The following is a 95,929-nucleotide window of genomic DNA, read 5'->3' on the forward strand; positions in this document are numbered from 1 at the left end:
GTTCTCGCCCTTGACGAAGGCCAGCCACTGGCTGCTGCCGATGTCGAAGTGGTAACCGGCGCTGGCGCCCAGGGTGGTGTAGCCGTCGGTGCCGCTTTCGTTGTCCGGCACGCGACGCTGGCTGGCGGCGTGTTCGACATCGATGCGCGCCTGCCAGCGGTCCAGTTCCCACAACAGGCCGCTGTTCAGGCGCAGCGGGGCGATGCGCGGCAGGGCTTCGCCGTTGTCCAGGTTCTTGGCGCGGGTGTAGTCGCCGGACAGTTCCAGGGCGAACTTGCCGTAGGCGCTTTCGCCGAGCTTCCAGTGATCCTGCGCTTCGATACCGGCAAACCGTGCGCGGACCCCGGAGTAGGTGTATTCCGGCATGCCGCCGGCGTCTTCCTCGCCTTCATCGTTGAGGGTGCGGCCGCTACCGAGCAGCCCGATGTAGTTGGAGAAGTGGCTGTAGAACACCCCGACGCTGCCTTTGTGGGTGCCGTTGTCGAAACGCAGGGCCAGGTCGCTGGACACGGCTTTTTCCTTCGACAGGTTGGCGTCGCCGACTTCATAGGTGCCGGTGGCCACGTGGGCACCGTTGGCATACAGCTCGTAGAAGGTCGGGGCGCGTTCGGTGTAGCCCAGGGTGGCGGCCACGGACCAGATCGGCGTCAGGGTATAGACCGCGCCGGACGACAGGCTGCCGGCGGTGAAGCTGTTGGAGCTGTCGGCCTGGCTGAAGCGCTCGTTGCCTTTGCTGTCCGGGTCGACGCGGGTGTGTTCCAGGCGTCCGCCGAGGCTGAGTTTCAGGCGTTCGGTGGCCTGCAGCTCTTCGAGGATGAACAGTGCGGCGCTGTCGGTGTCGGTCTGGGGCACGAAGGCCTCTTCGCCGAGCGCGGAAAACTCGCTGCGGCTGACCTGGGTGCCAATCACCCCATTGAGCGGGCCGAGGGGCTGGTGACGGGCTTCGACACGGGCTTCGTAACCCTTGTTCTTGAAGATTGTGCCAGTCTCGCCGCCTTCGATTTCGCGGTGCTCGTAATCGGTGTAGCCGGCATCGAATTTCAGCGAGCTGAAAGGGCCGTCGAGGTTGCGCAGTTCCGAGGCGAAGGCATAGTGGTCCTGCTTCATGCGGATGCGCACGTCCTCTTCGGCGGGCGAGCCGTAGTTGGAGTCGTAGTTGCTGTAGGACAGCCCGGCGTAACCGTCGTCCCAGGTGTAGGAACCGCCGATGGCGCCGCCGTCCTGACGACCGTCGCTGTTGCCCAGGCGACCTTTCTTGCCGTTGCCGTCTTCACTCGGCGGGGCGTGGCGGCTGCGGGCGTAGCCGGGGATTTTCAGGTCGTTGAACTGCCGCGAGTTGGCGTCCAGGTGCAGGGCGAAGGTGCCGTTGCCGGCTTCCAGTTTGCCCGCGCTGCTGCGGGTGGTGTCGGCACCGCCGTAGCGCAATTCACCGGCACCGTGGATGCCTTCGATGGCTTCGGTGGGGATGCGGTTGTCGAAGGTGTTGACCACGCCGCCGATGGCGCTGCCGCCATACAGCAGGGCAGCCGGGCCACGGACGATCTCGATACGGTCGACGTTGACCGGGTCCAGCGGCACCGCGTGGTCGTAGGACAGCGACGACGCATCCAGGGCGCCGACGCCGTTGCGCAACAGGCGAATGCGATCGCCATCCAGGCCGCGAATGATCGGCCGGCTGGCGCCCGGGCCGAAGTAGGACGAGGACACGCCCGGCTGTCTATTCAGGGTTTCGCCGAGGCTGCCTTGCTGTTGCAGGGTCAGGTCGTCGCCTTCCAGCACCGTGCTCGGCGCCGCCGTTTGCTGGCTGCCCAGCGGGTTGGCGGTGATGACCTGCGGTTGCAGCTCTAGGGCGTGGGCCTGGGAAGCGAGCAGCAAGGCGGCGGACAGCGGCGTCAGGCGCCAGAGTAGAGAGCGAGAAGGGCGGTGGGCAGAGAGGGACATCGGTCATTCCTTGGCAAGCGCGGGGCTGTGTGCTTTGAGTCAAAAGAGAACAGGCGTGACACGGCGAGGTGTCTGGATCAGGGGGTTGTTTTGTATTGATACAATATAACATCTCTCTTGGCGCGAAAAGGAAGGAACTTTTCCAGGAGAGGGGGCATTCGTTCCGATGTAGCCGCTGCCGCAGGCTGCGATCGAGCGGAGCGCTCGCGGCGATCTCAGGTGCATGAGCGCCTTCGGCGCTATCGCAGCCTGCGGCAGCGACTACAGTTGATGAGTGTTCGCCCTTCCACCGGATCGAACCCTCGGCTAAGGTGCGCGACTTCCTTTTTTCTCTTGCTCAAAGGCCCGGCATGACTGCAACGAACAACGACCCGCTGCACGGCGTCACCCTGGAACAGATCCTCAAGGCGCTGGTGGAACATTACGAATGGCAGGGGTTGGCCGAGCGCATCGATATCCGCTGCTTCAAGAGCGACCCGAGCATCAAGTCGAGCCTGACCTTCTTGCGCAAGACGCCCTGGGCGCGGGAGAAAGTCGAGCAGCTGTACGTGAAATTGCAGCGCACCAAACGCCCGCTCTAAGGACCTTCGATGGCTGTCGAGCCGGTTTTTCCTTCAGGCGGCAAACGGCTGTTCACCGCGCTGGCTGCATTGCTCGGCTGGGCGGGGCTGACGATCCAGCTGTACCTGATCCTCCATTTGCGCTGGACGGTGGATGCCAGCCTGCTGGGCGGGCTGATCAACTTTTTCAGTTTCTTCACCGTGCTCACCAACACCCTGGTGGCGGTGGTGCTGACCTGTGCCCTGAACCTGCGTAGCTCACGGGGGCAGCGGTTTTTCCTGCAACCCTGGGTCAGCAGCGGTATCGCGGTCAGCATTCTGCTGGTGGGGCTGGCGTACAGCCTGTTGCTGCGTCATCTGTGGCATCCCCAGGGTTGGCAGTTGGTGGCGGACGAGTTGCTGCACGACGTGATGCCGCTGCTGTTTCTCGTCTACTGGTGGTGCTGCGTACCCAAGGGCCGCCTGGGGTTGCGGCATGTCGCCGGGTGGATGCTCTACCCGCTGCTGTATTTCGCTTATGTCCTGCTGCGCGGGCATGTGCTGGGGCTATATCCCTATCCTTTTGTCGACGTGGACAAGCTGGGCTACGCGCAGGCGTTCGTGAATGCGTTGGGGATTCTGGCGGGGTTTGTGCTGGTGGCGCTGGGGATTGTCGGGCTGGATCGTTGGTTGGGGCGTCGCCGGGCTTGAGTATGCGGTGACTGGAAGGGGGTCATCGCGGGCAAGCCTCGCTCCTACAGACAAGCGCAATCGTGTAGGAGCGGCCGGTCGACGCTCGATTGCCCGCGATAGGCGGCAAAGCCGCTGTTTATTCTTCTTCGCTACTGTCCAGGCGCCAGTAACCGGCGGCCTTCACGAACGCGTCGTCGAGTCGGTGCTCGTCCAGCAGCACCCGGCGAATCTGCCGCGAGACTTTGCTTTCCGTGGCGACCCAGGCGTACAGCTTGCCGCTCGGCATCTGTAGCCCGCGCACGGTGCTGAGCAGGTCCTGCTGGCCGCCGTCGCGCTCGACCCAGATCACCTCGACCTGCGCTGCGCTCTGCAGCACCTGCCGCTCGGCGGCGTCCTGGACCTCGATCACCGCCAGTACCCGGCGCCCGGCCGGCAGTTCTTCCAGGCGCCGGGCAATGGCCGGCAACGCGGTTTCATCGCCGATCAGCAGGTAGCTGTCGAAGATGTCCGGCACGATCATCGAGCCGCGGGGCCCGCCGATATGCAGGAACTGGCCGGGCTTGGCCTGTTCGGCCCAGGTCGAGGCGGGGCCGTCGCCGTGCAGGACAAAATCGATATCCAGCTCGCCGATATCCAGGTCGTAGCGCCGTGGCGTGTAGTCGCGCATGGCCGGCATCACGCCGTTGTCCTTGCCCGGGCCCAGTACCAGGGTTTCCAGGGCGGCCTGCTGTTCGGCGTTCTGCGGGAACAGCAGCTTCACATGATCGTCGCTGCCCAGGCTGATGAAGCCCGCGAGTTCCGGCCCGCCCAGGGTGATGCGGCGCATGCGCGGGGTCAGGTCGACCACCCGCAGCACTTCCAGGCGGCGGCGTTTGATCTCGTGGCTGACCCGATGAATCGTTGGCGAATTGTCTGCGCTCATTCAGCTGACTCCTGGGTAGAAGGGGTGGCCGGGCCGTCGACGATGGCGCGGGCGGTGTTGTTCAGCAGGTCGCGGACCCGCACGATTTCTTGCGGGTTCCAGCGGCCGTGGTGCATCTGCAGGGCGTGGCGCAGGTTATGCACCGCCTCGTGGATTTCCGCCGGGCGATCATGGCCGCGCAGCGAGCGTTTGCTGACGTCGATGCGCATGCGCACGCCGTCCAGGGCAATCGCCTGGTCCTGTAATGACAGACGGCCGGCCTCGGTCACGCTGTAGCGTTTTTTCCCGCCTTCGGCATCGCCGCTGATCAGTTCGCTTTCTTCGAGGAAGGTCAGGGTCGGGTAGATCACGCCCGGGCTGGGGCTGTAGGCGCCATCGAACATGCCTTCGATCTGGCGGATCAGGTCATAGCCGTGGCACGGCTGTTCGGCGATCAGCGCCAGCAACAGCAGCTTCAGGTCGCCGGGGGCGAAGACCCGCGGGCCGCGGCCGCCGCGTTCGCGCCCGGGGCGTTTCTCGAAACCGTCGTGGCCGTCGCCGTACTCGCGGTGGGGATGGTGGTGTTCTCTCATTTTCTCTTTCTCCTGTTTGGTTAAGACATAACTTAAGATATATCTTAAATGCCGCGCAAGTACTTCCGTGGCAGCCAGACCTGCCGTTTGTCGGAGAATGGAGTTGAGAAGCATTCTTGTAGCCGCTGCCGAAGGCTGCGATAAGGTCCGGAGGACCTTTTGAGGGCCTCAAGAGCACGCCTCCTGCGGAGAGCGGCTACAGGCAGCGGTTATTGGACGGCGGGAGGATTCAGCGTTGCGCCAGGCTGCCCAGGCATTGGGTGTTGCTGCCCGGTTGCAGGTACGGCGTGAGGATCGGCGCCATGCCCTTGAGCACCTGGACCGGCAGGGCCGAGGTGAATTTGAAGCCTTGGGCCGAGGCGCCCGGTACATAGGCGGTCAGGGTGCCGAAGTGGTGTTCGCCGATATAGAACACGAAGGTGGCGGTGCGGTTGATGGATTTCGAACTGAGAATCCGTCCGCCGGAACCGACGGCCTCGATGCGGTTGTCGCCGGTGCCGGTCTTGCCGCCCATGGCCAGCGGGGTGCCGTCGGCCAGCTTGAAGCTGCCGGAGAGGCGCTTGGCGGTACCGGCATCCACCACTTGCGACAAGGCGCCGCGCAGCGCGGTGGCCACTTGCGAAGGCATCACCCGCTTGCCCTCGGCCGGGTCGTTGACCAGCTTGGTTTCATAAGGCGTATCGGCGGCGAAATGCAGGCTGTCGATGCGCAGGGTCGGCATGCGCACGCCGTCGTTGAGGATGGTGCCGACCAGTTCGGCCAGCGCCGCGGGGCGGTCGCCGGAGCTGCCGATGGCGGTCGCCAGCGAGGGCACCAGATGGTCGAAGGGATAGCCGACTTTCTGCCAGCGCTGGTGAATGTCGAGGAACGCCTCGATCTCCAGCATGGTGCGGATGCGGCTGTCGCGCGCGCTCTTGTGCCGGCTCTTGAACAGCCAGCTGTAGACCTCCTGGCGCTCGAATTCGCTGGCTTTGACGATCTCGCTGAACTTGGCGTCGGGGTTGTTCAGCAGGTAGCCGAGCAGCCACAGGTCCAGCGGGTGCACCTTGGCGATATAGCCCTGGTCGGGCAGGTCGTAGGAACCGGGGCCGTAGCTGTAATAGAGCTTGTCCAGGCGTTCGTCGGTGAGTTTTTCCGTGAGCTTGGCGCCCTTGAGGTGCGAGCGAATGAAACTGTTGAAACTCTCCTGGCTGGCTTCCGGCAGCAGGTAGCGGTGCACGGCGGCCAGGCGGATCGGCGTCGGGTGCATGCTGTCGAGGAAGGTGTCCAGCCGCGCCTGGGTGTCCTTGTTGCGGTACTTCTTCCAGAACCGCAGGAGGAAGGAAGTGCCTTCGCGGTCGGCGAACTTGGCCAGGTATTCCTGGCGCCGCGGGTCGCCGTCATCCTTGAGCAGGTTGGCGCTGTTGCTCGGGCCGGCGTAGGTGCTGTAGCGCACCAGGTCGCGCATCAGGCGGATGAAGGGCAGGTTGATGGACTCGCGCAGGGCGTCGCGCAGGGTCGGCATGCGGCCGTTGTCTTCCTTGCGAAAGTTATGAAAGGTGTGCAGCCCGCCGCCGGTGAAAAAGCTCTCGCCGGGGCTGGCCGAATATTTGCGGTCCAGGGCCGCCTCGAGCATTTTCGGCAGGCTGCGATCGTTGTTCTGGATCAGGTAGTCCACGGCCCAGCGGCTCAGGCGATCCTGTTCGGCGATCTCGACTTTCTTCAGCACCGCCGGGGTTTCGGCGCCGTACTGCTCGTACAGTTCGGCAATGATTTGCAGGTAGGTGGTCAGGACCCGCAGCTTGGCCGTGGAGCCCAGCTCCAGCTTGCTGCCTTCGTTGATGTCGAAGGGCTGGTCGGTGCTATCGGTCTGGACCCGCACCCGCGAACCGTCCGGCGTCAGTTCGAGCAGGGTGAAGCTGTAGCGCACCTGGGTGGTGCTGGTCGGCGTCAGCAGGCGTTCGCCGAGCAGGCCGATCTCGCCGGCGAACACCGGGTCGGCCAGGTGCTTGAGGTACTCGGTGGCCTGGCGTTGCAGGTCGCTTTGCAGGGTACTGGTGGCCGACAGATCGAGGCGGTCGAGGTCGTACAGCGGCCGGTTGAGCAGGCCGGCCAGGCGGCTGCGGGCGACGCTGATGCCCTTGTTGGTCTCGATCGGCTGGATCGTCGGTTCCTGTACCCAGTCGCGGAAGGTGGCCTTGCTGGCCAGGGCGGCGGCCGACAGCGGCGTATCGATCACACCGTTCTGGGTCAGCAGGCGGATATGGCTGTCGGTGAGTTCGGCCAGTTCCCGGCGGCCCTTGGACAGGTAATGCGAAGGCCGGCGCTGGGCGATCATCAACGACAGCACCTGGCGCAGGGCCAGTCCACGTTGCGCCAGGCTCTGCGGATCGCTGGCGGTGCTCGCCAGCTGCTCGTTGACCTGGGTGAAGTCGGCGCCATACCAAACCCGCAGCCCTTCGGCCATGCCGTGCACTTCACCGTGGCCGGGCACCGCCGACAGCGGCACGCTGTTGAGGTAGTCGCGGATGATGCGTCGCCGCGCCTCGAGGGTCTGCTGGCCGCCCTGGTAGGCGCGCACGCTGGCGGAAATCATCTGCCGGATCTTTTCCGCGCCGGACACGGTCAGGCCGTCCGGCGAGTGCCGGTACTTTTCCAGTTGGGTCGCCAGGGTGCTGCCGCCCGCCGTCTGCCCGGGCAGGTGCAGGAGCTTGGCCACCTGTGACCAGGCAGCCTTGCCGAAGCGCGGCCAGTCCACCGCCGGGTTGGCCAGGGGCTGCTCGGGGTCGAGCAATTCGCGGTTCTCGATGAACAACAGGCTGCGCACCATCACCGGCGGGATGGCGGCAAAGTTCGAGTAGAGCTGTTGCGGGTACTTGAATTGATAGAGCGGCGCCGCGCGGCAATCGGTGATCGACAGCCCGGCCTGAATCTTCTCGGTATAGGGTACGAAGAAGCCGTTTTCGCTGTAGTTCATCAAGGCGGGGGAGAAGCGGGTCTGGGCCTCCACCACGTAACCGCGCTTGAGCAGGCGCGCGAGGAAATCATCCAGGGCGCTGTAGCCCAGGCGTTTGTCGAAGGGGCCGGCGCCGGGGTAGACGATGGCATCGCTGGGCCCGGGCGCCATGGCGTAGTTCAGGTCCGCGGCGAACTTGCTGAGTTCGCGCGCCTGCAGTTTCGAGGTGCGCATTTCCTTGGACGCGGCAAAGCCGAGGGCGACCAGCGCCATCAGCAGCAATAGCCAGAACAGCCGCCACCAAAGCCGGCTGGAATGGGACTTTTCAGGGATAGGCGCTTCTTCCACGCGATCAGTTGGCACTACATTTTTACTCGAATCGGTCTGTCGCAAAGCACCCATAGTCGACTGATCCATTCACGCAAATTGATCGGACTTGTCTGAAGCTTAGACGGTGGTGGGCAATGGTGAAAAATTTGTGATCGACCTGAAAGCATTCACCTCCCCCTGTAGGAGCGAGCTTGCTCGCGATAAACCCGAGGGCGCCGCGATGCTTCGGATACACCGCGTCATCGTTGACGACCATCGCGAGCAAGCTCGCTCCTACAGGGGGGGCGAGGCGAAAGAAGCCTGAGATAGAGCCATCACGACCGGTAAATAGGTCCTAGGTAGGGGCATGACGCTGCACCATGGCTGTGCAATACTCGGCGCCGTTCAAAAATGACAAACGGCAAAAAATCCAGGTAATGCCACTCCGCAAAACCCGAAGATACCGAGATTTCTCTCTGAATTTAGCTGTTTATAGAGTGAAAAAGCCTGCCGTCAGCTTTTTATACTGCACGCCCCACTGATCTTGCAGGATTTGTCCTACAAGACGTGTCGGCCCACAAGGTCGATCCGATCTGGCAGGTACGGGTTATCCGTCCGCGCCTTACAGACTCGGTGGCTCACATCCAATAACAAGATGAGGTTGTACCCTATGCCAGTTGGCAACCACCTGCCCCAAGGCGAGACCGCTCAAGGCGGCCCGCTGAAACGCGAACTCGGCGAACGGCATATTCGCTTGATGGCGCTCGGCGCCTGTATCGGTGTCGGCCTGTTCCTCGGTTCGGCCAAGGCCATTGAAATGGCCGGTCCGGCCATCATGCTGTCCTACATCCTCGGCGGCCTGGCGATTCTGGTGATCATGCGCGCCCTCGGCGAGATGGCCGTGCATAACCCGGTCGCGGGTTCCTTCAGCCGTTACGCGCAAGATTACCTGGGCCCGCTGGCGGGCTTCCTCACCGGCTGGAACTACTGGTTCCTGTGGCTGGTGACCTGCGTCGCGGAAATCACCGCGGTGGCGGTGTACATGGGCATCTGGTTCCCCGATGTGCCGCGCTGGATCTGGGCCCTGGCGGCCCTGGTGAGCATGGGCTCGATCAACCTGATCGCGGTCAAGGCCTTCGGTGAGTTCGAGTTCTGGTTCGCCCTGATCAAGATCGTCACCATCATCGCCATGGTCATCGGTGGCATCGGCATCATCGCCTTCGGTTTCGGCAATGACGGCGTGGCGCTGGGCATTTCCAACCTGTGGACCCACGGCGGTTTCATGCCCAACGGCGTGACCGGTGTGCTGATGTCGCTGCAGATGGTGATGTTCGCCTACCTGGGCGTAGAGATGATCGGCCTCACCGCCGGTGAAGCGAAGAACCCGCAGAAGACCATTCCCAACGCCATCGGCTCGGTGTTCTGGCGCATCCTGCTGTTCTATGTGGGCGCGCTGTTCGTGATCCTGTCGATCTACCCCTGGAACGAAATCGGCACCCAGGGCAGCCCGTTCGTGATGACCTTCGAGCGCCTGGGCATCAAGACCGCCGCCGGTATCATCAACTTCGTGGTGATCACCGCCGCGCTGTCGTCCTGCAACGGCGGCATCTTCAGCACCGGGCGCATGCTCTACAGCCTGGCGCAGAATGGCCAGGCCCCGGCCGGTTTCGCCAAGACCTCGAACAACGGCGTACCGCGTCGCGCGTTGCTGCTGTCGATCTTCGCCTTGCTGCTGGGTGTGCTGCTCAACTACCTGGTGCCGGAGAAGGTGTTCGTCTGGGTGACCTCCATCGCCACCTTCGGCGCGATCTGGACCTGGGTGATGATCCTCCTGGCCCAGCTCAAGTTCCGCAAAGGCCTGAGCGCCTCGGAACGTGCCGGGCTGAAATACCGCATGTGGCTGTACCCGATCAGTTCCTACCTGGCCCTGGCGTTCCTGGTGCTGGTGGTGGGGCTGATGGCCTACTTCCCGGACACCCGCGTGGCGCTGTATGTGGGCCCGGCGTTCCTGGTGCTGCTGACGGTGCTGTTCTACCTGTTCAAGCTGCAACCGAACAATGCCCAGCAGGGTGCGGTGCGTTCGGCGTCGTAACCCCATCAGGCGATAACACAAAAAGCCCCGGTCATTGACCGGGGCTTTTTTATGCGGGCGATATTGCTGCGGTTCCAGGTTTTAGTGTTGTGACCCTCCGTTCACCGCAGCCCGATCGCCGGTGCGCGGTCAGCTCCCCAACAGCCCGGTGGTGTCCGCATCGAACGCCGCTTTCGCTCGCTGGGCGGCGGGCGCCAGCAAGGCCAGCAGCGCGGCCTCGCTGTACAGCTTGGTGCTCGCCAGGTGCTTGGGCGTCGGCTCGATCGGGATCAGCACGTCTTCGTCGCTGGCGTGCAGCCAGATCGCCACCACCTGCAGCGCCGAGACAAACAACACCCGCAGCTCGAAGGTCCGGCCTTTGAGGTGCGGCGCCTGTTCCGCCAGGTTCAGCGCGTTGACCGTGGCCGACGCCAGGGCGCCGTGGTTCAGGGACGAGAACTCGACCTGGCCAGCGATCTCGGCCAGTTGGGCGTCGGCAATCGACACCCCGTCGCTGAACACCAGGTAATGCCAGTCCCCCAGCGTCGCCTGTTGCAGGCCTTTGCCTTGGGCCAGGTCTTCCAGGCTCAGCGAGTAGCCGCGGTAGGGCTCGGACAGGCTCACTTTACTGGCGGTGGCCTGGGCGAACTGGCGGTTGACGCCGAAACCTTTGCTCTGCAGGGCGGCCTGGAGAGCCGGGCGCAGTACCTGAGCGCCGTTGGCAGGTGCCTTGGGATAAGTCAGTTGCATGCTGCCCTCCTTAGTTTTTCCGAGTGAAGTAGGTGGTGGTCCAGTTGCCGCCGCCGTTGTACGAACGGGGGAAGGTGTTCAGGGCGCGGGTCGAATAACCGTAGATGGAATCCGCAATCAGCAGGTAGCTGCCGTTGGTGCCATAGATCGCCAGGAAGTGCGCGCCGCCGCCAAACCAGGCACAGCGCAGGCCGACGGGGCGTCCCATGTTGATCTGGTTGTCGATGGCCGACAGTTGGATCGAACCCTGGCTCATGCCACCAAAGCTGCGGGTGGTTTGCAGGGCCGAGTCCAGGTAGCCGTACACGTTGCACGGCCCCGGCTGGTTGCAGCAGGTATTGCGCCCCAGTTGCGCGTTGGCGACCCCGCATTGAGTCCAGGAACCGGTGCGGTAATAGTTGCCGACCGAGGCCGACAGCGCGGCCCAGCACCAGTTGGTCTGAGTTTGCTGCTGAATGCTGAAGTTGAGGCTGGCGGCCAGGGCGGCGTGTTCCGCGCTGTCGTCGACTTCGCTCAGTCCGGCATCGAGCAGGGTGCCGACCAGGCACTGTGGCAGTGCTTGTGCAGGACCTGTGCGGGTAAAGGGTGTGTCTTCAAGGGTTAACATTTTCATCCTCCATGAGTGAAAACAAGCGTCCAGCTTGTGTCGTTGTTGCGTATTGCGATGAAGCGGTTTTCTGAGGCCCGTGACCGGCCTGCGGGGTTCGCCATCCTCGATGGCCTGCTCCGGTCGGGCTCAGGGGTAACCTTAGCCGCAATATGCATTTGTGCAAATTAAATTATGCATTGATGCAATTTGTTGCGGGCAAGCAGCCAGGCGAGGAGAGGCCAGGGAGGCGGCTTGCACGACAACGGCCCATGCCGGCCGGCTTGGATGCCGCACGTCTGAAAGAGCGCTGGATCAGCGATTTCGCCAATCGATGGGCAGAAAAACCTGCCATACAAGTTGAGCGATATTCAACGCGGGAGAGTCACCCATGAGACTCTTATGGAAGGGAATCTCCAGATACACGGTGATCGGCATCGCCAACACCTTTATCCACTGGCTGGTGTTCTTCTTGCTGAGCCTGGTGGCGGGCCTCAGCCAGGCGCTCAGCAACCTGGCGGCCTTTTGCGTCGCGGCGTCGTTTTCTTTCTATATGAATGCGCGTTTCACCTTCGCCGCCAGGAGGTCGATCGGCGGCTATCTGCTGTTCCTGGGCGGCATGGGCGCGCTGAGCCTGGGTGTCGGGCATGCCGGGGATGTGTGGCGGCTGCCCGGCTTGCTGACGGTGCTGGTGTTTTCCGCCCTGAGCCTGGTGGCGGGGTTTCTGTTCGCCAAGTACCTGGTGTTCCGCGAGTGTGAGCCATGAAGATCTCGCTGATCGTTCCGGTCTTCAATGAAGAGCAGGCCATCGGCCTGTTTTACCAGGCGGTGCGTCGCGAGTTGCGCTTCGAGCAGGGCGAAGTCGAGATCGTGTTTATCAACGACGGCAGTTCCGACCGCACAGCCGAGGAGGTCAAGGCCCTGGCGCAGGTGGACGAGCAGGTGCTGCTGATCAACTTCTCGCGCAATTTCGGCAAGGAGCCGGCGTTGTTCGCCGGGCTGGAACACGCCACTGGCGATGCAGTGATTCCCATGGACGTCGACCTGCAGGACCCGATCAGCGTTATCCCGCGGCTGATCGAGGAGTGGCAGAAGGGCGCCGATGTGGTGCTCGCCAAACGCCGCGGGCGCGCCGCCGACAGTTACCTGAGGCGCTGCAGCGCGGCGCTGTTCTACCACCTGCTGAACCGGATCGCCTACACCCGGATCGAGGAAAACGTCGGCGACTTCCGGCTGATGGATCGCAAGGTGGTCGATGTGATCCGCACCCTGCCCGAGCACCAGCTGTTCATGAAGGGCGTGCTGTCGTGGGCCGGCTTCACCACGGTGGTGGTGGAGTACGAGCGCGCCGGGCGGGTGGCGGGCAACAGCAAGTTCAATGGCTGGAAGCTGTGGAACCTGGCGCTGGAAGGCATCACCTCGTTCAGCACCGTGCCGTTGCGATTGTGGACCTACGTCGGTGGCGGCATCTCGATTTTCGCCGTGCTCTACGCGGTGTACATGGTCCTGGACAAGATCTTCTTCGGCAACAGCGTGCCCGGCTACCCTTCGTTGATGACCGCCATTCTGTTTCTCGGCGGCGTGCAGTTGATCGGCATCGGCATTCTCGGCGAGTACGTCGGCCGTATCTATATCGAGGCCAAGCATCGGCCGCGCTACGTGATCAAGGACGTCATCGGCGGCAAAGACCGCCTGGGGCTCTAGCATGGACAGAATGGGCAGTTTGCTCAGCGGGGAACTCGGACGCCGCCAGGTCTGGCTGTTTTTTCTGTTCGCCACCATGTTGTATGTGCTGCCGCTGATCCTCGCCGACTTTCCCTATATCGATGACAACTGGCGTTCGCTGTCGGCCGGCACCGCCTGGACGGAGCAGGGGCGGCTGTTTACCGAACTGTTCTACAACGCCCTGACCTTCAGCGGCGCTGCGCCGAACATCTTTCCCTTGCCGCTGCTGATCGCCACGCTCGCCATGGCCTCGGCACTGACCCGCCTGACTTTCCATTACTACCCGCAACCGACGGCGGCCTGCTGCATGGTGCTGTTGCCGCTCTGGTACAACCCGTTCTTTCTGCAGAACCTGTCGTATCAGTACGACGGCCCGGCCATGGCCTTGAGCCTGGTGGCGGTGATCTTCGCCATCACCTATCGCAACCCGTACCGCGTGCTGCAATGGCTGGTGCCGGCCTTGCTGGTCGCGCTGGCCATCGGGCTGTATCAGATCAGCATCAACGTGTTCCTGGGCCTGTGCTGCCTGGAGGTGATCCGCGGCGCCAATGACAAGACTGCCTGGCCGCGCTGGTGGGAAATGATCGGCTGGAAGATCGCCCAGGCGGCCCTGGGCTGGATGATCTATTGCGTCACCGCCTACCCCTTCATGGATCAGACCCGCACCTTGCTGTTGAACTGGTCGGCGCAGCCCTTGCTGCAATTGCAGGTCAACATTGGCAGGGTGCTGGAAAAAGTCGTGCTGCTGTTTCACGGCGGGTTCGCCTGGGTGTTCGCCGCGCTGGCGCTGTGTGCCCTTGCCGGTTGCGTGCGGCTGGGGATGAACCTGTTCAAGCGGCCGGACAGCGGCCTGAAAAAGGTCGTGATGGCGCTGGTCTGCCTGCTGGCATTGCCGCTGGTGATTGTGCTGGTGTCGGGGATCGCGCTGTTTTTCCGCGACTTCAATGAAGGCGCCCGGACCTTGATGGGCTTCGCGCTGCTGTTGGTGTTGCTGTTCTATCTGGGCCACCTGGCGTTGGCGGCGCTCCATGAGCGCTTGCCGCTGCTGCTGATGGTGCCGCTGCTGGCGATGTTGTCGCTGTCGTTCGCCTATGGCCGGGTGCTGACAGTGCAGAAAACCCTGGCGGCCAGCGCGCTGTCGAGCCTTGAGCGCGACATCACCAGCCACCCACAGTTGCGCGAGGCCAAGCGCATCTATATGTCGGTGACCTATTCCGATCACTGGCTGCTGGCGGCCGCGGGCTCGTTCAAGCAGATGCCGGTGCTGCACTACCTGCTGAATATCGACTTCTTCATGCTGGCGGAGAACCTGCCCAAGGTGGGCATTGCCAACGTGGTCGCGGAAAGGGAGCGGCGCAATGCGACCCTGGCCGGTTACCAGGGCTATCCACCGCTGGTGGACAGCCGCTATTACCGGATCTACCTGCTGGGGGACTACGGTTTTATCGTCATGAAGGAACCGGCGCCGATCAAGACGCTGCATTGGTGAGCGCCAGTCAGGCTAGATATCGATAATCACCAGGGTGCCGTGGCTGCCGGGCAGCACCGCATGAGGCAGCCCGGCTTCGACCAGGTACATCTGGCCTGCGTTCACCCTCACCTCACTGCCGGCAATGCCCAGGCGCAGGCAGCCATGGGTCACCAGCAGGGCTTCGTTGTAGTCGTGGCTTTCTTCGGCGTGGGCCTGTTGGTCCATGCGCAGCACCTTGATGCGCGCCGGCCCGACCTGGCCCACCACGGAGGACTTCCAACTGGTGGGCAACTGGCTGGACAGCGAATCGAATGACAGCAATGGCATGTGGAACTCCCAAAAGTCAGGGGTGCTGCGGTCTGCTTTCGGTGGTCCGGTCAAGCATCATGGGGGCGTTTTTTCAGAACTCGTCCATCAGCAGCACACGGCATTCCCTGGCCTGGAACGCATTGATCTGCGGCACCAGGCGAGTGAAGTGCTCGGTCTGGCAATGGGCCTTGAGCGCCGCGCGGTCTGGCCATTGCTCGATAAAGATGAAGTGCCCCGGGTCTTGCTGGTCGACGAACAGGTCGTAGGCGATGCAGTCCGGTTCCTGGCGGGTTTTCTCCAGCAGTTCGGCGTACCAGGGGCGCACGGTGTCGAGGTGTTCGGGTTTGATGAAGTCTTCGGCGATGACTTTGAGCACGGGTTTGCGTCCTTTGCCTATCGATGAATAACGCCCCGCCGCGCGGGCGGGGCGTCGAGGGTGACTGGTCAGGCCGCGGCTTCGCTGTTGGGCTCGAAGCTGTCGGCGCGCGCCAGCTGCCACATGCGCGAATAGAACTCGCCCGTGACCGCGCCGGTGAGCAGTTCGCCGGGCTTGAGGAACACATGCAGCTGCGAGAACAGCTTGATCTCGGTGGCCGACATGCGTCGCACCAGGTGCCTGGCTTCCAGTTGCGACGGGTGATTCAAGCCCGCGGCGGCAAGCATTTCGGCCAGGGCCTTGAGGGTGTTGCGGTGGAAACTGAACACCCGTTGCGCCTTGTCCGGCACCACCAGCGCGCGCTGGCGCAGGTTGTCCTGGGTGGCGACGCCGGTCGGGCATTTGTTGGTGTGGCAGCTTTGCGACTGGATGCAGCCGATGGCGAACATGAAGCCGCGCGCCGAGTTGGCCCAGTCGGCGCCGATGGCCAGCACGCTGGCGATATCGAAGGCGCTGACGATCTTGCCGCTGGCGCCGAGCTTGATCTTGTCGCGCAGGTTCAAACCCACCAGGGTGTTGTGCACGAACAGCAGGCCTTCGCGCATCGGCGCGCCGATGTGGTCGGTGAATTCCACCGGTGCCGCGCCGGTGCCGCCTTCCTTGCCGTCGACCACGATGAAGTCGGGGAGGATGCCGGTTTCCAGCATGGCCTTGGCGATGCCCATGAACTCCCACGGGTGGCCGAGGCAGAACTTGAAGCCAACGGGCTTGCCGCCGGACAGCTCACGTAGCTGCTGGATGAAATGCATCATCTCGATCGGCGTGGAAAAGGCGCTGTGGCTCGATGGCGAGATGCAGTCCTCGCCCATGCGGATGCCACGAGTGTCGGCGATTTCCTGGGTCACCTTGTGCTTGGGCAGGATGCCGCCGTGGCCGGGCTTGGCGCCCTGGCTCATCTTGATTTCGATCATCCGCACCTGCGGGTTCTGCGCCTGCTGGGCAAAACGCTCCGGGTCGAAACGGCCGTCGCTGGTACGGCAACCGAAATAGCCGCTGCCCAGCTCCCAGGTCAGGTCGCCACCGTTTTCCCGGTGATAGGGGCTGATGCTGCCTTCGCCGGTGTCATGGGCGAAGTTGCCGAGCTTGGCGCCCTGGTTGAGGGCGCGGATGGCGTTGGCGCTGAGGGAGCCGAAGCTCATGGCCGAGATGTTGAACACCGATGCCGAGTAGGGTTGCTTGCACTGCGGGCCGCCGACCGTGACGCGGAAGGTGCTCGGGTCGCTCAGGGGAGCCGGGCGCATGGAGTGGCCGATGAATTCGAAACCCGACTGGTAGACGTCGATCAGGGTACCGAACGGCTTGTCGGCGCTTTCGTTCTTGGCCCGCGAATAGACCAGCGAGCGCTGGGCCCGGGAGAAGGGCAGGGCGTCGCTGTCGGACTCCAGCAGGTACTGGCGGATTTCCGGGCGGATACCTTCCACCAGATAGCGGATATTGCCCAGGATCGGGTAGTTGCGGCGCACCGCGTGGGGGCTTTGCAGCAGGTCGAAAATGCCCAGCAGGCTGAGCAGGAAGGTGACCAGGGTGAATGGCCAGAGCCAGTCATGTTCGAGAAAGGGCAAGCTGGCGAGGGTGAAAATCACGCAGGCAGCAAAGAAGGCGTAGCGGCTCAGGAGGGACAGGCTCATACGGTTTCCTTGGTTCGGACTCTATAGATTTCGTTTTTGGGTACTCATTCTTCTTGTGTGGCCAACGATCTTGTTGTTGTAGAGAACGGCCGTGGCGCAGCAGCTGTGCGCACATGGCAGCTTCAGGCGTCAGGCATTCTGCGCCTGGAGAAAAATCCAAAACAGCTCGGACCGGGACTTGATGCCCAGCTTGTCGTAGATGTGTTTCTTATGGACTTTCACGGTTTCGGCAGAGGTTTGCAGCTTACGAGCGATCTCCTTGCCGGAGCAACCGCTGAGCATCAAGTGCCCGACCTCTCCAGTTCGCGGGCGGTCAATTGCATGCTCTTGAGGCGTTGCAGCGAATCTTCCAGGTGATTGCGCCAGTTGCCCCGGCATTCGGCGAACACCCGCGTGGCTGTTCGTTGAGCGCTTTGGGCAAGCGTGAGCGCCTGGAGCCGGGCGTTGCCGAGGGCGATAGACGATTGACAGCTTTCCTTATTGCAACTGGTTCTCGTTTCCATGATTGAATAATGTTACTGTATAACGCAATTCGGCCTTAGCTATCCCCTGGAGACTCCCATGAAAGCCAATATCCATCCTGCCTACCGCACCGTGCTGTTCCATGACACCGCCGCCGACGTGTACTTCCTGATCGGTTCCACCGTGGACACCGACCGCACCCAGCGCCACAGCGATGGCAACACTTACCCCTATGTCGCCCTCGACGTCTCCAGCGCCTCGCATCCGGTCTACACCGGCCAGCAGCGCAAGACCCAGTCCGAAGGGCGGATCGCCGGCTTCAACAAGCGTTTCGCATCGTTCGGTTCGTCCGGCAAGACCGGCAACGCTTGAGGGCCCCGGCCCTTGCCGCGTACCCGCTCGTTCCTGCATCGCTGCAGGAGCGGGCGGTTCCACTTTTCCATTTCCCTCTTTATTCCGGCCCGTCCATGGAAGGCCTGGGTGGCCAGCGCTTCGTCCCGCCGCCCGAGGCGCCGGGTGTATGGAAAAAACAGCGGCCGACTGTGTCGTGACGACGACTCGCCAGTCATGGGATCCTTGCCGCCTCGCGTAACCGATCCAGGTTTTTCATGACTCTTTCAAGCGCCACATCCCCCCTTATCCGTATCGCCGCGGCCCTGTTGATCGGCCCCGACGGCCGTACCCTGCTGGTGCGCAAGCGCGGCACCCAGGCCTTCATGCAGCCAGGCGGCAAGATCGAGCCGAGCGAGTTGCCGGCCCAGGCCCTGGCCCGTGAACTGGAAGAGGAACTCGGGCTGCGTATCGCCCCGGCCGACGCCCGTTACCTGGGACGTTTTTGCGCACCGGCGGCCAACGAGCCGGGTTTTGTGGTCGAGGCCGAATTGTTTCGTCTCGAACTGGACACCGACGAGGTTCGGCCCGCGGCGGAAATCGAGGAGGTCCGCTGGATCGATCCGGAGGCTGGCGACGAGCTCACCCTGGCCCCATTGACACGCGACCTGATCTTGCCGTTCTATCGCGCCTCGCAACTGGCCTCGGCCTGATTTTTCAAGGACAAAGGATTGCCCATCATGATTCCCCTTCACGACATGTTGATCTTCATCGCCGCAGCCTTGCTGATGGTGCTGACCCCCGGCCCCAACATGATCTACCTGATCTCCCGTTCGATCTGCCAGGGCCGCCGGGCAGGCGTGACCTCGCTGGTCGGCGTGGTGGCCGGTTTCTTCGTTCACCTGTTCGCCGCGGCGGTCGGCCTGACCGCGGTCTTCATGGCGGTGCCGGTGGCCTATGAGGTGCTCAAGTGGGTCGGCGCCCTGTACCTGATGTGGCTGGCCTGGCAGGCCCTGAAGCCGGGCGCGCGTTCGCCGTTCGAGGCGCAGCAGCTGCCGCCGGACTCGTCGCGCAAGCTGATCCTGATGGGTTTTCTCACCAGCGCCCTGAACCCGAAGATCGCGGTGTTCTACCTGTCGGTCTTTCCCCAGTTCATCAGCCCGGAACACGGTTCGGTGTTCACCCAGAGCATCATCCTCGGCCTGACCCAGATCAGTGTGAGCTTCAGCGTCAACCTGCTGATCGCGCTGTTCGCTTCGGGAATCGCCGCCTGGTTCGTGCACAACCCGCTGTGGCTGGCGACCCAGCGTTATTTCATGGGCTTCGTGCTGGCCGGGCTGGCGGTGCGTCTGCTGCTGGAACAACGCCAGACGGCCTGATCCTTTCATTCACCCGCGAGCCCGGGGCCTCGACCAACCATGTCCATCCAGCACCTCGATGCCAGTCACGCCGCCGCCTACCGCGCGCTGATGCTCGAAGCCTATGAACGGCATCCGCAGGCTTTTACCTCCAGCGTCGCCGAACGCGCGGCGATGCCCCTGAGTTGGTGGGAGTCGCGGCTGAGCAGTCCGCTGGACCTGTTGCTGGGGGCCTTCGAGGGTGGCGAGCTGGTGGGCATCGTCGGGCTGGCGTTCGAGGTCCGGGAGAAAGCCCGACACAAGGCCACGCTGTTCGGCCTGTATGTGGCGCAGCCTTATCGCCACGGCGGCCTGGGCTACCGGCTGGTCCAGGCGCTGCTGCGGGAGGCACGCCAACGCCCCGGGGTGCGGCTGGTGCAACTGACCGTCACCGCTGGCAACGAGGCCGCGCTGGCGCTGTACCAGCGCTGCGGTTTCGTCCAGTTCGGCCTGGAGCCGCTGGCGGTGCGGGTGGGCGTCGAGTACTTCGACAAACTCCACCTGTGGCGTGAAGTCGTCTCCCCTCTCTGAATTCCCCCCGTTCCTCCAGGCTGATGCGGCTTTTCAACGTACCGCGCTGACCCCGTCCAGGGTCGAGAACGAAGTGTCCTTGGCGGTCAGCAGGAAGTCGCGCATATAGGGCGCATCCAGCATGTCGGCACGGATCGCCGCGTACAGCGTGGCGAACAGGCCTTTTTCCCCCAGGCGCTTGGCCTTCACATAACCCCGTGAGCTGTATTCATGCAGCGCCCAGTGAGGCATGCCGCACACACCACGGCCGCTGGCCACCAGCTGCATCATCATCACCGTCAGTTCCGAGGTACGGACCTGGGCCGGCTCGATGTCGGCCGGTTCCAGGAAGCGGGTGAAGATATCCAGGCGGTCGCGCTCCACCGGGTAGGTGATCAGGGTTTCGCTGAGCAGGTCTTCCGGAACGATGTAGGGCTTGCTGGCCAGGCGGTGCTGGTTGGCCACTGCCAGCATGGCTTCGTAGGTGAACAGCGGCACGTAGGTGATGCCCGCCAGTTCCACCGGGTCGGAGGTCACCACCAGGTCCAGGTCGCCGCGGGCCAGGGCCGGCAGCGGGGCGAAGGAGAAACCCGAGGCCAGGTCCAGCTCGACTTCCGGCCAGGCATCGCGGAACTGGTCGATGGTCGGCATCAGCCACTGGAAGCAGCTGTGGCATTCGATGGCCATGTGCAGGCGGCCCGCGGTGCCGCCGGCCAGGCGGGAAATGTCCCGCTCGGCTGCGCGCAGCAACGGCAGGGTGGCGTCCGCCAGTTGCAGCAGGCGCAGGCCGGCGCTGGTGAAGCGCACCGGCTTGGTCTTGCGCACGAACAGCGGCATGCCCATGCGCTCTTCCAGTTCCTTGAACTGGTGGGACAGGGCGGACTGGGTCAGGTGCAGGCGTTCGGCGGCTTCGACCAGGCTGTCGGCTTCGCGCAGGGCGTGCAGGGTCTTCAGGTGACGGATTTCGAGCACCAGGGTCTCCATGAGTAAATTTTGTGATCAACACGAAAAGGTTGAGTTTGTCTCATGTTGGCTTGGCTGTCGACAATAGCGCCATCTTTTACCGGGAGGAACCCACCCATGGCCTTGGCCCACACCCTTGGTTTTCCGCGCATCGGCGCCGACCGCGAACTGAAAAAAGCCCTCGAAGCCTACTGGAAGGGCGACCTCGACCGGCAGGCGCTGCAAGACGTCGGACGCCAGCTGCGAGCCAGGCACTGGCAGCTGCAAAAGGACGCCGGCATCGACCTGCTGCCGGTGGGCGACTTCGCCTGGTACGACCAGGTGCTGACTCACTCGCTGGCCTTCGGCGTGGTTCCCGAGCGCTTCGACAGCAGCAAGGACGCCCAGGGCCGGCCGACCCTCGACACCCTGTTCGCCATGGCCCGCGGTGCCTCGGCTGGCTGCTGTGGCGGCGATCAGGCCAAGACCCAGTACGCCCAGGAACTGACCAAGTGGTTCGACACCAACTACCACTACCTGGTCCCGGAATTCAGCGCCGACCAGTCGTTCAAGCTGAGCTGGGAGCAGCTGTTCGACGAGGTCGACGAAGCCCACGCCCTGGGCCATCGGGTCAAGCCGGTGATCATCGGTCCGCTGACCTACCTGTGGCTGGGCAAGGCCAAGGGCAACGACTTCGACAAGCTCGAGCTGCTGGAGCGCCTGCTGCCGGTCTACGGTGAAATCCTCAACCGCCTCAAGGCCCAGGGCGTGGAGTGGGTGCAGATCGACGAACCGATCCTGACCCTCGACCTGCCGCAGGCATGGAAGGGCGCCTTCGAGCGGGCCTACCACATCCTCCAGTACTCGCCGCTGAAAAAGCTGGTGGCCACCTATTTCAGCGGCCTGCAGGACAACCTCGGGCTGGCCGTCGGCCTGCCGGTGGACGGCCTGCACATCGACGCCGTGCGGGCACCGGAGCAACTGACCCAGGTGCTCGATCGCCTGCCGACCTACAAGATTCTTTCCGTGGGCCTGGTCAACGGCCGCAACGTCTGGCGTTGCGAGCTGGAGCAGGCGCTGCAGCAGCTGCAAGCGGCGCAGGAGCGTTTTGGCGACAACCTGTGGGTCAGCAGTTCCTGCTCGCTGCTGCACAGCCCGGTGGACCTGGCCCGGGAAGACCAGCTGGATGCCGAGCTGAAAAGCTGGCTGGCCTTCGCCGTGCAGAAATGCGGCGAAATCTCGGTGCTGCGTGACGCCCTGAACGATCCCCAGGCCCCGGCGGTGCAGGCGGCCCTGGCCGCAAGCCGCCAGGTGCAGGCCAGCCGCGCGCAGTCGCCGCGCATCCACAAGGCCGAGGTCCAGGCGCGGCTCAAGGCGGTCAGCGCCGCCGACAGCCAGCGTCACTCGCCCTTTGCCCAACGCATTGCCCAGCAGCACGCCCGCTTGAAGCTGCCGGTGTTCCCGACCACCACCATCGGTTCGTTCCCGCAGACCGCGTCGATCCGCCTGGCGCGCCAGGCATTCAAGCAGGGCAAGCTGTCGAACAACGATTACACCGACGCCATGCGCTGCGAAATCCGCCACGCGGTGCAGGTCCAGGAACGCCTGGGGCTGGACGTGCTGGTGCATGGCGAGGCCGAGCGCAACGACATGGTCGAGTACTTCGCCGAGCAACTGGACGGCTACCTGTTCACCCGCTTCGGCTGGGTCCAGAGCTACGGTTCGCGCTGCGTGAAACCGGCGGTGATCTACGGCGACCTGAGCCGCCCGCAGGCCATGACGGTGGACTGGATCAGCTACGCCCAGAGCCTGACCGACAAGGTGATGAAGGGCATGCTCACCGGACCGGTGACCATGCTGATGTGGTCCTTCCCCCGCGAGGACGTGTCCCGCGAGGTGCAGGCCCGGCAACTGGCGCTGGCCCTGCGCGATGAGGTGGTGGACCTGGAGAAGGCCGGGATCAAGATCGTGCAGATCGACGAAGCGGCATTCCGCGAGGGCCTGCCGCTGCGCCGGGCGGACTGGCAGCCGTACCTGGACTGGGCGGTGGAAGCCTTCCGCCTGACCGCCTCTGGGGTGCGCGACGACACCCAGATCCACACCCACATGTGCTACAGCGAGTTCAACGACGTGATCCAGGCCATCGCGGCCATGGATGCCGACGTGATCACCATCGAGACGTCGCGTTCGGACATGGAGCTGCTGGAGGCGTTCGAGGCCTTCGACTACCCGAACGACATCGGCCCGGGGGTGTATGACATTCACTCGCCGCGGGTGCCGGACACCGCCGAGATGGTCAAGCTGATGAGCAAGGCGGCCCGGCGCATCCCCGCCGAACGTTTGTGGGTCAACCCCGACTGCGGCCTGAAGACCCGCGCCTGGCCGGAAACCGAAGCCGCCCTGGTCAACATGGTCGCCGCCGCCCGTCAGTTGCGTAACCAACAGGCCTGATCCCAGCCAACGCCAATCCTTGTAGGAGCGCAGCTTGCGCGCGATGAGCCCACAGGCGCCGCGCTGCTTCAGGAACACCGCGTCATCGTTCATGACCATCGCGAGCAAGCTTCGCTCCTACAGTGGGCCGGGGCACGATGCTGCGGGCTTTTGTAGCCGCTGCCGCGGGCTGCGATAAGGCCGAAGGCCTTCAGCGGGTTCAAGATCGCTGCGTCCCTTCGGGCCGATCGCAGCCTGCGGCAGCGGCTACAGGGTTTTATGACCGCTGGGCAATCTTCATCAAACTGTCACGTAACTGTGGCAGCGCGCTCGATCAAAGTTCATCAGACTCGCGCTCTACTGGGCTTCTGCGTTTCGGTGTTTCTTCATGTGGGCAAGATTTTTTTCAACGACTGTTTTCCTGGCCGCGCTGCTGCTCGGCCTGCCGTCTCAGGCGGCGTCTCGCTGTGATGTCAACGTACCGACCCAGAGGGTCGAACTGGAGCTGGTGAGCCTGGCCTACCAGAGCATCGGCCGTGCCTCCGATCCTGCGCTGCTGCTGGTGATGGGCCTGGGCGGGCAGTTGATCCACTGGCCGGACGAAGTGGTCGTTGCCCTGTGCCAGCAGGGGTTCCGGGTGATCCGTTACGACAACCGCGACGTCGGCCTGTCCACCTGGCGCCAGGCGCCGGCCAACGCCAACCTGACGTTCGAGGTGCTGCGCTACAAGCTCGGCCTGCCGGTGGCCGCGCCCTACAGCCTGACCGACATGGCCGACGACGCCCTGGGCCTGATGAATGCCCTGCAGGTCGAGCAGTTCCATGTCCTGGGTGCGAGCATGGGTGGGATGATCGCCCAGCACCTGGCGGCCATGGCGCCGCAACGGGTCGAGAGCCTGACCCTGATCATGACCAGCTCCGGCGCCGAAGGCCTGCCGGCGCCCAACGCGGCGCTGGTGCAGCTGTTGTCGCGGCGCGGCGCGCCGAACCGTGAGGTGGCGCTGGAGCAGCAGGCCGACCTGCTGGCCGCCCTTGGCAGCCCGCAGGTCACCGACGATCGGCAAGCGCTGCTGCACCAGGCGGCGGAAGCCTATGACCGTGCCTTCAACCCGGAAGGGGTGAAGCGCCAGATCATGGCGATCCTCGCCGAACCGAGCCGGGTGGCCCTGCTCAACCAGCTGCGCGTGCCGACCCTGGTGGTGCATGGCACCGCCGATCCGCTGCTGCCGGTGATGCACGGCGTACACTTGGCCGCGCATATCCAGGGCAGCCAATTGAAGCTGATCCCGGGCCTGGCCCATCGTTTCCAGGAAGCCTTCAAGGCGCCGTTGCTGGCGGCGGTGCTGCCCTACCTGCAAAGCCATCGCGAAGACACCTCGCACTGGGCGCAGATCGATCCGCTGCCCGCGCCGAACCTGCTCTGACCTAGGCTTGCGTAGGAGCCAGGCTTGCCGGCGATTGGGGCTATGCGGTGTGTCTGATGCACCGCTATCGCGGGTAAGCCTCGCTCCTACAGGTCCGTGGTGGCCTTGGCTTCTGTAGGAGCCAGGCTTGTCGGCGATTGGGGCAATGCGGTGTGTCTGATGCACCGCTATCGCGGGCAAGCCTCGCTCCTACAAGTCCGTGGTGGCCTTGGCTTCTGTAGGAGCCAGGCTTGCCGGCGATTGGGGCAATGTGGTGTGTCTGAGGTACCGCTATCGCGGGCAAGCCTCGCTCCTACAGGTCCGTGGTGGCCTTGGTTCTAGGTGACGGGGGGTATCAGCGGACGATCTTGTCGACCTGGATCCCGAGTTTTTTCAGGCGGTACCAGAAGCTGCGTTCGGAAATGCCGATCAACTGCGCGGCGGCGGCCTGCACGCCGTTGCTCTGTTGCAGGGCGGCGAGGATGTAGGCCTTCTCCACTTCGGCCAGGGCCGCGTCCAGGTCGCTGGGCACGCTGAGGCTGTCGCCGGGCAGGGCGCTGGCCCCCGCGTTCAGCGGTGGTGAGCTGAACAGATAACCCGGCAGGTCGCTTTCCTCGATCACCGCGCCCGCAGCGACGATGGTCGCGCGTTCGACGCAGTTCTGCAGTTCGCGGATATTCCCCGGCCAGGCGTAGTTGGCCATGGCCTGCAAGGCCTGCGGGCTGAAACCGGTGATGCGTTTGCCGGCGGTGGCGCCCAGGGTGTGGGCGAAGTGCCGGGCCAGGGGCGCGATGTCCTCGACCCGCTCGCGCAGGGCGGGCAGCGGGATCGGGAAGACATTGAGGCGGTAATACAGGTCTTCGCGAAACTCCTTGTTGGCCACCGCCTCCAGCAGGTTCTTGTTGGTGGCGGCAATCACCCGCACATCGACCTTGCGCTCGCGCGGGTCGCCCACCGGTTCGATCACCCGTTCCTGCAAGGCGCGCAGGATCTTCGCCTGCAGGGCCAGCGGCATGTCGCCGACCTCATCGAGAAACAGCGTGCCCTTGTCCGCCTGCTGAAAGCGCCCGACCCGGTCCGCCACGGCGCCGGTGAAGGCGCCCTTGCGATGGCCGAACATTTCGCTTTCCAGCAGGCCTTCGGGGATCGCCGCGCAGTTGACCGCGACAAAGGGTTTGTTGGCTCGGTTGCCGTGCTGGTGGATGGCCCGGGCGACCATCTCCTTGCCGGTGCCGCTTTCGCCGGTCAGCAGGATGGTGGCGTTGCTTTCGCGCACCGAGTCCACCGCTTGCAGGACCCGGCGGAAGGTCGGGCTGTCGCCCACCAGGCTGTCGATCTGCCGGTGCTCGTCGAGCTCGGCGCGCATGCGCTGGTTGTCCTTGAGGATGTCGCGAAACTGCAGGGCCTTGCTGACGGTGATGTCCAGCTCGTCGATGTCGAAGGGCTTGGCGATGTAGTCGTAGGCGCCGTTGCGCATCGACTGCACGGCGTTTTTCACCGTGCTGTAGGCGGTCATGACGATCACCGGGATCTGCGGGTAGCGCTGCTTGACCTCGGCCAGCAGCTGCGGGCCGTCCATGCCGGGCATGCGCCAGTCGCTGATCACCAGGTCGATCTCTTCCTGTTCCAGCACCTTGAGCGCGTGCAGGCCATTGCCGGCGGTGAACACCTGGATGCCGTCCTGGCTCAGCGCCGAGGACAGCAGGTCGCAGAGTTTGGGCTCGTCGTCGACCACCAGCAGGTTATGCGTCATGGCTGGGCCTTTTGCTCATTTTCATCATCCTCTTCGTCATCCTCACCCTTGGCCGGAATGTACAGGCTGAAGGTGGCGCCGGCATCTATTTCGCTGCTGCATTCGATGTGCCCGTCATGGTTTTCCATGATCGAGAACACCTTGGCCAGGCCCAGCCCGGTGCCCGAGGCCTTGGTGGTGACGAAGGGGGTGAAGATGCGTTCGAGCATGTCCGGCTCGATGCCCTGGCCGGTGTCGGTGACCCGCAGGATGGTGTGCTCGGCGTCCTGGGCGATGCCCAGGGTCAGGCGCCCGCCCGCGGGCATGGCGTCGATGGCGTTGAGGATCAGGTTCAGGCAGGCCTGCTTGAGCTGGCGCGCGTCGGCGTAGAGGGTCGCGCCCGGCGCCTGGTCGTCGATCTGCGCGTCGATCTTGTGGCTGGCCAGTTCCGGCTCGCAGAAGCCGATCAGCTCCTCCACCAGCGGCCGCGCCAGCAGGGTCGAGCGGATCGGCGCGCTGGGCTTGGCGAAGTCGAGGAAGTCGGTGATCAGGTCGTTGATCCGGCTGACTTCGCTGATCACGTATTCCAGGTGACGCTTGTCGCCTTCGGGCAGATCCGCACGGCGGTGCAGCAGTTGGGTGGCGGTCTTGATGATGCCCAGGGGGTTGCGGATCTCGTGGGCCAGGCCCATGGCCACTTCGCCCAGGGCGTGCAGGCGGTCGCGACGGCGCAACTGGGCTTCCAGGTGCTGCAGTTCGCCCAGGCGTTCGCTCATGTGGTTGAAGGTGCTGCTCAACTCCGCCAGCTCGTCGCCGCCAATCACCGGCACCCGTTGCCGGTAGTCACCGGCGATCACCGCCTGGACCCCCTTGGACAAGCCGCGCAGGGGCATGGTCAGTCGTTTCGACACCAGCCAGCCGACGGCCAGCGACGCCGCCGAGCTGAGCAGGAAGATCAGGATGAACAGGTTGCTCTGGTTGACCAGCCCCACCAGGCTGCTGTGGCGCAGCAGGCCGCTGAAAATCACCCCCACCAGTTCGCCGCTGTCGTTGAAGATCGGCCGGTACAGCCCGCTGTAGCGGCTGGTGAACTGCTCCGTGGGCTGGCGGGTGTCGCGCAGGATGTTCTCGATCTTTTCCGGCACCTGGGTCGGGTGGTCCTCGAAACGCTGGGTGGCGAAGATCTCGGCGAAGTCGTTGGCCTTGGCCAGGTACAGGCGCAGGTCGAGGGAGTGCACGTCGGCCACGCTGGTGAGGAAGCTGGCGTCCAGGTAGGTGGCGATCAGCAGCTGGTAGTCGATGCCGTCGAGGGTGGTCTGGAAGGTCGAGACCACCGCGCCGGTGGCCACGCCGCCGACCTGCAGGGTCTGTAGCACGGCGTTATGGGCCAGGCTGATCTGTCCGACGATATCGTCGGCGGCGGTGCTGAACACCACCTGGTGGTCGCGCTTGCGGATCAATGCCACTACATCAATGCCCATGGAGTCGGCGATGTCGGCGGTGAGCTTGTCGTGCTTGGCTGCGTTGCGGTCGGTGGGCGGCCTGGCATAACGCAGGAACAGCTGGGCGATGCGCGCGTTGTCGCGCAGGGTCTCGGTGATTTCGTCCTCGACGATCTTGGTCGATTCCTGCAGCCAGATGCGCACGTTGCTGTCGAAGATCTGCGACAGGGTGGTGGCCGCCAGCTCGGCGGCGATCATCGTGGGGATCACGCTGACCATCCAGAACGCCAGCACCAGCTTGCGCTGCAGGCTCCAGCGGGAGATGGCGAAAGGGCGAGGGGTGCGGCGGTCTTTTCTGGTCATGAACTTTCGCTTAGTGCAGCGGCCATGGCGGGGTCGGTGCGATCCGGCCGGAGAACATATTTCAGCCCTTTGAGCAGGGTGTCGAGCAGCGGGTTGCGATGCTGGAAGAACAGGCTGTTGCCGGTGAAGCTACAACCCAGGCGCAACTTGCTGGCATAACCGGCCTGGCCGCATTCGTAGAGCGCGATCCGGTGCTGGATACAGTAGTCGACATTGGCCATCCAACTGCGCAAATACAGGTTGTGCTCACGGCTGATCTCCAGGTCGTGGGCGAAGAATTTGTCGATCAACCGGTGCTCGTCCAGCAGCACCAGGTTGAAGGCCACCAGTTGTTGGTCGACCCAGTACAGCACGCAGGCGGCACGCTCTCCCAAGTGCTGGAGGATACCGGTGAAGTAGGGCGCGGGTAAGCGTTCGAATTGCAGGTCGCTGCGCCGCAGGGTGGCTTCATACAGGCGCATGACCTGGGGCAGGACGTCGTCGATGTTGCGTCGCCATTCGATCCGCGGCCCGGGCGCACGCAACTTGCGGCGCAGGTCCTTGCGCGTGGATTTGCCCAGGGTGCCGAGGTAGGCATCCTGCGAGCCGAAGGGCACCGGCAGCAGGGCGCTGGGCAGGCTGGGCATGGCTTGCAGGCCGAATGCCTGGCAGCTGGCGGCCCATTGCCGGTCCTGGCTGGCGGCATCCTTGACCGCCAGCAGGCCGATGCCCTGGGCGTCGGCGTCGCGCCGGGCCAGGTGAAGCAGTTGCCCGAGCAGGGCCTGGCGGCGCACCGCGGGGATATGGCTGGCGGTGCCGGCGTGGCACTGTTCGGCCACCGGCGAACCGATGGCGTACAGCGGCAGTTGCAGCAGCCCCGGCCACCAGCGTTGCAGGCGTTCGCTCAGGCGCTTGGCCGGGCCCGAGACGGTGGTATCCAGGCGATAGTGGGTGATGAAGGCCGGGGCGGCGGCCACCAGCTTCTCGTCTTCGAACACCGCCAGGTAGCGCCAGGTGAAGTCCTCGATGCCGGCGTCCTGTACTGCCAGGTAATAGTCCCAATTCTCCAGGGCACCGGGAAAACAATCGTTCCAGGCGCTGCGGTCGATGGCCTGGATGCTCGAAAAGACTTGGCTGGTGATCACGTGCGGTCCTTGAATCAGGCGAACTGGCGCTGGTCTTCGTACACCGCGGGCCGCGGGCCCGCCTGGCGTTCGATGAAGTCCGCGCTCAACTCCACCACCCGGCGGTACTGCAGGTCGACGGTGATCATGTGGTAGCAGTTGTCGAGCAGCACCTTGACCACCGGGCCGCCGAGCTTGCGCTCGACATAGTCGGCGTTCCAGCGGCTGGTGATGTCGTCCTCGATGGAGTGCAGCACCAGCGCCGGGGTGGTGATCGACGGCATGCGTTTTTTCACCACCGCGTTCATCCGGTGCAGCTCGCGCACAGTCACCCCTTCCATGGTCAGCAGGCCGGCACTGCTGCTTTCGCCGGCCTTCATCTGCCGCTCGACCACCGCCCGCAGGCGCTTGTTCTTGATGCCGTACGGCGGCTTCTCCTCGAAGCTGCAGATGTGCACGCCGAACGGAATCTTCATCAGCAGCGGGGTGAGGAACGCCAGCTTGTTGATGCTCCAGCCGTCGTACTTGAGGGTGGTCGAATACATCAGCAGGCCGCTGACCTGCCCCGGGTGTTCCGAGGCCAGGTACATGGACATGACGGCGCCCATCGACAGGCCGCCGACGAACACCTGCCGGTGACGCTGACGGATGCCGACGAAGGTCCGGCGCACGCCCTCGTACCAGTCCTGCCAGCCGGTGGCCTGCAGGTCGGCGTTGTTGCCGCAATGCCCGGCCAGGGTCGGCACGTACACCGTGCACCCGGCCTGGGCCAGGCCGACGGCCACCCGACGCAGTTCCGTCGGGGTGCCGGTGAGGCCGTGGATCAACAACACCGCGACCTCGCCATTGCCGAGGATGAAGCCGGCGTCGCCCTGGCCCAGGTCGATGCCGGCGCCCGGATCGATCTGTGCTGTCATCGTTTCATGGCCCGGTCCAGCAGACGGTCGAGCAGGGCGATGCCGAGGTCGATCTCCGCGTAGCTGATTTCCAGCGAGGGGGCCAGGGTGATGACGTTCTTGTAGTAGCCGCCGACATCGAGAATCAGCCCCAGGCGCTGGCCATTGATCTCGATGTCGCCCTTCATGCCTTCCTCGACCATGTAGTCCAGGGTCGCCTTGTCCGGGGTGAAGCCGTCGCTGGTGCAGATCTCGCAGCGCAGCGCCAGGCCCAGGCCGTCGACGTCGCCGATGATCGGGTAGCGTTTTTGCAAGTCTTGCAGGCCGGCCAGGAAGTACTTGCCCTTCTCCATGACCATCGCGCCGTAGTCGATCTCGCTGGTCATCTTGAACATTTCCAGGCCCACCGCGGTGCCCAGCGGGTTGGAGGCGAAGGTGGAGTGGGTCGAACCCGGCGGGAACACCTTGGGGTTGATCAGCTCTTCGCGGGCCCAGATGCCGCCCAGGGGGTTGAGGCCGTTGGTCAGGGCCTTGCCGAAGACGATCACGTCCGGCTTGACGTCGAAGTGCTCGATCGACCACAGCTTGCCGGTGCGGTAGAAGCCCATCTGGATCTCGTCGACCACCATCAGGATGCCGTGCTGGTCGAGCACATGCTTGAGCTCGCTGTAGAAGTTCATCGGCGGGATCACGTAGCCGCCGGTGCCCTGGATCGGCTCGACGTAGAAGGCGGCGTATTCGCTCTGGCCGACTTTCGGGTCCCACACGCCGTTGTATTCAGTCTCGAACAGCCGGGCGAACTGCTGCACGCAGTGGCTGCCGTACTCTTCCTTGGTCATGCCCTTGGGGCCGCGGAAGTGGTAGGGGAAGGGAATGAAGTTGGCGCGCTCGCCGAAGTGGCCGTAGCGGCGACGGTAGCGGTAGCTGGAGGTGATCGACGAAGCGCCGAGGGTACGACCGTGGTAGCCGCCCTCGAAAGCAAACATCAGGCTCTTGCCATTGGTGGCGTTGCGCACGACTTTCAGCGAGTCCTCGATGGACTGCGAGCCGCCGACGTTGAAGTGCACGCGGCCGTCGAGGCCGAACTTCTTCTTGGCATCCACCGCGATCATTTCCGAGAGCTCGATCTTGCCCTTGTGCAGGTACTGGCTGGCGATCTGCGGCAGGGTGTCGATCTGTTGCTTGAGGGCATTGTTCAGGCGCGGGTTGGCATAACCGAAGTTCACCGCCGAGTACCACATCTGCAGGTCGAGGTAGGCCTGGTCGCTGGTGTCCCAGACGTAGGAACCTTCGCAGCGGCTGAAAATCCGTGGCGGCTCGATGTAGTGGACGGTGTCGCCGTAGGAGCAGTACTTGGCTTCTTTTTCCAGAAGCACCTGGTCTTCTGCGGTTGCGATACGAATGTCAGACATGATGGAAGAGTTCCTGAGTGGGGACGCAATGTTCGGTGGTGTTGTCGAGGGCGAAGGCGCCGGCATTGGCCGCTTCGTTGGGCAACAGGGCCAGCAGTGCCGGCAGTTCGGCGAAGGAATCGAAGGTCGCGTGGGGGATGGCGTTGCGTTGGCAGTACTCGGCCAGGCGGCCCTTGGCGAAGACGAAGTCGGCGCTGGCGGCCACGCACATGTCGGACTGGCCGTCGCCGATCACCAGCACCCGCTTGCCCTTGGGCGTGGATTTGCATTTGCAGTTGCCGGATGCGGCGCGGCAGGCGTCGCTGGCGTGCGGGAAGTCGATGCGCCAGCTGTTCTGGTCGACCTGGCGCAGACGGTTGGCGAGGATCGGCAGCAGGCTCACGTAGTGGCGCGCGAGGATCCGCGCGATGCCTTGCTCGATGCCGTCGCTGACCACTTCCAGGGACGCGCCCAGGCCGATCACGTGATCGACGAAGTCGGGAAAGTCGGGATCGATCTCGACGCTGTCGAAACAGGCCAGCAGTTCGGCGGGCGAGGCCTTGACCAGCGCCAGTTGGCGGCTGAGGCATTCCCGGGAGCCGATATGGCCGTCCAGCCATTGTTGCTCGATGTCTTCCCAGCTCGGGTCGGCGAAGCGTTGGAGGACGTTGTCGATCACGTCGGTGCGGGTGATGGTCCCGTCGAAGTCACACACGATATGCCAGTGCATCATCTGCAGTTACCTGTTGGAGAGGAGCGCACTTTGCGCATGCCAGGCACTGGAGCAGGGACTGTGCCAACTGCCTTCGGCCCAGGCGGGCCGGGCTCTGCGCGGGGAAAAGGCGTTTGGTGGGGTGGCTGGAGCTACAAATTTTGTAGCTCGCTACAAACAACATCAGTGCTTGCAGGGAGGGGGCGGGGTGGTGATTGATGCGCGCATCTTCACTCCAGGAAACCCGCGCCATGTTCAGCTTCACACGCTCCGCCCTGCTTGCCGTCCTGCTGTCGCTAGGGGCTGCCTGCGGGGCTTTCGCCGAGGACGGGGGCCAGGATGGATTGGGCGGTTCGCTGGGCCTGGGCATCGGCTACCAACCCCATGACCCCAGCGGCAGCCGGCATGACACCGTGCCCTTGCCCTATGTCGATCTGGAGTGGGGCGATGTCAGCCTCGACACCGACGACGGCCTGACCTGGGATGCCTTCAAGGGCAATGGTTTCAGCGCCGGGCCCTATATCAACTATTTGCCGGGACGTAACGCCAACGGCTCGCTGCGCGGCCTGCGGGACGTGCCGAACATGGCCGATGTCGGCGGCTACATCCAGTACGCGCCGGACGACTTCTGGCGCCTGTTCGCCTCCCTCGGCAGCGCGGTGGCTGCGGGCGAGGGCCAGGGTGGCCTGCTGGGCAAGGTCGGCGGTGAAATCGGTTATCCCCTGGGCTTGGGGATCATTGGCAGCAACAACCTCACCGCGCATTTCGCCGACGCCCGGCAGACCCAGACCTTCTTTGGCATCAGCGACGCCGAGGCCCAGGCCACGGGCATCGGCCGCTACAGCGCCGGCGGCGGTTTGCAGAACCTGACCCTGACCCAGAACCTGCAGGTGCCCCTGGGCGGCAACTGGTCGTGGATGACCAGCGCCAGCTGGATTCACCTGACGGGTTCGGCGGCCGACAGCACCCTGGTGCGCGAGCGCGGCGAAGTGAATCAGGGCCAGGTCCAGACCGCCCTCAGCTACCAGTTCTGAGGCCCGCCAAGGCCTTATCGCCGGGCTTGCGGGGCGTGCTCCAGGTCGTCATCGCGGGCAAGCCTCGCTCCTACAAAAACGGGGCGGAATACCTCTGCCGGCATGCGCTGTTTCTGTAGGAGCGAGGCTTGCCCACGATCCAGGCGCCGCGTAGTGCCTGAAGCACCGCGTTATCGTTCATCGCGAGCAAGCTTCGCTCCTACAAAAGCGCGGCGGAATACCTCTGCCGGCATGCGCTGTTTCTGTAGGAGCGAGGCTTGCCCGCGATCCAGGCGCTGCGGGGTGTCTGAAACACCGCGTCAGCATTCATCGCGAGCAAGCTTCGCTCCTACAAAAGCGCGGCGGAATACCTCTGCCGGCATGCGCTGTTTCTGTAGGAGCGAGGCTTGCCCGCGATCCAGGCGCTGCGCAGTGCCTGAAGCACCGCGTCAGCATTCATCGCGAGCAAGCTTCGCTCCTGCAGTGGAGGAATTGGTCCACCCTTTGCACTGGCAGCCATGAACCCACTTTTCAGGAAGTTCTTCATGGCTCGTCCCGCTTATCGCCTGCTCGCCCATTCGCTGTGGGACATCGTCCCGATCCTGATGGCCCTGGCGCATTTTTCCTTCGTGCTCTGGCTGGTGCTGGCCTTTCACAGTCTGTCCTGGTGGGTGATCCTGCCGGCGGCGCTGCTGTATGCGGTCAGCCTGTCGTGGAGCATCAACAGCATCTCCCACAACCAGATCCACAACGCCTATTTCAGCCTGCCCTGGCTGAACCGCGCCTTCGACCTGCTGCTGTCGGTGACCATCGGTTTTTCCCAGACCCTGTACCGCGATATCCATAACCGCCATCACCGTGGCAACTCGGATCGGCCCGGGGCGGACGGCACCACGGTCGACCCGCTGTCGATCTACCTGCATGGCCGCAATGGCCAGCCAGACAATGTCTGGGCTTACACCTTCCTGAGTTTTTTCCGCGACGACCCCAAGGCCATCTACCAGGAAATGCAGCGCAAGCGCCCGGCGGACGCGCGTTGGGTCAAGGTGGAAATCGGCATGACGGTGCTGGTCTATGTGGCGCTGGCGCTATACGACTGGCATGCGCTGCTGGTGCTGCTGCCGTTCTGGTACCTGGGACAGTCGCTGTCTTCGCTCAACGGCTACTACGAGCACCTGGGCGGCAACCCGGACCTGCCGATCGCCTGGGGCGTGAGTTCCTACAGCCGGCTCTACAACCTGATCTGGATGAACAACGGCTACCACGCCGAACACCACTACCGGCCGAAGATGCACTGGACCCGGGTCAAGGCCTTCCACCGCGAGATCCGCGAACAGCAGCGGGCGGCGGGGGTGAAGGTGATCCCGCTGGCCCATGGCCTGGGCTTTCTGCTGAAACACCCGAAGCCCTGACACCCGCGCACCTGTAGCCGCTGCCGAGCCTGCGAGGCTGCGATCGACCGCGAAGCGGGCGCAGGATCTTGAGATCGCTGAAGGCCTCCGGCCTTATCGCAGCCTTCGGCAGCGGCTACAAAAGCCCTTCAGGCTTCCTCGCCCTCGGCCAGCAGGGCGATCCCGCCGATGATCACCAGCACCCCGACCCAGTGCAGCAGGCTGATCTGCTCGCCCAGGCCCAGCCAGGAGCCGAGCAACACCACCACGAACACCAGCGAACTCAGGGGGAAGGCCAGGGACAGGCTGCTGCGCCGCAGGATCAGCATCCACACGAAGAAGGCGCCGATGTAGCAGGCGATCGCCAGCAGCACTCCCGGGTTGACCGCCACCGCGGCCAGCCATTGCAGGTTGAAATCCATCTGGCCCAGCTGATCGCCACCGACCTTGGTAGCGATCTGGCCGGCGCTTTCGAAGCCGATCAGCAGGGCCCAGAGCACCAGGGTGCCGAGGCGCCCGTGGAGCCAGCCGTGAGTCTGTGCAGTCATACCGTCTTTCCTTGTGAAGCGTTGAAGGGGGCTCAGGTGCTGGCGACGCACACCAGCATCACGCCGAGGGTGATGACCAGGGTGCCCAGCCAGCGCCGGCGGCTGACGTTCTCACCGAGGATCAGCTTGCCGGCCAGGACCACGCCGCAATAGGCCAGGGCCGCGGCCGGGAACAGCAGGCTCAGCGGCGCCCGGGACAAGGCTTCGAGCCAGACGAAAAACTCGATCACATAGGCGCCGATGCCGCACCACAACAGTGGTGCGTTGAACACCTGGCCCCAGAAGGCGTTCAGGCGAAAACCGCCTTCCAGCTCCGGCAGGCGGTCCAGGCCGAGCTTGAAACAGAGCTGGCCGATCACGTCGAGGACGATGGAAAAAGCCACCAGCAAGATAACGGTCAGGGTCACGGGAACAGCTCCTCGAACAGCGCCATCAGGGCTTCGTTGGTGGTCGCATTGCGCAGCAGGTCGGCCTCGCTCCAGCGTTCGGCCGGCGGCTGGTCGGAGCGCGCTTCCCAGCGCTTGAAGGCGTTGCTGAAGGCCGGCGCGGCGAACTCGCCACAGACGTCGATACCGAGGATGCGCTTGCGCGCCGCCAGGCTGCGCAGGGCTTGCAGCAGGTGGCTCAGGCGCATGCCGCCCTGGTCCCAGTTGGTCGCGGCGTCGGCGCTGGCCAGTACGTCCTTGTCGATGGTGATCCAGATCGCCTGGGTCGGCAGGCTGTCGATCATCTGCTCGAGGAAGGCAGGCCAGTCGAGCCCGGCCAGGTTGCGCCAGTGCAGGTGGTTTTCCTGCTGCTGGTGCCCGGCGCCGTCGCCGACCCGGCCCCAGACCTTGGAGGGCGCGTGCTGCCAGGGAAACAGCTGCAACTTGCCGCGTCGCAGCGCCTTGAGGTTGCCGCCGCGCAGCTGCGGGTTGTGCAGGTCGTCGCTGCACGGCCCGAGGGTGACGATGCGCTGGATATGCGGCAGCTGCAGGGCCCGGTTGACCCAGGAACCGCAGTGCCGGCGCGGCGCGAAGCGCACCCAGTCGGGGTGGTTGTCGAAGTGGATCAGGCTGACCGGCTGTTGCAGGTCGGCCAGGAAGGCCGGGGTCAGGTGGTGGTAGTCACCGGAGCCGACAAAGAAGATTTCCGGCTGCGGCCCACTGTGCGCGGGCCTTTGCCGCAGGCGCTCGGTGAAGTGGCGGTAGGTGCGTTCGGTGGACCAGAGCCGCAGTTTCGGGCCCAGGTCCAGCAGGTCCAGGCGTCGTGCCTGGCCGCTGCGCAGCCGGCGCTGGACAGGCTCCTGGGCGGTCAGGCTGTGGTCGAGATCGAGAATGTTCAAAGCAGGATTTACCCATGGCAGCGCCCCTCGAAAAAGCCGGCGTCACAGGTCGCAAACGCAGGCAGAGCGGGCTTTACAGGGTAAATGCAAGGGACGGGCCAGCACCTCGGCGAGGCAGGTCGGACGTCATCGCGAGCAAGCTCGCTCCTACATGGACCCAGCGTCACCTGTAGGAGCGAGCTTGCTCGCGAAAAAAACGCATGGGCACCGCAGGCTTCAGGCGTGGACGCGGACCCAGACGCTGACCAGCACGGTGGCGGCCATCAGCCAGGCCACCGCGGCCACCGCCAGGGAGGCTTCCAGGCGCAGGCGGTCGACCATTACGTAGAGGGTCGCCAGGTACACGAAGTAGGGAATGATCGACCACATGCCGAAGACGATGGTGGTCTTCAGGTCGTCGATGGAACGGCCCTTGCCGACGATGTAGTGGGCGATCAGGGCGAAGGTCGGGAACAGCGGCACCAGGCCGGCGATGTAGTAGTTCCTGGTCTTGGCCAGGGCGGCGAGGATCACCACCACGGCGGCGCCCAGGCAGGCTTTCAGCAATAAATCCACGGTACTTCTCGCAGATGTCGGTTAGTGGCTCAGGCCGTATTTCTTGACCTTGTCGAACAGCGTGGTCTTGGCCATGCCCAGTTCCTGGCTGGCCTGGGTCAGGTTGCCGCCGCTGCGCTGCAGGGCGTCGTTGAGCAGGTTGCGCTCGAAGGCCTCGACCGCTTCGGCAAAGCCCAGGCCTTGCGCAGCGTTGCCGCTGGACTTCTTGAACGCCGGCAGGCCCAGGGCAAAACGTTCGGCGACGTTGCGCAGCTCGCGCACGTTGCCCGGCCAGTCGTGGCTCATCAGGTTCGACAGGGTCTGGTTGTCCAGCTCCGGCGCGGCGCGGTCGAAACGCAGGGACGATTGCTGCAGGAAGTGCTCGAACAACTGCAGGATGTCCTCGCGCCGTTCGCGCAGCGGCGGCAGCTCCAGGGTCACCACGTTCAGGCGGTAATACAGGTCGCTGCGGAACTGATTCGCGCGCCCCAGCTCGTCGAGGTCGGACTTGGTCGCCGCGATCACCCGGCAATCCACCGCCACGCTCTGGTTCGAACCGAGGCGCTCCAGGGTGCGCTCCTGCAACACCCGCAGCAGTTTGATCTGCAGGTTCATCGGCATGCTTTCCACTTCGTCGAGGAACAGCGTGCCTTCGTGGGCGTGCTCGATCTTGCCGATGCGCCGCTTGCCGGCGCCGGTGAAGGCGTTGGCCTCGTGGCCGAAAATCTCGCTTTCGAACAGGTTTTCCGGCAGGCCGCCGCAGTTGAGGGCGACGAACTGGTGGGTATGGCGGCGGCTGAAATCATGCAGGCAACGGGCGACCAGTTCCTTGCCGGTGCCGGTCTCGCCTTCGATCAGCACGTTGGCCGAAGTGTCGGCGACGTTGGCGATCAGTTCCCGCAGGTGCTGCATGGCCGGCGAGCGACCGATGATCCGTCCTTCGAGGGAGTCGCGCTCGGCCAGCTGGCGGCGCAGCGACGACACTTCCCGGGCCAGCCCGCGCTGCTCCAGGGCGCGCCGGGCGACCTCCACCAGGCGTTCGGGGGAGAAGGGCTTTTCCATGAAGTCATAGGCGCCTTTCTGCATCGCGCCGACGGCCATGGAGATATCGCCGTGACCGGTGATCAGCACCACCGGCAGGCTGCGGTCGCGGGCCTTGAGGCGGGTCAGCAGTTCCAGGCCGTCGATGCCCGGCAGGCGGATATCGCTGATGACGATCCCGGCGAAGTTGTCGCCGACCCGCTCCAGGGCTTCTTCGGCGCTGCCGACGCCGACGCAGGGAATGTCTTCCAGGGCCAGGGCCTGCTGGCAGCCGAGCAGGACATGGGGGTCGTCTTCGACGATCAGGACGGTAAGGTCGTTGTTCATAGCGGCTCGGCTTGTGTAGGGCTGACCAGGGGCAGGCTGAGGACGAAGGCGGTGCCGCCGTCGGCCGGGTGCTCGACGCCCAGGTTGCCACCCGTGGCGGCGGCCAGGCTGGCGGACAGGGTCAGGCCGAGGCCCAGGCCCTGTTCGCCGGGTTTGGTGGTGAAGAAGGGTTCGAACAGATGCTTGCGCGCCTCGGCGTCGATGCCGTGGCCATTGTCGCGCACCCGCAGGCGGTATTTGCCCTCGACGCTTTCGCCTTCCAGCCACAGCTCCGGCCGCGGCTGCGCCTGCATGGCGTCCAGGGCGTTGCCGATCAGGTTGACCAGGATCTGCTCCAGGCGGGTCTGGTCGATCTTGACCTGGACCTCGCTGAAGTCGCGGTGCAATTGCAGCGGCAGGTTTTCCAGGCGTGCGTTGAGCAGTTGCAGGGCAGCGTCCACGGCCTTGCCGAGGCTGGCTTCGCCCTGGTCTTCGCCGCGGCGGGCAAAGGAACGCAGGCTGGCGGTGATGCGGCCCATGCGGTCGATCAGTTCGTTGATGGTCTTGAGGTTGGTGCTGGCGGTGTCCAGGGCGCCGCGCTCGAGGAAACGCACGGTATTGCCGGACAGGGTGCGCAGGGCGGCCAGCGGCTGGTTCAGTTCATGGGCGATGCTGGTGGACATCTGGCCGATGGCGGCGAGCTTGCCGGCCTGGACCAGTTCGTCCTGGGCGCGGCGCAGGGTTTCCTCGGCCTGGCGGCGCTCGCGGATCTGGCCCTTGAGCCGTTCGTTGCTGGCGCGCAGGTCGCTGGTGCGTTCGGCGATCCGCCGCTCCAGCTGGTTGTTGGCTTCCTGCAGGGCTTCGCGGGCGGCGAGGCGGGTGGCGATGACCTTGCGCCGCTCGTTCCAGGCGATCAGCAGGAAAGCCACCAGGGCGAAGGCCACGGCCACCAGGATGCCCTGGTTGATGGCTTCGCGGCGCAGGTCCTTGAGCGGGGTCAGCAGGGTGAAGTTCCAGGGCGTATCGCTCAGGGGCCGGGTCTGGGACAGGTAGCTGATTTCCTTGTCGTCGGACACCAGCTCGGTGTTGGCCGGGAAGGTCAGCTTCTCCACGCCTTCGGCCAGGCGCTCGCGGGCAAGCGGCTCCAGTTCGTTGAGGGTGAACCAGTAATATTGCAGGCTGCGCGCCAGACGCTCCTTGGTGTCGTCGCTCAGCGGGCGTACCGACCGCAGGCGCCGGGCCGGATCGCTGGAGAGGATGATGATGCCGTTCTCGTCGCTGACGAAGCCTTCCAGGCGGGCGCGTTGCCAGCGCTCTTCCAGGGCCTCCAGGCGCACCTTGACCACCGCCACGCCGATGATCTTGCCCTGTTCTTCCAGGCCGTGGGCCAGGTAGTAGCCGGGTTCGCCGTTGGTACTGCCGATGCCGTAGAAGCGCCCGGGCTGGCCGCGCACGGCATTCTGGAAATAGGCCCGGAACGACAGGTCTTCACCCAGGTAGCTGTCGACGTCGCGCCAGTTGCTGGTGGCCAGCACGCGGCCGGTGGTGTCCATCACATAAATGGCCCGGCTGCGGCTGCGCCGGTTCAGGCCTTCGAGGTAATTGTTGACGGTCTGCCGGTGTTCCGGCGTCGGCTCGTTGAGCAGCAGCGAAACGCTGGATTCGAGTTCCAGCAGGCTGGGCAGGTAGGTGTATTTGCTGATCTCGCTTTCGACTGCGCGGGCGTGCAGTTCCAGCTGGCGTTCGCCGTTCTCGCTGAGGCTGCGGATGCCGTAGTGCTCGCTGACCCAGAAGCCGACGTAGCCCAGGCCGATCATCAGCAGGATGACCAGGGGCGGCAGGAACAGGTGACGGATCAGACGGGGTTTCACGGCGAGTGATGGCGGCGCGGCGCGATAGAGAGTGGGGTCGCATTTCATCACAGTGGTCCCGGGTGTACCAGTTGTCCGTCCATGGTGACGTCCCCGTGGTATTGCGAGCTGTAGCCGCTGCCGAAGGCTGCGATCGCCCACAAGGTGGGCGTCCGATCTTGAGATCGCTGAAAGCCTTCGGCCTTATCGCAGCCTGCGGCAGCGGCTACAGGGATTGCATGGTTTTTAGTGCTGCAGGATTTTCTCGAGGAAATGCTGCGCACGCTCGGAGCGGGCGTTGATGTCGCCGAAGAATTCCTCTTTCGGGCAGTCTTCGATGATTTTGCCGGCGTCCATGAAGATCACCCGGTCCGCGACCTTGCGGGCGAAGCCCATTTCGTGGGTCACGCACATCATGGTCATGCCTTCGTGAGCCAGCTGCACCATCACGTCCAGCACTTCGTTGACCATTTCCGGGTCGAGCGCGGAAGTCGGTTCGTCGAACAGCATGACAATCGGGTCCATCGCCAGCGCGCGGGCGATCGCCACGCGCTGCTGCTGGCCACCGGACAACTGGCCCGGGTGCTTGTGGGCGTGGGCGGACAAGCCGACGCGCTCCAACAGTTGCAGACCTTTCTTGGTGGCTTCTTCCTTGCTGCGGCCCAGCACCTTGATCTGCGCGATGGTCAGGTTCTCGGTGATGGTCAGGTGCGGGAACAGCTCGAAGTGCTGGAACACCATGCCCACGCGAGAGCGCAGTTTCGGCAGGTTGGTCTTCGGGTCGGCGATGGACGTGCCGTCGACCACGATGTCACCTTTCTGGAACGGCTCCAGGGCGTTGACGCATTTGATCAGGGTGGATTTGCCGGAGCCGGACGGTCCGCACACCACGATCACTTCGCCTTTCTTGACCTCGGTGCTGCAATCGGTCAGCACCTGGAAGTCCCCATACCACTTGTTGATGTTCTTGATAGAGATCATACGGCAAACCTTTTTTGCAGACGCTTGACCAGCACCGAGGCGGCAAAGCTGATTGTGAAGTACACCAGACCGGCAACGATCAGGAACTCATTGGAGCGGCCGATGATGTCGCCGCTGGAGCGCGAAGCATTGAGGAAGTCCACCAGGCCCACGGTGTATACCAGCGAGGTGTCCTGGAACAGGATGATGCTCTGCTGCAGCAGCAGCGGGGTCATCTTGCGGAACGCCTGGGGCAGGATGATCAGGCGCATCATCTGGCCATAGCTCATGCCCAATGCCTGGGCAGCGCCCATCTGGCCCTTGGGAATCGACTGCACGCCGGCGCGGACGATTTCGCAGAAGTACGCCGCTTCGAACATCATGAAGGCCACGATGCACGAGCCGAACGCACCGATCGGGGTGTCTTCGCCGGTGATCCAGCGCAGCACGAAGGGCACCGCCAGGTAGAACCAGGTGATCACCAGCAGCAGCGGGATGGAGCGGAAGTAGTTGACGTAGACGCCGGCGATGTTCGACAGCAGCTTGCTGTGGGACAAGCGCATCAACGCCAGGATGGTGCCGAGGATGATCCCGCCGACGACGCCCAGGGCCATCAGCTTGAGGGTCATCAGCATGCCGTTCCACAGGCCGGGAATGGCCGGGACGACGCCAGTGAAATCGAATTCCATTATTTGCCCCCCACGGAGATCAGGCCGGGCACTGCGACTTTCTTCTCGACCATGCGCATCAGCAGCATCAGGCTCATGTTCAGGGTGAAGTAGATCAGCGTGGCCAGGGTGAAGGCTTCAAACAGGTTGGCCGAGAACTCGGCGGTCTGCTTGGTCTGCGCCAGCAACTCCATCAGGCCGATCAGCGAGGCCACGGAGGAGTTCTTGAAGACGTTGAGGAATTCCGAGGTAAGCGGCGGAATGATGATCCGGTAGGCCTGGGGCAGCAGCACGTTCCAGTAGATCTGCGGCAGCGAAAAGCCCATGGCGCGGGCCGCGGATTCCTGGCCGCGTGGCAGCGCCTGGATGCCGGTGCGCACCTGTTCGCAGACGCGGGCGGCGGTGAACAGGCCCAGGCACACGACGACGCTCAGGTAGGCCGAGGTGGTCGGGTTGAGGTCCTGCTTGTACCAGTCCTGCAGGTTTTGCGGCAGCAGGTCCGGTACCAGGAAGTACCAGATGAACAGCTGAACCAGCAGCGGTACGTTACGGAAGATCTCCACGTAGACGGTGGCGATGCCCGACACCAGGCGGTTCGGCACGGTCCGCATGACGCCCAGGATCGAGCCCAGCAGCAGCGCGACGATCCAGGCCACCACGGCAATGGCGATGGTCCAGCCCAGGCCCGCGATGAACCAGTCGAGATAGGTCTCGCTGCCCACGCCGGTGGACTTGAAGAACACGCCCCAGTCCCAGTTGTAATTCATTAGGGTCTCCCCTCTGATCGATCGATGTACAAGCACCCGCTTGGGGAAATCCGTTCCCGCCTGGATGACGCCCAGGCACACGCGATCGGCTCGACAACCACCGGTTCGAGTGTTTCCAAAAAAAGCCAGCAGGTAGTGACAGGCTCCTGAAAGGGCCGGGCCCTTTCAGGAGACAAGGTTAGTCAGGAATCAGGACTTTTTATCGTCAGCCGCTTTGTCGGTCGGGTTGGCGATCAGGGCCTTGAGCTCGTCGCTCATCGGGAACATCAGGTTCAGGCCTTTTGGTGGAATCGGCGACTGGAACCATTTGTCGTAGATCTTGTTGATCTCGCCCGACTTGTAGGTCGCGATGATGGCGTCGTCCACGGCCTTCTTGAACGGTGCGTCGCCCTTGCGGACCATGCAGCCGTAGATTTCGTAGGATTGCGCGGTACCGGTCACGGCCCAGTCGGTCGGTTTGCGGGCCTTGGCCATTTCACCGGCCAGCAGCGCGTCGTCCATCATGAAGGCGACGGCGCGGCCGCCTTCGAGCATGTTGAAGGACTCGCCGTGGTCCTTGGCGGAAATCACGTTCATGCCCATCTGTTTGTCGGCGTTCATCGCCTTGAGGATGCGCTCGGACGTGGTGCCGGCGGTGGTCACGACGTTCTTGCCTTTGAGGTCCGGGAAGTCCTTGTAAGGCGAATCTTTCTTGGACAGCAGGCGGGTGCCGATCTCGAAGATGCCGACGGAGAAGTCGACCTGCTGCTGGCGCTCGACGTTGTTGGTGGTGGAACCGCACTCGACGTCCACGGTGCCGTTCTGCACCAGCGGGATACGGGTCTGCGAGGTAACCAGGTTGTATTTGACCTTGAGATCCGGCATGTCGAGGTCTTTTTTCAGGGCTTCGACGATTTTCAGCTGGATGTCGTGGGAGTAGCCGACTGGAACGCCGGATGCATCCGCGATGTAGGAGAACGGAATGGAAGCGTCGCGATGTCCGAGGGTGATGGTGCCGGAGTCTTTGATTTTCTTCAGCGTGCCGGTGAGTTCGGCGGCGACCACTGGAGTGCTAATCAGAGCAGCAGCAATGGCTGCGCCCAACAGATGGGGAACGATGCGCATCAATATTTCCTCGACATTTGTTTTTTTTATGAAGCCAGTTCGACGGCTCTCTTATACAGCGAATGCCTTGACGGCTCCTGATGTGTGTTGGCGCATCAGGCATTCGTCGGAGAGTGTAGAGCATGAGTCGTGCCAGGCCAGCTGATCCGTATCAAGGCCTTGATTTGAAAGGCTATTAAATATTTATGGCGAATATTGTCGGCGGTCTTTATCCGGTTATCCGAATCGACCCGAAAGTCGCGTTCGGAAAACCGAATGTCCAGCAAAGCCGGGCCTACCCCCTGTAGGAGCGAGCTTGCTCGCGATAGCGATCCGACTGTCGACACCTATGTCGAATGTCACGCAGTCATCGCGAGCAAGCTCGCTCCTACATAAAGCGGTGGCCATGAAAAAGCCCCCGGGCCGTGCGGCGCGGGGGCTTCTTTATAGAAGGGGCGATCAGGCGGCTTCGATCTTTGCCCGGTTCTGCTCGACCTTCTGCAGGTAGTGCTGCAGTTTTTCCTGCTCGGCCGGTGTCGTGAACAGGCCCAGCTTGCTGCGGCGCCAGAGGATGTCCTGGGCATTGACCGCCCATTCTTCGCTGCACAGGTAATCGACTTCACGGGTGTACAGGCCGCCGCCCAGGTGTTCGCCCAGGTCGTTCAGGCTGTGCACGCCTTCCAGCAGGCGCCAGGTGCGGCTGCCGTAGCTGGTGGCCCAGCGGCGGGCGATTTCGCTGGGCACCCAGTCGAACTTCTGGCGAATTGCTTCGGCCAGCGCCTGCGGCGTGGTCATGTCTTCGCCGCCGGGCAGGGTCGAGTGGGCGGTCCAGCTCGGCTTGATGTGCTTGAAGAACGGCGTCAGCTGGGCCATGGCCGATTCGGCCAGCTTGCGGTAGGTGGTCAGCTTGCCGCCGAACACCGACAGCAGTGGCGCTTCGTCGGCATTGCCGGACAGCGCCAGGGTGTAGTCGCGGGTCACGGCCGACGGGTTGTCGGACTCGTCGTTGCACAGCGGGCGCACGCCGGAGTAGGTGTGCACGATGTCCTGGCGGCTCAGCTGCTTCTTGAAGTGGGCGTTGACCACTTTCAGGATGTAGTCGGTTTCGCCTTCGGTAATCGCCACTTTCGCCGGATCGCCGGTGTACTCGCGGTCGGTGGTGCCGATCAGGGTGAAATGGTTCAGGTACGGAATGGTGAAGACGATGCGCTGGTCTTCATTCTGCAGGATGTGCGCATGTTCGCCTTCGTACAGCTTCGGCACGATCAGGTGGCTGCCCTGGATCAGGCGGATGCCGTACGGCGAATCCAGTTTCAGGTCGTCCTTGATGAACTTGGCGACCCATGGGCCGGCGGCGTTCACCAGGGCCTTGGCTTGAATCGAGAACAGGCTGCCGTCGGCGCGCTCCAGGTGCAGGTGCCACATGCCCTTGCCGCGGCGGGCGCTGATGCAACGGGTCTGGGTGTGCACGTGGGCGCCTTTTTCGCGGGCGGCCATGGCGTTCAATACCACCAGGCGCGCGTCGTCTACCCAGCAGTCGGAGTATTCGAAGCCTTTGGTGATCTCGGCTTTCAACGGGCTGTCGGGGCCGAACTTGAGGCTCTTGGAACCGGCGAGTTTTTCCCGCTTGCCCAGGTGGTCATAAAGGAACAGGCCGGCACGGATCATCCAGGCCGGACGCAGGTGCGGGCGGTGCGGCAGGACGAAACGCATCGGCTTGACGATATGCGGGGCCTTGGCCAGCAGCACTTCGCGTTCGGCCAGGGCTTCGCGCACCAGACGGAATTCATAATGTTCGAGGTAGCGCAGGCCGCCGTGGATCAGCTTGCTGCTGGCCGAGGAGGTATGGCTGGCGAGGTCGTCTTTTTCGCAAAGGAACACGGACAAGCCACGCCCGGCGGCATCGGCGGCGATACCGACGCCATTGATTCCACCGCCGATCACGGCAATGTCATAAATCTCGGCGAGAGGGGGCGCGGGCAAGGTGGAAGTGGGCATCGGCTGGCCTCGTGTTCTTCTGATATTTGAAATCGAACATTAATGTTCATTTGCGAAAATACTAGCGCAGAAACACGTCGACAGCCAGTGGACTTCGATTGAAAAAACTCATCGAAAGGCGGGCAAAGGAAAATTTACGAACATTGTCGGACGCAAGGCGGGTGAGGCCGGGGAGCGCGATATGTAGTCGCTGCCGAGCCCCGACGAGGCAGCGGCTACAGGGAATAGGTTCCGGCAGGTGTAGCCGCGGTCGAGCACCAACGAGGTTGCGCTCGATCTGGGCGGCACTCCGACGCAGCGGGCGCCAAACCGGACGACACCATCGCTCAGACATATCGCGTCGCCTGGTTTTACGGGGCTGCGCCCCGATCGCAGCCTCGCCAGGGCTCGGCAGCGGCTACGGGAGAGGGGTCAGACGACTTCCAGGCGAATCTTGTGTTGCTGCAGCAATTGGGTCAGCGCCGGAACCGGCTGCTGGTCGGTGACCAGGCAATCGATCAGGCTGATGGGGCCGAGGCGGATCATGGCATTGCGCCCGAACTTGCTGGAGTCGGCGGCCAGGATCACCTGGCGGGCATTGGCGATGATCGCCTGGGACACCCGTACTTCCTGGTAGTCGAAGTCCAGCAGGCTGCCGTCTTCGTCGATACCGCTGATGCCGACCAGGGCGAAATCGACCTTGAACTGGTTGATGAAATCGACGCTGGCCTGGCCGACCACGCCGCCATCGCGACGCACATTGCCACCGGTCAGCAGCACGTCGAAATCGTCCTTGGCGCTGAGCATGGAAGCCACGTGCAGGTTGTTGGTGATGATCTTCAGATGGTTGTGATTGAGCAGCGCCCGGGCAATGGATTCGGTGGTGGTACCGATGTTGATGAACAGCGAGGCGTGATCGGGGATCTGCGCGGCGATGGCTTCGCCGATGCGTTGTTTCTCATCGCGCATCTGATCGGCGCGCATGGCGTAGGCGGTGTTTTCGACACTGGAGTCGTAGGCTGCGCCGCCATGGTAGCGACGCAACAGGTTCACTTCCGCCAACTGGTTGATATCGCGGCGGATGGTTTGCGGTGTAACGACGAACAGCTGGGCCATTTCCTCGATGCTGACATAGCCGCGTTCGCGGACCAGCTCGAGGATTTGCTGCTGACGGGGAGGCAGATTCATGGGGCTTCCTTTGGGCTGCCGTGCAAAATTTGCCCATGATGCCGCAGGAATCCGCTCCCGACCAGTTACAACCCGATACGAATCCGCGACTTGGCTTATTCAGCGCCTTCGTGCGGTTCCCAGTCGCGGGTACGGCTGACGGCTTTTTTCCAGCCGGCGTAGAGCTTTTCCTTCTCGGTTTCGGCCAGCTGTGGTTCGAACTCGCGTTCGATCACCGCCTTGCCGCGCAACTCTTCCAGGCTGCTCCAGAAACCGCAGGCCAGGCCAGCCAGGTAGGCCGCGCCCAGGGCCGTGGTTTCGCGCATTTGCGGGCGCTCGACCTGGGTGCCGAGGATGTCGGCCTGGAACTGCATGAGGAAGTTGTTGGCCACTGCGCCACCATCCACGCGCAGGGCCTTGAGGCGTTCGCCGGAGTCCTGCTGCATGGCGTCGAGGACGTCGCGGGTCTGGTAGGCGATCGACTCCAGCGCGGCGCGGATGATGTGGTCCACACGCACGCCGCGGGTCAGGCCGAACAGCGCGCCACGGGCGTAGGGGTCCCAGTACGGAGCACCCAGGCCGGTGAAGGCCGGGACCAGGTACACGCCGTTGCTGTCCTTGACCTTGCTGGCGAAGTATTCGGTGTCGTGGGCATCGTTGATGATCTTCAGCTCGTCGCGCAGCCACTGCACGGTGGAGCCGCCGTTGAACACCGCGCCTTCCAGGGCGTAAGCCACTTCGCCGCGGGGGCCGCAGGCGATGGTGGTGAGCATGCCGTGCTTGGACTTGACCGCCTTGTCGCCGGTATTCATCAGCAGGAAGCAGCCAGTGCCATAGGTGTTCTTCGCCTGGCCCGGCTCGACGCACATCTGGCCGAACAGCGCGGCCTGCTGGTCGCCGGCGATCCCGCCGATGGCGATGCCGCTTTTGGTACGGCCGTAGATTTCCGAGGACGACTTCACTTCCGGCAGCATTTCCCGCGGGATATCCAGCACTTCCAGCATCTTCGCATCCCACTCCAGGGTGTGGATGTTGAAGAGCATGGTGCGCGAGGCGTTGGTGTAGTCGGTGACGTGGGTCTTGCCGCCGGTGAATTTCCAGATCAGCCAACTGTCGACGGTGCCGAACAGCAGTTCACCGTTGCGCGCGCGTTCGCGGCTGCCTTCGACGTTGTCGAGGATCCACTTCAGCTTGGTGCCGGAGAAATACGGGTCGGTGACCAGGCCGGTGGTATCGCGGATGTACTCTTCCAGGCCGTCACGCTTGAGCTGCTGGCAGATCTCGGTACTGCGACGGCACTGCCAGACGATGGCGTTGTAGATCGGCCGGCCGGTGGTCTTGTCCCAGACCACGGTGGTTTCGCGCTGGTTGGTGATGCCGATGGCGGCTACCTGGTCATGGTGCAGGCCGGCTTGCGCCAGGGCCTCGACCATCACTGCGCTCTGGGTGGCGAAGATTTCCATCGGGTCGTGTTCGACCCAGCCGGCTTGCGGGTAATGCTGGACGAATTCGCGTTGGGCGGTGCACACGACGTTGGCGTCGCGATCGAAAATGATCGCGCGGGAGCTGGTCGTACCCTGATCGAGGGCAATGATGTAGTTCTTATTCTGAATGTCGGTCATGTCGATTGCCTTGGACAAAAATAAGGAAGTGGGCAAGAGGCGCAGGTCGGGGTTGGGCAGGACCTTGCGCCACCGGTTTCAAGAAGTTCTTACTTTGCCGTCAATGGCTTTTTCGGCATCCGTTGGAGCAGGGGCGACGGTTGGCAGGTGACGGGCAATCAACCCGCGGTAAGCCACGGCGCCGAGGCAGGCACCGATAATCGGCGCGAAGATCGGTACCAGGAAGTACGGAATATCGCGGCCGCCGGTGAAGGAAACCTCGCCCCAACCCATGAAGAATGTCATCAGTTTAGGGCCAAAATCCCGCGCCGGGTTCATCGCGAAACCGGTCAGCGGACCCATGGCGCTGCCGATCACGGCAATCAGCAGGCCGATCAGCAGCGGCGCCATCGGGCCACGCGGCAAGCCGTTGTTGTCGTCGGTCAGGGACATGATCACGCCCATCAGGATCGCGGTAATCACCACTTCGACCAGGAACGCCTGGGCGGTGGACAGCGCCGGGTTGGGATAGGTGGAGAATACCGACGCCAGCTCGAGGCTGGCCTGGGAGCCGCGAACCATCTGGTGGGCTTGTTCGTAATCGAAGAACAGGTTGCTGTACAGCGTGTAGACCAGCAGCGCCGCGCAGAAGGCGCCGGCGATCTGGGAGAAGATGTAGAACGGCAGTTTGCGCTTTTCGAAGTCGGCAAAGATGCACAGGGCGATGCTGACCGCGGGGTTGAGGTGCGCGCCGGAAACGCCGGCGGTGAGGTAGATCGCCATGCTCACGCCGATCCCCCAGATGATGCTGATTTCCCACAGGCCAAAGCTGGCACCCGCGACCTTGAGCGCGGCGACGCAACCGGTGCCGAAGAAGATCAACAAGGCTGTACCCAGGAATTCGGCCATGCACTGGCCGGAGAGCGACGGTTGTTGTAACGCAGTTGTCATGGAAAACCTCGGTTTTTGTTGTTGTCTGGCGCTGGCGTGAAGCGCTGAGCGCGATTTTCACCGTCGGCAGGATCCCCATCCTGGGCGCGGCTTACTGCTGGTTACGGCTGCTGGATCTACAACATGATATTCGCAAACGAAAAAATATAGACAAGAAACATTACTGTCAAAGGTCGAAAGTGAACCATTGGTCATTTTATAACTATCAGTTGTGTGAATGATCTTGCGGGAAGCGCGCGGGTTTTGTGCAAAAGGCGCGGCCAGCCTGGTGCCGGCGGTTGCCTGGGTTAGGGGATGGGCCTTGGAATAGAGCCTTTTGCTGGCGGATATCCTAGAATCGCCGGCACTGTTTCTGTTCTTTTCCCTGCCTATGGAGTTGCCATGACCCCTGCACTGGATCTGCTGAAAAAAGTTCGCGCCGAACATCGGGTGCACAGTTATGAACACGACCCGAAGGCGGCCTCCTATGGTCTGGAGGCGGCGGAAAAGCTCAGCCTCGATCCGGCGCAGGTGTTCAAGACGCTGTTGGCCAGTAGTGAAAAGGGCGAATTGCTGGTGGCCGTGGTGCCGGTCGTCGGAAGCCTCGATCTCAAGGCCCTGGCACACGCCGCCGGGGTGAAAAAAACCGAGATGGCCGACCCGGCTGCCGCGCAGCGCGCCACCGGTTACCTGCTGGGCGGGATCAGCCCGCTGGGGCAGAAAAAGCGCCTGCGCACCTTTATCGACAACAGTGCACAACCCTTTGCCAGCATCTTCGTCAGCGCCGGCCGGCGCGGGCTTGAGGTCGAACTCGCGGCCGCCGTGCTGGCCGAGCACACCCAGGCGACATTCGCCGATATCGGTCGCGACTGACTCGGCGTGCAGCCTGAGGTTTCAGTGTTGGTCGGGAAGGGAAGCGTTGAGGGGCATAACGACACAGGAGTCGGCGAACCGGCTCCTGCGGGATTGTCAGTGGGCGCCGCTGTAGCGACGAACGCCCGATTCAGACTGTGGCAGCTGCGCCGCGGTGCTGCCGGAGGCCTGGAACAGCACCAGGTGTTCGGCGGCCACGCGGATTCCCACATCAGCACCGACCTGGTGATCGGCGTGGCTTGGGAAGATCGACTCGAGCTGGCTGCCGGTCGGCAGTTGCAGGCGGTACAGGGTCGAGGCGCCCTGGAAGCTCTTGCCGACGATCCGCGCCTTGAGGGCGCTGTCCGGTGCATAAACGATATCGTCTGGGCGTAGCAGCACATCCACCGCGCCGCCGGGTGGCCAGGTGTAGGCACGGTTGCCGCGCAGTACGCCGAGTTCGGTCTGCACCGATTCCGGGCTGTCCAGCTGGCCACGGATGAAATAACCCTGGCCGATAAAGCTCGCCACGAACGGCGTCAGCGGTTCGTGATAGAGGTTGTACGGCGTGTCCCATTGCTCCAGGCGGCCTTCCTTGAACACCCCGACGTGATCGCTGACGGCGAAGGCTTCTTCCTGGTCGTGGGTCACCAGGATCGCACTGGTGCCCCGCGCCTTGAGGATGTCGCGCACTTCGTGGCTGAGCTTGCGCCGCAGTTCGCCATCGAGGTTGGAGAAGGGCTCGTCGAGCAGCAGCAACTGCGGTTCCGGCGCCAGCGCCCGGGCCAGTGCGACGCGTTGTTGCTGGCCGCCGGACAGCTCATGGGGGAAGCGCTTGCCGAGGTTCTTCAGGTTGACCAGTTCCAGCAGCTCCTCGACCACCCGGTTCTTCTGCGGGTGCTTGCGGATGCCGAAGGCAATGTTGTCCGCCACGCTCAGGTGCGGGAACAGGGCGTAGTCCTGGAACACCATGCCTATCCGGCGGCGCTCCGGCGCCAGGGTGAAGCCGGCGCTGGAGATGGTTTCGCCGGCCAGCTGGATTTCACCTTCGTGCACCGGCTCGAAACCGGCAATCGCGCGCAGGGTGGTGGTCTTGCCGCAGCCGGAGGAGCCGAGCAGGCAACCGATATCGCCGGCGTTGAGGTGCAGGTTGAGGTTCTGCACGACCCGTTGGTCCTGGTAGCCGCAGGCGAGATTGCGCAGGTTAAGCAGTAATGGCTGGCTCATGCGTGGTGGTACGCCGGCTCGACCAGAAACTCGAGCAGGGCCTTTTGTGCGTGGAGACGGTTTTCTGCCTGGTCCCATGCCACGGAACGCGGATCGTCCAGCAGGTCGAGGCTGATTTCTTCGCCACGGTGGGCAGGCAGGCAGTGCATGAACAGCACGTCTGCGGCGGCCAGGTCGAGCAGCGCGCGATTGACCTGGAACGGTGCGAACAGCTTGAGGCGTTCGGCGGTTTCTTCTTCCTGCCCCATGGAGGTCCAGACGTCGGTGCTTACCAGATGGGCGCCGATCACCGCGTCTTTCGGATCGCGCACGATGCTCACCCGGTCGCCGGCGCGGGCGACGAATTCAGGGTTGGGGTCATAGCCTTCGGGGCAGGCGATGCGCAGTTGGAAGTCGAACTGGATCGCCGCTTCTATATAGCTGTTGCACATGTTGTTGCCGTCGCCGATCCAGGCCACGGTCTTGCCCTGGATCGAGCCGCGGTGTTCGAGGAAGGTTTGCATGTCGGCCAGCAACTGGCACGGGTGCAGGTCGTCGGACAGGCCGTTGATCACCGGTACGCGGGAGTTGGCCGCAAACTCGGTCAGGGTGCGGTGGGCAAAGGTACGGATCATCACCGCGTCGAGCATGCGCGACATGACGATGGCGCAGTCGCTGATCGGCTCGCCGCGACCCAGCTGGGTGTCGCGCGGGGACAGGAAGATTGCCTGGCCGCCGAGCTGGATCATGCCGGCTTCGAAGGACAGGCGGGTGCGGGTAGACGACTTCTCGAAAATCATCCCGAGAACGCGATTTTTCAGAGGCTCGAAGAGTACGCCGCGATTACGCAGGTCCTTCAGCTCGATGCCTCGACGAATCACGCTGACCAGCTCTTCGGGCGTGCAATCCATCAGGGAGAGAAAGTGCCTTGCGCTCATCATTAACTACCTTTTTGCAACAGACCGCAGATACTCAAAGCCTTGTTTTATCGAGAAACGGGCGAGACCTGCGGCGAAAGCCGCACGGGGCGACGAAATAGGGGAAGGCGCGATCTTATAATTAAATGTCGCGTCTTACCAATAGCAGGCTTGGTTTCTAAGACTTTCACCACGTGCAGCGAGTGGCCAGGGTCAAAAAAACGGGCCATTCGTGACGTTTTCCAGCGTGTTCAGATGGGCCCAGTCGGATGTGGAGTCGATCCACTTTGCATAGGCCTGCAGCAGCATTTGTACACTGCGTCTCGACCGCTTTGCAACGCGACGCGTGGCCCATGCCGCTATCAGGCATCTGGCTGGCGCGGGTTGGTTTTTTCTCTGCTCGGCTCCTGGGTACTTTGAGCGTGGCGGGAAATGGAACGGCTCGCGGCAGGGGATATCGGCCAGAAATATTTCCTAAGGTGAAGGGCTGGGGTTATAAATGCGCACCGGCAACAGGGAAGTGCTTGGAATGGACTCGAAAGAACAGCAACTGAAGACACTGTTGGGGTTGACGACGCGAACCCTGACCGACCTGACGGCATCGATCACCTCGATGTCCTTCGAGTTGCTGCGCAGCGAAGACAGCACGACGCGCAACGCCGCGCGACAGATGATCGATCGCATGATGACCATCAGCAGCCATCTCGATGAGCACTGGCGATTGCTCGCCGAATTCAGCGGGCAGGGCAGCGAAGCACCGTTGGACGGCATGCTGCCGATCGCCCGGCAGGACGACCCTCCGAGGCTGCCCTCCAACTGAACCATCGGCTGGCTTGATGCTTGCCGATTCACAAGATGAACGTCCCTGGCGCTGATGTCGGTCTGGCACCATAGTTTTGTTCCCGCGGCCTGACGCTGGCCGCCCCGAATAAAATAGAGACTGGCCATGACCAAGACTCTCCATCACCGTGCCTGCCACCTGTGTGAAGCCATCTGCGGCTTGACCATCGAAACCACCGAAGTCGACGGCGCCGGCCCGCAGATCACCTCGATCAAGGGCGATGCCCAGGACAGTTTCAGCCGCGGCCATATCTGCCCCAAGGCAGTGGCGCTGCAGGACATCCAGAACGACCCGGATCGACTGCGTCAGCCCATGCGCAGGGTCGGCAGCGATTGGCAGGCGATCGAGTGGAAGGAGGCCTTCAACCTGGTGGCCGAGCGCCTGGCGGCGATCCAGGAGCGGCACGGCAATAATGCGGTGGCGGTCTATCAGGGCAATCCCAGCGTGCACAACTATGGGTTGATGACCCACAGCAACTATTTCCTCGGCCTGCTGAAAACCCAGAACCGCTTTTCCGCCACCTCGGTGGACCAATTACCGCAGCACTTGAGCAGTTACCTGATGTACGGCCACGGGCTGTTACTGCCGATCCCGGATATCGATAACACCGACTTCATGCTGATCCTGGGCGGCAATCCGCTGGCGTCCAACGGCAGCATCATGACCGTGCCGGATGTGGAGAAGCGCCTGAAGGCGATCCAGGCGCGTGGCGGCAAAGTGGTGGTGGTCGACCCGCGGCGTAGCGAGACGGCAGCCATGGCCGACCAGCATGTGTTTGTCCGTCCTGGCGGGGATGTGGCGCTGCTGTTCGGCATGCTGCAGACGATCTTCGCGGAAGGGCTGACGCGTGACAGCCATCTGCCGGTGGATGGCCTGGCCGAGGTGCGTGAGGCCATTTCCCGTTTCAGTGCCGAAGCCATGAGCCCTTTGTGTTCGGTGCCGGCGCAGCAGATCCGCCAGTTGGCGCGCGACTTCGCCGCAGCGGACAGGGCGGTGTGTTATGGCCGGATGGGCGTGTCCACCCAGTCGTTCGGCACCCTCTGTCATTGGCTGGTGCAACTGCTCAACCTGGTGACCGGCAACCTGGACCGGGTCGGCGGCGCCCTGTGCACCGAGCCGGCGGTGGATCTGGTGGCGGCGACTTCGGGTGGGCACTTCAATGCCTGGCAAAGCCGGGTTTCCGGACGCCCTGAATACGGCGGCGAGTTGCCGGTCTCGGCCCTGGCCGAGGAGATACTGACCAAAGGGGAGGGGCAGGTGCGGGCGCTGATCACGGTGGCGGGCAATCCGGTGCTCTCCACCCCCAACGGACGGCAGCTGGAGCAAGCGCTGGATGGCCTGGAGTTCATGGTCAGCATCGACCTGTATATCAACGAAACCACCCGTTACGCGGACTTGATCCTGCCATCGACTTCGGCCCTGGAGAACGATCACTACGACACCACGTTCAATATGTTCGCGGTGCGCAATGTCAGCCGCTTCAACCAGGCGATCCTGCCCAAGCCGGAAGGGGCATTGCATGACTGGGAAATCTTCGTTGGCCTGGCCAGGGCCTTCGCCGCGCGGACCGGCAAGGAGCTCAAGCCGACCGTGCCGCCGGCGCAGATGATCGATAGAGGGCTGCGAGCGGGACGGTACGGCGAGACGTCCGAGTTCAATCTGTCGCTGGCGACGCTGGCCAATCATCCCCACGGAATCGACCTGGGGCCGCTCAAGCCCAACCTGGCGGCGCGCCTGAAAACCGAGAGCCGCCGGGTGCAGGCCGCTCCCGCGGCGATCATGGCAGACCTCAAGCGCTTTGCCGCGTTGCAGGCGCCGACGGCCGATGAGTTGGTGATGATCGGCCGGCGCCATGTGCGCAGCAATAATTCGTGGATGCACAACTACCATCGGTTGGTGAAGGGCAAGCCTCGGCACCAGTTGCTGATGAATCCCGATGATCTGGCCCGGAGGGGGCTGGCTGACGGGCAGCGTGTGCGGGTCAGTTCGCGGGTCGGGGCGATCGAGGTGGAAGTCCTGGCCAGCAGCGAGATGATGCCCGGGGTGGTCAGCCTGCCCCATGGCTGGGGGCACGGTCGGCCGGGCGTACAGATGAGCATCGCGATGGCGCAACCGGGGTCGAGTGCCAATGACCTGACCGATGAGCGTCAGCTGGACGAGCTATCGGGCAATGCGGCGCTCAATGGCGTGCCGGTGACGGTGGAGGCGGCCTGAGGAGTCTGTCGGAGAGGCCGAGCATGGCGCTCGGCTTTCCGTTACAATGCGCCACCGTGTCGACAACAGAGTCGGAAAGTTCAGCCGAGGTGCTCCATGGATATCATCGAAACTATTAAAGAGCAGATTGCCAACAACACCATTCTGCTTTACATGAAAGGCTCGCCGAATGCCCCGCAGTGTGGCTTCTCCGCGAAAGCCGCTCAGGCCGTGATGGGTTGTGGTGAGAAGTTCGCTTACGTGGACATCCTGCAGAACCCGGAAATCCGCGCCAACCTGCCTAAATACGCCAACTGGCCTACTTTCCCGCAACTGTGGGTGGCCGGCGAACTGGTCGGCGGCAGCGACATCATGGCTGAGATGTTCGCCAATGGTGAGTTGCAGACCCTGATCAAGGCTGCCGCTGAAAAAGCTGCCGCCAAGACCGAAGCCTGATTTGTCCCTTGCAGGAGCGACACGTTCGCTCCTGCAAGTTGTGTGGATTTGTCCACGCAATAAAAAGCCCCGCCCTCGTGAGAGAGGCGGGGCTTTTTTATGGGCTGAACCTTGAGAGAAGTTACTCGTCGCCCATCTGCGATTGCAGGTAGTTTTCCAGGCCGACTTTATCGATCAGGCCCAGTTGGGTTTCCAGCCAGTCGATATGTTCTTCTTCCGATTCCAGGATGTCTTCCAGCAGTTCGCGGCTACCGAAGTCGCCGACCGATTCGCAATGGGCGATGGCGGCTTTCAGGTCGGCGTGGCCGGTGCGCTCGATGCGCAGGTCGCATTCGAGCATTTCCTTGGTGTGTTCGCCGATGTGCAGTTTGCCCAGGTCCTGGACGTTCGGCAGGCCTTCGAGGAAGAGGATGCGCTTGATCAGCTTGTCCGCATGCTTCATCTCGTCGATGGACTCGTGGTATTCGTGCTTGCCCAGCTTGTTCAGGCCCCAGTCTTCATACATGCGCGCATGCAGGAAGTACTGATTGATCGCGACCAGTTCATTGGCAAGGATCTTGTTGAGATGCTGGATGACTGTGATGTCGCCTTTCATGATGGGGTCCTGCCCTGTAATTAGCGGTATATAAGGCAGAGTCTGAGCCGCACGATGATTAGTGTCAAACCTAAGTTATTGAATAATATATGAAAATTAATCGGAATAAGAATGTTTGTGTTCCGCGTTATGACGCTAAGCGATTGAATTACAGGCATAAAAAAGCCGGACATGAAGTCCGGCTCTTTTAAATGGCGTTAATTACGCAACATTAAATTCTACTGGGTAAGGAATCGCTGGCTGGCTGCTTTGCAGTTCGGTCAGGGTTTCACGTACCACCTGCTTGGCGAGGCAGGCGCATTTGCCACATTGACCGGCAACGCCTGTTGCTTGGCGTACTTCACGATAGCTGCAGCAACCGTCGTAGATTGCATCGCGGATTTGTCCGTCGGTGACGCCAGTGCAGAGGCAGACATACATAAGGTGAGAACCGTCGCTGGTTATGGCTCAATGCGACGGATCTTAATGTTAACGAGAATGATTGTCAAAGTGGTTTCCTGGAGCTTTTTGCCAGATGCGTGACTGGCAGACGAACGGTTTTTTCTACCACGGCCGATGAGCTATCCAGCAGGGCGGCTTTTTTGCTGCCTGAACCCGGGGGATGGAAAAACCACTAAGGACAGCTCAAAAACGCGGTGTATGATGTGCGGTCCTTACGAAGCGGGATCGAGTCACAGGGTTGTCGCTTGACGGCGGCACACTAGACTGGGTCCCATTCTTCATTCGATCACACCAGGAGATATCCAATGAGCGTACTCGTAGGCAAACAAGCCCCTGACTTCACCGTTCCCGCCGTTCTCGGCAATGGCGAAATCGTCGACAGCTTCACCCTGTCCTCGGCCATCAAAGGCAAATACGGCCTGGTGTTCTTCTACCCGCTGGACTTCACCTTCGTCTGCCCGTCCGAGCTGATCGCTCTGGACCACCGCATGGCTGACTTCAAGGCACGCAACGTTGAAGTGATCGCTGTTTCGATCGACTCGCACTTCACCCACAACGCCTGGCGCAACACCCCGATCAATGCCGGCGGCATCGGTCAGGTTCAGTACATCATGGCTGCTGACATGAAGCACGACATCGCCAAGGCCTACGACGTTGAGTCCGAAGGCGGCGTGGCTTTCCGTGGCGCGTTCCTGATCGACGACAAAGGCGTCGTTCGTTCGCAGATCGTCAACGACCTGCCGCTGGGCCGTAACATGGAAGAGCTGATCCGTCTGGTCGACGCTCTGCAGTTCCACGAAGAGCACGGCGAAGTCTGCCCAGCCAACTGGAAGAAGGGCGACAAGGGTATGACCGCTTCGCCAGAAGGCGTTGCCGCTTACCTGAGCGAGAACGCCGGCAAGCTGTAAGCCGCGCTTCACGCATAAAAAAACCGGCCTCAGGGCCGGTTTTTTTATGCGCGGTCGATCAGCGACGGTATCAGTCGTTGAAGTCTTCCCAGCCGCCCATTTCCTTCCAGCGATTGACGATGCCGCAGAACAGATCGGCAGTCTTCTCGGTGTCGTAGCGGGCGGAATGCGCCTCGCGGCCGTCGAAGTCGATGTCGGCTGCCTGGCACGCCTTGGCCAGCACGGTTTGGCCATAAGCCAGGCCGGCAAGCGTCGCGGTGTCGAAGCTGGAGAACGGATGAAACGGGTTGCGCTTCATGTCCAGGCGCGCGACAGCCGCGTTGAGGAAGCCCAGGTCGAAGCTGCTGTTGTGCCCGACCAGGATCGCGCGTTTGCAACCGTTGGCCTTCAGCGCCTTGCGCACGCTGCGGAAGATATCGTTCAGCGCGGTTTCTTCACTGACGGCCATACGCAGCGGATGGTCGAGCTTGATCCCGGTGAACTCCAGCGCCGCGGCTTCGATGTTGGCGCCTTCGAAAGGCTCTACGCGGAAAAACAGGGTGTGCTCGGGGAACACGAAGCCTTTTTCGTCCATGCCGATGATGGTCGCGGCAATTTCCAGCAAGGCGTCGGTGGCCGAGTTGAAACCACCGGTTTCAACGTCGACGACTACCGGCAGGTAACCGCGAAAGCGTGCCGCCATTGGATGACGCGAGCCACCACCGTTGTGACCGTCCTGCTCGTCGTCGAAATGGTCTTCACTCACGCGTGTTCCTCCAGCAGGCGCCAGCGCAGTTTTTCACCGGCGCGCAGCGGGATGACGGTCAGCTCGCCGAACGGCAGGCTGGCAGGGGCGGTCCATTCTTCACGAACCAGGGTGATGCGATCGGTGTTGGCCGGCAGGCCGTAGAAGCGCGGGCCGTTGAGGCTGGCGAAGGCTTCCAGCTTGTCCAGCGCATTGCGCTGTTCGAAGGCCTCGGCGTACAGCTCGATCGCGGCATAGGCGGTGTAGCAGCCGGCACAGCCGCAGGCCGCTTCTTTGGCGTGCTGGGCGTGGGGCGCGGAATCGGTGCCGAGGAAGAACTTCTGGCTGCCGCTGGTGGCGGCGTCGAGCAGCGCTTCCTGGTGCACGTTGCGCTTGAGAATCGGCAGGCAATAGAAGTGCGGGCGAATCCCGCCAACCAGCATGTGGTTGCGGTTGTACAGCAGGTGATGGGCGGTGATGGTCGCGCCGACGTTGGCCGAGGCCTCGTTGACGAACTGCACGGCGTCACGGGTGGTGATGTGTTCGAACACCACCTTGAGCGTCGGGAAGCGCTCGACGACGCGGCGCATGTGCTCGTCGATGAACAGCTTCTCGCGGTCGAACACGTCGACCTCACTGCGGGTGACTTCACCGTGGATCAGCAGCGGTAGGCCGACTTCGGCCATGGCCTCCAGCGCCGGGAAAATCTTGTCGATGCTGGTGACGCCCGAGTCCGAGTTGGTGGTCGCGCCAGCCGGGTAGAGCTTGGCGGCATGGACGAAACCACTGGCCTTGGCCGCGCGAATTTCTTCGGGCTGGGTGCGATCGGTAAGGTAGAGCACCATCAGCGGCTCGAAGCGGCTGCCGGCCGGCCGCGCAGCGAGAATGCGCTGGCGATAGGCGTCGGCTTCAGCGGCGTTGCGCACCGGAGGTACCAGGTTAGGCATGATGATGGCGCGGCCAAAGGTGCGCGCGACATCCGCGACAGTATTGGTCAACACGGCACCATCGCGAAGATGAATATGCCAGTCGTCGGGACGCAGCAGGGTCAGGCGGTCGGACATTGGGGATTCCAGGCGGGTCAAACTCCAGTGAATGCTACCGGAAAAGACTCTTCCAGGCACTCGCTATCAAGTTTTGCGTGAAGCTTCCGATATCCCGAAGGTATGCCGTAAACAGGCATTTCGATTTTCGTGATGTACAAGTCAGTGGAGCCTCCCGTGCGCCAGCGTTATCTAGCCTTGCTCAGTGTGTTCGCCAGTCTTCCCGCGATGGCGCTGACTTTCCAGACCCGTCTGGAGAGCATTGAGTGGACGGTCGAAGGCGATAAATTCGAGTGCCGTCTGAGCCAGCCGATCACCGATTTCGGTTCCGGGGAGTTCGTGCGTCGCGCCGGCGAGCAGGCGACCTTCCGCCTCAAGGCCTACAACCCGATGCTCGCTGGCGGTTCGGCGACGCTACTCGCAGCGGCCGCGCCGTGGCAGCCGGGGCGCGGCGACATCAACCTGGGTTCGGTGCGGCTCGGCAGCGGCGATGTCTTGTTCAACAGCTCGCAACTGCAGGCCGGGCGACTGATCGGTGGATTGATGGATGGGCGCAGCCCGGTGGTTCGCCATTACTCCCGCGAGGGTGGGGTGTCCGAGGTGCGCTTGTTGCCGGTCAAGTTCAGCAAGGCGTATGGCGACTACCAACGTTGTGTCGCCAAGTTGCTGCCGCAGAACTTCGACCAGGTCAGGCAATCCGAGGTCGGCTTCCCTGGGGGCGGCATCGATCTGGATGCCAAGGCCAAGGCCAAGTTGCAGGTGATGCTGGAATTCCTCAAGGCCGATCCGACGGTCAATCACATCCAGCTCGACGGCCACTCGGACAACAGCGGCAACCGCTTGACCAACCGTGACCTGTCGCGCCGCCGGGCGCTGGCGGTGATGGAGTTCTTCAAGGCCAACGGCATTCCCGAATCGCAGATCGAGATGCGTTTCCACGGCGAACGCTATCCATTGGCACCCAACACCAACGCGGCGAACCGGGCGAAGAACCGTCGGGTCAACGTACAGCTGCAACGCGTCCCGGTCGCGGAAAAACCGGCACCCCAGGCTGCTGCTCCCGCCAACGCCGCGGCGACTTCTTGAAACGGCTGTCGTCGTCGCGCACTCGACATAATCTGTCGCTTCGTCGTCATAAGCTGTCGCGCCTCTGTAAATTATCCGCGTTGATCGGTAGACTTGATGGCTTTCCGTAGAACCCCGTGGAGTGATGGCATGGCGGACGTAAACAAGGTCGTTCTGGCGTATTCCGGCGGCCTGGACACTTCGGTGATCCTCAAGTGGCTGCAGGATACTTATAACTGTGAAGTGGTGACGTTCACCGCTGACCTGGGTCAGGGCGAAGAGGTCGAACCTGCACGTGCCAAGGCGCAAGCCATGGGCGTGAAAGAGATCTACATCGACGATCTGCGCGAAGAGTTCGTCCGCGATTTCGTTTTCCCGATGTTCCGCGCCAACACCGTTTACGAAGGTGAGTACCTGCTGGGTACCTCCATCGCTCGTCCGTTGATCGCCAAGCGCCTGATCGAGATCGCCAACGAAACCGGCGCCGACGCCATTTCCCACGGCGCTACCGGCAAGGGCAACGACCAGGTTCGTTTCGAACTGGGCGCCTACGCCTTGAAACCAGGGGTGAAAGTGATCGCTCCTTGGCGTGAGTGGGACCTGCTGTCCCGCGAGAAGCTGATGGACTATGCCGAGAAGCACGCGATCCCGATCGAGCGTCACGGCAAGAAGAAGTCCCCGTACTCGATGGATGCCAACCTGCTGCACATCTCCTATGAAGGCGGCGTGCTGGAAGACACCTGGACCGAGCACGAAGAAGACATGTGGCGCTGGACCGTCTCCCCGGAGAAGGCTCCTAACACCCCAACCTACATCGAGCTGACCTACCGCAACGGCGACATCGTGGCGATCGACGGCGTCGAGATGACCCCGGCCACCGTGCTGGCGACCCTGAACCGCATCGGCGGCGAAAACGGCATTGGTCGTCTGGACATCGTGGAAAACCGCTATGTCGGCATGAAGTCCCGCGGCTGCTACGAAACCCCTGGCGGCACCATCATGCTGCGCGCTCACCGGGCGATCGAGTCGATCACCCTGGATCGCGAAGTGGCTCACCTGAAAGACGAGCTGATGCCCAAGTACGCCAGCCTGATCTACACCGGCTACTGGTGGAGTCCTGAGCGTCTGATGCTGCAACAGATGATCGACGCTTCCCAGGTTCATGTGAACGGCGTGGTTCGCCTGAAGCTGTACAAGGGCAATGTGATCGTCACCGGTCGCAAGTCCGATGAGTCGCTGTTCGATGCCAACATCGCGACCTTCGAAGAAGACGGCGGCGCCTACAACCAGGCGGATGCGGCTGGCTTCATCAAGCTCAATGCCCTGCGCATGCGTATTGCGGCCAACAAGGGTCGGACTCTGTTCTGATACTTTTTGAGCCGTTTTAAAAAAGCCCCGCCATGAGCGGGGCTTTTTTATGCCTGATGATTTAATCGATCAGGCGGGTGTCCGAAGACCATGACTAAAGTTTCCACTGGCCATTGTTTCAATGGGGCTCGACTATCTTTCAGTCTGTTCTTTTCAATACGAAGTGTAGGAAAGTCAGGAGTGGTTATATATAGCGGGCGACGTTCAATTTTTCCTTGTAGGGCAAATCCGTATTGTTTGTAAGGAACTTCTCGGGGAGATGCTGGCTCGGGGCGTGGCCATGCCACGGGCCAAATGACTGGGTTATGGTGTTTGCTTGAAAAACCAATAGCGGACTCTGGACTTACCCATGAAGAAAGTTTTGATCGTAGATGATCATCCCGTTACTCGGCTGGCTGTGCGCATGCTGATGGAGCGGCACGGTTTTGAAGTAGTTGCCGAGGCGGACAATGGCATGGATGCCCTGAAACTGTCTTATGAACATGTTCCAGACATCCTTATTCTTGATATTGGTATTCCCAAACTCGATGGCCTGGAAGTTATCGCCAGACTTTCGTCAAAAGCCATGTCGACCAAAGTGCTGGTATTGAGCCTGCAAGTACCTGGCCCGTTCTCCATGCGTTGCATGCAGGCCGGCGCGGCCGGTTATGTGTGCAAGCAGCAGGACATCACTGAATTGATCAGCGCCGTCAGGGCAGTCCTGGCTGGCTACAGTTATTTTCCCAACGAAGCCTTGCATACCCTGCGCTCGAGCCTGGGTATCGCCAGCGAGGAGGGGATGTTGTCCAGCCTGTCCGGGCGGGAGCTGATGGTCCTGAAGCAGCTTGCCGGAGGGCAGACCAACAAGGAGATTGCCGAGGGCCTGTGCCTGAGCAGCAAAACGGTGAGCACCTACAAAAGGCGGCTGTTGGGGAAACTCAACGCCCGCTCGCTGGTGGACCTGATCGAGTTTGCCAAGCGCCATCAGCTGGTATGAAGGTTGAGGGCTGCAACAAGGCATGCGAGCCTTCATTGCGTTGTGGGCTTGCCGGTCTGTCGACGATCTTGGATCCATCAGCCGCGCATGGCCTGGTTTGAGAAACCGATTTGGAGTGTTAGCTGGTGTAACAAAAAAGCCTCCGTAAAAGGAGGCTTTTTGTTACTAAAGATCAAAGTCGTAATCGGCCAGTTGCTTTTGCAAGCGCCGCTCTTCCAGAAGGTTGTCGATGGTCCGGCGTTTGCTCAAGTTGGTCTTGGCCACCTCTACCACAGGCTCCGCATCTTCTGTTTCAACAGGGGTGAAATCGTCTTCTACGTCCAGTTGTTCTTTACCAGTACTCATAAGGTTAACTCCAGGCTAAGACTGCCATTGGCGCTCCTTATATCGATATTCTCGGGACTGGTAAAAAAGATTTTTTCAATCGACCTATCATCAAAATCAATGATTGCTCAATCGTCAGAGGTCTTGTGCTTGTATTCGCACAGGTCCTCGATCCGGCAGCTTCCACAGCGTGGCTTACGGGCCAGGCACACGTAGCGGCCATGGAGGATCAGCCAGTGATGGGAGTCGAGGAGATACTCCTTGGGCACGAACTTCATCAGCTTTTTCTCGACTTCCACGACATTCTTCCCGGGGGCCAGCCCTGTGCGGTTGCTGACCCGGAAGATGTGCGTATCGACGGCCATGGTCAGTTGGCGAAAGGCGGTATTGAGTACCACGTTGGCGGTCTTCCTGCCGACGCCTGGCAGGGCTTCGAGCTCCTCCCGGGTCTGCGGGACTTCGCTGTTGTGCCGTTCCACCAGCAGGCGGCAGGTCTCGATCACGTTTTTGGCCTTGCTGTTGTACAGGCCGATGGTCTTGATGTACTCGGACAGGCCTTCGACGCCAAGGGCATAGATGGCGGCCGGCGTATTGGCCACGGGGAAGAGCTTGGCCGTCGCCTTGTTGACACCGACATCGGTGGACTGGGCCGAGAGGATCACAGCAATCAGCAGCTCGAAGGGCGACGAATAGGCCAGTTCGGTTTTCGGTTCCGGATTGTCTTCGTGCAGCCTGCGGAAAATTTCCAGGCGTTTTGCGGCATTCATGGGTGAGTCATTTCCTTGAAGGCGATCGGTGTGAGGTCGCAGCAGCCCAGGCCTGCCGGGCGGCCAGCAGCAGCCCCAGCAGGATAAAACCGCCAGGTGCGAGTGTAAGCAGGTGCAGGCCGCCCTGGGCGGACAGAACCCAGCCTGGCCAGTCGACGTCGTTCATCCCCAGCAGCCATTGCAGATGATTGCCGAGGGTGCCACTGCCGAAGGCTTCGCGCAGCGCGCCCAGGATAACCAGCAGCAGGCAGAACAGGCCGGCAAAACGCACGCGCACGGGGCGCTGGAAAAAATCCTGGTACTCCAGCACGACGCATTGCACGGCAATCAGGCCCAGGTAAAGGGCCAACTGTTGTTGCAGTTCGAATGCCCAGGCCTGCGCGGCCAGCATGGCACAACTGGTGAGGGTGGTGCTGAGCAGGATACTGGCGCCCAGGCCGCCCTGACCAGCCAGGCGTGGGCGCAGGGCATTCATGCACAGGCCGAACACGCCGCTCACGCAGAGAAACACCAGGGCCAGGCCCAGGGCCTTGACCAGGGAGTCGCTGGCACCGATCAGCGGCGCCAGCATCAGGGCGTTCTGCAGGGTCGAGGATTTATTCATGGGCGGGACTTCCCAGCAGTTGTTCGCGATGCTCGTCGAAGTAACGCAGGCTATCGTGAATCCCCTCGACCACCGCCCGTGAGGTGATGGTGGCTCCGGCCATCTGGTCGAATTGGCCATTGTCCTTTTTCAGCGCCCAGCCGGCATCGCCCGGATCGCCCACGGATTTGCCGATAAAACCCTGCAGCCAGGCATTCGGGCGTTCGGCGATACGCGCGCCCAGCCCGGGCGTTTCCGAGTGCCTGAGGGCCTTGCTGCCCAGCAGTTTGCCGTTGGCGGCGATACCGATCAGCAACTCGATCGGGCCGCCATAACCGCTGACCTGGCTGCGCAGCAGCACGGCGCTGGGCTGGCTGTTGCGAGTGGCGCGATAACCGCCGATCAGGGTGCTGTGGCTGAGTGGGATGTTATCGACGGCCAGGGGCTGATCCAGCGGCTGATTGTCGTAGCTGTCGGCGGGCAGGATATCCAGCAGGTTGCGTGCCTGGATGGCGCGTTGTTCGCGTTCGATGCGGGGGGCGGTGGCCTGATGGACGAAGAAAGTGCCGGCGGCACCGACAGCCGCCAGCAATGCCAGCACCCCCAGACTCATCGCGCGGTTCATGGCAGGGAAGGCTCGGGAGGCGGAGCAGCCAGGCGCTCCAGGGCAGGGACGGCGAGGTTCATCAGCAGTACCGCGAAGGCAACGCCGTCCGGGTAACCGCCCCAGGTCCGGATCAGGTAGGTCAGCAGCCCGACCCCGACCCCGAACAACAGGCGTGCCTTTGCGCTCTTGGGCCCGGAGACTGGCTCGGTGACGATGAAAAAGGCGCCCAGCATGGTCGCGCCGGTCAGCAGGTGGAAGAACGGCGAGCCGTGGGAGTCCGATCCGGAGCCGTTCCAGCACAGCAGGCTGATGACGAACAGGCTGCCGAGCATGCCGGCCGGTGCGTGCCAGCTGAACACCCGTTGCTGCAGTAAAAAGGCGCCACCGGCGAGAAAGGCCAGGTTGACCCATTCCACGCCCTTGCCGCCGAAATGGCCGAAGGCGGCGTTGCCGGCGAACAGTTCGTCGATGGTCAGGCTCTTGTTGATGCGCAGGCTGTCGAGTGCCGTGGCCTGGGCCCAGGCATCGGGTGCGCTGCTGTCGGAGGCTATGCCGAAGACCTGCTGCAGGCCGCCCAGCAGGTCCAGGCCATGGGAGGCCGGCCAATGAGTCATCTGCTGCGGGAAAGAGACGAGTACCAGGGCATAACCGAGCATCGCCGGGTTGAACGGATTCTTGCCGACGCCGCCATACAGGTGCTTGCCGAACAGCAGGGCGCAGGCCGTCGCACTGACCGTCAGCCACCACGGGCAGTACGGCGGCAAGGCCAGGGCCAGCAGGGTGGCACTGACCAGGGCGCTACCGTCGCCAAGAAAGGGGCGCAACGGCCACTGGCGCAATCGGAGTACCGCGGCTTCGACGGCAAGGGCGGTGGCACAGGCCAGCAGCAGGTTGATCAGAATTCCCCAGCCAAACAGCCAGAACAGCGCCAGCAGCCCCGGCAGGGTCGCCACCAGCACACGCTTCATGGCTTGTTGCAGGCGTTCGTCCGGTTGCTCAAGGGGCGTCATGGGCTTGTACCTGGCGCTCGGCTTCGGCCAGCCGCTCGCGGGCCTTGGCCAATAGTGGCGGCGGGGTGTCGCCGTGGCGTTCCAGTTTGCTGACTTCTGCTCGAGCGTAAGCCAGTTCGGTTTTCAGTTGCCGCAGGCGGGCGTCGATCGGGCGCTTCTCGACCCGTACCAGATTGGGGGCCGGTTTTCCGCTGGCTTCTTCGGCCGCGTGCAAGGCCTGTTCTGCGTCTTTCAGTGCCTGCTCCAGGCTGGCCAGCTGTTCGGCAGGCGCCTGGTTGTCCTGGGCCTTTTTCAGTTCGGCGCGGCGCATCGCCAGCTGGATTTTTGCGCGCTTGAGTTCGGCGTCTTTGGCGGGGGGCGACGACGCTACGGTTTCAACAGTGCTTTCGGCAGCGCTTTCGAGTTGGGCGAGGGCTTGCTCGGCGGCCTCGAACTGGCGCTGCAGGACGATCAGTTGCGACTGTTGCTCGAAGGTCGGCGGATGGCCGAAGGCTTTCAGCGATTTGTTCAGCTGGGCCCGGCTCATCGCCAGATCGATCTTGGCTTTTTTCACTGCGGCATCGGCGGCCGCCGCCTTTTGCGCGCGTACCCGCTCGATAGCCGCCTGCACCGGGTTGAGGGTGGTTTCGCTGGGCTGCGCGGCACGTTGCGCGCGGGCGGCACGTTCGGCCTGCTTGTGCTGTTCTTCGCGTTGCAGCCGGGCATTGCGGCGCTCGAAGCGCTGGCGCGCGTGATCGCGTTTGGCGGTCCGGGCGCGCAGTTCTTCGAGGCTGGTGGCCAGGCCACCGACGATCGGCAATACATCATTCAGCGGCAGCGGGTGCATCTCGATGCAGTCCACCGGGCACGGTGCCACACAGAGATCGCAGCCGGTGCATTCGTCGATCAGCACCGTGTGCATCTGCTTGGCCGCGCCGACTATGGCATCCACCGGGCAGGCCTGGATGCACTTGGTGCAGCCGATGCATTCGGCTTCGCGGATAAAGGCCACCTGGGCCGGCGCCGGGCCGCGGCTGATGTCCAGTTCCACGACCGGGACATTCAGCAACCTGGCCAGGCCGGCGATGGTTTCGTCGCCACCGGGCGGGCACTTGTTGATCGCCTCGCCGTTGGCGATGCCTTCGGCGTAGGGCTTGCATCCGGGATGGCCGCACTTGCCGCATTGGGTCTGCGGCAGCAGGGCGTCGATGCGTTGAATCAGACTCATGGGTTGAGCAGTCCGTTGAAACCGAGAAATGCCACGGCCATCAGGCCGGCGCTGATCAGGTCGATCGGCAGACCGCGAAAGGGCAGGGGCACATCGTTGTTGAGAATGCGCTGGCGCAGGTCGCTGAACAGGCTCAGCACCAGCCAGAAACCGAGGCCCGCGCCCAGGCCCAGGGCGAGGCTATGACCGATTCCCCGATTGGCCTGGACCGCCAGCAGCAACGCGCCGAGCACGCCGGCATTGCCCAGCAGCAGCGGCCAGAGGCCGTCGAACGGCAGCCCGGGCAGCATCCGGGTCAGCAGCTTGAGCAGCGGGGCGATCAGCAGCACGCCTAGCGGCAGGAACACGAACAGTTGCAGCGCGGTCAGGCCCAGCGGCACCAGCAGCACCTGATAGAGCCCATAGCCCAGCAGGCTGCAGAGCAGCATCAGGCAACTGGTGGCGATCCCCAGGGCATGGATCCGCCGCCGTGCCACCTGCGGCTCGGCACTGGCCTGCAATAGCGGATCGACGCCCAGCGGCCACTGCAACACGAAGTTGTTGATCAGGGCAGCGCTGATGAGCGTGAGGACAATCTCGGTCATGTTCGTGGCCGGTGAGGGCGGGCGGATACCTGAAGACTAGGCAATTATCCGGCAAGGGCGCAGGCCCATCCAGATATGAAAATCCCCCCGCCACGCAGCGGCGCGACGGGGGGATCGATCCCGCGGGCGGATTTACTTGATCCGCTGACCCGGCTTGGCGCCGCTGTCCGGGCTCAGCAGGTAGATCTCTTCGCCGCCAGGGCCGGCCGCCATCACCATGCCTTCGGAAATGCCGAATTTCATTTTCCGTGGCTTGAGGTTGGCGATCATCATGGTCAGGCGCCCGTCGAGCTTGGACGGATCCGGGTAGGCGCTCTTGATGCCGGAGAACACATTGCGTTGCTCGTCACCGATATCCAGGGTCAGGCGCAGCAGCTTGTCGGCGCCTTCCACGTGCTCGGCCTTGACGATCAGGGCCACGCGCAGGTCGACGGCGGCGAAAGTGTCGAAGTCGATTTCCGGCGACAGCGGATCCTTGGCCAGCTCGCCGTTGCCCGCAGGCTTGGTTTCACCGGTATCGGTCTGGCTGGCGGTCAGGTCTTCTTTCGAGGCGTCGGTCATGGCTTGTACTTTCACTGGGTCGATCCGCGTCATCAGCGGCTTGAATTCGTTCAACTGATGGTTGCTCAGCAGGCTCTGGTGGTCGTTCCAGGTCAGCGGGGCGACGTTGAGGAACGCCTCGGCGTCGGCGGCCAGCAGCGGCAGCACCGGCTTGAGGAAGATCACCAGCTGGCGGAACAGATTGACGCCGGTGGCACAGATGGCCTGGACCTCGTCCTGCTTGCCTTCCTGCTTGTTCAACGACCATGGCGCCTTGTCGGCGATCCAGGCGTTGGCGCGGTCGGCCAGGGCCATGGTTTCACGCATGGCGCGGGCGAAGTCGCGGGCCTCGTAGGCGTCGGCGATGCTTGGCGCGGCTGCGAGGAAGGCGTCGGTCAGCTCCGGCGCGGCGTTCTGGTCCACCAGCACACCGGCGTTGCCTTTGTGGATGAAGCCGGCGCAACGGCTGGCGATGTTCACCACCTTGCCCACCAGGTCGGAGTTGACCTTCTGCACGAAGTCTTCGAGGTTCAGGTCCAGGTCGTCGACGCCACGGCCCAGCTTGGCCGCGTAGTAGTAGCGCAGGTATTCCGGCGACAGGTGGTCGAGGTAGGTCCGAGCCTTGATGAAGGTGCCGCGGGACTTGGACATCTTCTGGCCGTTGACGGTCAGGTAGCCGTGCACGTTGATGCCGGTCGGCTTGCGGTAGCCGGCACCTTCGAGCATGGCTGGCCAGAACAGCGCGTGGAAGTTGACGATGTCCTTGCCGATGAAGTGGTACAGCTCGGCCGTCGAGTCCTTGCCCCAGAACGCGTCGAAGTCCAGCTCCGGCGTGCGGTTGCACAGGTTCTTGAAGCTGGCCATGTAGCCGATCGGCGCGTCCAGCCAGACGTAGAAGTACTTGCCCGGCTCGTCCGGGATCTCGAAGCCGAAATACGGCGCGTCGCGGGAGATGTCCCACTGCTGTAGGCCGACATCCAGCCATTCGGCGATCTTGTTCGCCACGGCGTCCTGCAGGGTGCCGCTGCGGGTCCACTCCTGCAGCATCTGCTGGAAGTCCGGCAGCTTGAAGAAGAAGTGCTGGGAATCCTTGAGCACCGGGGTGGCGCCGGAAATCGCCGACTTCGGATCCTTCAGGTCGGTCGGCGCGTAGGTGGCGCCGCATTTTTCGCAGTTGTCGCCGTACTGGTCCTCGGTGCCGCATTTCGGGCAGGTGCCCTTGATGAAGCGGTCGGCCAGGAACATTTGTTTTTCCGGGTCGAAATACTGAGTGATCGAGCGCGTGGCGATGTGCCCGGCGTCGCGCAGCTTCAGGTAGATCTGGCTCGACAACTCACGGTTTTCTTCGGCGTGGGTCGAGTGGAAGTTGTCGAAGTCCACCAGGAAGTCGGCAAAGTCGGCGCTGTGTTCAGCCTGGACGTTGGCGATCAGTTGTTCCGGGGTGATGCCTTCCTTTTCCGCGCGCAGCATGATGGCCGAGCCGTGAGCGTCGTCGGCGCAGACATAGATACATTGGTTGCCGCGGTGCTTCTGGAAGCGCACCCACATATCGGTCTGGATATATTCCAGCATATGGCCGAGGTGGATCGAACCATTGGCATAGGGCAGGGCGCTGGTGACGAGGATCTTGCGTGGCTCGGACATGGGGCTCGGCTACTTGATGAAACGGAGGTCGGCCACTATAAAGCGCCGAGAAATATATTTCACCCCGTGAGCCCGGTTTTCCACGGCCGTCCTAGCCATCAGCGGACGTGCTATATGATGCTTTGGCATCCCGCCCGCGCCACGGAACAGGTAGGATAGCCGCCTGATTTTCCCGTCTTGTTATCGGAGTTGCCCATGAGCGCCGTCAATCGCGCAGCGGTGGAAGCCGTTCTTCGCCAATACACCGACCCCTACCTGAACCAGGACCCGGTCAGCGCCGGTTGTGTCCGTTCCATCGACATCCAGGGCGACGAGGTGCGTGTCGAACTGGAGATTGGTTATGCCGCCGGTCTGTTCAAGAGCGGCTGGGCCCAGTTGCTGAAGCTGGCCATCGAGAACATGGACGGCGTGGTCGTCGCTCGCGTCAATGTCACCAGCGTGATTGCCGCGCACAAGGCCCAGGCGCAGGTTCCGGGCCTGGCCAACGTCAAGAACGTGGTGGCGGTGGCGTCCGGCAAGGGCGGCGTGGGCAAGTCCACCACCGCGGCCAACCTGGCTCTGGCGTTGGCCCGCGAAGGCGCCAAGGTAGGGATCCTCGATGCCGACATCTATGGCCCGAGCCAGGGCATCATGTTCGGCATCGCCGAGGGTACCCGGCCGCAGGTCAAGGACCAGAAGTGGTTCGTGCCGATCAAGTCCCACGGGGTCGAGGTCATGTCCATGGCCTTCCTGACCGATGACAACACGCCGATGGTCTGGCGCGGGCCGATGGTCTCCGGCGCCCTGCTGCAACTGGTGACCCAGACCGCCTGGGGCGACCTGGACTACCTGGTGATCGACATGCCGCCGGGCACCGGCGATATCCAGCTGACCCTGGCACAGAAAGTCCCGGTGGCCGGCGCGGTCATTGTTACTACCCCGCAGGACCTGGCGCTGCTGGACGCGCGCAAGGGCGTGGAGATGTTCCGCAAGGTCAACATCCCGGTGCTGGGCGTGGTGGAAAACATGGCGGTGCACATCTGCTCCAACTGCGGCCACGCCGAGCACCTGTTTGGCGAAGGCGGTGGCGAGAAGCTGGCGACCCAGTACGGCGTCGAACTGCTGGCCTCGCTCCCGCTGTCGATGCTGATTCGCGAGCAGGCCGATGGTGGCAAGCCGACCGTGATCGCCGAGCCGGAAAGCCAGATCGCCATGGTCTACCAGGAACTGGCCCGCCATGTCGGCGCGCGTATCGTGCTGCAGGAAGCCGCGGCGCCGGCAATGCCGAACATTACCGTCAGCGATGACTGAGCCGGTTGGGCCAACAAAAAAGCCCGGTGCAGTGCACCGGGCTTTTTTATGGGTGTTTCATAGGCGGGGTTCAGACCCGCAGGCCGCCGTCCAGCTCGAGGATCCGACCGGTGTAGTAGTCGTTCTCGAAGATATAGGCCGCCGAGTGAGCGATTTCTTCCGGCTTGCCCATGCGCTTGAGCGGGATGCCGGAGGTCATTTTCTCCAGGGCTTCGGGTTTCATGCCCAGGGTCATTTCGGTTTCGATGAAGCCCGGTGCGATGCCGGCCACGCGAATGCCGTAGCGCGCCAGCTCCTTGGCCCAGGTCACGGTCGCCGCGGCGACCCCGGCCTTGGCGGCGGAGTAGTTGGTCTGGCCGATATTGCCGGCACGGGAGATCGAGGAAATATTGATGATCGCGCCGCTGGTTTTCAGCTCGATCATCTTCGCCGCGACTTCGCGGGTGCAGAGGAACACGCCGGTAAGGTTGACGTCGATCACCGACTGCCACTGGGCCAGGCTCATCTTGGTCATCTCGCCGTCCTTGACCTTGAGCAGCAGGCCGTCGCGCAGGATGCCGGCGTTATTGATCAGGCCGTGAATGGCGCCGAAGTCTGCGGCGACCTGGGCGACCATGTGTTCCACCTGCTCTTCATTGGCGACGTTGCACAGGTAGGCGCGGGCCTCGACTCCCGCGGCCTGGCAGGCGGCAACGGCTTGGTCGAGCTTTTCCTGGTTCAGGTCGACCAGCGCCAGCCTGGCGCCTTTGCTGGCGAAATACTCCGCCATGGAGCGGCCCAGACCCTGGCAACCGCCGGTGATAATGATTACTTTGTCATTGAGTTGCATTCGCATGCTCCGAAAGCAGAACTGGAGTGGTGTCCTTTAAGGCGCCTCTCTTGTGCGTCGGGCATGGCCTGCTGCAGATTGAGAATTGCCCCGATGGCGTCGCTGGAACTTTGCTCCAGACGCCCGTCCGTTTTAGACGGATTCTATATAAGGAGTCATAAATTGAGCGTTGAAGCTGCAAAGCATGCACGAGAATTACTGCTCAAGGAATACCGTGGCGTGCTGTCGACGCACTCCAAGGCCATGCCGGGTTTTCCCTTTGGCTCGGTGGTTCCTTATTGCCTGGACGAGCAGGGGCGGCCACTGATCCTGATCAGCCGCATTGCCCAGCACACCCATAACCTGCAGAAGGATCCCAAGTGTTCGCTGCTGGTGGGCGAGCGCGACGCCGAGGACGTCCAGGCGGTGGGACGCCTGACTTATCTGGCCGAAGCCGAAAAGCTCGAGGACGCCGCGGCGATCGAGGCGGCCGCCGAACGCTACTACCGGTATTTCCCGGAGTCGCAGAACTATCACAAGGCCCACGATTTCGATTTCTGGCTGCTCAAGCCGGTGCGTCACCGCTACATCGGCGGCTTTGGCGCGATCCACTGGATCGACCAGGTAACGCTGGCCAACCCATTTGCCGGCAAGGCCGAGCTGAGCATGGTCGAACACATGAACAGCGATCACGCCAAGGCGATTGCCCATTACGTCGACCTGGCCGGGTTGCCGAAAACCGCTGCGGCACAACTGGCCGGCATCGATACCGAAGGCATGCACCTGCGGATCGGCCAGGGGTTGTACTGGCTGCCATTCCCCAACCCTTGTAATACGCCGACACAAGTGCGCGAGGCCTTGGTTTTTCTGGCTCACGCCGAGCAATGGCCGAAAAATGCCGGGGCCGAGGCTTGAATTCACGAATTGCCGACGTCATCTAGGGTCTACTGGAAGGCATTCTTCCGTAGAGGAAACCATTTGATGCGCCCTTTTCTGTTGCTCTTTCTGCTGTTCCCGGTGCTAGAGCTGTTCGTATTCGTCAAAGTCAGCGGTGCGATCGGGTTTTTCCCGGCGTTGCTGCTGATCATCCTGGGCTCGATGCTGGGTGTGCTGGTCCTGCGCGTCGCGGGGCTGGCCACGGCATTGCGTGCCCGTGAAAGCCTGAACCGCGGCGAGCTGCCGGCCCAGACCATGCTCGAAGGCCTGATGCTGGCCCTGGCGGGCGGCCTGTTGATCCTGCCTGGCTTCATCAGTGACGTATTCGGCCTGTTCATGCTGTTGCCGATCACCCGTCGCCTGCTGGCCAACAAGATGCGCCAGCGTGCCGAAGAACAGGCCATTCGTCAGCGTGCCTTTGCCGACAATATGCAGGCCGCCCGTGGCGGACCCGCGCCGCAGCGCCCTCTGGGCCGCGAGCCGAATGTGATCGAAGGCGAGTTCGAGCACCGCGATTCCTGAGTCTCTCAATGATCGACACGGCACCTTCGGGTGCCGTGTTCGTTTTGCCCGACTGAAAATCTAAAAAATTTCACTGGGCAGCCCTTGTAATAAGCATATGCGCCCACATGTATCGGTCACCGCAAGGTTTCTGGTGGCAACACCAGACAGACTTCCGCGTCTCGCTCGTCGAGCCGCAACCGGCCACGCCGGATTTGTTAACCCGCCGGTAACGACACCGGCCGCTGAAAACCATAATTAGGAGAGATCGACAATGAAGCTTCGTCCTCTGCATGACCGCGTCGTCATCCGTCGCAGCGAAGAAGAATCGAAAACCGCTGGCGGTATCGTTCTGCCAGGTTCGGCCGCTGAAAAACCTAACCGTGGCGAAATCGTCGCTGTAGGTACCGGTCGTATCCTCGACAACGGTGAAGTACGTGCGCTGGCCGTGAAAGTGGGTGACAAGGTTGTGTTCGGCCCTTACTCCGGCAGCAACACTGTGAAAGTAGACGGCGAAGACCTGCTGGTAATGGCTGAGAACGAAATTCTCGCCGTTATCGAAGGCTGATTACCCGCTCATTTTCCCGTTACTACAAAGTATTTAAGGAATATCGATCATGGCTGCTAAAGAAGTTAAATTCGGCGACTCCGCCCGCAAGAAAATGCTCACCGGCGTTAACGTCCTGGCTGACGCGGTAAAAGCGACCCTGGGCCCGAAAGGCCGTAACGTGATCATCGAGAAGAGCTTCGGCGCTCCGACCATCACCAAGGATGGCGTTTCCGTCGCCAAGGAAATCGAGCTGAAAGATCGCTTCGAAAACATGGGCGCGCAGCTGGTAAAAGACGTTGCTTCCCGTGCCAACGATGACGCCGGCGACGGTACCACCACCGCTACCGTACTGGCTCAGTCGATCGTCAACGAAGGCCTGAAAGCCGTCGCTGCCGGCATGAACCCGATGGACCTGAAGCGCGGCATCGACAAGGCGACCATCGCCATCGTCAAAGAGCTCAAAGGTCTGTCCAAGCCATGCGCCGATTCCAAGGCGATCGCTCAGGTCGGCACCATCTCCGCCAACTCCGACAACTCCATCGGCGACATCATTGCCGAAGCCATGGAAAAAGTCGGTAAAGAAGGCGTGATCACCGTTGAAGAAGGCTCGGGCCTGGAAAACGAACTGTCTGTCGTTGAAGGCATGCAGTTCGACCGTGGCTACCTGTCCCCTTACTTCATCAACAAGCCGGACACCATGGTCGCCGAGCTGGACGGCCCGCTGATCCTGCTGGTGGACAAGAAGATCTCCAACATCCGCGAAATGCTGCCAGTGCTGGAAGCCGTTGCCAAAGCCGGCCGCCCACTGCTGATCGTGGCTGAAGACGTTGAAGGCGAAGCCCTGGCGACTCTGGTTGTGAACAACATGCGTGGCATCGTCAAAGTCGCTGCCGTCAAGGCACCAGGCTTCGGCGACCGTCGCAAGGCCATGCTGCAGGACATCGCCGTCCTGACCGGCGGTACCGTTATCTCCGAAGAGATCGGCCTGAGCCTGGAAAGCACCACCCTGGAGCACCTGGGTAACGCCAAGCGCGTGATCCTGTCCAAAGAAAACACCACCATCATCGACGGTGCTGGCGTTGAAGCGGATATCCAGGCTCGTGTGACCCAGATCCGTCAACAAGTGGCCGACACTTCGTCCGACTACGACCGTGAAAAACTGCAAGAGCGTCTGGCCAAGCTGTCCGGCGGCGTTGCGGTGATCAAGGTTGGCGCCGGTTCCGAAGTTGAAATGAAAGAGAAGAAAGCCCGCGTTGAAGACGCCCTGCACGCTACCCGTGCAGCCGTTGAAGAAGGCGTGGTGCCTGGCGGTGGCGTAGCCCTGATCCGTGCTCTGCAATCGATCAGCGGCCTGAAAGGCGACAACGCTGACCAGGACGTGGGTATCGCTGTTCTGCGTCGCGCTGTCGAAGCGCCTCTGCGCCAGATCGTTGCCAACTCCGGCGACGAGCCAAGCGTAGTGGTCGACAAGGTCAAGCAGGGTTCGGGTAACTACGGTTACAACGCTGCTACCAGCGAATACGGCGACATGATCGAAATGGGCATCCTGGACCCAACCAAGGTGACCCGTTCGGCGCTGCAAGCGGCATCCTCCATCGGCGGTCTGATCCTGACCACCGAAGCGGCTGTTGCTGAAATCGCTGAAGACAAGCCTGCAGCTGGCGGCATGCCAGACATGGGCGGCATGGGTGGCATGGGCGGCATGATGTAAGCCAGCCTTACCCCGTACGAAAAAGCCCCGCCGGCGAAAGCCGGCGGGGCTTTTTTATGGGCGGGATATTTTGCTGCCGGTGCGCTTGTTATCGCGAGCAAGCTCGCTCCTACAAAGAGTGCATGGTTCTGTAGAAGCGAGCTTGCTCGCGAAAAGACCTCAAGCCTTGACCGCTTCCGTCTCCAGCACAGGCTCAGCCTTGCCCGCCGGTCGATAGAGAATGAAGTAGTACGCCCCCAGGCAGATCAGCCAGCAGAAGATCGCGGTCCAGACGTTGTGGGAGAAGAAGTGCGCACCCTGCAGCATGCGCCCGACCGAGAACACCGTACCGAGGGCAAAGGCGAACACCAGCGCCTTGCGCGCCAGGCGCGGGCGGCGGTCACGCAGGACAAAAAACAGCGCGAACAGGGTGAAACCGGTGGCGGCATGGCCGCCTGGCCAGCAGCGACCGGGCTTGTCGGTCGCTGGCCGGGGGCTGAGCAGTTCGCTGTAGGTTTCCTTGCCGCCGAACTCCTTCAGGCTCCACGGGCACTGCACGGCGGTGACCGCCTTGACCGGGGTGACGAACGCGGTGGCCAGGCCCAGGGACAGCACCAGGCAACCCAGTTCGCGCTTGAACGGCTTGAGACGCGGGACGAAGAAGGCGCCGATGAAGCCGACGATGGCCAGCACCGAAAAGACGATGACCGCCTGCTTGGCCCGGTCATGCAGGATATTTTCCAGGAAATAACTGTGGCCGCCGATGAAACCGCCAGCGGCGGGGTCATAAAAGTAATGGGCCAGGTCCATGTCCAGGGAGGTCAGTTCAAGCAGCAGCAAGCTGACGGCAGCCAGGGCGGGAACGCCCAGGCAGATCCACCAGTTCAGCGCTCTGGAGGCGGGGCGGGCGAGGGTCGGAGCCATGGAAAGTCCTTCGAGGGAAGCGTTGCGGTCGCGGGTTCCCGCGGAGTCTGGAGCCGCCCTTGTCGTCAGCGTGTGAACCCTGGGTGAAAAACTCGTCAAGGCCCTGGAACCCTGCGGCGGCGTTCGCCGCGGGAGATTGAACAACCCTAGCCGTCAGCCACGCTTGGCCTTAAGCTGCGCGAGCCAAGACGGCCGTAACTGTGTGCGGAGAGAGTGCCCATGCGAATTCTACTGGTTGAAGACAACCGCGATATTCTGGCCAACCTGGCCGACTACCTGGGGCTTAAAGGCTACACCGTGGACTGCGCCCAGGACGGTCTGTCGGGCCTGCACCTGGCCGCCACCGAACATTACGACCTGATCGTGCTCGACATCATGCTGCCGGGGATCGATGGCTACACCCTGTGCAAGCGCCTGCGCGAGGATGCCCGCCGCGATACGCCGGTGATCATGCTCACTGCCCGCGACCAACTGGACGATCGCCTGCAAGGCTTCAAGTCCGGGGCCGACGATTACCTGGTCAAGCCCTTCGCCTTGTCCGAGCTGGCCGCGCGGGTCGAGGCAGTCATGCGCCGCACCCAGGGCGGCGGGCGCCGGGCCCTGCAGGTCGGAGACCTGAGTTATGACCTCGACACCCTGGAAGTCACCCGCGAAGGGCGCCTGCTCAAGCTCAACCCGGTGGGCCTGAAGTTGCTGGCGGTGCTGATGCAGAAGAGCCCGCATGTGCTGCGCCGGGAAATTCTCGAAGAAGCGCTGTGGGGCGACGACTGCCCGGACAGCGACAGCCTGCGCAGCCACGTCCACCAATTGCGCCAGGTGATCGACAAGCCGTTCGGCAAACCGTTGCTGCATACCGTGCACGGTGTCGGTTACCGCCTGGCCGAGGGTCGTGATGGAGTTTAAGCAAAGCCTTTCCCAGCGGATCATCATCGCCTTTGCGCTGATGAGTGCGCTGGTCGCTGGAGCCTTCGCCCTGGGTATCGTGGCGACGGTGCACCTGGTGGAAGAGAAGCTGATTTCCGCGGGCCTGGGGGGCGACCTTCAGCGTCTGCTGTTGATGGACAACGTTTCCGACTGGAGCCACCGTCCCGAGCCGGACCAGCTGTTTTACTTCAGCGGCGGGCGCGGCGACTTCGAGCTGCCCAAGGATCTGCGACATCTGGATCCGGGCTTTCATGAGGTGTTCCGCGAACAGCTGTCGTACCACGCCATGGTCGAAGTGGTCGACGGTCGGCGCTACGTGCTGCTGCAGGATCAGAGCGATTTCGAAGAGCGCGAACGGGTGCTCTTCGCGGTGGTGCTGGTGGGCTTCGTACTGAGCCTGGCCTTGGCGGTGTTCCTTGGCTGGGTACTGGCGCGCCGGGTCATGGCGCCGGTGGTGAGACTGGCGCGCCAGGTGCGGCATCGCGACCAGTTGCTGGGGCTGGCGCCGCCGTTGGCACCGGACTACGCGGCCGACGAAGTCGGGGAGTTGGCGGTGGCCTTCGACGCCACCCTGGGGCGCCTGCGCCAGGCCCTGAACCGCGAGCGCCTGTTCACCAGCGATGTCAGTCACGAACTGCGTACGCCGCTGATGGTACTGGCCAGCTCCTGCGAGCTGTTGCTGGAAAACCCGGCGATCGACCAGCGCGGCCGGGCCCAGGTCGAGCGCATCGCCCGGGCATGCGGCGAGATGCGCGAGCTGGTGCAGACCTTCCTGATGCTGGCCCGCGCCCAGCGCGAAGACGGCGGTATGTCGCCCCAGGCGACCTTGAGCCAGGTGGCCGAGGACCTGGTAGGCCTGTGGGGCGGACCGATCCGGCAAAAGGGCCTCGAGCTGATCTTCGACGCCGGCCAACCGCTGGACACCCGCTATAACGCCACCTTCCTGCACGCGGTGATGGGCAACCTGCTGCGCAATGCCTTGCACTACACCGAGCAGGGCTTCATTCGCTTGAGCCTGGAACCCCGCGGTTTTGTGGTCGAGGACAGCGGTGTCGGCATTCCCGAGGAGAAACGCGAGGCGATGTTCGAGCCCTTCGTGCGCGGCAACGAGAAGCGCGGCGAGGGCCTGGGCCTGGGCTTGTCGCTGGTGCAGCGGATCTGCGAGGACCAGGGCTGGAGCGTCAGCCTCAGCACCATGGAGCCCAACGGTTGCCGGTTTCATGTCGAGTTGAACCGCCGCACGGCATGACGGGTCTCTATGGCTTCAGCGTGGGCCGTCAGGTCGGGAAATTTCCTGGTTGATGGCCCCAGGCCACCCGTGAGAGCCTGTAAAACCCTGAAATATTTCCACTCTGGACCGGACGAAGTTTTCACAAAGACATGACCTGACGCTGACAAGCCGCTGCCTAAGGTGGGGGCCATCAGATTCAGGAGACTGTGTGATGGCGACCCCGATCAAGCTGGAATTTTCCGAGAAGTACGACGAACAACACGCTCAGGAGTACCTGCTCAAACATCAGGATGGCGTAGCGCGCCGAATGTCCCACAAGCGTGACGAGCAGTTGGCGCGTGCGGCGCTGGCCATGGCTGGAGAGCCGGGCCTGGTGCTTGACCTGCCCTGTGGGGCCGGGCGTTTCTGGCCGTTGCTGGCGGAGAAACCCAATCGCGTGATCATCGGGGCGGACAACTCCGCGGCGATGTTGAGGATCGCCACGGTGGCGCAACCGGCCGAGGTGGTGAAACGGGTACAACCCTTGCAGACCTCTGCCTTTGACATCGACTTGCCGGACAACGCCGTCGACAGCATTTTCTGCATGCGCCTGCTGCATCACATCGGCGAGTCGTCCCATCGCCTGGCTCTGCTCCGGGAGTTCCAGCGGGTTACCCGGGATAGCGTGATCGTTTCACTGTGGGTCGATGGCAACTTCAAGGCCTGGAAGCGCAAGCGCATGGAAGTCCGGCGCAAGGAGGAATCCGGGCAGGAAGGTTACCAGAACCGTTTTGTGTTACCGGCTGCCACGGTTGAAGAAGAATTCAAGCAGGCCGGGTTTCGCGTTCAGGATCATCTGGACTTTTTTCCGCTCTACGCCATGTGGCGAGTCTACGTATTACGCAAGAGGTAACAGGATGGCCGTTGAATGTGCACCGGGAATGGAAGTCGCTGCTGCGGACCGTTTCGACTACTTCTGGAATCAGCAGGGGGAGTGGGTCGAAGAGCCCAATCAACGTCGAGGCGGGGAAAGTGGCGTCCAACGTATTCCGGGCACTGACGGGCGTGTGCTGTATGCCAAGCGCCAGGTCGGCCATATCTATCGCAGCTGGTTGCACCCCTTCGGCCGTCCTACGGTGCTGCGCGAGCAGGATGCGCTCAAGGGCCTGAGCCAGCTCAATGTGGAGGTGCCGCACCTGGTGTTCTGCGGTGCGCAACGTGATTCCCAGGGCCAGTGGCGTGCCTTGCTGGTGACCGAGGCGCTGGACGGCTTCGTGGAAATCGACCATTGGTACGCCGCTGGCGAACGCGAGCGCCACGGCGAGGCCCTGCACGAGCGTGTGCTCAAGGAGCTGGCGGCCACGCTGGCGCGCATGCACCGGGGCCGCTGGCAGCATGGCTGCCTGTATAGCAAGCATGTGTTCGTGCGGGTCATGGGCGAGGGCGAAGCGGCGAAGGTGGATATCGCACTGCTGGATTTCGAGAAATGCCGCCAGCGCCTGACCGCTAAACGGGCTGCCGCCCATGACATGAAACAATTACGTCGCCACTCGTCGTGGAGTACCACGGACTGGGACAAACTCAACTATTTTTATAGGACGGCGTTTGGCAGCGCTATCAAAGGCTTATAGTGATGAAGCTCGAAATTGCACGAGGTTTGTTTTTAGTAGGAGCCTTGGCAGTTGCATCCTTGGCTGTGGCTGCCTGGGAGCAGCCACGCATGGAAGTTCTCAGCACGGCGCAGGGTGATGCGCATTGCCCGTTGCCACGGGTCGTCAAGACGACCCAGGCAGCCCAACCCGATCGTGATCTTTTGTTGTTCATGTTCGGCCTGACTCAGGGAATGAGGCCGCAAAGTTGAAGACCATCAAGCCCGATAAAAAGGCCTCGCATCGCGAGGCCTTTTTTATTGCCTGTGTCCTTCACTTGTCCGGTCTGGCCAGCAGGGTGTAGATGCAGGGCAGCACGAACAGGGTGAACAGGGTGCCGATCGACATCCCCGTGGCGATCACCGTGCCGATGTCGAACCGGCTGACCGCGCCGGCACCGGTGGCCAGGATCAGCGGCACCATGCCGAAGACCATCGCCGCGGTGGTCATCAATACCGGCCGCAGGCGAATGGCCGCGGCGGCTTCCACGGCCTCGCGCGGCGTCAGTCCCTGGTCCTTGCGCAGCTGGTTGGCGAACTCGACGATCAGGATCCCGTGCTTGCTGATCAGGCCGATCAGGGTCACCAGCCCGACCTGGGTATAGATGTTCATGCTCGACCAGCCGAGAAACAGTGGGATCAAGGCCCCGCAGATCGACAGCGGCACCGTTACCAGGATCACCACCGGATCGCGGAAGCTCTCGAACTGCGCCGCCAGCACCAGGAAAATGATCGCCAGCGCCAGGCCAAAGGTCACCCACAGCGCGCTGCCTTCCTGGACGAACTGTCGCGAGGCCCCGGCATAGTCGAAGGCGTAGCCCGGCGGGGCTTCTTCCTCGGCGATCTGGCGCACGGTATCGATCGCTTCACCCATGCTCACGACCGGGAACCCGGAAATGGTGGCGGCGTTGAGTTGCTGGAACTGGTTGAGCTGCCGTGGCCGGGCCCGATCATGGACGCTGATCAGGGTCGACAGCGGCAGCGCCTCGCCCTTGGCGTTTTTCACGTAGTAGTTGTTCAGCCATTCGGGGTTGTCGCGATAAGGCCGTTCGACCTGGGCGATGACCTTGTAGCTGCGTCCCTCGATGGTGAAGCGGTTGATTTCCGCCTCGCCGAGCAAGGTGGCCAGGGTCCCGCCCAGGTCCAGCATCGACACGCCCATCTGCGCCGCCTTGGCGCGGTCGATGTCGACCACCACTTCCGGCTTGTCGAAGGCCAGGTCGATATCGACGAAGGCGAACTTTCCCGACTCCATGGCGCGCTTCTTCACTCGGTCGGACAGTTCCAGCAACGACTCGTAATCGTTGGGGCTGTTGATGATGAAGGCGAACGGCAGCCCTTCGCCGGTGCCCGGCAGGGACGGCAGGTTGAAACCGAAGACCTGCAGCCCGGCAATGCCCGCGAGCCTGGCCTGGACCTCGGGCAGGATCTGCATCTGCGTGCGGTCGCGCTCGTTCCAGGGCTTGAGCAGGAAACCGCCGATACCCGATTGCACGCCGTTGAAGCCGTTGATCTGGAACGAGGAGTAGTACTCGGGGAACGTCTTGAAGATCTCCAGGAACTCGTCGGTATAGGCGTTGAGGTAATCCAGGTTGGCCGGCTGGGGCGCGGTGGCCATCATGAAAATGATGCCCTGGTCCTCGTCCGGGGCCAGTTCCGATTTGGTGAACATGAGCAGGACCGGGATCAGGCACAGCACGATCAGGGCGAACACCAGCACCACCGGCCGGGTGTTGAGGGTGCCATGCAGCAGGCTCTGGTAGCGGCGCTTGAGGCTTTCGAAAATCAGGTCGAGACGGTGGGCCAGGCCGCTGGGGTTTTCGTCGTGGCGCAGCAGCAGGGCGCACATCATCGGCGACAGGGTCAGGGCGACGATGCCGGAAATCACCACCGCGCCGGCCAGGGTCAGGGCGAACTCCTTGAACAGCGCCCCGGTGAGCCCCTGCAGGAAGCCGATGGGGGCGTAGACCGCGGCCAGGGTGATGGTCATCGACACCACCGGCATGGCGATTTCCCGGGCGCCTTCGAGGGCCGCGTCCAGTGGCGTCTTGCCTTCCTCGATATGGCGGTGGATGTTTTCCACCACCACGATGGCGTCGTCCACCACCAGGCCGATGGCCAGCACCATCGCCAGCAGGGTCAGCAGGTTGATCGAGTAGCCCATCAACTGCATGAAGAACATCACGCCGATCATCGACAGCGGAATGGTCACCACCGGGATCACCACCGAACGCAGCGCGCCGAGGAACAGGAACACCACCACGATCACGATCAGCACGGCTTCGAACAGGGTCTTCACCACCTCGTTGATCGAGGCCTGGATGAACAGCGTGGCGTCGTAGGCGATCTCCAACTTGAGGTTGGGCGGCAGCTGGGCCTCCAGCTCCGGCATGATCTTGCGCACTTCCTTGATCACGTCCAGCGGGTTGGCATTGGGGGTCGCCTTGATGCCGATGTAGACCGAAGGGATGCCGCCAAAGGAGCTGATCGCGTTGTAGTTCTCCGCGCCCATCTCGACCCGTGCCACGTCGCTGAGCAGTACCCGGCTGTCGCCCTCGGTCCGCAGGGGAATGGCGGCGAAGGCTTCGGCGGATTTCAGCTCGGTGCTGGCGTTGATGCTGGTGACCACGTACTCGCCCTTGACCTCGCCGGCCGCGGACAAAAAGTTGTAGCGGCGCACTGCGCTGGTCACGTCGCTGGCGCTCAGGCCGTAGCCGGCGAGCTTGACCGGGTCCAGCCACAAACGCATGGCGAACACCTGGTTGCCGAGGATCTCGGCCTCGGCCATGCCCGGCAGGGTCGCCAGCTTCGGCTGGATCACCCGCGACAGGTAGTCGGTGATCTGCGGGTTGTTCAGCTCCTGGCTGAAGAAGCTGATGTACATCAGCGCCGAGGCGTCGGCGGCTTCCTTGCTCAGCACCGGGTCCTCGGCGTCCTGGGGCAGCTTGTTTTTCACCTCGTTGGCCTTGGCCAGCAGCTCGGTGAACAGGCGGTCGCTGTTGGCGCCGATACGGGCGTAGACCGAGATCACCGAGAAGTTCTGGCGACTCACCGAGGTCATGTAGTCGATGCCCTCGGCACTGGCCAGGCTCTGCTGCATCGGCTGGGTGATATAGCCCTGGATGGTCTCGGCGTTGGCCCCGGGGTAGGCGGTGGTGACCGTGATCAGGGCGTTCTCCATCTGTGGGTACTGGCGCAGCGGCAGTTTGCTCCAGGCCTGGAAACCCAGCAGCACGATCAGCAGGCTGACCACGGTGGCCAGCACCGGACGACGGATGAACGGATCTGTAAAAGCCATGAGGATTCCTTGATCAGTTCGTGCGTGGCTGGCCGCTCTGTTCGGTGGGCAGCATCTTGTCCGGGGTGATGGCGATGTGCGCGCCATGGTCCAGCTTGATCTGCCCGCCGCTTACCACCTGTTCGCCGTTGCTCACGCCCTTGTTGATCAGCACCAGGCCGTTGCGCCGTTCGCCGGTTTCGATGAAACGCCGCTCGGCGATCAGCACCGGCTGGCCCTTGTCGTCTTTCTCGGGGCTGCCATCGGCGGCCTTTTTCTCGGCCACCACGTACAGCGAGTTACCGTACAGGGTGTAGGTGATGGCGCTTTCCGGTACCACCACCCGGGGCTGCGGATCGGGCAGCAGCACCTGCAGGTTGGTGAACATGCCCGGCAGCAGCTTGCCGTCGGGGTTGGCCAGGGTGGCGCGCACCTGCACGTTGCGCGTGGTGTCTTCGACCTTGGGGTTGATGGCGCTGATGGTGGCGGTGAACTGTTCCGCCGGGTAGGCGGCGACCATCACGCTGACCGACTGGCCCAGGGCGATTTTCGGCACTGCCTGTTCCGGGACGAAGAAGTCCACGTACAGGCTGCTGAGGTCCTGCAGGGTGGCGATCACCGTGCCGCTGGCCAGGTAGTCGCCGACGTCCACATGGCGAATGCCGATGGTGCCGCTGAAGGGCGCGATCAGGCGTTTTTTCGCCAGCGCCGCCTTGAGCTGATTGACCGTGGCCTTGTTCTTTTGCAGCACCGCCGACAATCGATCGTATTCGCCGCGGGAAATCGCCTGGCTGCCCACCAGCTGGCTGCCGCGGCCATAATCAAGCTGGGACAGGCCCAGGTCGGCCTTGGCGGTTTCCAGCAGGGCGCTTTCCACGTCGCTGTCGAGTTGCAGCAAGGGCTGGCCGGCCGTGACCTTCTGCCCGGATTCGAATTGCAGTTCCTTGACGGTCCCGGCCACTTCCAGGCTGAGGTTAACCCCTTGCAGGGCCTTGAGGGTGCCGACCGTGGGCAGGCGGGTTTGCCACGGTTGTTCGCGAGCCGTGGCCACGGCCACGCTGATCGGCGGCTTGGGCACCGAGAAGAGCTTGACCTGCTGATAGATGGAGAAGGCCTTGTAGCCTGCCAGCAACAGCACGATCAGCAGGACGACACCCAACATGATAAACATGCGGCGACGCAGCATATTCCGGTTCCTTGGAAAACGAAGCTGGGAAAACCAAGCTGATTGCCGGAGACATTACTCCGACTTTCCGGGGGCTTCCAGATGACAATCCGGTCATCCGGAGTCCTGTTTTCCAATCCTGCGTGGCGGTGAAAACTAGACCAGGTGCAAATGGTTGTCCCAGAGCCCTGCCGGCAAATCCAGGGGCTTTGCCACCAGTTGTTTCTGGCGGCAGTCGTAGAAGCGGCAACGCCCCTGGCCCGAGGTCACGACAAAACCATCGGCCACCGCACCGACTCCGGCACAGTCCGGCAAGGGCGCGTCCAGGCGCACTTCGGCGCTGTCCAGGTCCCAGATGAAAAAGCGATTGCCGCGCGGAGCGGTGAGGGCCACCAGGCGCAGTTCGCTGTGCACCGCGACGCTGGCGGTGTAATGCCCCATCGCCTGCAACTGGTGCTCGGCCACCGGGAAGGCCTGGAACGGCTGCCCCGGACGCTTGATCGCCAGCAACTGCGAGGACTCATGGGCATCGCCCATGAACTGCTGGCCGGTGACTATGGTGCCGTCGCCGGCGATGCCCATGTGGCGCACGCTGTTCATCTGCTGGGCCAGGGTTTCCTTGCTCAGCAGGTTGCCGTCGCGCTGCATCAGCACCAGGCTCGGTTCCATGGCGTTGAGGTTCATCTCGACGCGGCTTTCCGCTTCGGTGCGAATCCCGCCGTTGGCCACCACCAGGGTTTCGCCGTCCGGCATCCACGACACCTGGTGCGGGCCGATGCCGTGGGTCGGGATCTCGCCGCTGTGCACCAGGCGTTCGCCCTCGAACCGGTACACCCCGAGCAGGCCGCGACCCGGATCGCTTGTGTCGTTCTCGGTGGCGTACAGCCAGTCGCCGCTCTTGTGGATCACCGCGTGGCCATAGAAATGCCGGTTGGGTTGCGAGGCCAGGGTTTGCAGCAAGGCGCCGTCACGCAGGTCGATCAGGTAGCTTTCGGTGCCCGGACGGCGGGCGACGAACAGGGCGATCGGCAGCGTCGGGTGGTTGATGATGTCATGACAGCGTTGACCGACCTGGGTGGCGAACACTGGCTGGCCATCCAGGCGATAGCCGACGGCGTAGTGCTTGCCGTCGCCGTCATCCCGCGCCGAGAGCAGCAGCGGGCCCTGGTCCTTGTGCTTGAACAGCGTCCAGCCACCCAGCGTGACGGCGCTCAGCAGCAGGCTGCCGAGTGCCAGAGCCTGACGTCGCAGCATGATCAGTCACCGTCGTTGGCGTTGAAGCCCAGTTGGATGCCCAGCGCCTTGGCCAGTTCGCCTTCGTGCAGGCGGTGGACGACGTTGAGGCTGTCGTAGATATCGTTCAGTTGCTGGCGGCCGGCGTCGTCGGCCAGCAGCTCGGTCAGCGAGCGCTGGGTGCTGGCGAACAGCTTCAGCGAGGCGGCGTAGGCGGCGTCGATCTTGTCCGCCAACGGCTTCTGCTCGGCCGGCAACAGGCCGCGCAGTCCCTTGTTGTCGACCCCGGCCCAGACGGTCTGGGCCGCGGCGAGGCTGGCTTCCAGGCTCTGCATGGACGACTGGCTGCGCCAGGCGTCGGCCTGGAACGGCTGCGGAATGCCCTTGCTCTGACGGCCCATCGGCGTGCCGAGCTTCTTCTTCAGGGTGTCCAGCGCGGTGACCTGGACCCGCAGCAGATCGGCGATGGCCTCATGGGAGTCGGCGTAGCGCTGGTTGGGGAACTTGCTCAGTTGCGCGAGCATGCCGTCGCTGGTGTTCCAGCGCGACAGGATCTCTTCGGCGAGCTGTTTCTGGCGTTCGCCAATGGCGCTCAGCAGTGGGCAGTAGCGGGCTTTCTGCGCGCTGTCGGCCATGTCGATCTTGGCGTCGAACAGGATGTACTCGTAGGCCGAGAGGCCCTGTACCACGACACTGGATTTGGCCAGGGCGGCGGCGTCGATCTGCGGCGTGGCGGTGACCAGCTGTTCGACCTGACGGCCGACCAGGTTCTTCTTGTCCGGCCAGAACTGCACCTGCCAGGAGCGGTTGCCCTCGGCCAGCGGGCCGATCAGCAAGGGTTGCAGTTCGGCCCAGGCTTTCTGCGCGTGCAGGAAGTCGGCACGGGCGGTGTCCAGGCTTTGCTTGCCCTCACAGAAGGCCAGGGCGCTGATCGCCAGCTGGCGGTCGGCTTCGACCCAACGGCTGTAGGTCGGCAGGATCACCTGCTTGGCGATGGCCGCCGAGGTCACGGCTTGTGGGTCCTGCGGCGAGCAGGCGCCCAGGGCGAGCGCGGCAAGGCTGGTGAACAACAGCTTGGGACGGAACATGTTCGGGCTCCCGGTTCTTGTAGGAAGGCGTTAAAGAGAATTCAGGAATGCCAGCAACGCAGCGCGCTGCTCGGCATTGAAGGATAAAACCTGTTGCTGCGCCGCCCGGGCTTCGCCGCCATGCCAGAGCACGGCTTCGAGCAGGTTGCGGGCGCGGCCGTCATGCAGGAACTGGGTGTGGCCACTGACCGTTTGCGTCAGGCCGATCCCCCACAGCGGCGGCGTGCGCCAGTCGCGGCCGCCGGCCTGGAATTCGCTGCGATTGTCGGCCAGGCCTTCGCCCATGTCGTGCAGCAGCAGGTCGCTGTAGGGGCGGATCACTTGATTGGCCAGCTCGGGTTCCGCGGCATCGACGGCGGTGGTGAATTGGGGGGTATGACAGGACTGGCAGCCGGCCTGGTAGAACAGGTTCTTGCCGGCCAGGACTTGTGGCGAGCCAACATCGCGGCGCGCCGGCACCCCGAGGTTGCGGCTGTAGAACAGCACCAGGCGCAGGATGTTGTCGCTGACTTCCGGTTCGCCATCCGGCCCGTTGCCATTGGGGGCTTGCTTGCAGGCGGTCTGGGCGTCGGTGCAGTCATCGAAGGGTCTCAGGCGGGTGGTCAGGCCCATATCACCAGAGAACGCGTGAACATTTTGTTGATTGAGGTTGGGTTGTCCGGCTTTCCAGCCAAAACGCCCGAGTACGGTCTTTTGCTGGGCGTCGTCCCAGACCCGGTTCGGCCGGCCGGCGATGCCGTTGCCAGCCTTGGCCTGCGCTTGGGCATTGGCCAGGATCGCCGCCTCGGGGATGGCTTCGAGCAGGCCCAGGCCGATCATCGGTGGGGCCACGCGCGCCGAGAAACGGGTGTCGGGATGCATCGGGCCATAGCCGAGCTGGGTGATCTGCAGCTTCGGCTTGCGCAGTTCGACTTCGCTGCCGTCCTTGAAACGCAGGGTCAGCGGTTCGTACTCGACCCGCACCTTGCCTTCCGGGGCGACACCAGGCACCGCCATGTCCTGGAACTGCCCGCCGTACACCGGCTCGGGCACTATGCCCAGCTGCTCGATGATCTTGGCGTAGGCCGGCTCATTGGGGATCGACAGGCGCACCAGCATCGACACCGCGTTGTCCGAGTCGGGCGTCGGCGGGTGGCCGCGGCCGTCCTTGATATGGCAGTTCTGGCAACCGTTGGTATTGAACAGCGGGCCCAGGCCGTCGCGGGCGGTGGTGGTCGAGGGGGCGATCACCCAGGGGCTGCGAAAGAAACTGTTGCCGACGCTGAAGTCCAGGCGCCGGGTCGGCGACAGGTTGGCCGACGGCATGGAAAAGGCGTTCTGGTCGCTCTTGCGCACGGTCGCTTCACCGCCGGAACGCGCTTCGCCCGGCTCGGCCTGGGTAAAACGCGGGGCGTCATCGCAGGCGCTCAGGCTCAAGGCCATGAACAGCGCAGACCAGCGAAGCAGCGATCGGGGCATCGGATATCCTGCAGGACGAGCAAAACAAGGGCGCAAAGTCTAACAGGGCAGGGGAGTTTGAATAAGAGGAATTATCGTTCCGCTTGACCTGAGGCAAGCGCGGAGCACCCGCTTGTAGCCGCTGCCGAAGGCTGCGCTCGCCACCGAAGGGGGCGCAGGGTTTCAAGATCGCTGAAGGCCTGCGGCCTTATCGCAGCCTGCGGCAGCGGCTACAGGCCAGGCACAAAAAAAGGCGACCCGAAGGTCGCCTTTTCATTCCCGCAACGCTGATCAGAACTCGTGATCGGCGTTGTCCGGGTTCAGGTCGCTGATGCCCAGCTTGCCCGCAGCCTGTTCGATCGAACCGGTCTGCTTGACCAGCGCGGCGATGGCGTCACGCACGATCTGGTTGCCCGCGTCGTTGCCGGCGGCGATCAGCTGGTCGTAGTGCTCACCCTTGTTGGCGTGATCGACCATGACCTGGATCTTGGCTTCGGTGGCGGCCAGGTCGGCTTTCAGCGTGGTATCGGCGGCCGGGTCGATTTTCGCTACCAGCGACGACAGGCTGGCGCCGGTCAGCTTGGTACCGTCGACGCGGGTGTACTCGCCCAGGTACACGTTGCGAATGCCCTTGGCATCGTAGAAGTGCGAGTTGTGGGTGTTGTCGCTGAAGCAGTCCTGCTCGTCTTCAGGGGAGTTGGCTTCCAGGGACACCTTCATGCGCTCGCCCGCCAGTTCGCCCAGGGACAGGCTGCCCATGCCGAACAGCATTTTGCGCAGGCCGCTTTCAGCAGGTTCCGCTTCCAGGGTGGCGCGGTAGTTGTCGGCCACGTTCGGTTTCCAGTTGCCGACCATTTCCTCCAGGTCGTTGACCAGCAATTGGGTCACGGCTTTCAGGTAGGCACGGCGACGGTCGTTGTGGCCACCGGTGGCGCCGGCGCCTTCCAGGTAGTCGGAAGCCGGGCGGTTGCCGGCGCCAGGGCCGGTGCCGTTCAGGTCCTGGCCCCAGAGCAGGAATTCGATGGCGTGGTAGCCGGTGGCGACGTTGGCCTCGGAACCGCCCAGCTCGTTGAGGCTGGCGAGTTTTTCCGGGGTGATGTCTTTCACGTCGACCTTGTCTTCGCCGACCTGGACTTCGGTGTTGGCGATGATGTTGGCGGTGGCGCCCGGGTTACCCAGTGCGTGCTCGTAGGACTTGTCGACGTAGTCGATCAGGCCTTCGTCCAGCGGCCAGGAGTTCACCTGACCTTCCCAGTCGTCGACGATGGTGTTGCCGAAGCGGAACACTTCGCTCTGCAGGTAAGGCACGCGAGCGGCGACCCAGGCAGCCTTGGCGGCTTTCAGGGTGTCGGCGTTGGGTTTGGCGAGGAAGGCGTCGATTGCGGTCTGCAGGGTCTTCGCGGTGGATTCGGCATCGCTGTATACGGCGAAGACCATGTCGGCGTAATGCGCGACAACCGCCTTGGCCGCCGCTTCATCGACCTTGCCGGCCGCAGGAGCGGTGGCCGGGGCTGCGGTGCTGGCGGCTGGAGCAGCGGCTTGCGGCGCGGCAGCCTTGTCTTTGCCTTCGCCGCAACCGGCGAGGGAAATAGCGATGGCCAACAGACTGGCGGTAGCCAGAGGCATACGAATCATGGCGAACATCCTGCTTCGAGAGAGGGGTGGACTGGCGCGAGGGGCGCGCAAAACTGCGACATAATGCGAAAGATTTGCATTATGTGTAAAGGGTTGTGGTTGTAAATATTTCCTATTCAGGAAGCGATTGCGCTGGATCAGGCTTAGGCGCGCAATCGGGCTTTCAGAGGATGGCCGCGTTACTGCGCTGGGCCTGTTTCAGGTAGGCGCTCAGCTCCCGTGCCGGCAGGGGTTTGCTGTAGTGATAACCCTGACCTTCGTGGCAGCCTTCGGAGATGATGTAGGCCTCCTGCTCGGCGGTTTCCACGCCCTCGGCGATCACCTGCATGCCCAGGCTTTTGCCCAGCTGGATGATCGCCCGCACGATGGTCGCATCGTCGTCGTCATCCAGCAGGTCCTGGACGAAGCTCTTGTCGATCTTGATCTTGTCCAGCGGCAGGCTCTTGAGGTAGCTCAGGGACGAGTAGCCGGTGCCGAAGTCGTCGATGGCGATCAGCGCCCCTGAGCGGCGCAGGCTCAGCAGGTGCTGGGCGGCGGTGCTGATGTCTTCCATCAGGCCGGTTTCGGTGACTTCCAGCTCCAGGCTGCGCGGTGGCAGGCGGTAGATCTGCAGCAGGTTGTTGACCACCCGCGGCAGCTCGGCGTGGTGCAGTTGCACGGTGGACAGGTTGACCGCCATGCGCAGGTCGCTGAAGCCCAGGTCATGCCATTCGCGCAACTGGCGGCAGGCCTGGTCCAGCACCCATTCGCCGATGGCGATGATGGTGCCGTTCTGCTCGGCCAGGGGGATGAACAGGTCCGGCGGGACGAAGCCGTGTTCCGGATGCTGCCAGCGCAGCAGCGCCTCGACCCCGACCACCCGATGATCGCGGTAGCTGATCTGCGGCTGGTAGACCAGGTGGAACTGCTGGCGGGTCAGGGCTTCGCGCAGGTCCTTCTCCAGCTCGCGGCGCCGGCGCATCTCGCTGTCGACACTGGCGATGTAGAACTGATAACGGTTGCGCGACCGGCTCTTGGCCAGGGTCATGGTCTGTTCGGCTTTCTGCAGCAGCTTTTCGGTGCTGTCGCCGTCTTCCGGGAACAGGGTGATGCCGATGGTGGCGCGCAGGCGGATTTCCTGATGGTCGAGGGCGAACGGCGCTTCCAGGTCGTCGAGAATGCTCTGCGCCAGTTCGGCGGCTTCGTAGGGTTGTTCGATGTCGGCCTGGACCAGGGCGAACTGGTCGCCGCCGAGGCGGGCGAGGGCGCCCAGGCGACCGCTGTGGGCCCGCAGGCGATCGGCCAGGGCCAGCAGCAACTGGTCGCCGGTCTGGTAGCTGAACTGTTCGTTGATGCCCTTGAAGTCGTCGAGGCCGACACAGAGCACCGCGACCCGGCGTTGCAGGCGGCCGGCATCGATCAGGATCTTGTCCAGTTGCTGCTGCAACTGCTGGCGGTTGGGCAGGCCGGTGAGGAAGTCGTACTGGGCCATGCGCAGCAGGCTGTTTTCCGCTTCATGGCGCAGGTGCGTGTTGCGCTCGATCGACGCCAGCAACTGGTTGGCGGTATTGATCCAGATCCCCAGCTCGTTTCGCTCGTGGCCCTTGAGTAAGGGAATCTGATGCTCGCTGGGGCGGTCCGGATTGATGGTGGTCAGGTGCTCGATGATCCGCGACAGCGGCTTGGTCAGCAGCCAGTGGTAAACCAGATACAGCACCAGGCCCATGGCCAGGGCACGCAATACGCCGGAAATGAAAATGATCACCGAACTGACGATGAAGCCCTGGCCGTAGGTGGCCGTGTCGAGGGTAATGCTCAGGTCGCCGTAGTATTCGCTGTAGGGGCCACGACCCACCAGTTGGGTGGTGAAGGTGCGCTCCTTGCCGAGGATCAGGTCGGTCAGCCAGCGGCTGGGAGATGTCTGCAACTCACGGGTTTTTTCCGCGAGCATGGTTTCGTTGGGATGGCCAATGGAGGCCATGCGCACGGCATCGTCCTGGAACAGGCCTTCGATGACTTGCATGCCCATTTCGCGGTCCAGGCTGTAAACGGCCTGGGTCGAGGGGTCGCGAAACATGTCGAGAATGCGCTGGGCATCATTAGCGACCGCCTGCCGAGTCTTGTAAGCATCGAAGACGATTTGTGCGCAGCTCAGAACTACGCCCACTATCAGTGCCGACAGCAGCACAACCCGGAGCAACTTCACCGACAAGCTGTTTTTGAGTTCCAGCTTCAAAGGGTTATTCCTTGTTCCGTGCGTGTAGCGTCAAGTTGCCATGAGTATTGGCAATCCCGTGATGGCAGTCAAAGGGACAATCAGGCCCAGGATATTTCACCTGTAGGCTTGGCTGGAATGCCGGGAGCCAGCCTATCCGCGCTTATCGGTTATATGTCGGTAGCCAAGCCTTGCAACTTGAGGGACGGCGGCGATTTTTTACCTGAGCGGATGTTAGCGCGCCGGGCTGGCGCGGCAAGCCGGCCGCTTGCCGGTAAAACGAAAAAACCCGGCAATGCCGGGTTTTTTTGACTGCAAACGGGCTTAGGCGACGAAGGTCTTGCCTTCGAACTGCTCGGCCACGAATTTCCAGTTGACCAGGTTCCAGAACGCTTCGACGTACTTGGGACGCAGGTTGCGGTAGTCGATGTAGTAAGCGTGTTCCCAGACGTCGCAGGTCAGCAGCGGGGTGTCGCCGCTGGTCAGCGGGTTGCCGGCGCCGATGGTGCTGGCCAGGGCCAGGGAACCGTCAGCCTTTTTCACCAGCCAGCCCCAACCGGAACCGAAGGTGCCGACGGAAGTCTTGGTGAATTCTTCCTTGAACTTGTCGAACGAACCGAAAGCCGCGTTGATGGCCTCGGCCAGTGCGCCGGTTGGTTGACCGCCAGCGTTTGGCGCCAGGCAGTTCCAGTAGAAAGTGTGGTTCCAGACCTGAGCGGCGTTGTTGAAGATACCGCCCGAGGAAGACTTGACGATCTCTTCCAGGGTTTTGCCTTCGAACTCGGTGCCTGGCACCAGGTTGTTCAGGTTCACGACATAGGTGTTGTGGTGCTTGTCGTGGTGGTATTCCAGAGTTTCCTTGGAAATGTGCGGCTGCAGGGCATCGTGTGCGTAAGGCAGCGGCGGCAATTCGAAAGCCATGGTGATTCTCCTAATCAGGTCAGTTGCGGTGGGCGCAAGGCCGATCACGGGCGGCCAGACAAGCGCCGGGGAGTTTGTACTCTTTGCGGCGCAGGGTTCGGATCATAGCACCGGGGGTGCGGCATAACCACGCAACAACTGTGTGGGATAGAGGTTCCAGAGCCTTTTGGAATAAATCATGCGGCGCTGAGGAGTTGAATCGCGACACTGAACATCATCACTGCCACCAGCAGGTCGAGAATGCGCCAGGTGCTCGGCCGTGCCAGCCATGGAGCCAGCCACGCGGCGCCGAGGGCGAGGGTGAAAAACCACAGCAGCGAAGCGCTGGCCGCGCCGACCACATAGGCGCCGGGTTCGGTCTGTTGCGCGCCCAGCGAGCCGATCAGCAGCACCGTGTCCAGGTACACATGGGGGTTGAGCAGGGTCACCGCCAACGCGCTGAGCAGCACCGCGCGCAGCGAGCGGACGGTCTGGTTCTCGCCCTGCTGCAGGCTCTGTTTGGAGCAGGCGCGACGCAGGGCCTGGCTGCCGTACCAGATCAGGAACGCGGCGCCGCCCCAGCGGGCAACCGCCAGCAGCGTCGGGCTCTGCGCCAGCACCGTGGCCAGGCCGAATACCCCGGCCGCCACCAGCAACGCATCGCAAGTCACGCACAGCACGGCCACCGGCAGGTGGTGTTCACGGCGCAGGCTCTGGGCCAGGACAAAAGCATTCTGGCTGCCGATCGCCATGATCAGCCCGGCCGCTACCAGCAGCCCGTTAACGTAGCTCTGCCACATGTCGTTTACTCCTCGCCCGCCGCCAGTTGCCGCAGTACGTGCATGGCGCGCTCGGCATCGGCCTTACCGACAAACAGATGATCGTGGTAGTAGCCGGCGATCACGTTGCAGCTGATCCCGGCCTTGCCCAGGGCGCTGGCGAACGCGGCGGTCAGGCCGACGGCTTCCAGGGCCGAATGCACGTTCAGGGTGATCCAGGCCGCGACGTAGTCGAAACCCAACCCCAGGCGTTCGGCTTGCTGGCGCTCGAGGATCACCGTGAGCCCTTCCTGCTCGCGAAAGCTGCCCAGTACGTCGGTGCCCTCGAGCAGCGCGCGATCGGCGATGGAGCAGAACACGTAGTCACCGGGGTTGAGCTGCGGGCTCATGCTGCGCAGCAGGGTATCGAGGGAGGTTTCGCCAGCCATGAAAAAGGTCCTTGAACGAGAAAGCATGCTGGCTATTCTCCGGTTGCAGGCTGTATAAGAAAAACCAATATTACTGATCGCTCATTAGGAAAACTGATGTTCGACTATAAATTGCTGTCCGCCCTGGCCGCGGTGATCGAACAGGCCGGATTCGAGCGTGCCGCGCAGGTGCTGGGGTTGTCGCAGTCGGCCATTTCCCAGCGCATCAAGCTGCTCGAGGCGCGGATCGGCCAGCCGGTGCTGGTGCGGGTCACGCCGCCGGCGCCGACGGAAATCGGCCGGCGCCTGCTCAACCATGTGCAGCAGGTACGCCTGCTCGAACGCGATCTGCAGAGCCAGGTGCCGGCCCTGGACGAGGAAGGCTTGCCGGAGCGTCTGCGCATCGCCCTCAACGCCGACAGCCTGGCCACCTGGTGGGCTGAGGCGGTGGGTGACTTCTGTGCCGAGCAGCACTTGCTTCTGGACCTGATCGTCGAAGACCAGACCGTCGGCCTCAAGCGCATGCGGGCCGGGGAAGTGGCGGCCTGTGTCTGTGCCAGCGAGCGGCCGGTGGCGGGCGCCCGCAGCGTGCTGCTGGGGGCCATGCGCTACCGCGCCCTGGCCAGCCCGGCGTTCCTGGCGCGGCATTTTCCGCAGGGTGTGCAAGCCGAGCGCCTGGCCCGGACGCCGGCCCTGGTGTTCGGCCCGGACGATTTTCTGCAGCACCGCTACCTGGCGGCGCTGGGGGTCGATGGCGGGTTCGAGCATCATCTGTGTCCCTCGTCCGAGGGCTTCATCCGCCTGACCGAAGCCGGCCTGGGCTGGGGGCTGGTGCCCGAACTGCAGGTGCGCGACCAGTTGGCGCGGGGTGTGTTGGTGGAGCTTTTGCCAGATAAGCCGATCGATGTGCCGCTGTACTGGCATCATTGGCGCAATGGTGGCCAACTGCTGGGCCTGCTCACCGAGCACCTGGCACGTTCTTCGGCGCAATGGCTGGTGCCGTTGGCGTGACACCAGGCGTCAAGGCATCAGGCAATAGCGTTAAGCAATACATAGTGCGACAGGCATGAAACACGAAAGCAATCGGAGCAAGTCATGAAAATTCTGGTCACCGGCGCAAGCGGCTTCATTGGTGGACGCTTCGCGCGTTTTGCCCTTGAGCAGGGCCTGGATGTACGGGTCAACGGGCGTCGGGCCGAAGGTGTGGAGCATCTGGTGCGGCGTGGAGCCGAGTTCGTCCAGGGTGACTTGAGCGATGCCGACCTGGTGCGCGACCTGTGCCGCGATGTCGATGCGGTGGTGCACTGCGCGGGGGCGGTGGGG

General features: G+C 63.0%; 89 protein-coding genes and 2 pseudogenes. 34 read left to right on the forward strand and 57 right to left on the reverse strand.

Annotated features, from left to right (window positions below):
- The coding region (locus DK261_RS04850; protein WP_110175484.1) for a TonB-dependent receptor at positions 1-1,941 on the reverse strand (1,941 nt) is incomplete at its 3' end.
- A 350-nt stretch (positions 1,942-2,291) separates the two neighbouring features.
- On the opposite strand from DK261_RS04850, the gene DK261_RS04855 reads away from it, so the two are divergent.
- Positions 2,292-2,522, forward strand: a complete 231-nt coding sequence (locus tag DK261_RS04855; RefSeq protein WP_007923118.1) for a VF530 family DNA-binding protein — start codon at positions 2,292-2,294, stop codon at positions 2,520-2,522.
- Positions 2,523-2,531: 9 nt separating this feature from the next.
- On the forward strand, positions 2,532-3,191 hold the full coding sequence (locus DK261_RS04860) for a Pr6Pr family membrane protein (RefSeq protein WP_038634841.1): 660 nt from the start codon (positions 2,532-2,534) through the stop codon (positions 3,189-3,191).
- A 118-nt stretch (positions 3,192-3,309) separates the two neighbouring features.
- Here DK261_RS04860 and DK261_RS04865 read toward each other — a convergent pair whose 3' ends face one another.
- From DK261_RS04865 to DK261_RS04875, 3 genes are all read right to left on the reverse strand, one after another.
- Positions 3,310-4,095, reverse strand: a complete 786-nt coding sequence (locus tag DK261_RS04865) for a siderophore-interacting protein (RefSeq protein ID WP_038634838.1) — start codon at positions 4,093-4,095, stop codon at positions 3,310-3,312.
- Entirely contained in the window at positions 4,092-4,667 is a 576-nt protein-coding gene (locus DK261_RS04870; RefSeq protein WP_028683298.1) for a PadR family transcriptional regulator, read from the reverse strand. Before DK261_RS04870 ends, DK261_RS04865 begins: the two co-directional genes overlap by 4 nt.
- 229 nt (positions 4,668-4,896) lie before the next feature.
- On the reverse strand, positions 4,897-8,004 hold the full coding sequence (locus DK261_RS04875; protein WP_110175343.1) for a transglycosylase domain-containing protein: 3,108 nt from the start codon (positions 8,002-8,004) through the stop codon (positions 4,897-4,899).
- 577 nt (positions 8,005-8,581) lie between these two features.
- Here DK261_RS04875 and DK261_RS04885 point away from each other — a divergent pair.
- Positions 8,582-10,003 carry an amino acid permease gene (locus tag DK261_RS04885; RefSeq protein WP_038634833.1) on the forward strand — a complete coding sequence of 474 codons (1,422 nt, stop codon included), beginning with the start codon at positions 8,582-8,584 and terminating at the stop codon, positions 10,001-10,003.
- Positions 10,004-10,132: 129 nt separating this feature from the next.
- Here the strand turns inward: DK261_RS04885 and DK261_RS04890 are convergent, their stop codons facing one another.
- Together DK261_RS04890 and DK261_RS04895 are read right to left on the reverse strand one after the other, a co-directional pair.
- On the reverse strand, positions 10,133-10,732 hold the full coding sequence (locus DK261_RS04890; protein WP_009050597.1) for a hypothetical protein: 600 nt from the start codon (positions 10,730-10,732) through the stop codon (positions 10,133-10,135).
- A gap of 10 nt (positions 10,733-10,742) precedes the next feature.
- Entirely contained in the window at positions 10,743-11,339 is a 597-nt protein-coding gene (locus DK261_RS04895) for a papain-like cysteine protease family protein (RefSeq protein WP_009050596.1), read from the reverse strand.
- 370 nt (positions 11,340-11,709) lie between these two features.
- Here DK261_RS04895 and DK261_RS04900 point away from each other — a divergent pair, with 370 nt between their 5' ends.
- From DK261_RS04900 to DK261_RS04910, 3 genes are read left to right on the forward strand one after another with little or no spacing between them, the layout of a single operon-like run.
- The gene (locus DK261_RS04900) at positions 11,710-12,084 is read left to right on the forward strand and encodes a GtrA family protein (protein WP_009050595.1); all 375 of its coding nucleotides are present in this window, start codon (positions 11,710-11,712) and stop codon (positions 12,082-12,084) included.
- Positions 12,081-13,022 carry a glycosyltransferase family 2 protein gene (locus tag DK261_RS04905; protein WP_009050594.1) on the forward strand — a complete coding sequence of 314 codons (942 nt, stop codon included), beginning with the start codon at positions 12,081-12,083 and terminating at the stop codon, positions 13,020-13,022. The genes DK261_RS04900 and DK261_RS04905 overlap by 4 nt, the downstream gene beginning before the upstream one ends.
- A gap of 1 nt (position 13,023) precedes the next feature.
- On the forward strand, positions 13,024-14,532 hold the full coding sequence (locus tag DK261_RS04910; RefSeq protein WP_110175344.1) for a glucosyltransferase domain-containing protein: 1,509 nt from the start codon (positions 13,024-13,026) through the stop codon (positions 14,530-14,532).
- A 12-nt stretch (positions 14,533-14,544) separates the two neighbouring features.
- Here DK261_RS04910 and DK261_RS04915 read toward each other — a convergent pair whose 3' ends face one another.
- The 4 genes and pseudogenes from DK261_RS04915 to DK261_RS04930 form a co-directional block, all read right to left on the reverse strand.
- Positions 14,545-14,841: a cupin domain-containing protein gene (locus DK261_RS04915; RefSeq protein ID WP_016703458.1), complete on the reverse strand. Its 297-nt coding sequence runs from the start codon at positions 14,839-14,841 to the stop codon at positions 14,545-14,547.
- A gap of 73 nt (positions 14,842-14,914) precedes the next feature.
- Positions 14,915-15,199 carry a putative quinol monooxygenase gene (locus DK261_RS04920; protein ID WP_016703457.1) on the reverse strand — a complete coding sequence of 95 codons (285 nt, stop codon included), beginning with the start codon at positions 15,197-15,199 and terminating at the stop codon, positions 14,915-14,917.
- 68 nt (positions 15,200-15,267) lie between these two features.
- Positions 15,268-16,887, reverse strand: coding sequence for an FMN-binding glutamate synthase family protein (locus tag DK261_RS04925; protein WP_028683290.1), 1,620 nt, complete (start codon positions 16,885-16,887; stop codon positions 15,268-15,270).
- A 129-nt stretch (positions 16,888-17,016) separates the two neighbouring features.
- Positions 17,017-17,207 (reverse strand): annotated as a pseudogene (locus DK261_RS04930) (response regulator transcription factor); the annotation flags it as partial.
- A 241-nt stretch (positions 17,208-17,448) separates the two neighbouring features.
- On the opposite strand from DK261_RS04930, the gene DK261_RS04935 reads away from it, so the two are divergent.
- From DK261_RS04935 to DK261_RS04950, 4 genes are all read left to right on the forward strand, one after another.
- Positions 17,449-17,721 (forward strand): type B 50S ribosomal protein L31, encoded by a 273-nt coding sequence (locus DK261_RS04935; RefSeq protein WP_016703453.1) that lies wholly within the window; start codon positions 17,449-17,451, stop codon positions 17,719-17,721.
- 236 nt (positions 17,722-17,957) lie between these two features.
- Positions 17,958-18,392 carry an NUDIX domain-containing protein gene (locus tag DK261_RS04940; protein ID WP_110175345.1) on the forward strand — a complete coding sequence of 145 codons (435 nt, stop codon included), beginning with the start codon at positions 17,958-17,960 and terminating at the stop codon, positions 18,390-18,392.
- A gap of 27 nt (positions 18,393-18,419) precedes the next feature.
- Entirely contained in the window at positions 18,420-19,058 is a 639-nt protein-coding gene (locus tag DK261_RS04945) for a LysE family translocator (RefSeq protein WP_110175346.1), read from the forward strand.
- A 39-nt stretch (positions 19,059-19,097) separates the two neighbouring features.
- Positions 19,098-19,607, forward strand: coding sequence for a GNAT family N-acetyltransferase (locus DK261_RS04950; protein WP_110175347.1), 510 nt, complete (start codon positions 19,098-19,100; stop codon positions 19,605-19,607).
- Positions 19,608-19,640: 33 nt separating this feature from the next.
- On the opposite strand, the gene metR is transcribed toward DK261_RS04950, so the two are convergent.
- The gene (gene metR, locus DK261_RS04955; RefSeq protein ID WP_009050584.1) at positions 19,641-20,558 is read right to left on the reverse strand and encodes a transcriptional regulator MetR; all 918 of its coding nucleotides are present in this window, start codon (positions 20,556-20,558) and stop codon (positions 19,641-19,643) included.
- Positions 20,559-20,666: 108 nt separating this feature from the next.
- Here metR and metE point away from each other — a divergent pair, with 108 nt between their 5' ends.
- Positions 20,667-22,979, forward strand: coding sequence for a 5-methyltetrahydropteroyltriglutamate--homocysteine S-methyltransferase (gene metE, locus DK261_RS04960; RefSeq protein WP_009050583.1), 2,313 nt, complete (start codon positions 20,667-20,669; stop codon positions 22,977-22,979).
- Positions 22,980-23,346: 367 nt separating this feature from the next.
- Complete coding sequence (locus tag DK261_RS04965; protein ID WP_110175348.1) at positions 23,347-24,381, forward strand: alpha/beta fold hydrolase; 1,035 nt, start codon at positions 23,347-23,349, stop codon at positions 24,379-24,381.
- A 334-nt stretch (positions 24,382-24,715) separates the two neighbouring features.
- On the opposite strand, the gene DK261_RS04970 is transcribed toward DK261_RS04965, so the two are convergent.
- From DK261_RS04970 to DK261_RS04995, 6 genes are read right to left on the reverse strand one after another with little or no spacing between them, the layout of a single operon-like run.
- Positions 24,716-26,113 carry a sigma-54 dependent transcriptional regulator gene (locus DK261_RS04970; RefSeq protein WP_009050581.1) on the reverse strand — a complete coding sequence of 466 codons (1,398 nt, stop codon included), beginning with the start codon at positions 26,111-26,113 and terminating at the stop codon, positions 24,716-24,718.
- Complete coding sequence (locus DK261_RS04975) at positions 26,110-27,897, reverse strand: ATP-binding protein (protein ID WP_110175349.1); 1,788 nt, start codon at positions 27,895-27,897, stop codon at positions 26,110-26,112. The genes DK261_RS04970 and DK261_RS04975 overlap by 4 nt, the downstream gene beginning before the upstream one ends.
- Positions 27,894-29,021, reverse strand: coding sequence for a GNAT family N-acetyltransferase (locus DK261_RS04980; RefSeq protein WP_028683285.1), 1,128 nt, complete (start codon positions 29,019-29,021; stop codon positions 27,894-27,896). The genes DK261_RS04975 and DK261_RS04980 overlap by 4 nt, the downstream gene beginning before the upstream one ends.
- 14 nt (positions 29,022-29,035) lie before the next feature.
- Positions 29,036-29,917, reverse strand: coding sequence for a carboxylesterase (locus DK261_RS04985; RefSeq protein WP_110175350.1), 882 nt, complete (start codon positions 29,915-29,917; stop codon positions 29,036-29,038).
- Positions 29,914-31,308, reverse strand: a complete 1,395-nt coding sequence (locus DK261_RS04990) for an aspartate aminotransferase family protein (RefSeq protein ID WP_028683284.1) — start codon at positions 31,306-31,308, stop codon at positions 29,914-29,916. Before DK261_RS04990 ends, DK261_RS04985 begins: the two co-directional genes overlap by 4 nt.
- Positions 31,301-32,020, reverse strand: coding sequence for an MtnX-like HAD-IB family phosphatase (locus DK261_RS04995; protein WP_009050576.1), 720 nt, complete (start codon positions 32,018-32,020; stop codon positions 31,301-31,303). Before DK261_RS04995 ends, DK261_RS04990 begins: the two co-directional genes overlap by 8 nt.
- 230 nt (positions 32,021-32,250) lie before the next feature.
- On the opposite strand from DK261_RS04995, the gene DK261_RS05000 reads away from it, so the two are divergent.
- Positions 32,251-33,033 carry a MipA/OmpV family protein gene (locus DK261_RS05000; RefSeq protein ID WP_016703443.1) on the forward strand — a complete coding sequence of 261 codons (783 nt, stop codon included), beginning with the start codon at positions 32,251-32,253 and terminating at the stop codon, positions 33,031-33,033.
- Between the two features lie 524 nt (positions 33,034-33,557).
- Positions 33,558-34,424, forward strand: coding sequence for a fatty acid desaturase (locus DK261_RS05005; RefSeq protein ID WP_110175351.1), 867 nt, complete (start codon positions 33,558-33,560; stop codon positions 34,422-34,424).
- A gap of 128 nt (positions 34,425-34,552) precedes the next feature.
- Here DK261_RS05005 and DK261_RS05010 read toward each other — a convergent pair whose 3' ends face one another.
- From DK261_RS05010 to DK261_RS05075, 14 genes are all read right to left on the reverse strand, one after another.
- A complete protein-coding gene (locus DK261_RS05010) occupies positions 34,553-34,951 on the reverse strand; it encodes an EamA family transporter (RefSeq protein WP_009050573.1) in 399 nt (132 codons plus the stop codon).
- Positions 34,952-34,983: 32 nt separating this feature from the next.
- Positions 34,984-35,358: an EamA family transporter gene (locus tag DK261_RS05015; RefSeq protein ID WP_009050572.1), complete on the reverse strand. Its 375-nt coding sequence runs from the start codon at positions 35,356-35,358 to the stop codon at positions 34,984-34,986.
- A complete protein-coding gene (locus tag DK261_RS05020; RefSeq protein WP_009050571.1) occupies positions 35,355-36,275 on the reverse strand; it encodes a hypothetical protein in 921 nt (306 codons plus the stop codon). Before DK261_RS05020 ends, DK261_RS05015 begins: the two co-directional genes overlap by 4 nt.
- 216 nt (positions 36,276-36,491) lie before the next feature.
- Positions 36,492-36,821: a GlpM family protein gene (locus tag DK261_RS05025; protein ID WP_162096444.1), complete on the reverse strand. Its 330-nt coding sequence runs from the start codon at positions 36,819-36,821 to the stop codon at positions 36,492-36,494.
- Positions 36,822-36,851: 30 nt separating this feature from the next.
- Positions 36,852-38,177, reverse strand: a complete 1,326-nt coding sequence (locus DK261_RS05030; protein WP_009050570.1) for a sigma-54 dependent transcriptional regulator — start codon at positions 38,175-38,177, stop codon at positions 36,852-36,854.
- Positions 38,174-40,075 carry a sensor histidine kinase gene (locus DK261_RS05035; protein WP_009050569.1) on the reverse strand — a complete coding sequence of 634 codons (1,902 nt, stop codon included), beginning with the start codon at positions 40,073-40,075 and terminating at the stop codon, positions 38,174-38,176. Before DK261_RS05035 ends, DK261_RS05030 begins: the two co-directional genes overlap by 4 nt.
- 177 nt (positions 40,076-40,252) lie before the next feature.
- Positions 40,253-40,987 (reverse strand): amino acid ABC transporter ATP-binding protein, encoded by a 735-nt coding sequence (locus tag DK261_RS05040; RefSeq protein WP_007927141.1) that lies wholly within the window; start codon positions 40,985-40,987, stop codon positions 40,253-40,255.
- Positions 40,984-41,655 (reverse strand): amino acid ABC transporter permease, encoded by a 672-nt coding sequence (locus DK261_RS05045; protein WP_009050567.1) that lies wholly within the window; start codon positions 41,653-41,655, stop codon positions 40,984-40,986. The genes DK261_RS05040 and DK261_RS05045 overlap by 4 nt, the downstream gene beginning before the upstream one ends.
- Positions 41,655-42,401 carry an amino acid ABC transporter permease gene (locus DK261_RS05050; protein ID WP_009050566.1) on the reverse strand — a complete coding sequence of 249 codons (747 nt, stop codon included), beginning with the start codon at positions 42,399-42,401 and terminating at the stop codon, positions 41,655-41,657. The genes DK261_RS05045 and DK261_RS05050 overlap by 1 nt, the downstream gene beginning before the upstream one ends.
- 189 nt (positions 42,402-42,590) lie before the next feature.
- Positions 42,591-43,505: a glutamate/aspartate ABC transporter substrate-binding protein gene (locus DK261_RS05055; RefSeq protein WP_009050565.1), complete on the reverse strand. Its 915-nt coding sequence runs from the start codon at positions 43,503-43,505 to the stop codon at positions 42,591-42,593.
- Positions 43,506-43,943: 438 nt separating this feature from the next.
- Positions 43,944-45,482 (reverse strand): glycerol-3-phosphate dehydrogenase, encoded by a 1,539-nt coding sequence (gene glpD, locus DK261_RS05060; protein ID WP_016703438.1) that lies wholly within the window; start codon positions 45,480-45,482, stop codon positions 43,944-43,946.
- Positions 45,483-45,893: 411 nt separating this feature from the next.
- Entirely contained in the window at positions 45,894-46,649 is a 756-nt protein-coding gene (locus DK261_RS05065; RefSeq protein ID WP_009050563.1) for a DeoR/GlpR family transcriptional regulator, read from the reverse strand.
- Between the two features lie 95 nt (positions 46,650-46,744).
- Complete coding sequence (gene glpK, locus DK261_RS05070; RefSeq protein ID WP_110175352.1) at positions 46,745-48,250, reverse strand: glycerol kinase GlpK; 1,506 nt, start codon at positions 48,248-48,250, stop codon at positions 46,745-46,747.
- Positions 48,251-48,328: 78 nt separating this feature from the next.
- Entirely contained in the window at positions 48,329-49,180 is an 852-nt protein-coding gene (locus DK261_RS05075) for an MIP/aquaporin family protein (RefSeq protein ID WP_009050561.1), read from the reverse strand.
- 381 nt (positions 49,181-49,561) lie between these two features.
- On the opposite strand from DK261_RS05075, the gene ybaK reads away from it, so the two are divergent.
- A complete protein-coding gene (ybaK, locus tag DK261_RS05080; RefSeq protein WP_041984396.1) occupies positions 49,562-50,032 on the forward strand; it encodes a Cys-tRNA(Pro) deacylase in 471 nt (156 codons plus the stop codon).
- Positions 50,033-50,128: 96 nt separating this feature from the next.
- On the opposite strand, the gene DK261_RS05085 is transcribed toward ybaK, so the two are convergent.
- Together DK261_RS05085 and argF are read right to left on the reverse strand one after the other, a co-directional pair.
- Positions 50,129-51,238, reverse strand: a complete 1,110-nt coding sequence (locus DK261_RS05085) for an ABC transporter ATP-binding protein (RefSeq protein ID WP_009050559.1) — start codon at positions 51,236-51,238, stop codon at positions 50,129-50,131.
- Positions 51,235-52,155, reverse strand: coding sequence for an ornithine carbamoyltransferase (gene argF / locus DK261_RS05090; RefSeq protein ID WP_009050558.1), 921 nt, complete (start codon positions 52,153-52,155; stop codon positions 51,235-51,237). The genes DK261_RS05085 and argF overlap by 4 nt, the downstream gene beginning before the upstream one ends.
- A 508-nt stretch (positions 52,156-52,663) precedes the next feature.
- Between argF and DK261_RS05095 the strand changes: the two genes are divergently transcribed.
- From DK261_RS05095 to grxD, 3 genes are all read left to right on the forward strand, one after another.
- A complete protein-coding gene (locus tag DK261_RS05095; protein ID WP_016703436.1) occupies positions 52,664-52,954 on the forward strand; it encodes a hypothetical protein in 291 nt (96 codons plus the stop codon).
- A gap of 126 nt (positions 52,955-53,080) precedes the next feature.
- The gene (locus DK261_RS05100; RefSeq protein ID WP_110175353.1) at positions 53,081-55,189 is read left to right on the forward strand and encodes a molybdopterin oxidoreductase family protein; all 2,109 of its coding nucleotides are present in this window, start codon (positions 53,081-53,083) and stop codon (positions 55,187-55,189) included.
- Between the two features lie 96 nt (positions 55,190-55,285).
- A complete protein-coding gene (gene grxD, locus DK261_RS05105) occupies positions 55,286-55,624 on the forward strand; it encodes a Grx4 family monothiol glutaredoxin (protein ID WP_007922425.1) in 339 nt (112 codons plus the stop codon).
- Between the two features lie 121 nt (positions 55,625-55,745).
- Here grxD and bfr read toward each other — a convergent pair whose 3' ends face one another.
- A complete protein-coding gene (gene bfr, locus DK261_RS05110) occupies positions 55,746-56,219 on the reverse strand; it encodes a bacterioferritin (RefSeq protein ID WP_009050554.1) in 474 nt (157 codons plus the stop codon).
- Positions 56,220-56,420: 201 nt separating this feature from the next.
- Positions 56,421-56,639, reverse strand: a complete 219-nt coding sequence (locus DK261_RS05115) for a bacterioferritin-associated ferredoxin (RefSeq protein ID WP_016703434.1) — start codon at positions 56,637-56,639, stop codon at positions 56,421-56,423.
- Between the two features lie 326 nt (positions 56,640-56,965).
- Here DK261_RS05115 and DK261_RS05120 point away from each other — a divergent pair, with 326 nt between their 5' ends.
- A complete protein-coding gene (locus DK261_RS05120; RefSeq protein ID WP_007922432.1) occupies positions 56,966-57,568 on the forward strand; it encodes a peroxiredoxin in 603 nt (200 codons plus the stop codon).
- A gap of 70 nt (positions 57,569-57,638) precedes the next feature.
- Here the strand turns inward: DK261_RS05120 and rnt are convergent, their stop codons facing one another.
- Positions 57,639-58,313: a ribonuclease T gene (gene rnt, locus DK261_RS05125; RefSeq protein WP_009050553.1), complete on the reverse strand. Its 675-nt coding sequence runs from the start codon at positions 58,311-58,313 to the stop codon at positions 57,639-57,641.
- Entirely contained in the window at positions 58,310-59,356 is a 1,047-nt protein-coding gene (gene pyrC / locus DK261_RS05130) for a dihydroorotase (protein ID WP_038576260.1), read from the reverse strand. Before pyrC ends, rnt begins: the two co-directional genes overlap by 4 nt.
- Before the next feature lie 156 nt (positions 59,357-59,512).
- On the opposite strand from pyrC, the gene DK261_RS05135 reads away from it, so the two are divergent.
- The 3 genes from DK261_RS05135 (at position 59,513) to DK261_RS05145 (ending at position 62,744) form a co-directional block, all read left to right on the forward strand.
- Positions 59,513-60,421: an OmpA family protein gene (locus DK261_RS05135; RefSeq protein WP_009050551.1), complete on the forward strand. Its 909-nt coding sequence runs from the start codon at positions 59,513-59,515 to the stop codon at positions 60,419-60,421.
- Positions 60,422-60,550: 129 nt separating this feature from the next.
- Positions 60,551-61,768: an argininosuccinate synthase gene (locus DK261_RS05140; RefSeq protein ID WP_009050550.1), complete on the forward strand. Its 1,218-nt coding sequence runs from the start codon at positions 60,551-60,553 to the stop codon at positions 61,766-61,768.
- 349 nt (positions 61,769-62,117) lie between these two features.
- Positions 62,118-62,744, forward strand: a complete 627-nt coding sequence (locus tag DK261_RS05145) for a response regulator transcription factor (protein ID WP_007922442.1) — start codon at positions 62,118-62,120, stop codon at positions 62,742-62,744.
- A gap of 165 nt (positions 62,745-62,909) precedes the next feature.
- Here DK261_RS05145 and DK261_RS05150 read toward each other — a convergent pair whose 3' ends face one another.
- The 8 genes from DK261_RS05150 to metG all read right to left on the reverse strand — a co-directional run bounded on the left by DK261_RS05150 (position 62,910) and on the right by metG (position 70,010).
- Positions 62,910-63,089, reverse strand: coding sequence for a PA3496 family putative envelope integrity protein (locus DK261_RS05150; protein WP_007922443.1), 180 nt, complete (start codon positions 63,087-63,089; stop codon positions 62,910-62,912).
- Between the two features lie 107 nt (positions 63,090-63,196).
- Positions 63,197-63,835, reverse strand: coding sequence for an endonuclease III (gene nth / locus DK261_RS05155; RefSeq protein ID WP_007922445.1), 639 nt, complete (start codon positions 63,833-63,835; stop codon positions 63,197-63,199).
- Positions 63,836-63,842: 7 nt separating this feature from the next.
- Positions 63,843-64,439: an Rnf-Nqr domain containing protein gene (locus tag DK261_RS05160; protein WP_110175354.1), complete on the reverse strand. Its 597-nt coding sequence runs from the start codon at positions 64,437-64,439 to the stop codon at positions 63,843-63,845.
- The gene (locus DK261_RS05165) at positions 64,432-65,043 is read right to left on the reverse strand and encodes an RnfABCDGE type electron transport complex subunit G (RefSeq protein ID WP_009050548.1); all 612 of its coding nucleotides are present in this window, start codon (positions 65,041-65,043) and stop codon (positions 64,432-64,434) included. Before DK261_RS05165 ends, DK261_RS05160 begins: the two co-directional genes overlap by 8 nt.
- Entirely contained in the window at positions 65,040-66,035 is a 996-nt protein-coding gene (locus DK261_RS05170) for an RnfABCDGE type electron transport complex subunit D (protein ID WP_028683275.1), read from the reverse strand. Before DK261_RS05170 ends, DK261_RS05165 begins: the two co-directional genes overlap by 4 nt.
- Positions 66,022-67,242: an electron transport complex subunit RsxB gene (rsxB, locus tag DK261_RS05175; RefSeq protein WP_028683274.1), complete on the reverse strand. Its 1,221-nt coding sequence runs from the start codon at positions 67,240-67,242 to the stop codon at positions 66,022-66,024. The genes DK261_RS05170 and rsxB overlap by 14 nt, the downstream gene beginning before the upstream one ends.
- A complete protein-coding gene (locus tag DK261_RS05180) occupies positions 67,239-67,826 on the reverse strand; it encodes an Rnf-Nqr domain containing protein (protein ID WP_053269804.1) in 588 nt (195 codons plus the stop codon). Before DK261_RS05180 ends, rsxB begins: the two co-directional genes overlap by 4 nt.
- Positions 67,827-67,958: 132 nt before the next feature.
- On the reverse strand, positions 67,959-70,010 hold the full coding sequence (gene metG / locus DK261_RS05185; RefSeq protein WP_009050544.1) for a methionine--tRNA ligase: 2,052 nt from the start codon (positions 70,008-70,010) through the stop codon (positions 67,959-67,961).
- A 195-nt stretch (positions 70,011-70,205) separates the two neighbouring features.
- On the opposite strand from metG, the gene apbC reads away from it, so the two are divergent.
- Positions 70,206-71,300, forward strand: coding sequence for an iron-sulfur cluster carrier protein ApbC (gene apbC / locus DK261_RS05190; RefSeq protein WP_038634766.1), 1,095 nt, complete (start codon positions 70,206-70,208; stop codon positions 71,298-71,300).
- Positions 71,301-71,370: 70 nt separating this feature from the next.
- Here the strand turns inward: apbC and DK261_RS05195 are convergent, their stop codons facing one another.
- A complete protein-coding gene (locus DK261_RS05195; RefSeq protein ID WP_038576275.1) occupies positions 71,371-72,129 on the reverse strand; it encodes an SDR family oxidoreductase in 759 nt (252 codons plus the stop codon).
- Positions 72,130-72,291: 162 nt separating this feature from the next.
- On the opposite strand from DK261_RS05195, the gene DK261_RS05200 reads away from it, so the two are divergent.
- The 4 genes from DK261_RS05200 (at position 72,292) to groL (ending at position 75,806) form a co-directional block, all read left to right on the forward strand.
- Positions 72,292-73,023, forward strand: a complete 732-nt coding sequence (locus DK261_RS05200; RefSeq protein WP_038576278.1) for a HugZ family protein — start codon at positions 72,292-72,294, stop codon at positions 73,021-73,023.
- Between the two features lie 66 nt (positions 73,024-73,089).
- Entirely contained in the window at positions 73,090-73,566 is a 477-nt protein-coding gene (locus DK261_RS05205; protein ID WP_110175355.1) for an FxsA family protein, read from the forward strand.
- A gap of 253 nt (positions 73,567-73,819) precedes the next feature.
- On the forward strand, positions 73,820-74,113 hold the full coding sequence (locus DK261_RS05215) for a co-chaperone GroES (RefSeq protein ID WP_009050540.1): 294 nt from the start codon (positions 73,820-73,822) through the stop codon (positions 74,111-74,113).
- Positions 74,114-74,162: 49 nt separating this feature from the next.
- On the forward strand, positions 74,163-75,806 hold the full coding sequence (groL, locus tag DK261_RS05220; protein WP_009050539.1) for a chaperonin GroEL: 1,644 nt from the start codon (positions 74,163-74,165) through the stop codon (positions 75,804-75,806).
- Positions 75,807-75,965: 159 nt separating this feature from the next.
- On the opposite strand, the gene DK261_RS05225 is transcribed toward groL, so the two are convergent.
- On the reverse strand, positions 75,966-76,709 hold the full coding sequence (locus tag DK261_RS05225) for a phosphatase PAP2 family protein (RefSeq protein WP_038634760.1): 744 nt from the start codon (positions 76,707-76,709) through the stop codon (positions 75,966-75,968).
- A 219-nt stretch (positions 76,710-76,928) separates the two neighbouring features.
- Here DK261_RS05225 and colR point away from each other — a divergent pair, with 219 nt between their 5' ends.
- The 5 genes from colR to DK261_RS05250 all read left to right on the forward strand — a co-directional run bounded on the left by colR (position 76,929) and on the right by DK261_RS05250 (position 80,704).
- On the forward strand, positions 76,929-77,612 hold the full coding sequence (gene colR, locus DK261_RS05230) for a two-component system response regulator ColR (RefSeq protein ID WP_009050537.1): 684 nt from the start codon (positions 76,929-76,931) through the stop codon (positions 77,610-77,612).
- On the forward strand, positions 77,602-78,882 hold the full coding sequence (locus DK261_RS05235) for a HAMP domain-containing sensor histidine kinase (protein ID WP_009050536.1): 1,281 nt from the start codon (positions 77,602-77,604) through the stop codon (positions 78,880-78,882). Before colR ends, DK261_RS05235 begins: the two co-directional genes overlap by 11 nt.
- A 193-nt stretch (positions 78,883-79,075) precedes the next feature.
- Positions 79,076-79,756 carry a class I SAM-dependent methyltransferase gene (locus tag DK261_RS05240; RefSeq protein WP_009050535.1) on the forward strand — a complete coding sequence of 227 codons (681 nt, stop codon included), beginning with the start codon at positions 79,076-79,078 and terminating at the stop codon, positions 79,754-79,756.
- A 4-nt stretch (positions 79,757-79,760) separates the two neighbouring features.
- A complete protein-coding gene (locus tag DK261_RS05245) occupies positions 79,761-80,474 on the forward strand; it encodes a lipopolysaccharide kinase InaA family protein (protein ID WP_028683272.1) in 714 nt (237 codons plus the stop codon).
- 2 nt (positions 80,475-80,476) lie between these two features.
- On the forward strand, positions 80,477-80,704 hold the full coding sequence (locus tag DK261_RS05250; protein ID WP_016703355.1) for a hypothetical protein: 228 nt from the start codon (positions 80,477-80,479) through the stop codon (positions 80,702-80,704).
- A gap of 61 nt (positions 80,705-80,765) precedes the next feature.
- Here the strand turns inward: DK261_RS05250 and DK261_RS05255 are convergent, their stop codons facing one another.
- The 10 genes and pseudogenes from DK261_RS05255 to DK261_RS05300 all read right to left on the reverse strand — a co-directional run bounded on the left by DK261_RS05255 (position 80,766) and on the right by DK261_RS05300 (position 94,627).
- Entirely contained in the window at positions 80,766-83,789 is a 3,024-nt protein-coding gene (locus DK261_RS05255) for a multidrug efflux RND transporter permease subunit (RefSeq protein ID WP_009050532.1), read from the reverse strand.
- Between the two features lie 13 nt (positions 83,790-83,802).
- Positions 83,803-84,954, reverse strand: a complete 1,152-nt coding sequence (locus tag DK261_RS05260; RefSeq protein ID WP_009050531.1) for an efflux RND transporter periplasmic adaptor subunit — start codon at positions 84,952-84,954, stop codon at positions 83,803-83,805.
- A gap of 135 nt (positions 84,955-85,089) precedes the next feature.
- Entirely contained in the window at positions 85,090-86,187 is a 1,098-nt protein-coding gene (locus DK261_RS05265) for a DUF1513 domain-containing protein (protein WP_038634757.1), read from the reverse strand.
- Positions 86,188-86,189: 2 nt separating this feature from the next.
- Positions 86,190-87,254, reverse strand: a complete 1,065-nt coding sequence (locus DK261_RS05270; RefSeq protein WP_028683269.1) for an imelysin family protein — start codon at positions 87,252-87,254, stop codon at positions 86,190-86,192.
- Between the two features lie 30 nt (positions 87,255-87,284).
- Positions 87,285-88,712 (reverse strand): di-heme oxidoredictase family protein, encoded by a 1,428-nt coding sequence (locus tag DK261_RS05275; RefSeq protein WP_110175356.1) that lies wholly within the window; start codon positions 88,710-88,712, stop codon positions 87,285-87,287.
- Between the two features lie 270 nt (positions 88,713-88,982).
- Positions 88,983-90,326, reverse strand: coding sequence for an imelysin family protein (locus tag DK261_RS05280; protein WP_009050527.1), 1,344 nt, complete (start codon positions 90,324-90,326; stop codon positions 88,983-88,985).
- Positions 90,327-90,482: 156 nt separating this feature from the next.
- Positions 90,483-92,541: pseudogene (locus DK261_RS05285) on the reverse strand (putative bifunctional diguanylate cyclase/phosphodiesterase); the annotation flags it as partial.
- Between the two features lie 303 nt (positions 92,542-92,844).
- Positions 92,845-93,441 (reverse strand): superoxide dismutase, encoded by a 597-nt coding sequence (locus DK261_RS05290; RefSeq protein WP_007929765.1) that lies wholly within the window; start codon positions 93,439-93,441, stop codon positions 92,845-92,847.
- A gap of 176 nt (positions 93,442-93,617) precedes the next feature.
- Positions 93,618-94,220: a LysE/ArgO family amino acid transporter gene (locus DK261_RS05295; protein WP_016703358.1), complete on the reverse strand. Its 603-nt coding sequence runs from the start codon at positions 94,218-94,220 to the stop codon at positions 93,618-93,620.
- Between the two features lie 5 nt (positions 94,221-94,225).
- Positions 94,226-94,627 carry an ACT domain-containing protein gene (locus DK261_RS05300; protein WP_009050524.1) on the reverse strand — a complete coding sequence of 134 codons (402 nt, stop codon included), beginning with the start codon at positions 94,625-94,627 and terminating at the stop codon, positions 94,226-94,228.
- A 96-nt stretch (positions 94,628-94,723) separates the two neighbouring features.
- On the opposite strand from DK261_RS05300, the gene DK261_RS05305 reads away from it, so the two are divergent.
- Together DK261_RS05305 and DK261_RS05310 are read left to right on the forward strand one after the other, a co-directional pair.
- Entirely contained in the window at positions 94,724-95,617 is an 894-nt protein-coding gene (locus tag DK261_RS05305; protein ID WP_009045339.1) for a LysR family transcriptional regulator ArgP, read from the forward strand.
- Positions 95,618-95,701: 84 nt separating this feature from the next.
- The coding region (locus tag DK261_RS05310; protein ID WP_218278171.1) for an NAD(P)-dependent oxidoreductase at positions 95,702-95,929 on the forward strand (228 nt) is incomplete at its 3' end.

This window comes from Pseudomonas sp. RW409 (assembly GCF_003184125.1).
GTDB classification, from domain to species: Bacteria; Pseudomonadota; Gammaproteobacteria; order Pseudomonadales; family Pseudomonadaceae; genus Aquipseudomonas; species Aquipseudomonas chlororaphis_I.

Bases quoted from the DNA above. Each gene is read 5' to 3' on its own strand.
- DK261_RS04855 (WP_007923118.1), top strand. From the start codon at position 2,292: ATGACTGCAACGAACAACGACCCGCTGCACGGCGTCACCCTGGAACAG.
- DK261_RS04860 (WP_038634841.1), top strand. From the start codon at position 2,532: ATGGCTGTCGAGCCGGTTTTTCCTTCAGGCGGCAAACGGCTGTTCACC.
- DK261_RS04865 (WP_038634838.1), bottom strand. From the start codon at position 4,095: ATGAGCGCAGACAATTCGCCAACGATTCATCGGGTCAGCCACGAGATC.
- DK261_RS04870 (WP_028683298.1), bottom strand. From the start codon at position 4,667: ATGAGAGAACACCACCATCCCCACCGCGAGTACGGCGACGGCCACGAC.
- DK261_RS04875 (WP_110175343.1), bottom strand. From the start codon at position 8,004: ATGGGTGCTTTGCGACAGACCGATTCGAGTAAAAATGTAGTGCCAACT.
- DK261_RS04885 (WP_038634833.1), top strand. From the start codon at position 8,582: ATGCCAGTTGGCAACCACCTGCCCCAAGGCGAGACCGCTCAAGGCGGC.
- DK261_RS04890 (WP_009050597.1), bottom strand. From the start codon at position 10,732: ATGCAACTGACTTATCCCAAGGCACCTGCCAACGGCGCTCAGGTACTG.
- DK261_RS04895 (WP_009050596.1), bottom strand. From the start codon at position 11,339: ATGTTAACCCTTGAAGACACACCCTTTACCCGCACAGGTCCTGCACAA.
- DK261_RS04900 (WP_009050595.1), top strand. From the start codon at position 11,710: ATGAGACTCTTATGGAAGGGAATCTCCAGATACACGGTGATCGGCATC.
- DK261_RS04905 (WP_009050594.1), top strand. From the start codon at position 12,081: ATGAAGATCTCGCTGATCGTTCCGGTCTTCAATGAAGAGCAGGCCATC.
- DK261_RS04910 (WP_110175344.1), top strand. From the start codon at position 13,024: ATGGACAGAATGGGCAGTTTGCTCAGCGGGGAACTCGGACGCCGCCAG.
- DK261_RS04915 (WP_016703458.1), bottom strand. From the start codon at position 14,841: ATGCCATTGCTGTCATTCGATTCGCTGTCCAGCCAGTTGCCCACCAGT.
- DK261_RS04925 (WP_028683290.1), bottom strand. From the start codon at position 16,887: ATGAGCCTGTCCCTCCTGAGCCGCTACGCCTTCTTTGCTGCCTGCGTG.
- DK261_RS04935 (WP_016703453.1), top strand. From the start codon at position 17,449: ATGAAAGCCAATATCCATCCTGCCTACCGCACCGTGCTGTTCCATGAC.
- DK261_RS04940 (WP_110175345.1), top strand. From the start codon at position 17,958: ATGACTCTTTCAAGCGCCACATCCCCCCTTATCCGTATCGCCGCGGCC.
- DK261_RS04945 (WP_110175346.1), top strand. From the start codon at position 18,420: ATGATTCCCCTTCACGACATGTTGATCTTCATCGCCGCAGCCTTGCTG.
- DK261_RS04950 (WP_110175347.1), top strand. From the start codon at position 19,098: ATGTCCATCCAGCACCTCGATGCCAGTCACGCCGCCGCCTACCGCGCG.
- metE (WP_009050583.1), top strand. From the start codon at position 20,667: ATGGCCTTGGCCCACACCCTTGGTTTTCCGCGCATCGGCGCCGACCGC.
- DK261_RS04965 (WP_110175348.1), top strand. From the start codon at position 23,347: ATGTGGGCAAGATTTTTTTCAACGACTGTTTTCCTGGCCGCGCTGCTG.
- DK261_RS04970 (WP_009050581.1), bottom strand. From the start codon at position 26,113: ATGACGCATAACCTGCTGGTGGTCGACGACGAGCCCAAACTCTGCGAC.
- DK261_RS04975 (WP_110175349.1), bottom strand. From the start codon at position 27,897: ATGACCAGAAAAGACCGCCGCACCCCTCGCCCTTTCGCCATCTCCCGC.
- DK261_RS04985 (WP_110175350.1), bottom strand. From the start codon at position 29,917: ATGACAGCACAGATCGATCCGGGCGCCGGCATCGACCTGGGCCAGGGC.
- DK261_RS04990 (WP_028683284.1), bottom strand. From the start codon at position 31,308: ATGTCTGACATTCGTATCGCAACCGCAGAAGACCAGGTGCTTCTGGAA.
- DK261_RS04995 (WP_009050576.1), bottom strand. From the start codon at position 32,020: ATGATGCACTGGCATATCGTGTGTGACTTCGACGGGACCATCACCCGC.
- DK261_RS05000 (WP_016703443.1), top strand. From the start codon at position 32,251: ATGTTCAGCTTCACACGCTCCGCCCTGCTTGCCGTCCTGCTGTCGCTA.
- DK261_RS05005 (WP_110175351.1), top strand. From the start codon at position 33,558: ATGGCTCGTCCCGCTTATCGCCTGCTCGCCCATTCGCTGTGGGACATC.
- DK261_RS05010 (WP_009050573.1), bottom strand. From the start codon at position 34,951: ATGACTGCACAGACTCACGGCTGGCTCCACGGGCGCCTCGGCACCCTG.
- DK261_RS05030 (WP_009050570.1), bottom strand. From the start codon at position 38,177: ATGAACAACGACCTTACCGTCCTGATCGTCGAAGACGACCCCCATGTC.
- DK261_RS05035 (WP_009050569.1), bottom strand. From the start codon at position 40,075: ATGAAATGCGACCCCACTCTCTATCGCGCCGCGCCGCCATCACTCGCC.
- DK261_RS05040 (WP_007927141.1), bottom strand. From the start codon at position 40,987: ATGATCTCTATCAAGAACATCAACAAGTGGTATGGGGACTTCCAGGTG.
- DK261_RS05045 (WP_009050567.1), bottom strand. From the start codon at position 41,655: ATGGAATTCGATTTCACTGGCGTCGTCCCGGCCATTCCCGGCCTGTGG.
- DK261_RS05050 (WP_009050566.1), bottom strand. From the start codon at position 42,401: ATGAATTACAACTGGGACTGGGGCGTGTTCTTCAAGTCCACCGGCGTG.
- DK261_RS05055 (WP_009050565.1), bottom strand. From the start codon at position 43,505: ATGCGCATCGTTCCCCATCTGTTGGGCGCAGCCATTGCTGCTGCTCTG.
- glpD (WP_016703438.1), bottom strand. From the start codon at position 45,482: ATGCCCACTTCCACCTTGCCCGCGCCCCCTCTCGCCGAGATTTATGAC.
- DK261_RS05065 (WP_009050563.1), bottom strand. From the start codon at position 46,649: ATGAATCTGCCTCCCCGTCAGCAGCAAATCCTCGAGCTGGTCCGCGAA.
- glpK (WP_110175352.1), bottom strand. From the start codon at position 48,250: ATGACCGACATTCAGAATAAGAACTACATCATTGCCCTCGATCAGGGT.
- DK261_RS05075 (WP_009050561.1), bottom strand. From the start codon at position 49,180: ATGACAACTGCGTTACAACAACCGTCGCTCTCCGGCCAGTGCATGGCC.
- ybaK (WP_041984396.1), top strand. From the start codon at position 49,562: ATGACCCCTGCACTGGATCTGCTGAAAAAAGTTCGCGCCGAACATCGG.
- DK261_RS05085 (WP_009050559.1), bottom strand. From the start codon at position 51,238: ATGAGCCAGCCATTACTGCTTAACCTGCGCAATCTCGCCTGCGGCTAC.
- argF (WP_009050558.1), bottom strand. From the start codon at position 52,155: ATGAGCGCAAGGCACTTTCTCTCCCTGATGGATTGCACGCCCGAAGAG.
- DK261_RS05095 (WP_016703436.1), top strand. From the start codon at position 52,664: ATGGACTCGAAAGAACAGCAACTGAAGACACTGTTGGGGTTGACGACG.
- DK261_RS05100 (WP_110175353.1), top strand. From the start codon at position 53,081: ATGACCAAGACTCTCCATCACCGTGCCTGCCACCTGTGTGAAGCCATC.
- grxD (WP_007922425.1), top strand. From the start codon at position 55,286: ATGGATATCATCGAAACTATTAAAGAGCAGATTGCCAACAACACCATT.
- bfr (WP_009050554.1), bottom strand. From the start codon at position 56,219: ATGAAAGGCGACATCACAGTCATCCAGCATCTCAACAAGATCCTTGCC.
- DK261_RS05115 (WP_016703434.1), bottom strand. From the start codon at position 56,639: ATGTATGTCTGCCTCTGCACTGGCGTCACCGACGGACAAATCCGCGAT.
- DK261_RS05120 (WP_007922432.1), top strand. From the start codon at position 56,966: ATGAGCGTACTCGTAGGCAAACAAGCCCCTGACTTCACCGTTCCCGCC.
- pyrC (WP_038576260.1), bottom strand. From the start codon at position 59,356: ATGTCCGACCGCCTGACCCTGCTGCGTCCCGACGACTGGCATATTCAT.
- DK261_RS05140 (WP_009050550.1), top strand. From the start codon at position 60,551: ATGGCGGACGTAAACAAGGTCGTTCTGGCGTATTCCGGCGGCCTGGAC.
- DK261_RS05145 (WP_007922442.1), top strand. From the start codon at position 62,118: ATGAAGAAAGTTTTGATCGTAGATGATCATCCCGTTACTCGGCTGGCT.
- DK261_RS05150 (WP_007922443.1), bottom strand. From the start codon at position 63,089: ATGAGTACTGGTAAAGAACAACTGGACGTAGAAGACGATTTCACCCCT.
- nth (WP_007922445.1), bottom strand. From the start codon at position 63,835: ATGAATGCCGCAAAACGCCTGGAAATTTTCCGCAGGCTGCACGAAGAC.
- DK261_RS05160 (WP_110175354.1), bottom strand. From the start codon at position 64,439: ATGAATAAATCCTCGACCCTGCAGAACGCCCTGATGCTGGCGCCGCTG.
- DK261_RS05165 (WP_009050548.1), bottom strand. From the start codon at position 65,043: ATGAACCGCGCGATGAGTCTGGGGGTGCTGGCATTGCTGGCGGCTGTC.
- DK261_RS05170 (WP_028683275.1), bottom strand. From the start codon at position 66,035: ATGACGCCCCTTGAGCAACCGGACGAACGCCTGCAACAAGCCATGAAG.
- rsxB (WP_028683274.1), bottom strand. From the start codon at position 67,242: ATGAGTCTGATTCAACGCATCGACGCCCTGCTGCCGCAGACCCAATGC.
- DK261_RS05180 (WP_053269804.1), bottom strand. From the start codon at position 67,826: ATGACCGAGATTGTCCTCACGCTCATCAGCGCTGCCCTGATCAACAAC.
- metG (WP_009050544.1), bottom strand. From the start codon at position 70,010: ATGTCCGAGCCACGCAAGATCCTCGTCACCAGCGCCCTGCCCTATGCC.
- apbC (WP_038634766.1), top strand. From the start codon at position 70,206: ATGAGCGCCGTCAATCGCGCAGCGGTGGAAGCCGTTCTTCGCCAATAC.
- DK261_RS05195 (WP_038576275.1), bottom strand. From the start codon at position 72,129: ATGCAACTCAATGACAAAGTAATCATTATCACCGGCGGTTGCCAGGGT.
- DK261_RS05205 (WP_110175355.1), top strand. From the start codon at position 73,090: ATGCGCCCTTTTCTGTTGCTCTTTCTGCTGTTCCCGGTGCTAGAGCTG.
- DK261_RS05215 (WP_009050540.1), top strand. From the start codon at position 73,820: ATGAAGCTTCGTCCTCTGCATGACCGCGTCGTCATCCGTCGCAGCGAA.
- groL (WP_009050539.1), top strand. From the start codon at position 74,163: ATGGCTGCTAAAGAAGTTAAATTCGGCGACTCCGCCCGCAAGAAAATG.
- DK261_RS05225 (WP_038634760.1), bottom strand. From the start codon at position 76,709: ATGGCTCCGACCCTCGCCCGCCCCGCCTCCAGAGCGCTGAACTGGTGG.
- colR (WP_009050537.1), top strand. From the start codon at position 76,929: ATGCGAATTCTACTGGTTGAAGACAACCGCGATATTCTGGCCAACCTG.
- DK261_RS05235 (WP_009050536.1), top strand. From the start codon at position 77,602: ATGGAGTTTAAGCAAAGCCTTTCCCAGCGGATCATCATCGCCTTTGCG.
- DK261_RS05240 (WP_009050535.1), top strand. From the start codon at position 79,076: ATGGCGACCCCGATCAAGCTGGAATTTTCCGAGAAGTACGACGAACAA.
- DK261_RS05245 (WP_028683272.1), top strand. From the start codon at position 79,761: ATGGCCGTTGAATGTGCACCGGGAATGGAAGTCGCTGCTGCGGACCGT.
- DK261_RS05250 (WP_016703355.1), top strand. From the start codon at position 80,477: ATGAAGCTCGAAATTGCACGAGGTTTGTTTTTAGTAGGAGCCTTGGCA.
- DK261_RS05255 (WP_009050532.1), bottom strand. From the start codon at position 83,789: ATGGCTTTTACAGATCCGTTCATCCGTCGTCCGGTGCTGGCCACCGTG.
- DK261_RS05260 (WP_009050531.1), bottom strand. From the start codon at position 84,954: ATGCTGCGTCGCCGCATGTTTATCATGTTGGGTGTCGTCCTGCTGATC.
- DK261_RS05265 (WP_038634757.1), bottom strand. From the start codon at position 86,187: ATGCTGCGACGTCAGGCTCTGGCACTCGGCAGCCTGCTGCTGAGCGCC.
- DK261_RS05270 (WP_028683269.1), bottom strand. From the start codon at position 87,254: ATGTTCCGTCCCAAGCTGTTGTTCACCAGCCTTGCCGCGCTCGCCCTG.
- DK261_RS05275 (WP_110175356.1), bottom strand. From the start codon at position 88,712: ATGCCCCGATCGCTGCTTCGCTGGTCTGCGCTGTTCATGGCCTTGAGC.
- DK261_RS05280 (WP_009050527.1), bottom strand. From the start codon at position 90,326: ATGATTCGTATGCCTCTGGCTACCGCCAGTCTGTTGGCCATCGCTATT.
- DK261_RS05290 (WP_007929765.1), bottom strand. From the start codon at position 93,441: ATGGCTTTCGAATTGCCGCCGCTGCCTTACGCACACGATGCCCTGCAG.
- DK261_RS05295 (WP_016703358.1), bottom strand. From the start codon at position 94,220: ATGTGGCAGAGCTACGTTAACGGGCTGCTGGTAGCGGCCGGGCTGATC.
- DK261_RS05300 (WP_009050524.1), bottom strand. From the start codon at position 94,627: ATGGCTGGCGAAACCTCCCTCGATACCCTGCTGCGCAGCATGAGCCCG.
- DK261_RS05305 (WP_009045339.1), top strand. From the start codon at position 94,724: ATGTTCGACTATAAATTGCTGTCCGCCCTGGCCGCGGTGATCGAACAG.